Source organism: Pseudomonas cichorii (genome assembly GCF_019719005.1).
Classification (GTDB): Bacteria; Pseudomonadota; Gammaproteobacteria; order Pseudomonadales; family Pseudomonadaceae; genus Aquipseudomonas; species Aquipseudomonas cichorii_E.
Genome location: NZ_JAIGPJ010000013.1, coordinates 26,043 through 107,003 on the forward strand (window position 1 = coordinate 26,043; position 80,961 = coordinate 107,003).

The 80,961-nt window shown below is 58.1% G+C and carries 73 protein-coding genes and 2 tRNA genes; 43 read left to right on the top strand and 32 right to left on the bottom strand.

Going from position 1 to position 80,961, the window contains the following annotated elements; genetic code table 11:
- Positions 1 to 63: 63 nt before the first annotated feature.
- From K5D32_RS12145 to K5D32_RS12160, 4 genes are all read right to left on the bottom strand, one after another.
- On the bottom strand, positions 64 to 441 hold the full coding sequence (locus K5D32_RS12145; RefSeq protein WP_201003606.1) for a hypothetical protein: 378 nt from the start codon (positions 439 to 441) through the stop codon (positions 64 to 66).
- An 18-nt stretch (positions 442 to 459) separates the two neighbouring features.
- Complete coding sequence (locus K5D32_RS12150) at positions 460 to 1,269, bottom strand: putative RNA methyltransferase (protein ID WP_221576751.1); 810 nt, start codon at positions 1,267 to 1,269, stop codon at positions 460 to 462.
- The gene (dapE, locus tag K5D32_RS12155) at positions 1,269 to 2,420 is read right to left on the bottom strand and encodes a succinyl-diaminopimelate desuccinylase (protein WP_221600462.1); all 1,152 of its coding nucleotides are present in this window, start codon (positions 2,418 to 2,420) and stop codon (positions 1,269 to 1,271) included. The genes K5D32_RS12150 and dapE overlap by 1 nt, the downstream gene beginning before the upstream one ends.
- Before the next feature lie 114 nt (positions 2,421 to 2,534).
- Entirely contained in the window at positions 2,535 to 3,968 is a 1,434-nt protein-coding gene (locus K5D32_RS12160) for a DHA2 family efflux MFS transporter permease subunit (RefSeq protein ID WP_221600465.1), read from the bottom strand.
- 319 nt (positions 3,969 to 4,287) lie between these two features.
- Here K5D32_RS12160 and tcdA point away from each other — a divergent pair, with 319 nt between their 5' ends.
- Positions 4,288 to 5,118: a tRNA cyclic N6-threonylcarbamoyladenosine(37) synthase TcdA gene (tcdA, locus tag K5D32_RS12165; protein ID WP_221600467.1), complete on the top strand. Its 831-nt coding sequence runs from the start codon at positions 4,288 to 4,290 to the stop codon at positions 5,116 to 5,118.
- Here the strand turns inward: tcdA and K5D32_RS12170 are convergent.
- The 8 genes from K5D32_RS12170 to map all read right to left on the bottom strand — a co-directional run bounded on the left by K5D32_RS12170 (position 5,109) and on the right by map (position 14,079).
- A complete protein-coding gene (locus K5D32_RS12170) occupies positions 5,109 to 5,516 on the bottom strand; it encodes a SufE family protein (protein WP_221576755.1) in 408 nt (135 codons plus the stop codon). The genes tcdA and K5D32_RS12170 overlap by 10 nt on opposite strands.
- Positions 5,513 to 6,718 (bottom strand): aminotransferase class V-fold PLP-dependent enzyme, encoded by a 1,206-nt coding sequence (locus tag K5D32_RS12175; RefSeq protein WP_221600469.1) that lies wholly within the window; start codon positions 6,716 to 6,718, stop codon positions 5,513 to 5,515. Before K5D32_RS12175 ends, K5D32_RS12170 begins: the two co-directional genes overlap by 4 nt.
- A 59-nt stretch (positions 6,719 to 6,777) precedes the next feature.
- A complete protein-coding gene (dapD, locus tag K5D32_RS12180) occupies positions 6,778 to 7,812 on the bottom strand; it encodes a 2,3,4,5-tetrahydropyridine-2,6-dicarboxylate N-succinyltransferase (protein ID WP_221600471.1) in 1,035 nt (344 codons plus the stop codon).
- A gap of 35 nt (positions 7,813 to 7,847) precedes the next feature.
- On the bottom strand, positions 7,848 to 8,219 hold the full coding sequence (locus K5D32_RS12185) for an ArsC family reductase (protein WP_038399760.1): 372 nt from the start codon (positions 8,217 to 8,219) through the stop codon (positions 7,848 to 7,850).
- A gap of 195 nt (positions 8,220 to 8,414) precedes the next feature.
- Positions 8,415 to 8,936, bottom strand: coding sequence for a DUF4760 domain-containing protein (locus tag K5D32_RS12190; RefSeq protein WP_221600473.1), 522 nt, complete (start codon positions 8,934 to 8,936; stop codon positions 8,415 to 8,417).
- Positions 8,937 to 9,299: 363 nt separating this feature from the next.
- A complete protein-coding gene (dapC, locus tag K5D32_RS12195) occupies positions 9,300 to 10,493 on the bottom strand; it encodes a succinyldiaminopimelate transaminase (protein ID WP_025258941.1) in 1,194 nt (397 codons plus the stop codon).
- Positions 10,494 to 10,532: 39 nt separating this feature from the next.
- Positions 10,533 to 13,232: a [protein-PII] uridylyltransferase gene (locus K5D32_RS12200; RefSeq protein ID WP_221600475.1), complete on the bottom strand. Its 2,700-nt coding sequence runs from the start codon at positions 13,230 to 13,232 to the stop codon at positions 10,533 to 10,535.
- 64 nt (positions 13,233 to 13,296) lie between these two features.
- Positions 13,297 to 14,079 (bottom strand): type I methionyl aminopeptidase, encoded by a 783-nt coding sequence (map, locus tag K5D32_RS12205; protein ID WP_025258943.1) that lies wholly within the window; start codon positions 14,077 to 14,079, stop codon positions 13,297 to 13,299.
- Between the two features lie 321 nt (positions 14,080 to 14,400).
- On the opposite strand from map, the gene rpsB reads away from it, so the two are divergent.
- From rpsB to ispD, 23 genes are all read left to right on the top strand, one after another.
- The gene (gene rpsB, locus K5D32_RS12210) at positions 14,401 to 15,144 is read left to right on the top strand and encodes a 30S ribosomal protein S2 (protein WP_025258944.1); all 744 of its coding nucleotides are present in this window, start codon (positions 14,401 to 14,403) and stop codon (positions 15,142 to 15,144) included.
- A gap of 190 nt (positions 15,145 to 15,334) precedes the next feature.
- Positions 15,335 to 16,204 (top strand): translation elongation factor Ts, encoded by an 870-nt coding sequence (gene tsf, locus K5D32_RS12215; RefSeq protein ID WP_025258945.1) that lies wholly within the window; start codon positions 15,335 to 15,337, stop codon positions 16,202 to 16,204.
- A gap of 204 nt (positions 16,205 to 16,408) precedes the next feature.
- A complete protein-coding gene (pyrH, locus tag K5D32_RS12220; protein WP_025258946.1) occupies positions 16,409 to 17,152 on the top strand; it encodes a UMP kinase in 744 nt (247 codons plus the stop codon).
- Positions 17,149 to 17,706, top strand: a complete 558-nt coding sequence (gene frr / locus K5D32_RS12225) for a ribosome recycling factor (RefSeq protein WP_221576761.1) — start codon at positions 17,149 to 17,151, stop codon at positions 17,704 to 17,706. Before pyrH ends, frr begins: the two co-directional genes overlap by 4 nt.
- Before the next feature lie 16 nt (positions 17,707 to 17,722).
- A complete protein-coding gene (uppS, locus tag K5D32_RS12230; RefSeq protein WP_221600477.1) occupies positions 17,723 to 18,478 on the top strand; it encodes a polyprenyl diphosphate synthase in 756 nt (251 codons plus the stop codon).
- Complete coding sequence (locus K5D32_RS12235) at positions 18,478 to 19,293, top strand: phosphatidate cytidylyltransferase (protein ID WP_025258949.1); 816 nt, start codon at positions 18,478 to 18,480, stop codon at positions 19,291 to 19,293. The genes uppS and K5D32_RS12235 overlap by 1 nt, the downstream gene beginning before the upstream one ends.
- Positions 19,290 to 20,477, top strand: a complete 1,188-nt coding sequence (gene ispC, locus K5D32_RS12240) for a 1-deoxy-D-xylulose-5-phosphate reductoisomerase (RefSeq protein ID WP_221600479.1) — start codon at positions 19,290 to 19,292, stop codon at positions 20,475 to 20,477. Before K5D32_RS12235 ends, ispC begins: the two co-directional genes overlap by 4 nt.
- A 101-nt stretch (positions 20,478 to 20,578) precedes the next feature.
- Positions 20,579 to 21,931: a sigma E protease regulator RseP gene (rseP, locus tag K5D32_RS12245; RefSeq protein WP_025258951.1), complete on the top strand. Its 1,353-nt coding sequence runs from the start codon at positions 20,579 to 20,581 to the stop codon at positions 21,929 to 21,931.
- A gap of 75 nt (positions 21,932 to 22,006) precedes the next feature.
- Entirely contained in the window at positions 22,007 to 24,379 is a 2,373-nt protein-coding gene (gene bamA / locus K5D32_RS12250) for an outer membrane protein assembly factor BamA (protein ID WP_025258952.1), read from the top strand.
- Between the two features lie 44 nt (positions 24,380 to 24,423).
- The gene (locus K5D32_RS12255; RefSeq protein WP_025258953.1) at positions 24,424 to 24,927 is read left to right on the top strand and encodes an OmpH family outer membrane protein; all 504 of its coding nucleotides are present in this window, start codon (positions 24,424 to 24,426) and stop codon (positions 24,925 to 24,927) included.
- A 3-nt stretch (positions 24,928 to 24,930) separates the two neighbouring features.
- Complete coding sequence (gene lpxD / locus K5D32_RS12260; protein WP_221576763.1) at positions 24,931 to 25,986, top strand: UDP-3-O-(3-hydroxymyristoyl)glucosamine N-acyltransferase; 1,056 nt, start codon at positions 24,931 to 24,933, stop codon at positions 25,984 to 25,986.
- Positions 25,987 to 26,096: 110 nt separating this feature from the next.
- Positions 26,097 to 26,537 carry a 3-hydroxyacyl-ACP dehydratase FabZ gene (gene fabZ / locus K5D32_RS12265; protein ID WP_025258955.1) on the top strand — a complete coding sequence of 147 codons (441 nt, stop codon included), beginning with the start codon at positions 26,097 to 26,099 and terminating at the stop codon, positions 26,535 to 26,537.
- Positions 26,534 to 27,310 carry an acyl-ACP--UDP-N-acetylglucosamine O-acyltransferase gene (gene lpxA, locus K5D32_RS12270; RefSeq protein ID WP_025258956.1) on the top strand — a complete coding sequence of 259 codons (777 nt, stop codon included), beginning with the start codon at positions 26,534 to 26,536 and terminating at the stop codon, positions 27,308 to 27,310. The genes fabZ and lpxA overlap by 4 nt, the downstream gene beginning before the upstream one ends.
- A gap of 2 nt (positions 27,311 to 27,312) precedes the next feature.
- A complete protein-coding gene (gene lpxB, locus K5D32_RS12275) occupies positions 27,313 to 28,452 on the top strand; it encodes a lipid-A-disaccharide synthase (protein ID WP_221600482.1) in 1,140 nt (379 codons plus the stop codon).
- 11 nt (positions 28,453 to 28,463) lie between these two features.
- Positions 28,464 to 29,114 (top strand): ribonuclease HII, encoded by a 651-nt coding sequence (gene rnhB, locus K5D32_RS12280; protein ID WP_025258958.1) that lies wholly within the window; start codon positions 28,464 to 28,466, stop codon positions 29,112 to 29,114.
- Positions 29,115 to 29,180: 66 nt separating this feature from the next.
- A complete protein-coding gene (gene dnaE, locus K5D32_RS12285; RefSeq protein WP_221576765.1) occupies positions 29,181 to 32,702 on the top strand; it encodes a DNA polymerase III subunit alpha in 3,522 nt (1,173 codons plus the stop codon).
- Between the two features lie 115 nt (positions 32,703 to 32,817).
- Entirely contained in the window at positions 32,818 to 33,765 is a 948-nt protein-coding gene (locus K5D32_RS12290; protein WP_221576766.1) for an acetyl-CoA carboxylase carboxyltransferase subunit alpha, read from the top strand.
- 132 nt (positions 33,766 to 33,897) lie between these two features.
- Positions 33,898 to 35,229 carry a tRNA lysidine(34) synthetase TilS gene (tilS, locus tag K5D32_RS12295; RefSeq protein WP_311775785.1) on the top strand — a complete coding sequence of 444 codons (1,332 nt, stop codon included), beginning with the start codon at positions 33,898 to 33,900 and terminating at the stop codon, positions 35,227 to 35,229.
- A gap of 263 nt (positions 35,230 to 35,492) precedes the next feature.
- Entirely contained in the window at positions 35,493 to 37,124 is a 1,632-nt protein-coding gene (locus K5D32_RS12300) for a CTP synthase (RefSeq protein WP_198724942.1), read from the top strand.
- 15 nt (positions 37,125 to 37,139) lie between these two features.
- The gene (gene kdsA / locus K5D32_RS12305; RefSeq protein WP_025258962.1) at positions 37,140 to 37,985 is read left to right on the top strand and encodes a 3-deoxy-8-phosphooctulonate synthase; all 846 of its coding nucleotides are present in this window, start codon (positions 37,140 to 37,142) and stop codon (positions 37,983 to 37,985) included.
- Positions 37,986 to 38,127: 142 nt separating this feature from the next.
- Entirely contained in the window at positions 38,128 to 39,417 is a 1,290-nt protein-coding gene (eno, locus tag K5D32_RS12310; RefSeq protein ID WP_025258963.1) for a phosphopyruvate hydratase, read from the top strand.
- A 185-nt stretch (positions 39,418 to 39,602) separates the two neighbouring features.
- A complete protein-coding gene (gene ftsB / locus K5D32_RS12315; protein ID WP_025258964.1) occupies positions 39,603 to 39,881 on the top strand; it encodes a cell division protein FtsB in 279 nt (92 codons plus the stop codon).
- A complete protein-coding gene (ispD, locus tag K5D32_RS12320) occupies positions 39,878 to 40,585 on the top strand; it encodes a 2-C-methyl-D-erythritol 4-phosphate cytidylyltransferase (protein WP_221593757.1) in 708 nt (235 codons plus the stop codon). The genes ftsB and ispD overlap by 4 nt, the downstream gene beginning before the upstream one ends.
- Here ispD and K5D32_RS12325 read toward each other — a convergent pair.
- The gene (locus tag K5D32_RS12325; RefSeq protein WP_221593756.1) at positions 40,582 to 41,478 is read right to left on the bottom strand and encodes a LysR substrate-binding domain-containing protein; all 897 of its coding nucleotides are present in this window, start codon (positions 41,476 to 41,478) and stop codon (positions 40,582 to 40,584) included. The genes ispD and K5D32_RS12325 overlap by 4 nt on opposite strands.
- A gap of 105 nt (positions 41,479 to 41,583) precedes the next feature.
- Here K5D32_RS12325 and K5D32_RS12330 point away from each other — a divergent pair, with 105 nt between their 5' ends.
- The 8 genes from K5D32_RS12330 to rpoS all read left to right on the top strand — a co-directional run bounded on the left by K5D32_RS12330 (position 41,584) and on the right by rpoS (position 48,816).
- Entirely contained in the window at positions 41,584 to 42,696 is a 1,113-nt protein-coding gene (locus K5D32_RS12330) for an S-(hydroxymethyl)glutathione dehydrogenase/class III alcohol dehydrogenase (RefSeq protein ID WP_025258967.1), read from the top strand.
- A 74-nt stretch (positions 42,697 to 42,770) separates the two neighbouring features.
- Positions 42,771 to 43,616, top strand: coding sequence for an S-formylglutathione hydrolase (gene fghA / locus K5D32_RS12335; RefSeq protein ID WP_221576770.1), 846 nt, complete (start codon positions 42,771 to 42,773; stop codon positions 43,614 to 43,616).
- Between the two features lie 73 nt (positions 43,617 to 43,689).
- A complete protein-coding gene (gene ispF / locus K5D32_RS12340; RefSeq protein WP_025258969.1) occupies positions 43,690 to 44,163 on the top strand; it encodes a 2-C-methyl-D-erythritol 2,4-cyclodiphosphate synthase in 474 nt (157 codons plus the stop codon).
- Complete coding sequence (gene truD, locus K5D32_RS12345; protein ID WP_216705117.1) at positions 44,160 to 45,218, top strand: tRNA pseudouridine(13) synthase TruD; 1,059 nt, start codon at positions 44,160 to 44,162, stop codon at positions 45,216 to 45,218. The genes ispF and truD overlap by 4 nt, the downstream gene beginning before the upstream one ends.
- A complete protein-coding gene (gene surE / locus K5D32_RS12350) occupies positions 45,206 to 45,955 on the top strand; it encodes a 5'/3'-nucleotidase SurE (protein WP_221576771.1) in 750 nt (249 codons plus the stop codon). Before truD ends, surE begins: the two co-directional genes overlap by 13 nt.
- 41 nt (positions 45,956 to 45,996) lie before the next feature.
- Positions 45,997 to 46,632 (top strand): protein-L-isoaspartate(D-aspartate) O-methyltransferase, encoded by a 636-nt coding sequence (locus K5D32_RS12355; protein ID WP_176767549.1) that lies wholly within the window; start codon positions 45,997 to 45,999, stop codon positions 46,630 to 46,632.
- Between the two features lie 192 nt (positions 46,633 to 46,824).
- Positions 46,825 to 47,703 (top strand): peptidoglycan DD-metalloendopeptidase family protein, encoded by an 879-nt coding sequence (locus K5D32_RS12360; RefSeq protein ID WP_221576772.1) that lies wholly within the window; start codon positions 46,825 to 46,827, stop codon positions 47,701 to 47,703.
- 102 nt (positions 47,704 to 47,805) lie between these two features.
- Positions 47,806 to 48,816, top strand: a complete 1,011-nt coding sequence (rpoS, locus tag K5D32_RS12365; protein ID WP_025258973.1) for an RNA polymerase sigma factor RpoS — start codon at positions 47,806 to 47,808, stop codon at positions 48,814 to 48,816.
- Positions 48,817 to 49,344: 528 nt separating this feature from the next.
- Here the strand turns inward: rpoS and fdxA are convergent.
- Both fdxA and mutS read right to left on the bottom strand, forming a co-directional pair.
- Positions 49,345 to 49,668, bottom strand: coding sequence for a ferredoxin FdxA (fdxA, locus tag K5D32_RS12370; protein ID WP_012270863.1), 324 nt, complete (start codon positions 49,666 to 49,668; stop codon positions 49,345 to 49,347).
- Positions 49,669 to 49,904: 236 nt separating this feature from the next.
- Positions 49,905 to 52,472 carry a DNA mismatch repair protein MutS gene (gene mutS, locus K5D32_RS12375; protein ID WP_221576844.1) on the bottom strand — a complete coding sequence of 856 codons (2,568 nt, stop codon included), beginning with the start codon at positions 52,470 to 52,472 and terminating at the stop codon, positions 49,905 to 49,907.
- Between the two features lie 472 nt (positions 52,473 to 52,944).
- Here mutS and K5D32_RS12380 point away from each other — a divergent pair, with 472 nt between their 5' ends.
- The 3 genes from K5D32_RS12380 (at position 52,945) to recX (ending at position 55,080) form a co-directional block, all read left to right on the top strand.
- A complete protein-coding gene (locus tag K5D32_RS12380; RefSeq protein WP_221576773.1) occupies positions 52,945 to 53,445 on the top strand; it encodes a CinA family protein in 501 nt (166 codons plus the stop codon).
- A gap of 94 nt (positions 53,446 to 53,539) precedes the next feature.
- Positions 53,540 to 54,604 carry a recombinase RecA gene (gene recA / locus K5D32_RS12385; protein WP_221576774.1) on the top strand — a complete coding sequence of 355 codons (1,065 nt, stop codon included), beginning with the start codon at positions 53,540 to 53,542 and terminating at the stop codon, positions 54,602 to 54,604.
- Between the two features lie 8 nt (positions 54,605 to 54,612).
- On the top strand, positions 54,613 to 55,080 hold the full coding sequence (gene recX / locus K5D32_RS12390; RefSeq protein WP_221576775.1) for a recombination regulator RecX: 468 nt from the start codon (positions 54,613 to 54,615) through the stop codon (positions 55,078 to 55,080).
- A gap of 20 nt (positions 55,081 to 55,100) precedes the next feature.
- Here the strand turns inward: recX and K5D32_RS12395 are convergent, their stop codons facing one another.
- Together K5D32_RS12395 and K5D32_RS12400 are read right to left on the bottom strand one after the other, a co-directional pair.
- On the bottom strand, positions 55,101 to 56,177 hold the full coding sequence (locus K5D32_RS12395; protein ID WP_221593752.1) for an LOG family protein: 1,077 nt from the start codon (positions 56,175 to 56,177) through the stop codon (positions 55,101 to 55,103).
- 235 nt (positions 56,178 to 56,412) lie between these two features.
- Positions 56,413 to 56,832 carry a quorum-sensing-regulated virulence factor family protein gene (locus K5D32_RS12400; protein WP_200993487.1) on the bottom strand — a complete coding sequence of 140 codons (420 nt, stop codon included), beginning with the start codon at positions 56,830 to 56,832 and terminating at the stop codon, positions 56,413 to 56,415.
- A gap of 222 nt (positions 56,833 to 57,054) precedes the next feature.
- On the opposite strand from K5D32_RS12400, the gene K5D32_RS12405 reads away from it, so the two are divergent.
- The 3 genes from K5D32_RS12405 to K5D32_RS12415 all read left to right on the top strand — a co-directional run bounded on the left by K5D32_RS12405 (position 57,055) and on the right by K5D32_RS12415 (position 59,023).
- Positions 57,055 to 57,765, top strand: a complete 711-nt coding sequence (locus K5D32_RS12405) for a tRNA-uridine aminocarboxypropyltransferase (RefSeq protein WP_221576777.1) — start codon at positions 57,055 to 57,057, stop codon at positions 57,763 to 57,765.
- Between the two features lie 177 nt (positions 57,766 to 57,942).
- On the top strand, positions 57,943 to 58,590 hold the full coding sequence (erdR, locus tag K5D32_RS12410) for a response regulator transcription factor ErdR (protein WP_025258981.1): 648 nt from the start codon (positions 57,943 to 57,945) through the stop codon (positions 58,588 to 58,590).
- Positions 58,591 to 58,654: 64 nt separating this feature from the next.
- Positions 58,655 to 59,023: a diacylglycerol kinase gene (locus K5D32_RS12415; protein ID WP_221596247.1), complete on the top strand. Its 369-nt coding sequence runs from the start codon at positions 58,655 to 58,657 to the stop codon at positions 59,021 to 59,023.
- A 5-nt stretch (positions 59,024 to 59,028) separates the two neighbouring features.
- Here K5D32_RS12415 and K5D32_RS12420 read toward each other — a convergent pair whose 3' ends face one another.
- Positions 59,029 to 59,955: a LysR family transcriptional regulator gene (locus K5D32_RS12420; protein ID WP_025258983.1), complete on the bottom strand. Its 927-nt coding sequence runs from the start codon at positions 59,953 to 59,955 to the stop codon at positions 59,029 to 59,031.
- Between the two features lie 123 nt (positions 59,956 to 60,078).
- On the opposite strand from K5D32_RS12420, the gene fpr reads away from it, so the two are divergent.
- Positions 60,079 to 60,858 (top strand): ferredoxin-NADP reductase, encoded by a 780-nt coding sequence (fpr, locus tag K5D32_RS12425; protein WP_221600486.1) that lies wholly within the window; start codon positions 60,079 to 60,081, stop codon positions 60,856 to 60,858.
- Positions 60,859 to 60,905: 47 nt separating this feature from the next.
- On the opposite strand, the gene tsaA is transcribed toward fpr, so the two are convergent.
- The 7 genes from tsaA to K5D32_RS12460 form a co-directional block, all read right to left on the bottom strand.
- Entirely contained in the window at positions 60,906 to 61,613 is a 708-nt protein-coding gene (gene tsaA, locus K5D32_RS12430) for a tRNA (N6-threonylcarbamoyladenosine(37)-N6)-methyltransferase TrmO (RefSeq protein WP_221600488.1), read from the bottom strand.
- Between the two features lie 3 nt (positions 61,614 to 61,616).
- Positions 61,617 to 62,078 carry a DUF1456 family protein gene (locus K5D32_RS12435; protein WP_221576780.1) on the bottom strand — a complete coding sequence of 154 codons (462 nt, stop codon included), beginning with the start codon at positions 62,076 to 62,078 and terminating at the stop codon, positions 61,617 to 61,619.
- Between the two features lie 66 nt (positions 62,079 to 62,144).
- The gene (locus tag K5D32_RS12440; protein WP_025258986.1) at positions 62,145 to 62,855 is read right to left on the bottom strand and encodes an rRNA pseudouridine synthase; all 711 of its coding nucleotides are present in this window, start codon (positions 62,853 to 62,855) and stop codon (positions 62,145 to 62,147) included.
- 140 nt (positions 62,856 to 62,995) lie between these two features.
- Positions 62,996 to 63,427 (bottom strand): GNAT family N-acetyltransferase, encoded by a 432-nt coding sequence (locus K5D32_RS12445; protein WP_221576781.1) that lies wholly within the window; start codon positions 63,425 to 63,427, stop codon positions 62,996 to 62,998.
- Positions 63,428 to 63,523: 96 nt separating this feature from the next.
- Positions 63,524 to 64,870: a 30S ribosomal protein S12 methylthiotransferase RimO gene (gene rimO / locus K5D32_RS12450; RefSeq protein ID WP_221593750.1), complete on the bottom strand. Its 1,347-nt coding sequence runs from the start codon at positions 64,868 to 64,870 to the stop codon at positions 63,524 to 63,526.
- Between the two features lie 166 nt (positions 64,871 to 65,036).
- The gene (locus tag K5D32_RS12455) at positions 65,037 to 65,324 is read right to left on the bottom strand and encodes a DNA-binding transcriptional regulator (protein ID WP_221593797.1); all 288 of its coding nucleotides are present in this window, start codon (positions 65,322 to 65,324) and stop codon (positions 65,037 to 65,039) included.
- A 182-nt stretch (positions 65,325 to 65,506) separates the two neighbouring features.
- Positions 65,507 to 66,418: a DUF3800 domain-containing protein gene (locus tag K5D32_RS12460; protein WP_221596253.1), complete on the bottom strand. Its 912-nt coding sequence runs from the start codon at positions 66,416 to 66,418 to the stop codon at positions 65,507 to 65,509.
- A gap of 519 nt (positions 66,419 to 66,937) precedes the next feature.
- Here K5D32_RS12460 and K5D32_RS12465 point away from each other — a divergent pair.
- Positions 66,938 to 68,833, top strand: a complete 1,896-nt coding sequence (locus tag K5D32_RS12465) for a potassium transporter Kup (protein WP_221576783.1) — start codon at positions 66,938 to 66,940, stop codon at positions 68,831 to 68,833.
- Positions 68,834 to 68,905: 72 nt separating this feature from the next.
- Here the strand turns inward: K5D32_RS12465 and K5D32_RS12470 are convergent, their stop codons facing one another.
- The 4 genes from K5D32_RS12470 to K5D32_RS12485 all read right to left on the bottom strand — a co-directional run bounded on the left by K5D32_RS12470 (position 68,906) and on the right by K5D32_RS12485 (position 73,633).
- Complete coding sequence (locus K5D32_RS12470; protein WP_221600490.1) at positions 68,906 to 70,243, bottom strand: virulence factor family protein; 1,338 nt, start codon at positions 70,241 to 70,243, stop codon at positions 68,906 to 68,908.
- Entirely contained in the window at positions 70,243 to 72,885 is a 2,643-nt protein-coding gene (gene mprF, locus K5D32_RS12475) for a bifunctional lysylphosphatidylglycerol flippase/synthetase MprF (RefSeq protein WP_025258990.1), read from the bottom strand. Before mprF ends, K5D32_RS12470 begins: the two co-directional genes overlap by 1 nt.
- Before the next feature lie 442 nt (positions 72,886 to 73,327).
- Positions 73,328 to 73,404: transfer RNA gene (locus K5D32_RS12480), tRNA-Met, on the bottom strand.
- 152 nt (positions 73,405 to 73,556) lie between these two features.
- Positions 73,557 to 73,633 (bottom strand) — tRNA-Met (locus K5D32_RS12485).
- Positions 73,634 to 73,880: 247 nt separating this feature from the next.
- On the opposite strand from K5D32_RS12485, the gene dinB reads away from it, so the two are divergent.
- The gene (gene dinB, locus K5D32_RS12490) at positions 73,881 to 74,939 is read left to right on the top strand and encodes a DNA polymerase IV (RefSeq protein ID WP_221576785.1); all 1,059 of its coding nucleotides are present in this window, start codon (positions 73,881 to 73,883) and stop codon (positions 74,937 to 74,939) included.
- A 124-nt stretch (positions 74,940 to 75,063) separates the two neighbouring features.
- On the opposite strand, the gene K5D32_RS12495 is transcribed toward dinB, so the two are convergent.
- From K5D32_RS12495 to K5D32_RS12505, 3 genes are all read right to left on the bottom strand, one after another.
- Positions 75,064 to 76,026, bottom strand: coding sequence for a hypothetical protein (locus K5D32_RS12495; RefSeq protein ID WP_221600492.1), 963 nt, complete (start codon positions 76,024 to 76,026; stop codon positions 75,064 to 75,066).
- Positions 76,027 to 76,093: 67 nt separating this feature from the next.
- On the bottom strand, positions 76,094 to 77,809 hold the full coding sequence (locus K5D32_RS12500) for a proline--tRNA ligase (RefSeq protein ID WP_221600495.1): 1,716 nt from the start codon (positions 77,807 to 77,809) through the stop codon (positions 76,094 to 76,096).
- 174 nt (positions 77,810 to 77,983) lie between these two features.
- Positions 77,984 to 79,324, bottom strand: coding sequence for an OprD family porin (locus K5D32_RS12505; protein ID WP_221600497.1), 1,341 nt, complete (start codon positions 79,322 to 79,324; stop codon positions 77,984 to 77,986).
- A 921-nt stretch (positions 79,325 to 80,245) separates the two neighbouring features.
- Between K5D32_RS12505 and K5D32_RS12510 the strand changes: the two genes are divergently transcribed.
- Both K5D32_RS12510 and K5D32_RS12515 read left to right on the top strand, forming a co-directional pair.
- Positions 80,246 to 80,671, top strand: a complete 426-nt coding sequence (locus tag K5D32_RS12510) for an HIT domain-containing protein (protein WP_025258995.1) — start codon at positions 80,246 to 80,248, stop codon at positions 80,669 to 80,671.
- 2 nt (positions 80,672 to 80,673) lie between these two features.
- Entirely contained in the window at positions 80,674 to 80,880 is a 207-nt protein-coding gene (locus K5D32_RS12515; RefSeq protein ID WP_025258996.1) for a SlyX family protein, read from the top strand.
- The last annotated feature ends 81 nt before the right edge of the window (positions 80,881 to 80,961 follow it).

Here is an 80,961-nt window from a genome sequence, read left to right on the forward strand (position 1 = left end):
CTGGAACCTTCGGCGAATGAATTCGTTCCGGCCGGGGTGGGAGCGAATTCATTCGCGAAAGGGTTACGAAGTGCGCCAGGTAATCTCTTCTTCCCCATCGGCGCTGATGCGAATCCAGCGATCGGCAGCATCATCGCTTTCTTCTTCGACCCAGGTCCCCGGCGCGCAGCGTACTTCGACATTGAGGGCGGCGAAGGCAGCGCGGGCGCAGGCGATGTCGTCTTCCCACGGGGTTTGGTCGCTTTCCAGGTACAGGCTGTTCCATTTGCCGACTGCTTTTGGCAACCAGGTCACAGGAACATTGCCGGCCTTGCACTTCCAGGTCTGGCCTTTCTGGGTCCAGTCGCTGCAAGGGCCGAGCGCGGCGCCGAGCCATTGGGCAATGGCCTTGTGATCGACGTCTTCGTCTTTGAGGTAAATCTCGATATCGGGTTGGCGCATGGGGGCCTCACTTGAATGCTACAGCAGCACGAAATAATCGTAGCGCATGGAAACGGTGACCTTGAACGGTCCGGGATGCTCGATGACAGCCGTGCGGCGCTCGGCGCTGGCACGCCATCCATGGGGCGTCATGGCCAGCAGGTCGGCGCGGGACTGCCCGTCGATCAGCTTCAGGGTGTAGCGCAGGGTTTCGCTGTGTTGTAACTGCATGCCTTCCGGCACCAGAGCCAGGTGCTTGTCGTCAGCGTAATCGCGCACTTCATCGTAGAGCCGCTGGCGCAGCTCCATCAGGTGTTCGTTGGTGGGGCCGACGCGCATCAGTCCGCCGCCGGGAGTCAGCAAACGCTTGGCTTCTTTCCAGTCCAGAGGGCTGAAAACGCTGGCCAGAAACTGGCAGCTGGCATCTGGCATTGGCACACGGGCCATGCTGGCGACCATCCAGGTCAGCTTCGGGTTACGGCGGCAGGCGCGCTTGACCGCTTCGCGGGAAATATCCAGCGCATAGCCATCGGCATCAGGCAGGGCCTCGGCGATCTGCGCTGTGTAGTAACCCTCGCCACAGCCGATATCCAGCCAGCGAGCCGGGGCACGTTCTGCAGCCAGTTCGGCCAGACGCTGAGCCACCGGCGCGTAATGCCCTGAATTCAGGAAGTCGCGTCGGGCCTCGACCATGGCCTGATTGTCGCCAGGATCACGGCTGTTCTTGTGCTGCACCGGCAACAGGTTCAGATAGCCCTGACGTGCACGGTCGAAGCGATGATTGGCTGGGCAGACCACGCCATTGTCGGCGGCGCCCAGAGGCGCTGAACAGATTGGGCAGGTCAGCATCAGGCGAGCAACTTGACCATGGTCTGGTAGTAGATCTCGGTCAGGACATCGAGATCGCTGGCCAGGATGCGTTCGTTGACCTGGTGGATGGTCGCGTTGACCGGCCCCAGTTCAACCACCTGAGTCCCCAGGGTCGCGATAAAGCGGCCATCCGACGTGCCGCCGCTGGTGGACGCCTTGGTTTCGCGACCGGTGACCTGCTTGATGCTGGCCGAAACCGCGTCCAGCAATGCGCCGGGCTCGGTGAGGAAAGGCAGGCCCGACAGCGCCCAGTCTACGTGCCAGTCCAGACCGTGTTTGTCGAGGATGGTGGCGACACGCTGTTGCAGACCTTCGACGGTGGATTCGGTCGAGAAGCGGAAGTTGAATACCGCCACCAGATCACCGGGGATCACGTTGGTCGCGCCAGTGCCCGAATTGAGGTTGGATATCTGGAAGCTGGTCGGCGGGAAAAAGGCATTGCCATCGTCCCAGTGCTCGGCGGCCAGTTCGGCCAGCGCCGGAGCGGCCAGATGAATCGGGTTCTTCGCCAGATGCGGGTAGGCCACATGGCCCTGAATGCCGCGCACGGTGAGCTTGGCGCCCAGGGAGCCGCGACGTCCGTTCTTTACCACATCGCCCACCAGCGTGGTGCTCGACGGTTCGCCGACGATGCACCAGTCCAGACGCTCCTTGCGTGCCGCCAGACGTTCAACCACTGCTTTGGTGCCATGGTGTGCCGGGCCTTCTTCGTCGCTGGTGATCAGGAATGCCACCGAACCCTGGTGGTCGGGGTAATCGCTGACGAAACGCTCGCACGCCACCACCATCGCCGCCAGACTGCCTTTCATGTCCGCTGCGCCACGACCGCAGAGCATGCCGTGCTCATCGATCAGTGCATCGAACGGATCAGTCTGCCAGGCTTGGACCGGGCCGGTGGGAACCACATCGGTGTGACCGGCGAAGCACAGCACCGGACCTTCGCTGGTGCCATGGGTGGCCCAGAAGTTGTCGACATCTTCGATGCGCATCGGCTCCAGCTTGAAGCCCGCATCGCCCAGGCGTTGCATCATCACGGTCTGGCAATCGGCATCGACCGGAGTGACCGAAGGACGGCGAATCAGGTCGCAGGCGAGTTGAAGCGTGGGCGAAAGGTCGGCTGGGGCTGTCATGAACAGAACTCCGGGAACAAGGCTGTGGGCGCGAAAAGGCGGATATCTTAAAGCAAAACGAAGTTAAACGCCGTTCATGACCGCTGTTCGATACCCGGACCTTCAATTACGCTGTCATTTGCGCATGAATATTGCCCCGGTCAGTGATGCCACAAGCGCCAGCAGGCCACCGAGCAGGAACGCCGCGCCATAGCCACCGCTCAAGGCTTCAAGTGCGGTGTGGCCTGCTTCTGTGAGTCGTTCGCTGTAATGCGAAGCCAGGCTGCTGATAATCGCCAGACCCAGCGCGCCTCCCATCATGAAAGAGGTATTGACGATGCCCGAAGCGATACCTTCTTCGCCGGTCTTTGCATCACTCATGGCGGCCACCAGTATCGGGTTGAAACCCATGCCGGCACCCACGCCGATCAGCAGCATCCCCGGCAGGATCTCCAGCAGGAAATTGCCATCGACGGGTGCCCTGGCCAGCAGGAAAAGACCTGCGGCGGCGAGCGCGAGCCCAAGAACCAGCGGCAGTTTGGCGCCGTAGCGAATGATGAGCCTTGAAGACAGGAGCAAAGAACACAGGGCCATCACCAGATTGGCCGGAAGAAACGCCAGACCGACTTCAAGAGGTGAGTAGTCCAGTACTTGTTGAAGGTACAGGGCACAAAGAAAAAACCAGGCAAACATGGAAGTTGCCCAAAGCATCCCGATGAAGTTTGCCGTTGTCAGATTTCTTGAGCGGAAAAGACGTACAGGAATCAGAGGAACTTTCGTACAAAGTTCTATCCCGATAAATACAATGAACATTAGGCTTGCCAAGGTCAGTTGGCTTACTGTTGTTTTAGAAGTCCAGCCAATATGATTGCCATTCATGATTGCATAAACGGCCAATATCAACGCTGCAATTATTGTAATGGCACCTGCTATGTCCAGGGCGCCTTTTTCTGTTATTCCGGCAGGTGGAAGCAAGCGTCGACTCAGTGCGAGAACAAGAACGCCTATCGGCAGATTGATCAGGAAAATCGCATACCACTCATAAAGGTCGGTCAGGACGCCACCGAGTAGTACACCGATGCTGCCGCCACCGGTACACACGAAGCTGTAGGCACCAATGGCTTTTGCACGTTCGTGCGGGTCTGTGAACAGGCGAATGATGAGCGACAGCGCCGTCGAGGTCAGCAGTGCACCGCCAAAGCCTTGAAGTGCGCGGGCTGCGATAAGCGTCTCTTGAGTCGTTGCGATACCGCAGGCCAGTGATGCCAGGGTAAACAGGCTGGTCCCCCAGACGAAAATCACCCGCTGCCCATACAGATCGCCAAGGCGACCACCCAGTAGCAGGAAGCCGCCAAAGGTCAGCAGATAGACATTGATGACCCATGTCAGCGAGACATCATCAAAGCCCAGGTCCAGCTTGATGGAGGGGAGTGCGACGTTAACGATCGTTGTATCCAGCACGATCATCAGGGTTGCCAGACAGATAACGGTTAACGCTTGCCAGCGCTTTTCGTGAAAGGCTACTTGCTCCTGATGTGAATCAGGCGAGTGGGTGTTAAGGGTGCTCATGAATATGCATCCGTTTTTGGTTTTTCTGATTGCACAGAGGTGAAGTTGTCCGAGGCGTCAGGGTATGGAACTCTTGGGGGCAGTGTGTTGCTGTACTGATCCTGGTTTATAAACAAAATAATTCGGTGAGGAGGTATATATATTTAGTTGAGGTGAATTTTTTGATGTGCATACCCATGTTTTTTGCATATTTGGCGCGTTATTTTTTATCTTCACGCTCGGTGCTCCGCAGGCAGTGATGGCAAACCGGGCGATGAGAAGGGTGCCGCGCCTCTGCCAAACCTCTTATAATGCGCGCCGGTTTTTCGGGGTAATTGACATGAGCACAGAAGATCCACGGTTCGCAGGCATCGCCCGTTTGTACGGCATCGAGGGGCTGGAGCGCTTGCGTGCAGCTCATGTGGCCGTGGTCGGTATCGGCGGCGTGGGTTCATGGGCGGCCGAGGCCATGGCGCGCTGCGGTGTGGGCGAAATTTCCCTGTTCGATATGGATGACGTCTGCGTCAGCAACAGCAATCGCCAGTTGCATGCGCTGGACAGCACGGTAGGGCGGCCCAAGGTCGAGGTCATGGCCGAACGCATAAAGGCCATCAACCCTGCGTGTACGGTGCATGCTGTCAGCGACTTCGTGACCCGGGACACCATGGCGGATTACATCACCCCGGACCTGGACTTCGTGATCGACTGCATCGACAGCGTCAATGCCAAGGCTGCGCTGATTTCATGGTGCAAGCGACGCAAGATCCAGATCGTGACCACGGGCGGCGCGGGCGGGCAGATCGACCCGACCCAGATTCAGGTGTGCGACCTGAACCGCACTTTCAACGATCCGCTGGCCTCCAAGGTGCGCTCGACCCTGCGTCGCGAATACGGTTTTTCCCGCACGCCGAATCGCCACTACAGCGTGCCTTGTGTGTTTTCCAGTGAACAACTGCGCTATCCAAAGCCTGATGGCAGCATCTGCCTGCAGAAGCGTTTTGTGGGCGATGGCGTGAAGCTCGACTGCGCGGGAGGTTTCGGCGCGGTGATGATGGTGACGGCGACCTTCGGCATGGTCGCGGCCACCCGGGCCATCGACAAGCTGGTGGCCGGAACACGACGCCCGTCCGAGCGTGCAAAACCGGTTTCGGTCCCGCCGCCTCAGGCGTGAGCCAGTTGCCGCATCTTTTGCAGCACGGCGTTGAGGCCGTTGCTGCGCGAAGGTGACAGCTGGCGACTCAGGCCCAATTGGTTGAACCAGTCGGGCAGGTCTACTTCCAGCAGCTCCTGCTCCGACAGGCCGTTGACCCGCTCCAGCAGCAGTGCCACCAGGCCACGAATCAGCCGGGCATCGCTGGCGGCACGAAACTGCCAGCGCCCCTCGCTGACAGTGCCCAGTAGCCAGACCTTGCTTTCACAGCCATGCACCCGATGCTCTTCGGACTTTTCGTCGTCGCTCAGTGCGGGCAACCGGTCGCCCCATTGCATCAGCAGGCGAGCGCGTTGTTCCCAGCCTTGAAGCTGGCTGAAGGTGTCCAGCGCGGTTTGCGCACCTGTGGTCAGGGTCATCGCAGCAACTCCAGCGCCTGATCCAGAGCGCTGAAAAAGCGCAGCAAGTCATCCGAATCGTTGTATAGGCCAAGTGATACACGGATTGCGCCCGGCAGCCCGAGACTCTTGAGCAGCGGCATCGCGCAATGATGGCCAGCGCGCACGGCAATGCCCTGTTCGGTCAGCAGGTGAGCCAGATCGGCGTTATGCACGCCATCGACCACGAAGCTGACCAGCGCCAGTTCCGGCGAACCCAGCACGCGAATACCTTCGCGCTGTTGCAAGCCTTCCAGAAGACGCTGATGCAGTCGGGCTTCATGCTCGGCCACGGCCTGCTGATCCAGACTGTCCAGATAATCCAGCGCCGCGCCCAGACCGATCACGCTGGCAATCGGCGGCGTACCGGCCTCGAAACCCAGGGGCGCTGGACGGAAGCTGGCCTGTTGATAATCGGCGTCGAGCACCATCTCACCGCCGTATTGCCAGTGCTTCAGGCGTGGCAGTGCCGTGTTGCTTGCATACAGCACGCCGAGCCCGTCCGGGCCGTAGAGCTTGTGGCTGGAAAACACATAGAAGTCGCAACCCAGTTCCTGTACATCATGCCGACCATGGACCACGCCCTGCGCACCATCCACCACCGTCAATGCGCCTTGCGCCCTGGCCAGTTCCATCAGGCGCGGCAAGGGCTGCCAGGCACCGAGTACGTTGGAGAGCTGACTCACCGCCAGCAGGCGCGTGCGTGGGCCGATCAGCGTGGTGGCAGCATTCAGATCGATCAGGCCATGGCTGTCGAGGGGCAGGACCACCAGTTTCAGGTTGCGGCGCTGGGCCAGTTGCTGCCAGGGCAACAGATTGGCGTGGTGTTCCAGAGCGCTGATGACAATCTCGTCGCCTTCTACAAACTCCTGCTCCAGGCCGTAGGCCAGCAGGTTGAGGGCTGAGGTCGCGCCATGGGTGAAAATGATCTGGCCGGATTCATGGGCGTTCAGCCAGTGAGCGACCTTGTAGCGGCTGTCCTCGAACGCCTGAGTGGCGTGGGCACCGGGTAAATGCTGCGCACGATGCACATTGGCGGCACCGTTTGCGTAGTAATGGGTCAGGGCATTGATCAATGCCTGGGGTTTTTGCGTGGTTGCAGCGCTGTCCAGATAGGTCTGGCCCTGGCGCTGAAGGGCGTCGATGGCAGGAAAGTCAGCGCGCCATGGAGAAATGAGGGGCATTGTTCATCCTGCTCGATGGAGCGGGTACAGGGTGTGAAACCCTGTACCCGGACACGGCATCAGTTATGAGCGTGCAGTGCTTCGTTCAGCTCGATGGCCGACTTGTGGGTCTTGCATTCCACCGCGCCGGTCTGCGAGTTGCGACGGAACAGCAGGTCAGTCTGGCCTGCCAGATCGCGGGCCTTGACGACTTTGACCAGCTCGTTGTTTTCATCGAGCAGAGCGACCTTGGTGCCAGCGGTGATGTACAGACCGGCTTCGACGGTATTGCGGTCGCCCAACGGAATGCCGATACCGGCGTTGGCACCGATCAGGCAGCCTTCGCCAACCTTGATGACGATATTGCCGCCACCGGACAGAGTGCCCATGGTGGAGCAACCGCCGCCCAGATCCGAGCCCTTGCCGACGAAGACGCCTGCCGAAACACGGCCTTCGATCATGCCCGGACCTTCGGTACCGCCGTTGAAATTGACGAAACCTTCATGCATCACGGTGGTGCCTTCGCCCACGTAGGCACCCAGGCGAACACGGGCGCTGTCAGCGATACGCACGCCGCTCGGCACGACGTAGTCGGTCATTTTCGGGAACTTGTCGACCGAGAAGACTTCCAGCAGCTCGCCTTTCAGGCGTGCTTCGAGTTGACGCTCGGCCAGTTCGGCCAGATCCACGGCACCCTGGCTGGTCCATGCAACGTTTGGCAGCAGCGGGAAGATACCGGCCAGGTTCAGACCGTGTGGCTTGGCCAGACGATGGGACAGCAGATGCAGCTTGAGGTAAGCCTCAGGCGTTGAAGTCAGGGGCGCGTCTTCTGCCAGCAGCGTGGCAACCAGCGGCTTGTGGCTTTCAGCCAGGCGAGTCAGCAGGGCGGCTTGAGCGGCATCGACGTGTTTGACCGCATCGGCCAGTTTCGAGGCCTGGTCGGTGTTGAACGCAATGGCCTGGTTGCCAGTGGTGTAGCCCAGGACCGGAGCGATGGCAGCAATCAGTTCTGCCGACGGGTTGATCAGCGGCTGAGCGTAAAAGACTTCCAGCCACGCGCCTTGACGGTTTTGAGTGCCGACACCGAAGGCCAGGCTGAACAGGGTAGTAGACATGCAAATTCCTCTTGCCAATTAAAGGGCCATCTCAATCAGGCGATGGCCGTTGCATACAGGTCGGGTTTGAAACCAATCAGGGTTTTATCGCCAAGATCCAGCACCGGGCGCTTGATCATCGACGGCTGCGCGAGCATCAGTTCGATTGCCTTGGCCTGATCGAGATCGGCCTTCTGTCCGTCATCGAGCTTGCGAAAGGTCGTCCCCGCGCGGTTCAGCACCACTTGCCAGCCGTGTTCATCGCACCACTGCGTCAGGTGCTCACGGTCAATGCCAAGGGTCTTGTAATCATGAAACTCGTAGCTCACAGCATGTTCATCGAGCCAGGTACGAGCTTTTTTCATCGTGTCGCAGGCTTTGATGCCGTATAGACAAATGCCTTTGCTGCCATCGGCGGAATTTCCCATTGCCCAAATGCCTCATGCATTCTGAAAAACAGCCGATGATTATGCCACGTCAATCCACTGCACGCCTCGATGTCGCGGTACAGATCCATAAAGCATCAGCAACAAGATCTGTTCTGAAAGGCGAAGCGCCCGAATGCGATGAATTGGGCGCTTCATGACTAAAACAGATTCAATTTTGTTCAGGAATAAGCAGTTTTACTTCTTTTTCATCGGCTTGAGCGGTGATTTTCTCCACCGCTCAGCAGCTTCTTCCAGGCATTGCCAGTAGGTATCTATGTGCGATTTTTCGCGAACGGCCTCAATGAATGGGCGTGCTTGGTCATACATGCGGATCACTACGTTGTAATTCGCCTCGCGAAGCATGCATTCGTCATAGATGTTTTGTCGAACGCCTACAAAAACACGTTCCCAATGGTTGAGAACATAGCGAACGCTCCTGGCTTGTTCGGCGTATGCCGGAGCGCCCATTGCAAGGGTCCGGATATTCAGGTCTGTGCCGTTGTGCAGTTCCTGAAGGCATTTGTAACCTTCTGTCAGTCGGTCATCTGCTCTGGTGCCGAAAAGCAGGTCTGCCGTTTGTTTCTTTTTTGCTGTGGACTTGACGCTCAGCACTGAGGTGATGGCCACAGTTACCGCTACAAACAGCATCAGCCCTCTAAACCATTCGGCCGCCAAGACCTGAGAAATACATTCCCAAAACATAGAAATCCCGTTCATCCTTTTCCTTGAGGCATCAAAAAAGGAGGCTCTAGCCTCCTTTTTTTGACACGATGTAGCTATTAGAAGCCTTCATACTCGTCATACGCGATGGTGTTAATTACATTCATCTCTCAGTCCCTCTCGCTCGCTTCTTGGCGCGCCAATCGCGCCAAGCTTTGGCTGGCCCTTATCCTTGGGTGGCACCAGAAGACATTTCAGGACCTTTTTTAGCAAATTAATTTACCAACGGCTAATTAATTTACTTTATGTCGCAAACCTCTACGGCCACCGAACACTGCTACACAGTGTTTCCTCGGGGGGTTGACCTGTCCAATACTGTCCGGTTCCTTGCTTCCCGGGCGTGCCATGGAGTCGCAGCACTCAGCGAGTGATAAAGGCGCGAATCCGCTCGGCGGCTTCGATGCATTCGGCCAGTGGTGCAACCAGTGCCAGGCGTACGCGGCCTGCGCCAGGGTTGACGCCATTGGCTTCGCGGGACAGGTAGGAGCCCGGTACAACCGTTACATGCTGGTCGGCGAACAGGTCGCGGCAGAATTCGGCGTCGTCCTTGCCCACGTTTGGCCACAGGTAGAAACCACCATCCGGGCGTTGGACATCCAGCACGGGGGCGAGGATTTCCAGGACTGCGTCGAACTTCTCGCGATACAGGTCGCGGTTGGCGCGTACGTGCTCTTCGTCATTCCAGGCTGCAATACTGGCCAGTTGGGTCTGAACCGGCATGGCGCAGCCGTGGTAGGTGCGGTACAGCAGGAAAGCCTTGAGGATGTCGGCGTCACCGGCCACGAAGCCCGAACGCAGGCCTGGCAGGTTGGAGCGCTTGGACAGGCTGTGGAAGACCACGCAACGCTTGAAGTCCTGGCGGCCCAGTTCGGCGCAGGCGGTGAGCAGGCCGGGCGGAGGTGTCTGCTCGTCGAAGTACAATTCGCTGTAGCACTCGTCCGCGGCGATCACGAAATCGTATTCGTCGGCCAGGGCAATCAGCTTTTTCAGGGTCGGCAGTGGAATCAGCGCGCCAGTCGGATTACCGGGCGAGCACAGGAACAGGATCTGGCAGCGCTTCCAGATATCCGGTGTGACCGCATCGAAATCAGGGTTGAAACCGTTCTCGCTCAGGCAGGGCAGGTAGTGCGGCTGAGCGCCGGCCAGGAACGCTGCGCCTTCGTAGATCTGGTAGAACGGGTTGGGGCTGACCACCAGGCCATCGTCGCTGCGGTTGACCACGGTCTGGGTGAAGGCAAACAGCGCTTCGCGGGTGCCGTTGACCGGCAGGACGTTGCGCGCCGGGTCGATCCAGCCTTCGGGCACATTGAAACGACGGTTGCACCAGCCGGCAATGGCTTCGCGCAGGGCCGGGATCCCCAGCGTCGTCGGATAGACCGCCATTTGATCGAGGTTGTCGGCCAGGGCCTTGGCGACGAACTCGGGTGAACGATGCTTCGGCTCGCCGATGGACAAGGCCACGGGGCGCTTGTCCGGGTTGGGCGTCACGCTGCCGAGCAGGGCGCGAAGCTTCTCGAACGGGTAAGGCTGAAGCTGTTGCATGGCGTTGTTCATGATGCTGGGTCCTTAATGGCTGAGCGCCGAGTCGATTCGTTAGATACTGATCCGCAAGCTGCTGTCCGGCTCTGAATTGACACTCAATTGCTTGGCGATGGCTTCCTGCAGGCGGCTGCATAACTGAGGATCAGACAGTGGTTGATTGTTGGCGTCGGTGATGAAAAACACGTCTTCCACTCGCTCTCCCAGGGTCGCGATCTTGGCGTTCTGCAGGGACAGGTCGAACTCCAGAAAAATCTTGCCGATGCGTGCCAGCAGTCCCGGGCGATCGGGGGCCAGCAGTTCCAGCACGGTCACCGGGCGTTGAGCATCGTTGTGGATGGTCACCTGGGGCTCGAAGGCAAAATGCTTGAGCTGGCGCGGTACACGACGCTTGATGATGGTCGGGTAGTTGTCCGGGGTGCGCAGCGCTTCGGCCAGGCCGTCACGGATTTGCCGGGTTCGCTCGGGGTTGTCGCCGATTGAACCGCCATCGTTGTCCAGCACGATATAGGTATCGAGGGTGAACTGGCTGCTGGACGTAATGATGCGCGCGTCATGGATGTTCAGGTTCAACTGGTCCATCGCGGCCACGGTCACAGCGAAGAAGTCATGCTGGTCCGGTGCGTAGATGAAAATCTGGGTACCGCCCTCGAACTCGCGCTGGGTGGTTTCCTTGATCAGCACCAGCGGGCCGCCATCGGCAGGCTGCTGCAGGATGGCATCGCTGTGCCAGGCCACATCGCCAGCGGTATGGCGCAGGAAGTAATCGTCACCCAAGGCTGACCAGAGCTGTTCCACGTCGTCCGGGTCGATGCCGTTGCGCACCAGGATGTCCAGGGCGGCAATCTGCGTACGACGAATCTGTTCCTCGCGGTCGACCGGGTTTTCCAGTCCGCGGCGCAAGGCCCGCTTTGTTTCGGTATACAACTGGCGCAACAGGCTGGCGCGCCAGGAGTTCCAGAGCGTCGGGTTGGTTGCGTTGATGTCGGCGACGGTCAGCACATAGAGGTAATCCAGATGCACCTCGTCGCCGACGAACTGCGCGAAGTCGTGGATGACCTGAGGGTCGGAAAGGTCCTTGCGCTGCGCGGTGGTGGACATCACCAGATGGTTGCTGACCAGCCAGACGATCAGGCGTGTGTCCCATGCTGGCAGATGGTGGCGTATGCCGAAGGCCTCGGCATCCACGGCGCCCAGTTCGGAGTGGTCGCCGCCGCGTCCTTTGCCGATGTCGTGATACAGGCCGGCCAGATAAGCGAGCTCCGGCTTGGGCAGGCGCGCCATGAGCTTGCTGGCCAGCGGGAATTTCTCGGCTACATCGGCGTATTGCAGCCTGCGCATGTGCTTGATCAGGTTCAGCGTGTGCGCATCCACCGTATAGATGTGGAACAGGTCATGCTGCATCTGGCCCACGATATGGCCGAATTCGGGCAGGTACAGGCCCAGGATTCCATAGCGGTTCATTCGGCGCAGGTTGCGGTGGATGCCTTGCTCGCACTTGAACAGCTCGATGAACAGGCTGGTATTGCGGATATCGTTGCGGAAATCGTCGTTGATCAGGTGCCGGTGTTCGCGCAGCAGGCGAATCGTGTCGGCTCGCACGCCCTTGATCTCCGGGCGTTGAGCCATCAGCACGAAGATTTCGATCATGGCGAACGGCGTGCGCTTGAAAACGTTCGGCTTCGTGGCTTCGATATAACCGTCATGCAACTGGAAGCGTGAATTGATCGGCTGCGTGCTGCTGCCGTCATCCTCCACCAGAATGACTTCTTCAAAGTGCTGGATGATCAGGTCGCTCAGTTCGGCGATGCTCATGACTACGCGGTAGTACTTCTGCATGAAGCGTTCGATGGCCAGCTTCGCGTCGCTGTCCTGATAGCCCAGCAGGCCAGCGATGCTGCTCTGGTAATCGAACAGCAGCCTGTCTTCGGATCGCCCGGCCAGCATGTGCAGGGCGTAGCGCACTTTCCAGAGAAATTCCTGGGAGGAGGCCAGCAGGTTGTTCTCGCTTTCCAGCAGGAAGCCTTCACCCGCCAGTGCGCGCAGGTTCAGGGTGCCGTATTGGCGCCGGGCGACCCAGAGGATGGTCTGGATGTCCCGCAGGCCACCGGGGGAACCTTTGACGTTGGGCTCCAGGTTGTATTCGGTGTCGTTGTATTTGTGGTGCCGTTTCTTCTGTTCGGAGCGTTTGGCCAGGAAGAAGTCCTTGCTAGGCCACATATGCTGCGTGCTGGTGACTTCCAGCATCCGCTGGCGCAGGTGCTCGGGGCCGGCGATGGTGCGGCTTTCCATCAGATTGGTGATGACGGTCAGGTCGGCCAGGCTTTCCTGGGCGCACTCATCCACAGAACGCACGCTTTGCCCGACTTCAAGGCCGATGTCCCACAGCAGGGTCAGGAAGCGCTCGATGGAGTCGCGAAAGACTTCGTGATCGGCGCTGTCCAGCAGGATCAGCAGGTCGATATCCGAATAAGGATGCAGTTCGCCACGACCGTAGCCGCCGACCGCCAGCAGGGCGATGTCGGCGTCTTCGCTCCAGTCGAACTGATCCCAGGCCTGTTGCAGGATGTTATCCACGAACCAGGCCCGATCCTCGATCAGGCGGCGAATATTCCGGCCTTCGCGAAAGCGCTCGTCGAGCACGTCACGCGCTTTGCGGATGGCTTTCTTGAAAGCGGCGATGGGGCTTGCTTTCAAGGCCAGTTCGGCCTGGAACTGGCCGCGGTCGAACAAATCGGGATCCACCTGCGGCATGGAACGGCTTTCCTTTATATCTATATCTGGCTGTGCGGGCTTGGTGTCGGGCGAACAGGTCGTGTCAGGCTGATGTCCGCGCGATGGTGTCATCGCTGCGCAGGGTGAAAATCTCATAGCCGTCAGCGGTCACCAGAATCGTGTGCTCCCATTGTGCAGAGAGTTTGCGGTCCTTGGTGATGGCGGTCCAGCCGTCGCCGAGAATCTTGGTGTCGGCGCGACCCTGGTTGATCATCGGCTCGATGGTGAAGGTCATGCCTTCAAGCAGCTCGATGCCGGTGCCAGCCTCGCCATAATGCAGTACCTGTGGTTCTTCGTGAAAGACCTTGCCGATGCCGTGGCCGCAGAATTCACGAACGACGGAAAAGCCGTTCTTTTCGGCGTGCTTCTGGATCACTGAGCCGATATCCCCCAGGCGCGTGCCCGGACGGACGATCTCGATGGCTTTGTACAGGCATTCCTGGGTGATCTTCGACAGGCGCTCGGCCCACTCAGGCACCTTGCCGACGTGGAACATCTTGCTGGTGTCGCCGTGATAACCGTCCTTGATGACGGTGATGTCGATATTCAGGGTGTCGCCATTCTTGAGCTGCTTCTCGCCGGGAATGCCATGACAGACCACATGGTTGATCGAGGTGCAGATCGACTTGGGGAAGCCTTTGTAGTTGAGCGGCGCCGGAATCGCCTGTTGCTCGTTGACGATGTAGTCGTGGCAGATGCGGTCGAGCTCTTCGGTGGTGACACCGGGCTTGACGTGGGGGGTGATCATTTCCAGTACTTCGGCGGCCAGACGACCGGCGATGCGCATCTTTTCGATGTCTTCTGGAGTCTTGAGGGTCACGGTCATTCGAATTTCTCTCTGCGTGGTTGCACGCGGTCAATGCGAAAAGTGACGATTCTATCAGACCCGGGCTCATGACTAGCGCTTCCTTCTATAAAGGAAACACTGGGGAATCTGTCTGTTTTCAAAAGGATGGAGAAACAAGCGTGTGATTCGGGTTTCGCTGGCTTTCCTTTTGTGATATAAAATGCGCCGCTTTCCAAGGTCCGTCCTGGAAGCTTAAACCCACACACGTGTCGACACGATGACCTGGGTGCCTTTGGCGGCTCGCCACTGGTTGGTCATTGGGATACGTGGAGGCCTAACCCGACTTATCAAGGAACTATCATGTCCCAAGTCAATATGCGCGATATGCTGAAGGCCGGTGTGCACTTCGGTCACCAAACCCGTTACTGGAATCCGAAAATGGGCAAGTACATTTTCGGCGCGCGTAACAAGATTCACATCATCAACCTTGAAAAAACCCTGCCAATGTTCAACGAAGCTCTGACTTTCGTTGAGCGCCTGGCTCAGGGCAAAAACAAGATTCTGTTCGTCGGCACCAAGCGTTCCGCTGGCAAGATCGTTGCTGAAGAAGCGGCACGTTGCGGTTCGCCGTACGTCGATCACCGCTGGTTGGGCGGCATGCTGACCAACTTCAAGACCATCCGTCAGTCGATCAAACGTCTGCGCGAGCTGGAAGTACAGGCTGAAGACGGTACTTTCGCCAAGCTGACCAAGAAAGAAGCCCTGATGCGCACCCGTGATCTGGAAAAACTGGATCGCAGCCTGGGTGGTATCAAGGACATGGGCGGTCTGCCTGATGCACTGTTCGTTATCGACGTTGATCACGAGCGCATTGCTATCACCGAAGCCAACAAGCTGGGCATCCCGGTTATCGGCGTAGTCGATACCAACAGCAGCCCGGAAGGCGTTGACTACATCATCCCGGGCAACGATGACGCAATCCGCGCTATCCAGCTGTACATGGGTTCGATGGCTGACGCTGTTATCCGTGGTCGCAACAATGTCGCTGGCGGCACCGACGTATACGTCGAAGAAGCTCCAGCTGCAGCAGCTGTAGAAGGCTGAGTAACAAACGCTTAGCGTTTACTCAGTACGCGAAAAGGGGGCTTGGCCCCCTTTTTGCCCCCTCGAAAATGATTTGTTGGCGTGACCGTGGGCTGCTTGTCATGTGTTGCTGTCACCCTGATTTTTCAAGAATTTGAACGCCCGTTTACCCGGGTGGAATGGTTGAAAACCTATCCAAGAGGATTTTGAAATGGCAGAGATTACTGCAGCGTTGGTCAAAGAACTGCGCGAGCGTACCGGCGAAGGCATGATGGATTGCAAAAAGGCCTTGACCAAGGCTGGCGGCGACATCGAAAAAGCCATCGACGACATGCGTGCTTCCGGCGCCATCAAGGCTGCCAAGAAAGCAGGCAACGTTGCTGCTGAAGGCGCTATCGGCGTTAAAGTCGGTGCGGACGGCAAAGCTGCTGTCATCATCGAAGTCAACTCCCAGACCGACTTCCTGGCTCTGCAGGACGACTTCAAGAACTTCGTGAACAGCAGCATCGAAAAAGCTTTCGCTGACAAGCTGACTGACGCAGCTCCGCTGATCGAAGCTCAGGAGGCCGAGCGTACCGCCCTGGTTGCCAAAGTTGGCGAAAACGTCAACATCCGTCGCCTGGCTCGCATCGAAGGTGACGTGGTCAATGCTTACCTGCACGGCAACAAGATCGGTGTAGTCGTGGCTCTGAAAGGCGGTGACGCCGAGCTGGCCAAAGACATCGCCATGCACGCTGCTGCAAGCAACCCTGAGTTCCTGCTGCCTTCGGAAGTTTCGGCTGAAGCGATCGAGCGCGAGAAGGGCGTCTTCCTGCAACTGAACGAAGACAAGATCAAAGGCAAGCCTGCTGAAATCGTCGAGAAAATGGTGAGCGGTCGTATCACCAAGTTCCTGGCCGAAGCCAGCCTGGTCGAGCAAGCATTCGTCAAGAACCCGGAAATCACCGTGGGTGCTCTGGCGAAGAAAGCTGGCGCTGAAATCGTTTCTTTCACCTACTTCAAAGTGGGCGAAGGCATCGAGAAGCCAGTCGACAACTTCGCTGAAGAAGTTGCTGCTCAAGTAGCTGCAAGCCAGAAGTAAGACGGTTTTACAACTGTCGCCCCAAAGAGGCTGCCCGCTCACGCGCGCGGCCTCTTTGTCAAAAAAGAAAGGGAATTTCCCTTTGAGAATTGGCCGGTAAGGCTGCATTCTCCAGACGCTCTTGCAGCGTCAAGCTAGAGTAAGCGCAGGTCTGAAACGGCCCGCACAGATTTTTTTCAGAAAACGCCGCAGGAGAGATTCGCAATGGCTCAGCAGGGCAGTGGTTATCAGGCTCGCTATAAACGCATTCTACTCAAGCTTAGCGGCGAGGCCCTGATGGGGTCGGAAGATTTCGGTATCGACCCCAAGGTACTGGATCGCATGGCGCTGGAAGTTGGCCAGTTGGTGGGTATCGGCGTTCAGGTCGGGCTGGTTATCGGTGGTGGCAACCTGTTCCGTGGCGCAGCCCTGAGTGCTGCCGGTATGGATCGGGTAACGGGTGATCACATGGGCATGCTGGCCACTGTGATGAATGCCCTGGCAATGCGTGACGCGCTGGAGCGGGCCAACATCTCGGCTATCGTGATGTCCGCCATCTCCATGATGGGCGTGACCGATCATTACGATCGTCGCAAGGCCATGCGCCATCTCAATTCCAAGGAAGTCGTCATCTTTGCTGCCGGAACCGGCAATCCGTTTTTCACTACGGATTCGGCTGCCTGCCTGCGAGCGATCGAAATCGATGCCGATGTCGTCCTCAAGGCGACCAAGGTCGATGGCGTCTACACCGCAGACCCGTTCAAGGACCCGAATGCCGAGAAGTTCGATCATCTGTCTTACGATGAAGTGCTGGATCGCAAGCTGGGTGTAATGGATCTGACGGCTATCTGCCTGTGTCGCGATCACAAGATGCCGTTGCGCGTCTTCAACATGAACAAGCCCGGCGCCCTGCTGAATATCGTACATGGCGGCGCTGAAGGAACCCTGATCGAGGAAGTTCAACAATGATCAACGAAATCAAGAAAGACGCTCAGGCGCGTATGCAGAAAAGCCTGGAGTCACTGGCTCATGCATTTGGCCAGATTCGTACCGGCAAGGCTCACCCAAGCATCCTGGGTAGTGTAATGGTTCCTTACTACGGCGCTGACACCCCTTTGAGTGGTGTTGCCAACGTGACGGTCAAAGACTCCCGTACCCTGCAAGTCGTGGCTTTCGAGCGCAACATGCTCGCAGCCGTCGACAAGGCGATCCAGAGTGCAGGCCTGAACCTGAACCCGACCAACCTTGGCGAGATGCTGCTGATCTCCATGCCTGCCCTTACTGAGGAAACCCGCAAGGGCTTCACCAAGCAGGCACGCAGTGCTGCTGAAGATGCTCGCGTTGCCGTGCGCAACATTCGCCGTGACGCGTTGGGTGAGCTGAAGAAGCTGGTCAAGGACAAGGAAATCAGCGAAGACGAAGAGCGTCGCGCGTCCACTGATATCCAGAAACTGACTGACAAGGCTGAGGCAGATATCGACTCGGCGACGAAGCAGAAAGAAGCAGACCTGATGGCCGTATAAGGTTCGGGGCGCTTTCATGGAAAAGACAAAACCGGCCGCATCGTCTTCGGTGCCGCGTCATGTCGCGATTATCATGGATGGTAATAATCGCTGGGCCAAGAAGCGTCTGCTGCCAGGTGTTGCTGGTCACAAGGCAGGCGTTGATGCCGTGCGTGCGGTCATTGAGGTGTGTGCCGAGGCCAAGGTCGAGGTGCTGACGTTATTCGCGTTCTCCAGCGAAAACTGGCAGCGTCCGGCTGAGGAGGTCGGGGCCTTGATGGAGTTGTTCTTCACGGCCCTGCGGCGCGAAACCCGTCGTCTGAACGAGAATGGCATCAGCCTGCGCATCATTGGTGATCGCTCGCGCTTCCATCCCGAGCTTCAGGCGGCCATGCGTGAGGCGGAGCAGCAGACGGCTGGCAACAGCAGTTTCGTCCTGCAGATCGCGGCCAATTACGGTGGGCAGTGGGATATCGCCCAGGCCGCCCAGCGTCTGTCCCGCGAGGTTCAGGCCGGGCATCTGCAGCCTGAAGACATCACTCCCGAACTGTTGCAGACCTGTCTGGCAACCGGCGATCTGCCGTTGCCGGACCTGTGCATCCGTACGGGTGGCGAGCACCGTATCAGTAACTTCCTGCTCTGGCAGTTGGCTTATGCCGAGCTGTATTTTTCCGACCTGTTCTGGCCGGACTTCAAACACGATGCCATGCGCGCTGCGCTGGCCGATTTCGCTTCGCGCCAACGTCGCTTCGGTAAAACCAGCGAACAGGTCGAAGCTGGAGCCCGGGTTTAATGCTGAAACAACGGATCATCACTGCGCTCATCCTGCTGCCGGTCGCTCTTTGCGGGTTCTTCCTGCTCAAAGGCGCCGACTTCGCCCTGTTCATCGGTCTGGTCGTGGTGCTGGGTGCCTGGGAATGGGCAAGGCTGGCAGGGCTTGTTTCCCAGGGCATGCGAGTGGCTTATGCCGCTGCAGTCGCCTTGTTGCTGTTTCTCATGTATCTGGTGCCGGGCCTTGCGCCCTGGATTCTCGTTGCGGCAGTTATCTGGTGGTGTGCGGCGACCTTTCTGGTTCTGACATTCCCCGACTCCAGTGATTACTGGGCGAGTGCTGCCTGCAAACTGGTCATTGGTCTGTTGATCCTGCTGCCTGCCTGGCAAGGACTTATCCTTATCAAGCAATGGCCTCTGGGCAATGGATTGATTCTGGCGGTCATGGTGCTGGTATGGGCGGCGGACATTGGCGCCTATTTCTCCGGCAAGGCATTTGGCAAGCGCAAGCTGGCACCCAAGGTCAGTCCGGGTAAAAGCTGGGAAGGTGTCTATGGTGGTCTGGTGGTCAGTCTGCTCATTACTGCTGGCGTAGGTCTTTCCCGCGGCTGGTCGGTTTCGCAGTTGATCGTCGCTCTTCTGGGCGCGGCTGCCATCGTCCTGATTTCCGTAGTTGGCGACCTGACCGAAAGCATGTTCAAGCGTCAGGCCGGCGTCAAGGACAGCAGCAACCTGCTGCCCGGTCATGGCGGCGTGCTGGATCGTATCGACAGCCTGACGGCTGCCATTCCGGTTTTTGCCGTGCTGCTCTGGGCTGCTGACTGGGGTGTGCTGTGAAGCCGCAACAGATCACCGTCCTGGGTGCTACCGGTTCGATTGGTCTCAGCACGCTGGATGTCATCGCTCGTCATCCGGGCCGGTATCAGGTTTTCGCACTGACCGGCTTCACCCGCCTGAAGGAATTGCTGGCGTTATGCATCGCGCACACGCCGCGTTTTGCCGTGGTGCCTACCCAGGATGTCGCCCGCAAGTTGCAGGATGATCTTGCTGCTGCCGGGCTCGATACTCGTGTGCTGGTGGGTGAGGACGGATTGTGTGAAGTGTCCGCGCATCCTCAGGTCGATGCTGTCATGGCGGCCATTGTCGGTGCAGCCGGTCTGCGGCCGACGCTTGCGGCCGTCGAGGCAGGCAAGAAGGTTCTGCTGGCAAACAAGGAAGCGCTGGTCATGTCCGGTGCCCTGTTCATGCAGGCCGTCCGGCAAAGCGGTGCGGTGCTGTTGCCTATCGACAGTGAGCACAATGCGATCTTTCAATGCCTGCCGGGAGATTTTTTCCGTGGCCTGAGTGCTGTGGGTGTCAGGCGCATTCTCCTGACCGCGTCGGGAGGGCCGTTTCGCAAGACGCCTTTGACGCAACTGCATGACGTTACCCCCGAGCAGGCCTGCGCGCATCCTGTCTGGTCCATGGGGCGCAAGATCTCCGTGGATTCGGCGACCATGATGAACAAGGGGCTTGAGCTGATCGAAGCCTGCTGGCTGTTCGATGCTCGCCCGGAGCAGGTTGAAGTCGTCATTCATCCCCAGAGCGTGATCCACTCGATGGTGGATTATGTAGACGGCTCTGTATTGGCGCAGCTTGGCAATCCGGACATGCGTACCCCGATTGCCAATGCGCTGGCCTGGCCGCAGCGGATGGATTCTGGCGTTTCGCCGCTGGACCTGTTCCGTATCGGCCAGCTGGATTTCGAAGAGCCTGACGAGGAGCGTTTTCCGTGCCTGCGTCTGGCCCGGCAGGCGGCTCAGGCAGGAGGAAGTGCTCCGGCCATGCTCAATGCTGCGAATGAAGTGGCTGTCGCTGCATTTCTCGACAGGCGTATTGGTTATCTGGAAATCGCGGGTATGATCGAGGAAGTGCTGAATCTCGAGCCTGCCGTTGCGGTCGAAGAGCTCGATGCGGTGTTTGCGGCCGATGCAAAGGCGCGTGTTCTGGCAGGGCTTTGGCTGGAACGAAACGGACGATAACTGAACATGGATGACAGGGTCGATGTGATGCATCGGGAGCAGGCTTTTGCGGCTGCGATGATAAACACAGTTGCCGGCATCCCGGCACCCGGAGAAGGTTGATGAGCGCGCTATATATGATCATTGGCACCCTGATTGCTCTGGGTGTGCTGGTTACCTTTCACGAATTCGGTCACTTCTGGGTGGCCCGGCGTTGTGGCGTCAAGGTTCTCCGCTTTTCGGTGGGGTTCGGTACGCCGCTGGTTCGCTGGCATGACCGCCATGGGACCGAGTTCGTCGTGGCAGCGATTCCTCTGGGCGGCTACGTCAAGATGCTCGATGAACGCGAAGGTGATGTGCCTGAGCATCTGGCTGATCAGTCGTTCAATCGCAAGACTGTGTATCAGCGCATTGCCATCGTCATTGCCGGCCCTGCCGCCAACTTTCTGCTGGCCATCGTGTTTTTCTGGGCGCTGGCCATGCTGGGCAGCCAGCAGGTTCGTCCGGTCATCGGTGCAGTGGAGGCGGGCAGTATCGCTCAGCAGGCCGGTCTGAACCCTGGCCAGGAAATCGTTTCGGTAGACGGCAAGGCAACTTCGGGCTGGTCTGCCGTCAATCTTCAACTGGTCCGTCGCCTTGGCGAGAGCGGCACCATTGCGGTCAAGGTTCGCGATGAGGGCTCGACGGTGGATACCGCGCACACCCTGACGCTTGATAACTGGCTCAAGGGTGCCGAAGAGCCTGATCCGATCCGCTCCCTGGGTATTCGCCCATGGCGTCCGGCCCTGGCACCGGTATTGGCTGAACTCGATCCCAAAGGCCCTGCCCAGGCGGCAGGTCTGAAAACCGGCGATCTGCTGCTGGCAGTCGATGGCAAGCCGCTCAACGAATGGCAACAGGTCGTCGACTGGGTCCGCGAGCGCCCGGATGCAAGAATTTCTCTGCGAATCGAACGTGACGGTGCGCAACTCGACGTTCCGCTGACCCTGGCGGCGCGTGGCGAGGGCAAAGCCGCAACGGGTTACCTGGGTGCCGGTGTCAAAGGTGTCGACTGGCCGCCAGAGATGTTGCGCGAGGTCAGTTACGGTCCTCTGGCCGCTGTGGCCGAGGGTGCCAGCCGTACCTGGAACATGAGTGTGCTGACACTGGATTCGCTCAGGAAAATGTTGTTCGGCGAGCTCTCGGTAAAAAACTTGAGTGGACCGATAACCATTGCTAAAGTGGCGGGCGCTTCAGCCCAGTCAGGCATTGGCGATTTCCTGAACTTCCTTGCTTATCTGAGCATAAGCCTGGGGGTTCTGAATCTATTGCCGATTCCTGTGCTTGATGGCGGGCATTTGCTGTTTTATCTGATCGAGTGGGCGCGTGGTCGCCCCCTTTCGGAAAAGGTACAAGGTTGGGGAGTTCAGATCGGTATCAGTCTGGTGGTGGGCGTCATGTTGCTCGCGCTGGTCAACGATCTGGGACGACTGTAAGTCCTTGCTGTGTTGCGAAATCTGCCGCATTTTGCGGCAGTTTGTTTATTGCCAGTTGGAATAAGAAAGGACTTCATGAAACGTCTGCTGCTAACTGCGGTTCTTGCCGTACTGATGATCGCCGAAGTTCACGCCGAGTCCTTCACCATCTCCGATATCCGTGTCAACGGCCTGCAGCGGGTGTCCGCCGGTAGCGTCTTTGGTGCCTTGCCGCTCAACGTGGGCGAGCAGGCGGATGATGGTCGTCTGGTTGACGCTACTCGTGCGTTGTTCAAAACCGGTTTCTTTCAAGATATCCAGCTGGGACGTGATGGCAATGTTCTTGTCATTACTGTCGTCGAGCGCCCTTCCGTTGCGAGCATCGAAATCGAAGGCAACAAGGCGATTTCCACCGAAGACCTGATGAAAGGGCTGAAACAGTCCGGTCTGGCCGAAGGTGAGATCTTCCAGCGTGCGACCCTCGAAGGCGTGCGTAACGAGCTGCAACGTCAATACGTTGCCCAGGGCCGTTACTCTGCCGAAGTTGCTGCCGAGGTCGTTCCTCAGCCGCGCAACCGTGTCGGCCTGAAGATCAACATCAATGAAGGCACCGTTGCTGCCATTCAGCACATCAACGTGGTGGGCAACTCGGTTTTCCCCGATGAAGACCTGATCGACCTGTTCGAACTCAAGACCACCAACTGGCTTTCCTTCTTCAAGAACGACGACAAGTACGCCCGTGAAAAACTTTCCGGCGACCTCGAGCGTCTGCGTTCCTACTACCTGGACCGCGGCTATATCAATATGGATATCGCCTCGACCCAGGTTTCGATCACGCCTGACAAGAAGAACGTGTACATCACGGTCAACGTCAACGAAGGCGAAAAATACAGCGTCAAGTCGGTCAAGCTCAGCGGCGACCTGAAAGTGCCTGAAGATCAGGTCAAGTCCCTGTTGCTGGTTCAGCCGGGTCAGGTGTTCTCCCGCAAGGTCATGACCACTACTTCCGAGCTGATCACCCGTCGTCTGGGTAACGAAGGCTATACCTTTGCCAACGTCAACGGCGTACCGACTCCGAACAACGAAGACCATACCGTCGACATCACGTTCGTGGTCGATCCGGGCAAGCGTGCCTACGTGAACCGTATCAACTTCCGTGGCAACACCAAGTCTGCGGACGAAGTTCTGCGTCGCGAAATGCGTCAGATGGAAGGCGGCTGGGCTTCGACCTACCTGATCGACCAGTCGAAAACCCGTCTGGACCGTCTGGGCTTCTTCAAGGAAGTGAACGTCGAAACGCCTGCCGTACCGGGCACCGATGATCAGGTGGACGTCAACTACGCCGTTGAAGAGCAGGCTTCCGGTTCGATCACCGCCAGCGTCGGCTTTGCACAGAGCGCCGGTCTGATCCTCGGTGGCTCCATCAGCCAGAACAACTTCCTGGGTACAGGTAACCGTGTCAGCATCGGCCTGACCCGTAGCGAATACCAGAGCCGTTACAACTTCAGCTATGTCGATCCGTACTGGACTGCCGATGGTGTGAGCCTGGGCTACAGTGCTTTCTATCGCACGACCAACTACGATGAACTCGACGTCGACGTGGCGAGCTATGCGGTAGACAGCCTGGGCGCCGGTATCAACCTGGGCTACCCGATCAGCGAGACTTCGCGTCTGACCTACGGCCTGAACGTTCAGCAGGACAAGATCAAGACCGGTACCTACACCGTTGACGAGATCTTCGACTTCATCAACAGGGAAGGCGACAGCTTCCTGAACTTCAAGGGTTCCGTCGGCTGGTCCGAGTCCACCCTGAATAAAGGTGTGCTGGCAACTCGCGGTCACTCCCAGAGCCTCGTGTTCGAAACCACTCTGCCGGGCAGCGACCTGTCGTTCTACAAACTGGACTACCGCGCACAGTATTTCCACCCGATCACCGACAACTACACCCTGCGTCTGCACACCGAGCTGGGTTATGGCGACGGCTACGGTTCGACCTCGGGTCTGCCGTTCTATGAAAACTACTATGCCGGTGGCTTCAACTCGGTTCGTGGCTTCAAGGACAGCACCCTGGGCCCTCGCAGCACGCCAAGCTCCGGTCGCAACGCCGGTACGCTCGCTGACCCGGATCAGGACCCGCTGCCATTCGGTGGTAACGTACTGGTTCAGGGTGGTGTAGAGGTCATGTTCCCTCTGCCGTTCATCAAGGATCAGCGTTCCCTGCGTACTTCCGTGTTCTGGGACGTGGGTAACGTGTTTGACTCCAATTGCGATTCCAACAGGACGCTCAATGGTCAAAGGGTCGAGTGCAACAACATTGACCTTTCCGGCATGGCAAGTTCTGTCGGTGTTGGTGTCACCTGGATCACCGCTCTCGGTCCTCTGAGCTTCGCACTGGCAATGCCGGTCAAGAAGCCGGACAACGAAGCTGAAACTCAGGTTTTCCAATTCTCCCTGGGCCAGACCTTCTAAGCGTCTGATTCCTGATAACGAAACGAATTCTGTAGGAGTGTATTGTGCGTAAGTTGACTCAATTGGTAATGCTGGCAACCGTTCTCGTCGCAGGTCCTGCGTTTGCGGACATGAAAATCGCTGTCCTGAACTATCAGATGGCCCTGCTGGAATCCGATGCCGCCAAGAAATATGCCGTGGATGCCGAGAAGAAATTCGGCCCTCAACTGACCAAACTCAAGACTCTTGAAAGCAGCGCCAAGGGCATCCAGGATCGTCTGGTAAGCGGCGGCGACAAGATGGCTCAGCCTGAGCGCGAGCGCCTGGAGCTTGAATTCAAGCAAAAGGCTCGCGACTTCCAGTTCCAGTCCAAGGAGCTGAACGAAGCCAAGGCCGTTGCTGACCGCGAAATGCTCAAGCAACTGAAGCCGAAGCTGGATCAGGCCGTGGAAGAAGTCATCAAGAAAGGTGGTTTCGATCTGGTGTTCGAGCGCGGTGCAGTGATTGATGTCAAACCTCAGTATGACGTCACTCGCCAGGTCATCGAGCGCATGAATCAGCTGAAATAATCCATGAGCACAATCATCAAACTCGGCCAATTGGCCGAGTACCTTGGCGCCACGTTACGTGGCGACCAGGACAAGAACATTACGGGGCTGGCCACTTTACAAGAGGCCGGCCCTGATCAGCTCAGCTTCCTGGCAAATCCGCAGTACCGCAAGTTTCTCGTGGATGCCCGGGCTGCTGCGGTGCTGTTGAAGCCGGCAGACGCTGAAGGCTACGCAGGCGATGCGCTGCTGGTGCCGGACCCGTATCTGGCCTATGCACGCATCTCCCACCTGTTCGATCCCAAGCCCAAGGCTGCTGCCGGTGTACACGCCACGGCCCTCATCGCTGAGGACGCCCAGGTAGACCCTGCTGCCAGTATCGGTGCCTATGCGGTGATCGAAAGCGGTGCGCGGATCGGCGCGAACGTGACTATCGGCGCTCATTGCTTCATCGGTGCCCGCTGCGAGATCGGCGAGGGCGGCTGGCTCGCTCCTCGCGTGACGCTTTATCACGATGTTCGCATTGGCAAGCGTGTGGTCATCCAGTCGGGCGCAGTGCTGGGTGGCGAAGGCTTCGGCTTTGCCAACGAGAAGGGCGTCTGGCAGAAGATCGCCCAGATTGGCGGTGTCAGCATCGGTGATGACGTGGAAATCGGCGTCAACACGGCGATCGATCGCGGCGCACTGGCCGACACCCGGATCGGCAACGGCGTGAAGCTCGACAATCAGATCCAGATTGCCCACAACGTCCAGATCGGTGATCACACCGCAATGGCCGCCTGTGTCGGTATTTCGGGAAGCACGAAAATCGGCAAGCACTGCATGCTGGCTGGCGGTGTAGGTCTTGTGGGGCATATCGATATCTGTGATGGCGTATTCATCACCGGTATGACCATGGTTACCCACTCGATTACCGAGCCTGGCTCCTATTCTTCCGGTACAGCGATGCAGCCAGCCGGCGAGTGGCGCAAGAGTGCCGCGCGCATTCGCAAGCTCGACGACATGGCGCGTCGGCTGCAGAAGCTGGAAAAGATCGTCGAGACAGTGACCTGTAACGGTAATGTTTCATCTGATGGCTGATACCTTTTTCATATCAAGTGTGTACAGGCGATAAACTGCCATCCTTGATGCAGAGGAGTGTTGCGTAGTAGCGACGCACTCCCAATCTTTACTACAGGCTTCCCCTCGAAATGATGGACATTAAAGAAATTCGCGAATACCTGCCTCATCGTTACCCGTTTCTGTTGGTAGATCGCGTGACAGAGCTGGATATCGAGAACAAAAGCATTCGCGCCTACAAGAATGTCAGCGTCAACGAGCCCTTTTTCAACGGCCACTTCCCTGATCATCCCATCATGCCTGGGGTTCTGATCATCGAAGCGATGGCTCAGGCTGCCGGTATTCTTGCCTTCAAACTGCTCGACTCCAAACCCGCCGACGGCACGATTTACTATTTCGTGGGTTCGGACAAGTTGCGCTTCCGCCAGCCGGTGCTTCCGGGCGACAAGCTGGTTCTGGAAGCGAAGTTTCTGAGCAGCAAGCGCCAGATCTGGAAGTTCGAATGCCAGGCCACGGTCGACGGTAAGCCTGTATGCTCCGCAGAAATCATCTGTGCGGAACGCAAGCTATGAGTTTGATTGACCCTCGCGCAATCATCGATCCGACGGCTGTACTGGCCGACAATGTTGAGGTCGGCCCGTGGTCGATCATCGGAGCCGGTGTGGAAATTGGCGAGGGTACGGTCGTTGGTCCGCATGTCATCCTCAAGGGGCCGACGCGGATCGGCAAGCATAACCGCATCTACCAGTTCTCTTCGGTAGGTGAGGACACTCCCGATCTCAAGTACAAGGGCGAAGACACTCGCCTGGTGATCGGCGATCACAACGTGATTCGCGAAGGGGTGACGATTCACCGCGGGACCATCCAGGACCGCGCTGAAACCACTCTGGGTGACCATAACCTGATCATGGCCTACGCCCATATCGGGCATGACAGCGTCATCGGCAATCACTGTATTCTGGTCAACAACACGGCGCTGGCCGGCCACGTGCATGTGGACGACTGGGCGATCCTGTCCGGATTCACCCTGGTCCATCAGTTCTGCCATATTGGTGCTCACAGCTTTTCAGGCATGGGCACGGCGATCGGCAAGGATGTGCCTGCCTTTGTCACTGTGTTTGGCAACCCGGCCGAAGCCCGCAGCATGAACTTCGAGGGCATGCGTCGTCGTGGTTTCTCCGAAGAAGCCATTCATGCACTGCGCAAGGCCTACAAGACTGTCTATCGTCAGGGGCTGACCGTGGATCAGGCGATTGCCGAACTGGCTGAGCCTGCTTCGTTGTTTCCCGAAGTCGCGATCTTCCTCCAGTCAATCCAGACGTCGACTCGCGGTATCACCCGCTGACCATGGCCGGTTCATTGCGCATCGCTCTGGTAGCTGGAGAGGCATCCGGCGATATTCTCGGTTCGGGTCTGATGCGTGCCATCAAGGCACGTCATCCCGATGTAGAGTTCATGGGCGTCGGTGGCCCGTTGATGGAAGCCGAGGGCATGGTTTCCAGCTTCCCCATGGAGCGCCTGTCGGTCATGGGGCTGGTGGAAGTGCTGGGTCGTCTGCGGGAGCTGCTGGCCCGACGCAAGCTGCTGGTTCAGACGCTCATCGACGCAAAGCCCGATGTATTCATCGGTATCGATGCACCTGACTTCACCCTCAATATCGAACTCCAGCTGCGACGTGCCGGGATCAAGACCGTGCATTACGTCAGCCCTTCGGTATGGGCCTGGCGGCAGAAGCGTGTCCTGAAGATTCGCGAAGGCTGCGACCTGATGTTGACCCTTCTGCCGTTTGAAGCCCGCTTCTATGAAGAGAAGGGCGTGCCGGTGCGTTTTGTCGGGCACCCGCTGGCCGATACGATCCCGCTTGAATCCGACCGTCCTGCTGCTCGTGCCGAACTTGGTCTGGGTGACGGCCCTGTGGTTGCGCTGATGCCGGGCAGCCGTGGCGGCGAAGTCGGTCGTCTGGGCAGCCTGTTCTTCGATACGGCCGAGCGTCTTCTGGCCCAGCGTCCCGGTTTGCGTTTCGTTCTGCCTTGCTCCAGCCCTCAGCGACGGGCGCAGGTCGAGCAACTGCTGCAAGGCCGCGATCTGCCGATCACGCTGCTCGATGGGCGCTCCCATGTGGCGCTGGCTGCCTGCGATGCCGTGTTGATCGCTTCCGGTACGGCGACCCTGGAAGCCTTGCTGTACAAACGGCCAATGGTGGTTGCTTACCGTCTGGCACCGCTGACGTTCTGGATACTCAAGCGGCTGGTCAAAAGCCCTTACGTTTCCCTGCCGAACCTGCTGGCCCAGCGCCTGCTGGTGCCTGAACTGCTGCAGGATGACGCAACCCCCGAGGCGCTGGCCCGGACCTTGCTGCCGCTGCTCGATGATGGGCAGGCGCAGACGGCAGGTTTTGACGAGATTCATCGCACCCTGCGCCGTGACGCCTCCAATCAGGCTGCCGATGCGGTGCTGAGCCTGCTTGGCCATTCGCCTTCACTGTGAGTTCCCGAGCAATGCAAATAGGTTTGGATTTCAATCTGGTCGAGGATCTGGTCGCGGGCGTCGATGAAGTGGGCCGTGGTCCGCTCTGTGGCGACGTGGTGACCGCGGCGGTGATTCTGGATCCTGCGAGGCCGATACTGGGCCTCAATGATTCCAAGAAACTCACCGAAGCCCGTCGCGAGAAGCTGTACGACGAGATCTGCGAGAAGGCCCTGTGCTGGTTCGTTGCTCGCGCTGAAGTCCATGAAATCGACGAATTGAACATTCTGCATGCCACCATGCTGGCAATGAAGCGTGCCGTGGAAGGCCTGAGCATCACGCCAAAACTGGCATTGATTGATGGCAATCGTTGCCCGCAACTGTCGATTCCCTGTGCGCCGGTGGTGCAAGGTGATGCCAAGGTGCCGGCCATTGCTGCCGCATCGATTCTGGCCAAGGTCACCCGGGACCGGGAAATGGCCGCTTTCGAGCTGATGTATCCCGGTTACGGCATGGGCGGGCACAAGGGCTATCCGACAGCCGTGCATCTGGAAGCCCTGTCCCGCCTTGGGCCGACGCCTATTCATCGTCGTTCCTTCGGGCCGGTACGGGCGGCCTGGGAAGCGCGTGAGTCCATCTCGATTGCTTCGTCCTTCAGCTCGAATGGGTTGTTGCAGGACTGACGTATCGGCCAAGGCTCGCTACAATCCTGACCTTCGTTTTTTGTGTTTTCGCGCTATAGGATCACCATGCCGGCTTCTTTCGTTCATCTACGCCTGCACACCGAATACTCACTGGTCGATGGTCTGGTCCGGGTCAAACCACTGATCAAGGCCCTGGCCGGCATGAACATGCCTGCCGTGGCGGTGACCGATCAGAACAACATGTGTTCGCTGGTCAAGTTCTACAAGGCGGCCCAGGGCGCAGGCATCAAGCCGATCTGCGGTGCCGACCTGTGGCTGGCAGGCAAGGACGAAGACGCCCAGCTCAGCCGCATCAGCCTGCTGGTGATGAATCCCCAAGGCTATCGCAACCTGACCGAACTGATTTCCCGAGGCTTTATCGAAGGCCAGCGCAACGGCTTGATCATTGTCGAGCGTGAGTGGATTGCCGAAGCCAATGAAGGGTTGATTGCCCTGTCGGCCGCCAAAGAGGGCGAGATCGGCATGGCCTTGCTCGGTGGTAATCCGGGCGAGGCTGATGAGTTGCTGCGCTGGTGGATGACGGTGTTCCCCGACCGCTTCTACGTCGAATTGCAGCGCACCAACCGCACCAACGATGAAGAGCATCTGCATGCTGCCGTTGCCCTGGCCGATCGTCATGGCGCACCGCTGGTTGCGACCAACGATGTGCGTTTCATCAAGCAGACCGATTTCGAAGCACATGAAACCCGCGTATGCATCGGTGAGGGCAGGGCGCTGGATGACCCGCGCCGCTCCCACAACTACAGCGATCAGCAGTACCTGAAAAGCCCCGAGGAAATGGCCGAGCTGTTCAGCGATCTGCCCGAGGCGCTGGAAAATACCGTCGAAATCGCCAAGCGCTGCAACATCGACGTCAAGCTGGGCACGCACTTCCTGCCTAACTTCCCGATCCCCGATGGCATGACCATCGATGAATATTTCCGCAAGGTGTCGTTCGAGGGGCTGGAGGAGCGTTTGTCGGTTCTGCTGCCCAAGGACACGACTGAAGATTACGAGGCCAAGCGTCAGGTCTATGTCGACCGGCTGAATTTCGAGCTGGATATCATTATCCAGATGGGGTTCCCCGGTTACTTCCTGATCGTTATGGACTTTATCCAGTGGGCCAAGAGCAACGGCGTGCCGGTCGGCCCGGGTCGTGGATCGGGTGCGGGGTCGCTGGTGGCCTATGTGCAGAAGATCACGGATCTGGACCCGCTGGAATACGACCTGCTGTTCGAACGCTTCCTCAACCCGGAACGGGTATCGATGCCCGACTTCGACGTCGACTTCTGCATGGATGGTCGCGACCGGGTGATCGATTATGTGGCCGAAAAATATGGCCGCAATGCGGTAAGCCAGATCATCACGTTCGGTTCCATGGCCGCCAAGGCTGTGGTGCGTGATGTGGCGCGGGTGCAGGGCAAGTCCTACGGGCTGGCCGATCGACTGTCGAAAATGATTCCGTTCGAAGTCGGCATGACCCTGGAAAAAGCCTACGAGCAGGAAGAAATCCTGCGCGACTTCCTCAAGGTCGATGAAGAAGCGGCTGAAATCTGGGAAATGGCCCTCAAGCTTGAAGGGGTTGTGCGTAACGTCGGCAAGCACGCCGGGGGCGTGGTTATTGCACCGACCAAGCTGACCGACTTCTCGCCGATCTATTGCGACGAGGCGGGCGACGGTCTTGTAACCCAGTTCGACAAGGACGATGTCGAGGCAGCAGGTCTGGTGAAGTTCGACTTCCTCGGTCTGCGGACCCTGACCATCATCGACTGGGCGCTCAAGACCATCAACCGCGACCGCGCCAAGGTCAACGAAGAGCCCCTGGACATCGCTTTCATTCCGCTCGACGACATGCCGACCTACCAGTTGTTGCAGCGGGCAGAAACCACCGCGGTATTCCAGCTTGAATCCCGCGGCATGAAAGAGCTGATCAAGAAGCTCAAGCCCGACTGCCTGGAAGACCTCATCGCACTGGTAGCCCTGTTCCGTCCGGGGCCTTTGCAGTCCGGGATGGTAGACGACTTCATCAACCGTAAACACGGTCGTGCGGAGCTGTCCTATCCCCACGTCGATTACCAGTATGAAGGCCTCAAGCCGGTACTGGCACCGACCTACGGCATCATCCTGTATCAGGAACAGGTGATGCAGATCGCTCAGGTCATGGCGGGTTATACCCTTGGCGGCGCCGACATGCTGCGCCGTGCGATGGGTAAGAAAAAGCCCGAGGAAATGGCCAAGCAGCGCGGCGGTTTCATCGAAGGCTGCAAGACCAACAATATCGACCCGGACCTGGCGGGTAACATTTTCGACCTGGTGGAGAAATTCGCCGGTTACGGTTTCAACAAGTCTCACTCCGCCGCCTACGGTCTGGTGTCCTACCAGACGGCATGGCTCAAGACCCATTACCCGGCGCCTTTCATGGCGGCCGTGTTGTCTGCGGATATGCACAACACCGACAAGGTCGTGACCTTGATCGAAGAAGTGCGGACCATGAAGCTGCGCCTCGATGCGCCGGACGTGAACATTTCCGAGTTCAAGTTCACGGTCAGCGACGATGGCCGGATTCTTTACGGGCTGGGCGCAATCAAAGGTGTGGGTGAGGGGCCGGTGGAGGCCATTACCGAAGCCCGTGCAGCCGGTCCGTTCAAGGATCTGTTCGATTTCTGTGCCCGCGTCGATCTCAAACGGGTCAACAAGCGGACGCTGGACGGCCTGATTCGCAGCGGCGCCCTTGATCGTCTCGGTCCTTACTTCGAGCAAGAGCCAAAAGCCTATCAGGCCAACATCGACCGTAACCGTTCGGTATTGCTGGCGGCGCTCGAAGAGGCGATCCAGGCGGCAGAGCAGACTGCCCGTAGCCGTGACAGCGGCCACTCGGACCTGTTTGGTGGCCTGTTCGTCGAAGAGGATGCCGACGTCTATGCCAACCATCGCAAGACCCGCGAGCTGAGCCTCAAGGATCGGTTGCGCGGCGAGAAGGAAACCCTGGGGCTCTACCTGACCGGGCACCCGATCGATGAGTACGAAGGCGAGATCCGGCGTTTCGCCCGCCAGCGGATCATCGACCTCAAACCGGCACGCGATACCCAGACCATTGCGGGGTTGATCATTGCCCTGCGGGTCATGAAGAACAAGAAGGGCGACAAGATGGGGTTCATTACCCTGGACGACCGCTCGGCACGAATTGAAGCTTCACTGTTTGCCGAAGCGTTCCATTCGGCGCAATCGCTTTTGCAGACCGATGCTATGGTGGTAGTCGAAGGCGAAATCAGTAATGACGATTTTTCCGGTGGCCTGCGCCTGCGCGCCAAGCGGGTCATGAGTATCGAGGATGCACGCACCAACCTGGCAGAAAGCCTGCGTCTGACCGTGCATTGCGACGCGCTCAAGGGCGACCGGCTGCGCTGGCTGGGCGATCTGTGCAAGCGTCACCGGGGGGCGTGCCCTATCACGCTGGATTACACGGGGCCTGATGCCAAGGCATTATTGCAGTTTGGCGAGGAGTGGCGAATTGATCCGGCAGACAGCTTGATTCAAGCTCTGCGTGACCAGTTCGGACGTGAGAACGTCTTTCTCCAGTATCGCTGAACGACTAGGCTCAGCCTGAACTTTTAATCTCGACCGGAACGCGCTCTTTCCATGGGACAGAGCGCTGACGGATCAACCGGCCGGCCTCTTGGCCGTCGACCCAAGACGGATGCCTATGAACCCGAATTTTCTTGATTTCGAACAGCCTATCGCTGACTTGCAAGCCAAGATCGAAGAACTGCGTTTGGTCGGTAATGACAACTCGCTGAACATCAGCGATGAAATTGCCCGGCTGCAAGACAAGAGCAATACGCTCACCGAAAGCATCTTCGGCAATCTGACCAGCTGGCAGATCGCGCGCATGGCGCGTCACCCACGTCGTCCTTACACCCTGGACTACATCGAACACATCTTCACCGAGTTCGATGAGCTGCACGGCGACCGTCATTTCTCCGATGACGCGGCCATTGTTGGCGGTATCGCTCGTCTGGACGATCAGCCTGTCATGGTGATCGGTCATCAGAAAGGCCGTGAAGTCCGTGAAAAGGTTCGCCGCAACTTCGGTATGCCGCGTCCTGAAGGCTATCGCAAGGCCTGCCGCCTGATGGAAATGGCAGAGCGTTTCAAGATGCCGATCCTGACCTTCATCGATACGCCGGGCGCTTATCCTGGCATCGACGCCGAAGAGCGTAACCAGAGCGAGGCGATTGCCTGGAACCTGCGGGTCATGGCTCGCCTGAAGACGCCGATCATCGCTACCGTTATCGGTGAAGGCGGTTCCGGTGGTGCGCTGGCCATTGGCGTGTGCGACCAGTTGAACATGCTGCAGTATTCGACCTACGCAGTTATTTCCCCGGAAGGCTGTGCGTCGATCCTGTGGAAAACTGCCGAGAAGGCTCCGGATGCTGCCGAGGCCATGGGCATCACTGCCGAGCGCCTGAAGGGCCTGGGTATCGTTGATAAAGTGATCAGCGAGCCTCTGGGTGGCGCGCACCGTGACCCGGCTGCTGCATCTGCCACCATTCGTGCAGAGCTGAGCAGCCAGCTGGCAACGCTCAAGAAGCTGGATAACGATGCCCTGCTGGCACGTCGTTATGAGCGCCTGATGAGCTACGGCCTCTGATATAGCGTCGTTTCTTCGCGAATGAGTCCGCTCCTCTTTTCCGTAGGAGCGAATTCATTCGCGAAAAGCGTCGTACCGGGTCATGCCGCGCTTTCGCGGATAAATCCGCTCCTACAGGGCTGCGACCTTTCTGTGTACAAACATGACGGTCACGATCTCCCCACCAGACTGCTTCAAGTCCTGGCTCCCTGGCGTAACGCGCCTGTCTGGCATGTCGGTTTCTCCGGCGGCCTGGATTCCACTGTGTTGCTGCATCTGCTGGCTGAACTCGCCACGCGCGAGCACTTGCCACCACTTAATGCCATCCATGTTCATCACGGCCTGCAAGCCGCTGCCGATGCGTGGCCGGAACATTGTCGACAGATCTGCCTGAAACTCGGCGTTCCCTTTCAGAGTGTGGCGGTGCAGGTGAAGCCAGGAGCCAGCATCGAGCAGGCGGCCCGTGAGGCGCGTTATGCGGCTTTCATTGAGCGGTTGGGGGCGGGTGATCTGTTACTGACGGCGCAGCACCGTGACGATCAGGCCGAAACCTTGCTGTTTCGTCTGTTGCGAGGTGCTGGTGTCCGTGGGCTTGCCTCCATGCCGCAGCTGCGGGCCATAGGCAAGGCACAGATGCTGCGGCCGCTGTTATCGGTTTCCCGTGGGGAGCTGGAAGACTATGCCCGGCAGCATGGCTTGAGCTGGGTCGAAGATCCCAGCAATCAGGATCAACAACTCTCCCGCAATTTTCTGCGCAGCCAGGTCATGCCGTTGCTGGCATCGCGCTGGCCGCAGGTGTCCGCCAGCATGGCGCGTACTGCCGAGCACATGGGCGAGGCCGAGCAGTTGCTGGGTGAACTGGCGGAGCAGGATCTTGCCAATGCCAGGCCCTCCACCGCTTTTGCCTGGCTGGGTATGCCGGTACTGGCCCTGGAACCGCTGGCCGGTTTGTCCGTCGCCCGGCAACGCAATGCGCTGCGCCATTGGCTGGCACCGCTGACGCGTCTGCCGGATACCGATCATTGGGTGGGCTGGGAAACCGTGTGCAATGCGGCAGAAGGCGCACGCCCCCTGTGGCGACTGGCCGACGGTGAACTGCATCGGGCCGAAGGGCATGTCTGGTGGCTGTCGGGTAGCTGGTTACGGTCTCCAGAGGAACTGTCGCTCTGGCCTGATGCATCCAGTCCCTTGAATCTGCCGGGTAATGGTCAGGTGTTGATCGAGGGCGACGGGCCTGCCGGTCCCTTGCAGATCCGCTACCGTCAGGGCGGCGAAGTCATGCAGTTAGAAGGCCGTGGCCATCGCGATCTCAAGCGGCTGCTCAATGAGCGTGGCGTGCCGCTGTTCGTGCGCGGCAGATTGCCGCTGCTCTATCGTGACGATGAACTGTTGGCCATCGCCAACCTGCCGGGGCTGGACGGCGCATCCCGTGGAAACTGGCGCTTGCGCTGGATTGCACCGACCAGCGACCAAAGTTTGAGCTGAAAGGCCCTTTCAGGTAGACTACGCTCCCTTCTTGATACAGCTTCTGTTGGCTCTTTTGAACCAACGCAAGTTGCCGGTTACCAACCAGTGTTTACTGGGCGATTCTTAAAATGTGGCGCCAATGGACAAGCTTCTGGCATGTCGGTTCAAACGCAGCAGTTTCGGGAGTGCACCGTGAATTTTGTCGGTAATCGGGGGCTTCGGCCTTCCTTCGCTTTCCCCGGCGGCTCTGACCGCTTTAACGCAGACTTCTAGGGTTTTTCATGACGCGCTACATCTTCGTCACGGGCGGTGTTGTTTCTTCATTGGGGAAAGGCATTGCCTCGGCTTCATTGGCGGCCATCCTGGAGGCGAGGGGACTTAAGGTCACCATGCTCAAGCTGGACCCCTACATCAACGTGGATCCGGGGACCATGAGTCCTTTCCAGCACGGTGAAGTGTTCGTCACCCACGACGGCGCAGAAACCGACCTGGACCTTGGCCACTATGAGCGGTTCATCCGCACTACCATGACCCAGAACAACAACTTCACCACTGGCCGTGTGTACGAACACGTCCTGCGCAAAGAGCGCCGTGGTGATTATCTGGGCGCGACCATCCAGGTCATCCCGCACATCACCGACGAAATCAAGCGCCGTATCATCAAGGGCGCCGGTGATGCCGACGTCGCGCTGGTCGAGATCGGCGGCACCGTGGGTGACATCGAGTCGCAACCGTTCCTGGAAGCCATCCGCCAGTTGCGCGTCGAGATCGGTGCCAAGCGCGCCATGCTGATGCACCTGACGCTGGTTCCATACATCGCCACTGCTGGCGAAACCAAGACCAAGCCAACCCAGCACTCGGTCAAGGAGCTGCGCTCCATCGGCCTGCAGCCTGACGTGCTGATCTGCCGCTCCGACCATCACGTCGATGTGTCTTCGCGCCGCAAGATCGCGCTGTTCACCAACGTTGAAGAGCGTGCGGTCATTTCTCTGGAAGACGCCGACACCATCTACAAGATCCCGGGCATGCTGCACGCTCAGGGTCTGGACGATTTCGTCGTCGAGCGTTTCGGCTTGCAATGCAACGGTGCCGACCTGTCCGAATGGGACAAGGTGGTCGATGCCAAGCTCAACCCGGAGCACGAAGTCACCATCGCGATGGTCGGCAAGTACATGGAACTGCTCGACGCCTACAAGTCGTTGATCGAAGCCATGAGCCACGCCGGTATCACCAACCGCACCAAGGTCAACCTGCGCTACATCGACTCCGAAGACATCGAGAATCAGGGCACCAGCCTGCTTGAAGGTGTGGATGCGATCCTGGTTCCTGGCGGTTTCGGCCTGCGTGGTGTCGAAGGCAAGATCACAGCCGTGCAGTTCGCTCGCGAAAACAAGGTGCCTTACCTGGGTATCTGCCTGGGCATGCAAGTGGCCGTTATCGAGTTCGCCCGTAACGTGCTGGGCTGGAAGGATGCCAACTCCACCGAGTTCGACCGTACCAGCGCGCACGCTGTCGTCGGTCTGATCACCGAGTGGGAAGACGCTACCGGTGCCGTTGAAACCCGTACCGAAACTTCCGATCTGGGTGGCACCATGCGTCTGGGCGCGCAGGAATGCCAGCTCGAAGCCGGCTCCCTGGTTCACGATTGCTATGCCAGCGACGTCATTGTCGAGCGCCATCGCCATCGTTATGAAGTGAACAACAACCTGCTGCCGCAACTGATTGAAGCCGGCCTGAAGATTTCCGGTCGTTCCGGTGACGGCGCGCTGGTCGAAGTGGTTGAAGCTCCGGATCATCCATGGTTCGTCGCTTGCCAGTTCCACCCCGAGTTCACTTCGACGCCTCGCGACGGCCATCCGCTGTTCAGTGGTTTCGTCAAGGCTGCACTGGCCCAACATCAGAAGAACGCCTGACAGGGATATCAGAACATGGCTCAGAAAATCATCCGTGTAGGCTCCATCGAGATTGCTAACGACAAGCCAATGGTCCTGTTTGGCGGCATGAACGTGCTGGAGTCCCGGGACATGGCCATGCAGGTCTGTGAAGAATATGTGCGGGTTACCGAAAAGCTCGGTATCCCTTACGTGTTCAAGGCCAGCTTCGACAAGGCCAACCGTTCTTCGGTCACGTCCTACCGTGGGCCGGGCCTGGAAGCGGGCATGCGGATCTTTGAAGAGATCAAGAAGACCTTCAATGTTCCGCTGATCACTGACGTGCATGAACCTGAGCAGGCGGCGGTGGTTGCCGAAGTCTGCGACATCATCCAGTTGCCGGCCTTCCTGTCGCGCCAGACCGATCTGGTTGTCGCGATGGCCAGGACCGGTGCCGTGATCAATATCAAGAAAGCCCAGTTCCTTGCGCCTCAGGAAATGAAACATATCCTGACCAAGTGCGAAGAGGCCGGTAACGATCAATTGATCCTGTGCGAGCGTGGTTCCAGCTTCGGTTACAACAACCTGGTCGTGGACATGCTCGGTTTTGGCATCATGAAGCAGTTCGACTATCCGGTGTTCTTCGACGTGACCCATTCCCTGCAAATGCCGGGTGGTCGCGCCGATTCGGCCGGTGGCCGTCGCGCCCAGGTGCTGGAGCTGGCCAAGGCCGGCATCAGCCAGAATCTGGCCGGCCTGTTCCTTGAAGCGCATCCAGATCCTGACAATGCCAAATGCGACGGCCCTTGTGCCTTGCGTCTGGACAAGCTGGAGCCGTTCCTGGCTCAGCTCAAGGCTCTGGATGAACTGGTCAAAAGTTTTCCAGCAGTCGAGACCGCTTGAGTCCGGTTCTCCGGTAAAGTGCCGTTCCCCCGTCCTTGTGTCGGGGGTTGTCTCATTCAGGCCTGCCTCGTTTCTTGCCTGACAGCGGTAATCGTTTTTTCCCAGCTGCGTCGTTTTCGTCAATCTTGGAGTGTTTACAACAATGGCAAAAATCGTCGACATCAAAGGTCGTGAAGTTCTCGACTCCCGTGGCAATCCCACCGTGGAAGCAGATGTGCTCCTCGATAACGGCATCATCGGCACCGCATGCGCGCCGTCGGGTGCTTCAACCGGCTCGCGTGAAGCGCTCGAGCTGCGTGATGGCGACAAGAGCCGTTACCTGGGCAAAGGTGTTCTCAAGGCTGTAGCCAACATCAATGGTCCGATCCGCGACCTGCTGCTGGGCAAGGACCCGGTTGACCAGAAGGCGCTGGATCACGCGATGATCAAGCTGGACGGTACCGAGAACAAGGCAAGCCTGGGCGCCAACGCCATCCTCGCCGTTTCCCTGGCTGCCGCCAAGGCCGCTGCGCAGGATCAGGATCTGCCGCTCTACGCTCACATCGCCAACCTCAACGGCACGCCGGGCGTCTACTCGATGCCGGTTCCGATGATGAACATCATCAACGGTGGCGAGCACGCTGATAACAACATCGACATCCAGGAGTTCATGGTTCAGCCGGTTGGCGCCAAGACCTTCTCCGATGCGCTGCGCATGGGCACCGAGATTTTCCACCACCTGAAGGCTGTTCTGAAGGCCCGTGGCCTGAACACCGCAGTGGGTGACGAAGGTGGTTTCGCACCTAACCTGGCTTCCAACGAAGACGCTCTGGGCGCCATCTCCGAAGCTGTGGCCAATGCCGGTTACAAACTGGGCACCGACGTGACCCTGGCGCTGGACTGTGCAGCGAGCGAGTTCTACGAAGACGGCAAATACAACCTGTCGGGTGAAGGTCACTCCTTCGACGCAGCCGGTTTCGCCGACTACCTGGCTGGCCTGGCCAACCGTTACCCGATCATCTCCATCGAAGACGGTCTGGACGAGTCCGACTGGGCTGGCTGGAAAGTCCTGACCGACAAGATCGGTGACAAGGTTCAACTGGTCGGTGACGATCTGTTCGTGACCAACACCAAGATCCTGAAAGAAGGCATCGACAAGAAGATCGCCAACTCGATCCTGATCAAGTTCAACCAGATCGGCACCCTGACCGAAACCCTGGAAGCCATCCAGATGGCCAAGGCTGCCGGCTACACGGCTGTGATCTCGCACCGTTCCGGTGAAACCGAAGATTCGACCATTGCCGATCTGGCAGTCGGTACTTCGGCGGGTCAGATCAAGACCGGTTCGCTGTGCCGCTCCGACCGCGTTTCCAAGTACAACCAATTGCTGCGTATCGAAGAGCAACTGGGTAGCAAAGCCGTGTACCGTGGTCGCGCAGAGTTTCGCGGCTGAGTCGTAGATGGTAAAAGACAGGTGCTGCAGAAAAAGCCGGTCATGCCGACATATTTGCAGCCCTGATGCGGACGCTCCGCTGTAATCAGGAGTGATTGAGCCTGGCTTATGTCAGGCTCAATGCCCTCAGTCGATTGTTCATATTGCTGGCTCTGCAGTCTTTTTTACTGGGTACCTGATATTTCATGCGCAGTCCTAACTGGTTGTTCCTCATCCTGATCCTGCTGCTAGGTGGTCTTCAGTATCGCCTGTGGGTAGGTAACGGAAGTCTGGCGCAAGTGGCCAGCCTGACCGAGCAAATTGCAGAACAGCATGCCGAAAACGAAGTCCTGCTCGAACGAAATCGCGTTCTGGATGCTGAGGTCATGGAACTGAAAAAGGGCCTTGAAACCGTTGAAGAACGTGCCCGTCATGAGTTGGGTATGGTCAAGGACGGCGAAACTCTCTATCAGTTGGCGCAATGAAAAACTCTCTTCCTGCCTTCTGGGCAGTGATTCCTGCAGCGGGCGTTGGTGCTCGCATGGCAGCAGACCGTCCCAAGCAGTACCTGCAACTGGGCGGCCTCACTATTCTTGAACACAGCCTGCTTTGCTTTCTCGATCACCCGCGCCTCAAGGGCATGGTGATCAGTCTGGCTGTGGATGATCCTTACTGGCCAACCCTGCCGTGTGCGCTGGATTCGCGTATCCAGCGTGTGGATGGCGGCAAGGAGCGTTCGGACTCGGTACTCAATGCCTTGCTGCACCTGCATACCCAGGGCGCCAGCGATGACGACTGGGTGCTGGTTCACGATGCGGCACGTCCCAACCTTGCCCGTAGCGATCTGGACAACCTGCTGGGCGAACTGGCGGACGATCCGGTCGGCGGCCTGCTGGCGGTACCGGCTCGCGATACTCTCAAGCGCGCCGACGAACATGGCCGTGTGGCGCAGACCGTCGATCGCAGCCTGATCTGGCAGGCCTACACGCCGCAGATGTTTCGTCTCGGCGCGCTGCATCGGGCGCTGGCGGACAGCCAGGTGTCGAATGTCAGCATCACCGATGAGGCTTCGGCCATCGAGTGGGCAGGGCAGTCGCCTCGTCTGATCGAAGGGCGCTCCGACAATATCAAGGTGACCCGTCCCGAAGACCTTGAGTGGCTGCGTCAGCGCAGGTCCATGGGCAACTAGACTCTGTACTCTTCCCGAATCGCCAGACCTTCCTTGAGGTAATCGACCAGCTTGCGCACCTTGGGCGACAAGTGGCGCTGCTGCGGGTAAAGCGCCCAGACGGCGGTGTTGGGTGGCTGGTGTGCTTCGAGCAGGGAAATCAGGTTGCCGTTCTTCAGGTGTTCCTGCACGTAGTAATCCGGAAGCTGGCACAGACCAACACCCTGCAATGCGGCGTCCAGCACCGCCTGGCCGCTGTTGCAGCGCCAGTTGCCCTGGACCCGTTGTGAAAACTCCCTCCCGTTCTGCTGAAGTAGCCAGGTGTCGCTGCCACCGATCAGGCAGTTATGACGACTCAACTCGGAAAGACTGTGCGGCCGACCGTAGCGCTCCAGATAGGAAGGCGATGCGCACAGGTACATGCGTCGCGGCGCCAGCCTGGCGGCGACAAGACGCGAATCCTGTAGCCGACCCAGGCGAATCGCCAGATCCATCCCTTCGTGAACCAGGTCCAGCGTATCGTTGCTCAGCTCGATATCGACGCGCAGTTGCGGATACAGATCCATGAAGCGCGTGACCAGTGGCGTGATGAAGCGCTCGCCGTAGGCCACGGCGCAGGTCATGCGCAGCAGGCCTTTCGGTTCGCTGGTCAGATCGCCCACGGCGCGCAGTGCTTCCTCGCGTCCATCCTGCAAGCGCTGACAATGATGCAGAAATGTCTGACCGGCCTCGGTCAAGGCTACACGCCTTGTGCTGCGGTACAGCAAACGGGTTTGCAGGCGTTCTTCAAGGCGCACGATCTGGCGACTGATATGGGAGGAAGATACACCCAGGCGCTGGGCGGCCGCAGTGAATTGCCCGCATTCGGCCACCGCAACGAACTCGTCCAGACCTTCCCAGCGATTCGCGTACATTGATTATCCCTGTATGGCAATAATGTTTTGCTTTTGCCTGGATTATTAACTGAAAGGCACTGTACTACACTCCAGACCTTGTTTTTATCCTGCTGGAGAAGATCGATGATCAAGTCGCGTGCTGCTGTTGCCTTCGAAGCCAAGAAGCCATTGGAAATCGTTGAAATCGATGTCGCCATGCCCAAGGCGGGAGAAGTGCTGCTTCGGGTCGTGGCTTCGGGCGTTTGCCATACCGATGCCTACACGCTCTCCGGTGCTGACCCGGAAGGTATCTTCCCGGCGATTCTGGGTCATGAAGGTGGCGCGATTGTCGAAGCCATCGGCGAGGGTGTGACCTCAGTTGCAGTGGGCGATCATGTGATTCCGCTGTACACCCCGGAATGCCGCCAGTGCAAATTCTGTCTGTCGGGTAAAACCAACCTCTGCCAGTCGATCCGTGCGACCCAAGGCAAAGGCCTGATGCCGGATGGTACTGCGCGCTTTTCCTACAAGGGGCAGCCGATTTTCCACTACATGGGTACGTCGACCTTTTCCGAATACACAGTCCTGCCGGAAATCTCGGTAGCCAAAATCCAGAAAGACGCCCCGCTGGAGAAGGTCTGCCTGCTGGGTTGCGGCGTCACCACCGGTATCGGTGCGGTGCTCAATACCGCCAAGGTAAAACCAGGTGACACCGTGGCCATCTTCGGTCTGGGCGGCATCGGCCTGTCGGCGGTCATCGGTGCGGTCAAGGCCAAGGCGGCGCGCATCATTGCCATCGACATCAATCCGGCCAAGTTCGAAATCGCCAAACAACTGGGCGCAACCGATTGCGTGAACCCGAAAGACTTCGATCGTCCGATTCAGGAAGTGATCGTCGACATGACCGATGGCGGCGTGGACTTCTCCTTCGAGTGCATCGGCAACGTGCAACTGATGCGTGCCGCTCTGGAATGCTGCCACAAGGGCTGGGGTGAGTCGGTCATCATCGGCGTGGCCGGTGCAGGCCAGGAAATCGCTACCCGTCCATTCCAACTGGTGACCGGTCGCGTCTGGCGCGGTTCGGCATTTGGCGGCGTGCGTGGTCGTACCGAATTGCCAAGCTACGTCGACATGTCGCAAACCGGCGAAATCCCGCTGGACACCTTCATCACCCACACCATGGGCCTTGAAGACATCAACAAGGCATTTGACCTGATGCACGAAGGCAAAAGCATTCGTTCTGTCATTCATTTTTGAGGGGCAGCTGCAAGCGGGCGTAAGGCTCTCTTGCAGCTTGAGGCTTGAAACTTGAAGCTCAGGAGCGTGCGACTATGACTCTGGAAAATATTTCCTGCCAGAAAAGCTTCGGCGGCTGGCTCAAGCGTTACAAGCATCATTCTGCGACGCTGGGTTGCGACATGGTGTTTGCGGTCTACCTGCCGCCACAAGCAGAGCAGGGCGGCAAGTTGCCTGTGCTGTACTGGTTGTCCGGCCTGACCTGCAATGATGAAAACTTCATGCAGAAAGCGGCGGCCCAGCGGGTCGCTGCAGAACTGGGGTTGATCCTGGTTGCACCGGATACCAGTCCGCGTGGCGAGGGTGTACCTGATGATCCGGAAGGTGCCTGGGACTTTGGTCTTGGGGCCGGGTTTTACCTGAATGCCACGGCGCAACCCTGGGCCAAGCACTACCGGATGCACGACTACGTGGTCGATGAGCTGCCGGCTCTGGTCGAGGAGCATTTCCCGGCTTCCACTGCACGGAGCATCAGCGGTCATTCCATGGGTGGTCACGGGGCTCTGGTCTGTGCCTTGCGCAACCCGGGTCGCTATCAGTCGGTTTCGGCGTTTTCGCCGATCACCAACCCCATGGATTGCCCCTGGGGGCAGAAGGCGTTCTCCCTCTATCTGGGCGAAGATCGTTCACGCTGGCGCGAGTGGGATGCCACGGTACTGATTGCCGAAGCCAGTGAAAAACTGCCGATCCTGGTGGATCAGGGCGACCGCGATGACTTTCTGGTCAATCAGCTCAAGCCCGAAGCACTGGTCCAGGCGGCAAAGGCCGCTCAGCACCCGCTGACCCTGCGAATGCAGCCCGGCTATGATCACAGCTACTTTTTCATTGCCAGTTTCATTGAGGACCATCTGCGTCATCATGCCCAGGCTCTGAGTGGATGACTGTCAGCGACAGGCCCTAACTTGCGCCAAAGCAGGTAGAATCACGCCCTGACTTTTTTCAGGGCGTTTTTCTATGCGTATTGGCCATGGCTATGATGTGCACCGTTTCGCTGAGGGCGATTTCATTACCTTGGGCGGCGTGCGGATTGCACACGGTTTCGGCCTCCTGGCTCATTCCGACGGCGACGTTCTGCTGCATGCGCTGAGCGACGCCTTGTTGGGAGCCGCTGCGCTGGGCGATATCGGCAAGCACTTTCCGGACACTGATCCGCAATTCAAGGGCGCGGACAGCCGTGTACTGCTTCGCCATGTGCTCAAGCAGGTGCAGGGCAAAGGCTGGAAAGTCGGCAATGTCGACGCCACCATCGTGGCCCAGGCACCCAAGATGGCTCCGCATATCGATGCGATGCGCGCTTTGATAGCCGCAGATCTCCAGGTTGAGTTGGATCAAGTGAACGTAAAAGCCACGACTACGGAAAAACTCGGCTTCGTCGGCCGTGAAGAAGGCATCGCGGTGCATGCCGTCGCGCTGTTGCTGCGCGCATGACCGAACTGGAGCTGCTGGGCCAGCGGGCCTATGGTGAAGCGCTGGGCAGCGCTGTTCTCAAGGCGACGGCCGAAGACTTTCAGGTCGATGAAGTGCTCGATATCCCCTTGTCCGGGGATGGCGAACACCTCTGGCTGTGGGTCGAGAAGCGCGGCCTCAACACCGAGGACGCGGCCCGTCGTCTGGCCCGTGCCGCTGGCGTGCCGTTGCGCACCGTCAGCTATGCAGGCCTGAAAGACCGTCAGGCTCTCACTCGTCAGTGGTTCAGCCTGCAATTGCCGGGCAAGGCCGATCCGGACCTTTCAGCGGCCCAGGACGAAACCCTGCAGATTCTCAAGAGCAGCCGCCACAAGCGCAAGCTGCAGCGCGGTGCTCATGCGGCCAATGGCTTCACCTTGCGCCTGACACAATTGAATGCCGATCATGACGCGCTGAATCAGCGCCTGGAATCCATTGCCCGCAAGGGAATCCCCAATTATTTCGGGGCCCAGCGTTTTGGCTACCAGGGCGGTAATCTGGGCGAAGCCCGGCATTACGCCGAGCGCAAGGCCTTGCCGGAGCAGCGCAATGTCCGTTCCCGGTTGCTGTCCACGGCCCGCAGCTACCTGTTCAACCGCGTGCTGGATGCCCGGGTAGCCGATGGCACCTGGGAGCGTGCCCAGCCCGGCGACCTGCTGGCGTTTACCGACAGCCGCAGCTTTTTCCCGGCTGGTGTTGCCGAGTGCAGCGATCCCCGGCTCGACATTCTGGACCTGCATCCCACCGGTCCGCAGTGGGGTGAAGGGCCTTCCCCGGCCAGCGGCGCAACCGCCGAACTGGAAAACCGCATTGCCGCTGAGCAGGCGGCTCTGTGCGAATGGCTGATAAAGGCTGGAATGGAGCACGAACGTCGCATACTGCGGCTGCCCATTGGCCGTTTGACGTGGCATTATCCCGAGCCTGACATTTTGCAACTGGAATTCGTCCTTCCGCCCGGATGCTTTGCCACTGTATTGGTGCGCGAACTCGTCGATCTGGTGCCGGTTGGGCAGACGGACAGCCCATGCGTATTCTGATTTCAAACGATGATGGGGTAACTGCACCCGGTCTCGCGGCGCTGTATGCGGCGCTGGCGGATTATGCCGACTGTGCGGTTATCGCTCCCGATCAAGACAAAAGCGGCGCCAGCAGCTCGTTGACACTCGACCGGCCTTTGCACCCGCATACGCTGCCCAATGGGTTCATCGGCCTCAATGGCACGCCGACCGACTGCGTGCACCTGGGGCTCAATGGTCTGCTGGAGCACGAGCCGGACATGGTGGTCTCGGGCATCAACCTGGGTGCCAATCTCGGGGATGATGTCCTGTATTCCGGTACAGTTGCCGCAGCCCTCGAAGGACGCTTTCTGGAGCGCCCTTCGTTTGCCTTTTCGTTTCTGTCGCGCCAGCCGGACAACCTCGCGACTGCAGCGCATTATGCGCGCCTGCTGGTCGAGGCCCATGAGCAACTGGACCTGCCGCCGCGTACGGTACTGAACGTCAATATCCCGAATCTGCCCCTCGACCATATCCGGGGGATTCAACTGACCCGCCTTGGCCATCGTGCCCGCGCTGCCGCTCCGGTGAAAGTCGTCGACCCTCGTGGTCGTGCCGGCTACTGGATCGCTGCTGCCGGCGATGCTGAAGACGGCGGTGCAGGCACCGATTTTCATGCGGTCATGCAGGGTTATGTCTCGATTACCCCGCTGCAACTGGATCGAACCTATCAGAACGGCTTCAGCAGCCTGAATACATGGCTGGAGGGACTGATCTGATGTCACGCGAGCAAGATGATCTGTTACGTCGCGGGATCGGCATGACCTCGCAGCGTACTCGCGAGCGACTGATCCAGCGCTTGTATGAAGAAGGCTTGTCCAATACCCGTGTGCTGGATGTCATCCGCAAGACGCCGCGGCATCTGTTCGTCGATGAAGCCCTTGCCCACCGTGCGTACGAAGATACGGCTTTGCCGATCGGCCACAACCAGACCATTTCCCAGCCTTATATGGTTGCACGCATGAGCGAGCTGCTGCTGGCAGCCGGTCCTCTGGACAAGGTGCTGGAAATTGGCACTGGCTCGGGCTATCAGACCGCTGTGCTGGCGCAACTTGTCGAGCGGGTCTTCTCGGTCGAGCGCATCAAGGTGCTGCAGGACCGGGCCAAGGAGCGCCTGGTGGAGTTGAACCTGCGCAACGTGGTCTTTCGCTGGGGCGATGGCTGGGAGGGCTGGCCTGCGCTGGCGCCTTACAATGGCATCATCGTGACCGCCGTGGCGACCGATGTGCCTCAAGCCTTGCTCGATCAACTGGCTCCGGGAGGCAGGTTGGTGATTCCGGTCGGTTCCGGTGAGGTCCAGCAACTGATGCTGATCGTGCGTGAGGAAAACGGGTTTTCCCGGCATGTGTTGGGGGCTGTGCGATTCGTGCCATTGCTCAACGGGCCTCTGGCCTGAAACGTTAATGGAACTTCAAGTGAATTCTGAGCACACTCATCGGTCTACTTACCCTGTATGGCAGCATGGCATCACTTCACCAAAATGATTCATGCATGACAAGGGCTTGGCATTGTTAATCACTGGCTGCCCGCCGTTGTTGCGGCACAATAGGCATCTTTCGAATTCAGTCACCAGTAAAGGGAGTGGCGGGTGAGTCACAGAGTCATTCGGCAGCTAAATTGTTCAACAAGTTATCAGCGTCTGGTGATTGGCATTGTGCTCAGTGTCCTCTTGGTCGGCTGCGCCAGTTCTCCGTCGGGCGGTGTTCGTGTCGTTGATCGCAACGGCAACGTAACGTCACAGCGTCCTGCCGTCACGACCGGACAATATGTCGTGCGACGTGGCGACACGCTTTTTTCCATTGCATTTCGTTACGGCTGGGACTGGAAAGCACTCGCTGCGCGCAACCAGATCCCCGAGCCCTACACGATTAAACCCGGTCAGACGATTCGCTTTGACGGGCGTTCAAATTCAACATCCGAGGCTGTGGCTTCCGCTCCGGTCGTAGCACAACCAGGTCCGGTGACCTCGTCTACATCCACCCGTACCAGCAGCTCTGGCTCGGTAAAAACGACGGTCCTCTCCAAACCGGTCGCGGTTACACCCGTGGTTATACCTCCCCCTGGCGATACTCCCGTGGGCGTTGCGGGCAAGTCCCCGACAGGTTGGGCATGGCCAGCAAGTGGCATTTTGATAGGAAAATTTTCCTCAAACGGCAGTTTGAATAAAGGAATTGATATCGCAGGTGATTTGGGACAGCCTGTTTTAGCCGCGTCTGATGGATCAGTTGTATACGCCGGAAGTGGATTACGGGGCTACGGCGAATTGATAATCATCAAACACAGCGATACCTACGTCAGTGCCTACGGTCACAACCGCAGGCTTTTGGTACGGGAGGGGCAACAGGTCAAGGCGGGACAGACAATTGCCGAGATGGGGTCCACAGGAACTGACCGGGTGAAGCTGCATTTCGAGATTCGCCGCCAAGGAAAGCCTGTAGATCCATTGCAGTTTTTGCCACGTCGTTGACAGTTGTCAGCCTGTTCCTGACGCAGAGGGAATGGGCTCAAGCGTTGCCACGGATATAGGCGGCGTTGAGCTTGAGGTCGAACTCACCAAAGGACTATAACAATGGCTCTTAGCAGCGAAGCGCCGGAGTTTGACATCGATGATGAAGTGCTCCTCATGGAAACCGGCATTGTCCTGGAGGACAACTCGAACGAGAAGCAGCCGTCTACTGCCGCATCGGATCGAACGAAAGCCAAGCACAACTCATCGCTCAAACAACATAAATATATTGATTACACTCGGGCGCTCGATGCTACCCAGTTGTATCTCAATGAAATAGGGTTCTCACCCCTGCTGTCCCCGGAAGAGGAGGTCCACTTTGCGAGATTGTCGCAACGTGGGGATCCGGCTGGACGCAAACGCATGATTGAAAGCAATCTGCGGCTGGTGGTCAAAATTGCCAGGCGCTATGTCAATCGTGGGTTGTCATTGCTTGATTTGATCGAAGAAGGCAACCTGGGCTTGATCCGGGCTGTTGAAAAATTCGATCCGGAGCGCGGTTTCCGCTTCTCGACTTACGCGACATGGTGGATTCGTCAGACCATCGAGCGTGCAATCATGAATCAGACCCGGACCATCCGGTTGCCGATTCATGTGGTCAAGGAGCTGAATGTCTATCTGCGTGCCGCTCGTGAACTGACACAGAAGCTCGATCACGAACCCTCCCCCGAGGAGATCGCCAATCTGCTGGAAAAACCCGTTGGCGAGGTCAAGCGCATGCTTGGGCTCAACGAACGTGTTTCCTCGGTGGATGTCTCTCTGGGGCCGGATTCGGACAAGACGCTGCTCGATACACTGACTGATGATCGCCCTACGGACCCCTGTGAGCTTCTGCAGGACGATGATCTCTCCCAGAGTATCGACCAATGGCTGTCCGAGCTGACCGACAAGCAGCGTGAGGTGGTGATACGCCGCTTTGGTTTACGCGGGCATGAAAGCAGTACGCTCGAGGATGTAGGTCTCGAGATTGGTCTTACCCGTGAGCGTGTGCGTCAGATTCAGGTCGAAGGTCTGAAGCGTCTCCGTGAAATCCTCGAAAAGAATGGTCTTTCGAGCGAGTCCCTCTTCCAATAATCCTCTCCCTCTGCGTGCGAAAGGCCGATGTAAACATCAAATGTTTGCATCGGCCTTTTACATGATCACCATCTTATAAAGTTGTCTGATCTCTTCGCTATTCCTTCAGGGGAAGAGCCATGGGGGCTCTACAGGTCTTTGCCAGAGATATGCGCAAGATGCGTAAGCCTTTGCTTACCCGTGTCGTAAGTTATCAGGGGTTTATTGGGGCGGATAAAAGATTTTTCTGTACAGGAGTTCTGCTACTTCAATGAATTTAAAAGAGTTTTATTTTTTAAACGGCGCGGTAAGAAATATTTTTGCGAGTTTTTGGGTGTTGCCCACGGCCTGAAAATCACTAATATCAGAACTGTGCCAACGGACAGGCACAGGCAGTCAAGGAAGACAGTCAAGGACATCGCAAGAAGCGATTCATCAGGATGATGAAAAGGATTACAGGGATTAGGGAAGAAATGTGGGCGGGTCATACCGCCCCTTTTTTTTGCCCATGAAAAAGGCCCCGAAGGGCCTTTCTGGCAATGCCGGAACTCAGCGTTCCAGATCTGCGATCTTGCCTGTCTTGCCGTCCCATTCTTCAGCGTCGGGCAGGGCATCTTTTCTTTCGGTGATGTTTGGCCATACTTCAGCGAGTTCGGCGTTGAGCTCGATGAAGTTTTCCATACCGGCAGGAATCTCATCTTCCGAGAAGATGGCTTGCGCAGGGCATTCAGGCTCACAAAGCGCGCAATCGATGCACTCATCCGGGTGAATCACCAGGAAGTTCGGGCCTTCGTAAAAGCAGTCCACCGGACAGACTTCTACGCAGTCGGTGTACTTGCACTTGATGCAGTTGTCGGTGACGACGAAGGTCATTTCTAATTTTCTCCTCAGGCGGCTGCGGCATCGCCCTTCCAGATAGGGGCTGCCAGGTTCGGGGCGTTTCCCGGCCTTGTGAAAAACACGTGCTTGGAGTGAGCGGCATGACTGCATGTCTACCGCTCGACCCTTGGTTCGCTGCGTTTTCACGCGGCTCGATTAGCTGCCCAGCCAGGCTAAAGCTGAGAGCATCCCAAACCGCGCGGGATTCTAACAGCTTGTATCACTTCGCGTCAGATCCGAGTTTGCAATGAATACAGCAACTCCAGTGCCTGACGAGGTGTCAGGTCGTCGACTTTCACCTTCGACAGTTCTTCCAGTACCGGGTGAGGTAGGCTGGCAAACAGGTCACTTTGCATCGGCGCCGCCGGTTTTCCGGGTTTTGGCCGTGGTTGTTCGTGGGGCAGGCTGGTGGTTTCCAGCCGTTGCAAATGCTCTTTGGCGCGAGTGATGACCTTGCCCGGAACCCCCGCCAGTTGTGCTACCGCCAGGCCGTAGCTCTGGCTTGCCGGCCCCGGAAGAACCCGGTGCAGGAACACGATCCGTTCGTTGTGCTCGGTGGCATTCAGATGCACGTTGGTAACCAGCGGTTCACTCTCGGGCAATACCGTCAGTTCGAAGTAATGCGTAGCGAACAGGGTATAGGCGCGCAACTGGGCGAGACATTCTGCCGCAGCCCAGGCCAGGGAAAGACCGTCGAAGGTGCTGGTGCCACGGCCGACTTCGTCCATCAGCACCAGACTGCGGTCGGTGGCGTTATGCAGGATGTTGGCGGTTTCGCTCATTTCCACCATGAACGTCGAGCGTCCGCCCGCCAGATCATCGCTGGAGCCGATGCGGGTGAAGATCCTGTCGACCAGAGACAGCTCGCAACTGGCGGCCGGTACAAAGCTGCCGATGTGGGCCAGCAGGACAATCAGTGCGGTCTGACGCATGTAAGTCGATTTACCGCCCATGTTCGGGCCGGTAATCACCAGCATGCGGGTGTTGTCATCCAGCGACAGGTCGTTGGCCACGAAAGGCGTGGACAGCACTTGCTCGACGACCGGGTGGCGACCCTGATCGATACGCATGCATGGCTCGCCGACGAAGCGTGGGCAATTGAGGTCCAGATTCAGTGCGCGTTCGGCCAGATTGCTCAGCACATCCAGTTCAGCCAGGGCCGCGGCGGTGTCCTGCAGCGGTGCCAGATGCCCGATCAGGTCTTCCAGCAAGGCCTCGTAAAGCATTTTTTCCCGGGCCAGGGCGCGGCTCTTGGCGGACAGCGCCTTGTCCTCGAACTCTTTGAGCTCAGGCGTAATGAAGCGCTCGGCACCTTTGAGGGTCTGGCGACGGATGTAGTCGGCCGGAGCCTGTTCGGCCTGCTTGCTGGGCAGCTCGATGAAGTAGCCGTGTACGCGGTTGTAGCCGACTTTCAGGTTGGCCAGGCCGGTACGGGCCTTTTCACGGGCCTCCAGGTCGATCAGAAACTGGCCTGCGTTCTCGCTCAGCGATTGCAGATCGTCCAGTTCGGCGTCATAACCGGTCTTCAGCACGCCGCCATCGCGGATCACTGCGGGCGGGTTATCGATAATTGCCCGTTGCAGCAGGTCTGCCAGTTCCGGGTAGGTGCTGGTGGTTCTGGCCAGTTGTTGCAGGTGCGGCGCTTCCAGGCTGGTCATTGCTTCTTGCAGTGCCGGCAGGGCGCCCAGTGCGTCGCGCAGGCGAGCCAGATCGCGAGGACGGGCGTTGCGCAGGCCGATACGCGCCAGAATGCGCTCGATATCGCCGATTTCCTTGAGCTGCGGTTGCAGGCTCTCGAAGCGGTAGCTTTCCAGGAAGCAGCCGATGGAAGTCTGGCGCGCCTGGAGAACGGTCAGGTCACGCAGCGGACGATTCAGCCAGCGGGTCAGCAGGCGCGTGCCCATGGCAGTCTGGCAGCGGTCCATGACCGATTGCAGGGTGTTGTCGCGACCTCCGGCCAGATTGGTGTCCAGCTCGAGGTTGCGGCGGCTGGCGGCGTCCAGCACCACGGTATCGTCCAGACGCTCGTGGCGCAGGCTGCGCAAGTGCGGCAAGGCGGTGCGCTGGGTTTCCTTCGCATAGCTCAGCAGGCAACCGGCGGCACCGATGGCCAGTGTCAGATTTTCACAGCCAAAGCCTTTGAGGTCCTGGGTCGCAAACTGCTGACACAGGCTTTTATGGGCGGAGTCGCGCTCGAAATCCCAGGGCGCACGACGGCGAGAGCCACGGCGCTTTTCTGCCGGAAGGCCTTGAGGCCAGTCATCGGGGATCAGCAGTTCGACAGGATTGATGCGCTCAAGCTCTGCCAGCAGGTTTTCCCAGCCCTTGATCTCAAGCACGCTGAAGTTGCCGCTGGTGATGTCCAGGACGGCCAGACCAAACAGGCGCTCGTCACCCAGGACCGCCGCGAGCAGGTTGTCCCGGCGCTCGTCCAGGAACGCTTCGTCACTGATGGTGCCCGGTGTGATGATGCGTACGACCTGACGTTCCACCGGCCCTTTGCTGGTCGCCGGGTCGCCGACCTGCTCGCAGATCACCACCGATTCGCCCAGCTTGACCAGCTTGGCCAGATAACCTTCGGCGGCATGGTAGGGAATGCCACACATGGGAATACTTTGACCGGCTGACTGGCCACGCGCAGTCAGGGTGATATCCAGCAGCTTGGCGGCTTTTTTGGCGTCTTCGTAGAAAATTTCATAGAAGTCGCCCATGCGATAGAACATCAGCTGATCGGGATGCTGGTTCTTCAGCTTCCAGTACTGCTGCATCATGGGAGTGTGCGAAGAGAGATCGGAAATTGCTTTATTCATCAGTAGGTTAGGCAAGTTCGTTAGAAGGGGGGGCAAATTTCAGGGGGCGACATGGGCTCCCTCTCGTGCCGAGGGTTGTCTGCCGTGTCTTTGCGATGGGCGCAAGGTTACCACGCACACCTCCACAACGCAGGCGCGGCTGAAACTTCCTGTATCGTCACCGAAGGTTTCAGGGCACCCAAGGATGCGGATGGCCTGTATAGACTTCCAGCGTCGCCGCTCGATAACGGGCGGCATCTTATAAAAAGGGACTTTTATATGAAGAACAAACGAGCAAGGGATTCCGGTAACGGACGCTTCATTCCTGTCGAGGAGGCCAAGCGTCGGCCAAGGGAAACAACCGTTGAGACGATCCGAAAACCCTCTCCGAAGAAAAAAGAGTCATAGTTGTCTTCCAAGGCAAGCGGTTGCCCAAGTGACCGCTTTGCCCGGTTCGTTCGGTTGGTGACAGGAAAAGATCGTGGATGAAATTACCCGGCTTGCCGAGTCGCTCGGCAAGCATCTAAAAGCCATTGATGCTCAGGTGACGACCGCCGAGTCCTGCACGGGCGGCGGGATTGCCGAAGCCATTACCCGCATCGGCGGTAGCTCTGCCTGGTTTGAAGCAGGCTATGTGACCTATTCCAATACTCAGAAAACCCGCCAGCTCGATGTGCCTGCCGAGCTGTTTGTGACGCACGGTGCAGTCAGCCAGCCTGTCGTGGAAGCCATGGTTCTAGGAGCGCAGGAGAAAAGTGGCGCACGTTTCGCCGTGGCTGTCAGCGGTGTGGCAGGGCCGGGCGGTGGTTCGGTGGAAAAGCCGGTCGGCACGGTCTGGCTGTGCTGGGGCATGGGCGACATGCTCATTGCCCGGCGTCGGCAGTTCGACGGTGATCGTGATGAAGTGCGCCGACAAACGGTGAAGGCCGCGCTAGAGGGGCTGATACAGCTTGCTGTTGGAGAAATGCCAAAACAGGGGTAGGCGAGCGCTCATCGCTGTGGAATAATACTGTCTACTTATACAGGTGTTCTGATCGCTCAGGCCCTAAATTGAATTTGATTACGTGAGGACTTCAATGGACGACAACAAGAAGAAAGCCTTGGCTGCGGCCCTGGGTCAGATCGAGCGTCAATTCGGTAAAGGTGCCGTAATGCGCATGGGTGACCATGATCGTCAGGCTATTCCTTCTATTTCCACCGGTTCGCTGGGTCTGGATATCGCGCTGGGTATCGGCGGCTTGCCTAAAGGCCGGATCGTTGAAATCTACGGTCCAGAGTCTTCGGGTAAAACCACGCTGACCCTTTCGGTCATCGCTCAAGCCCAGAAAGCAGGTGCAACCTGTGCGTTCGTCGATGCCGAGCACGCACTGGACCCTGAGTACGCTGGCAAGCTGGGCGTCAATGTCGACGACCTGCTGGTTTCGCAGCCGGACACGGGTGAACAGGCACTGGAAATCACCGACATGCTGGTGCGCTCCAATGCCGTTGACGTCATCGTCGTCGACTCCGTGGCTGCACTGGTACCCAAGGCCGAAATCGAAGGCGAAATGGGCGACATGCACGTCGGTCTGCAGGCTCGCCTGATGTCCCAGGCGCTGCGCAAGATCACCGGTAACATCAAGAACGCCAACTGCCTCGTCATCTTCATCAACCAGATCCGCATGAAGATCGGCGTGATGTTCGGCAGCCCGGAAACCACCACCGGTGGTAACGCCCTGAAGTTCTACGCCTCGGTGCGTCTGGACATTCGCCGCACCGGCGCCGTGAAAGAAGGCGACGAAGTGGTGGGTAGTGAAACCCGCGTCAAGATCGTCAAGAACAAGGTGGCTCCGCCGTTCCGTCAGGCAGAGTTCCAGATTCTTTACGGCAAGGGTATCTACCTCAACGGTGAAATCATCGATCTGGCTGTGCTGCATGGCTTTGTCGAGAAGTCCGGCGCCTGGTACAGCTACCAGGGCAGCAAGATCGGTCAGGGTAAAGCCAACTCGGCCAAGTTCCTGGCGGATAACCCGGAAATCGGTGCAGCGCTTGAGAAGCAGATTCGCGACAAGCTGCTGACTGCTGGTGTCGACACCAAGGCTGTAGGTTCCCGTGAATCAGCCGATGCCGATGACATGGCTGAAATCGACGCCGATATCTGATCAGCCTCATGCCAGTTGTGCTCGATACCACTGTCGCCGTACGACGAACCGCAATGGACCTGCTCGCGAGACGCGAGCACGGTCGAGTCGAGCTGACGCGTAAATTGCGTCAGCGCGGCGCTTCTCCCGAGCATATCGAGTCCGCCCTTGATCGTCTGGTTGAGGAAGGGCTGCTCTCTGAATCCCGCTACCTTGAAAGCTTCGTTTCCTCCAAAGCACGTTCGGGCTATGGGCCTTTGCGTATCCGCGAAGAACTGGGGCAGCGTGGTTTGCAACGAGGGGATATTGAAGAAGCGCTCAGAGAGTGCGGTGTCGACTGGCAAGCCCGCTTGCACGAAACCTGGCAGCGCAAGTTCGCTGGCAGGTTGCCTGCCGATGCGAAAGAGCGTGCCCAGCAAGGCCGCTTCCTGAGTTATCGCGGGTATCCGCTGGATATGATCGGCCGCTTGTTGAGCGGCCGAGGTGAGGATGATTAGCCGGGTATCCAGTACGGATATCAGGCTTTTCTGGCAAGGCTCTCCGGCAGGTTGATGTAGTCGATCAACTCGCGAAGCCGGCCCTGATTACGCCCTGTGAATGCGAAGGCGAGGCGTGTCAGGCCACTGAATTGCGCTTCGTCGTGCTCTTCCCCCTGATAACTGTGCTGATGGAAGTCCTCGCTGCTGCAGATATCGGCAAAGGCTTTCTGGATGTGCGCCATTGCCTGCTCGCTGAGCGGGTGATGCATGCGAATCACGAACTTGTTCTTCAGCCAGCGACTGGAGTGGAAGTTGCTGTAGAACCGGTTGATTTCTTCGACTGCTCCATCGGTGCTGTAAACCAGCCGCATCAGTTTCATGTCGGCTGGCAGAATGTAGTGGTTGTCTTCCAGCTGATTCTTGATGAAGTCCAGCGCGCTCTGCCAGAAGTTTCCGCCTGGTGTGTCCAGCAAAACCACAGGCACCAGCGGGCTTTTTCCGGTCTGGATCAGTGTCAGCACTTCAAGTGCTTCGTCCAGAGTGCCGAAGCCGCCGGGGCATAGCACCAGCGCATCGGCTTCCTTGACGAAGAAAAGCTTGCGGGTAAAGAAGAAGTGGAACGGCAGGAGGTTTTCAGTGCCTTCCACCGTCGCGTTGGCATGCTGCTCGAAGGGCAGGGTGATATTGAAGCCCAGGCTGCTGTTACGTCCGGCACCTTCATGTGCGGCAGCCATGATGCCGCCACCGGCACCGGTGATGACCATCATGTCGGAACGCGCCAGCTTTTCCCCTAGGTCTCTGGCCTGTGCATACAGAGGATGTTCCACCGGCGTGCGTGCCGAGCCGAACACCGTCACCTTGCGGCGCCCCTTGAAACGTTCCAGCACCCGGAAGGCTCTGTCCAGTTCGCGCAGAGTTTGCAGCGTTATCTTGGCGTCCCAGCGATTACGGCCATCTTCGGCCATGCGCAGGACGGTGAGGATCATGTCCCGATAAAGGGGCAGGTTGGGACTGTCGGGAGCGACCTGATTGATGTGCTCTTCGATCTTGCTGGTGATATCCAGACCATTGCTCTGAAAGTGTTGCGATAGAACATCGTTAGGTACATACGGCATTCAAGATTTCTCCTCCTGCAGAATGATTTGATCCTGACAAGACTCGTCCCAGGATCGCAAAGCATCGTACGTTGCCGATGATTGAAGCTCTCTTCAGGTTATATGATGGCTCGATAATGTCCCGCTTTCCTCTAAAAGGCTATCGATTATCGGTTGGTGGCAAGGGGCTGGAAGGGGGCTTTGCGAAAGAGCGCGCCGCCTCCAGGGCTGCGCGCAATGAAGCGAGGGATGTTGCTTACTTGCCGGATTTCTTGACCGCGCAGTCCGAAGCCTGGAATGTCTGGCTGATGACCGGACGATTGGTCTTGTATTCGGTGAATTGATATTTCAGTACGGCACCTTTGGTCATCAACTGCCGATAACCGTTGTTGTGGCAAACGCTGTTGCCTAACTGGCTGCGGACGGCGTCCGGATTGGCACGCATCTGCTGCGCCTGGCCTGCACGCACGCTCAGGTGGTTGATCAACTCCTTGCCGTTGACGGTGTAACCCTGGTCCAGGATGTCTTCGTTGATTGCCCGTGGCGTGCCGACGCTGCTTTCCTTCGCGACTTTTTCCAGCATGGTGCTGAGTTCGAATTCCTGCTTTGACGCTGCCTGCACGGCCAGTGGGGCGACGAGCAAAAGCGTAAGGGTTGGGGCGATGAGGCGCAGCATCAAACTCTCCTGATTCAGTGGCTGGCGGTTTTGACCAGCGACTTCAACGTGTGTTCCGGATAACCTGCCCACGGCGCGGCTCCAATGGCGCGCCAGTATAGGGTAGGACTAACCGGCTCGAAAGCAGGTTGAACCGGCAGGGCTCTGGTAAACTGCGCGGACTTTTTACCCCTGTCGAGTTCTTGCTGTGTCGATGCCTTTCTTCAGCGGGCGTGTCTTTCCATGAGCCATGCTGTTTCCCGCCTGCGCGATCAGCGTCTGGCCCGTAGCACCAAGCCCTTCATTGCCCGTGGTTCCCGAGCACCACGCTGCCCGGATTGCCGGGTGATTTCCAGCTATTGTCTGTGTGGCTGGCGGCCTAAAGTCGCTGCAACCTCGGGCATGTGCCTGCTGATGTATGACACCGAACCGTTGAAACCGACCAACACTGGCTGGCTGATCGCTGATGTTATCAAGGATACCCACGCCTTTGGCTGGTCGCGGATCGAAGTCGACGAGCAACTGCTGGCCTTGCTGGATGACCCGCAGTGGCAGCCCTATATTGTCTTTCCGGGTGAGTTCGTCGCCAAAGAGCGGGTCGTGACCCGTGTGGCTCTTGAAGAGGGCAAGCGTCCGCTGTTCATTCTGCTGGATGCGACCTGGACCGAAGCGCGCAAGATGTTCCGCAAGAGCCCTTACCTTGAGCGGTTTCCGGTACTGAGCCTGGAGCCGGAGCAGATTTCGCGTTACCGGTTGCGTCGTTCCCGTCGCGATGACCACTTCTGTACGGCCGAGGTCGCCGCGCTCTGTCTGGAGCTGGCTGAAGATACCACTGCCAGCAGTGTGCTGGATGCTTATCTGGACGTATTCAGCGCCCATTATCTGGGTGCCAAGTTCCAGAGACCGATCGATCCGGACGATGCCGCTCACAGTTATCTGAAGGCTTTTCTTTGAGGAACCGAGTGCCGGTCGTGCAGATAGAGGCCGATTGCCATTTCGGATTGGGCTCAAGGCCGTATCAAGCTTGACCACCATTGCCGGGCTGGGCATGCTTGGCGCCGCCTGAGCGCTGAATTTGCTGATCTGGCGTGAATGTGCCCCGGGCGCTCACTATAAAAACAGGATCAAAAAATGACCTACGACATCCTGATCGCCGATGATCATCCGCTGTTTCGTAGCGCGTTGCATCAGGCGTTGAGCATCGGCCTGGGGCCTGATGTGCGGCTGGTCGAGGCAGAGAGCATTGCCCAGATCGAATCTCACCTGGCGCAGAAGACTGACTGGGATCTTGTCCTGCTGGATCTGAACATGCCAGGTGCCTATGGTTTTTCCGGGCTGGTCTTGCTGCGGGGTCAGTATCCACAGATTCCGGTAGTCATGATTTCGGCCCAGGAAGAGGCATCAATCGTGGTGCGCTCCCGTGAGTTCGGCGCCAGCGGCTTCATTCCCAAGTCCAGTCCTCTGGAAACCATTCAACAGGCGGTACGCACTGTCCTCGAAGGCGATGTCTGGTGGCCGCCGCAAGTCAATGAAGTGGTCAGTGTGTCGGATGAAGCCAAGGCGGCCAGTGCCGGCCTTGCCAGCCTGACGCCGCAGCAGTTCCGCGTATTGACCATGGTCTGTGAAGGCTTGTTGAACAAGCAGATCGCCTATGAGCTCAGCGTTTCCGAAGCAACCATCAAGGCTCATGTCACGGCGATTTTCCGCAAGCTCGGGGTTCGCACGCGCACTCAGGCGGCGTTGTTGCTGCAACAGCTGGAATCGGTTTCGGCCAATTGAGTTCACGCTTTTTTGACCTGCCTTGCCTTAGCTTTCCTCATCTTTTCGACACAGTAGTCTATCCATGCCTTCACCCTTCAAGGGCCAGACCGGTCTGAAACGTATTCTTAATGCTGCAGGTTATTCCTTTGACGGTCTGTCGGCCGCCTTCAAGGGCGAAGCGGCTTTCCGTCAACTGGTGCTGCTCAATGTCGTGCTGATTCCGTTGTCCTTCGTGGTCAATGTCAGCCGTGGCGAGCATGCCCTGTTGATTGCCGTATGCCTGCTGGCTCTGATCGTCGAACTGCTCAACTCGGCAGTCGAAGCGGCCATTGACCGCATTTCTCTGGATCTGCACCCGTTGTCCAAGAATGCCAAGGACATGGGCAGCGCCGCGCAGTTGGTCGCGCTTACCATGATCGCCGCGGTCTGGGGAGTGATCCTGCTCGGCTGATCTTCTCAGTACAGGCTGGGTATCACGATCTCGTCGCTGCGCTGGACCCCGGCGGTAAAGGCGCGGCACAACTCGAGAAACTCTCGCATGGCAGAGGTCTGGTACTTCTGCTTGTGCCAGATGAAGTAGAACTGCCGCGACAGATCCAGCTCCGGGGTATCCAGAGCCACCAGGCTTCCACGCCGAAATGCGTCGCGCAATGCCAGCCTTGAAATGCAACCGATCCCCAGCCCCGACTCCACCGCTCGTTTGATGGCTTCGGTGTGCTCCAGCTCCAGACGCACGTTCAGCCCGTTACGGTGATGACGCATGGCCTGATCAAAGGTCAGCCGTGTGCCCGAGCCCTGTTCACGCAGAATCCAGGCTTCACGTGTCAGTTCCGCCAGGCTGGCATGGCCGCGTTTGGCCAGTGGATGCTGGGGAGCGCAGAACACCACCAGCTCATCTTCGACCCAGGACTGCACTTCGATATCGGGGTGGCTGCAATCGCCCTCGATCAGACCCAGATCAATTTCGTAATGCGCCACCTGCTGCACGATATGCGCAGTGTTCTGGACATGCAGTTTGACCTGGCTTTCCGGGTGACGCTGCATGAAGCCGCCGATCAGCAGGGTTGCCAGGTAATTGCCGATGGTCAGTGTGGCGCCGACTGCCAGTGAGCCGAAGCCGGACTTTCCGTTGAGCAGATCTTCGATTTCCTTGGCCTGATCCAGCAGAGCCACCGCCTGGGGCAGTAGCTGGCGTCCGGTCGCGTTGAGGCTCAATCGCTTGCCGGCGCGATCGAACAACTGGCAGCTGGACTGGCGCTCCAGCTCGGTGATGGAGGTGCTGGCTGCCGATTGCGAGAGGGAAAGCATGACGGCTGCCCGGGACACGCTTTCCTGCTGGGCAACGGCGACAAAGACTTGAAGCTGACGAAGAGTAAATCGCATATCTATATAACCGATAACCCATATCTTGATAATTAATTTAACAGATATTGTGTCTGCCACTAGAATGTCGCGCAATAGCGTATATACCCTGCGCAGACGAATTTTTCAGGAGTTCCCACGTACATGAGCAACATGAACCACGAGCGTGTCCTCAGCGTCCATCACTGGAACGACACACTCTTCAGTTTCAAGTGCACCCGCGATCCGGGTCTGCGTTTCGAGAACGGTCAGTTCGTGATGATCGGTCTGCAGCAGCCTAACGGTCGTCCGCTCATGCGCGCCTATTCGATTGCCAGCCCGAACTGGGAAGAGCATCTGGAATTCTTCAGCATCAAGGTGCCTGATGGTCCGCTGACCTCGCAGTTGCAGCACCTCAAGGAAGGCGACGAGATCATCATCAGCAAGAAGCCTACGGGCACTCTGGTGCTGGACGACCTCAAGCCTGGCAAGCATCTGTACCTGCTGAGCACCGGTACTGGTCTGGCACCGTTCATGAGCGTCATCCAGGACCCTGAAACCTACGAGCGTTTCGAGAAGGTCATCCTGTGCCACGGCGTACGTTACGTGAACGAAGTCGCCTACCGCGAATTCATCACCGAGCACCTGCCGCAGAACGAGTTCTTCGGTGAAGCGCTGCGTGAAAAGCTGATCTACTACCCAACCGTTACCCGCGAGCCTTTCGAGAATGAAGGCCGCCTGACCGACTTGATGCGCAGCGGCAAGCTGTTCAGCGACATCGGTCTGCCACCGATCAACCCTCAGGACGACCGCGCCATGCTGTGCGGTAGCCCGAGCATGCTTGATGAAACCAGTGAAGTGCTGAACAGCTTCGGTCTGGCTGTGTCTCCGCGTATGCGTGAGCCGGGCGACTACCTGATCGAGCGTGCATTCGTCGAGAAATAAGTTGTTTTGACAAAAGCCGCCTCCCTCTTCGTGAGCGAGGCGGCTTTTTATTGGGCGGGATTTGTTGCTGGCACAACCTCAAGCACCCGGATCATCCCCGGCTGCGGATAGTGCCAGCGCACATCCATATCCCAGAACTGCGCGCCGTAGCGACGTTCCGGCGCAGGCACCTGATAGGCCGGACGCGGGTCCTGAGCCAGACACTGTTCGATCAGCTCGACCAGTGGCTCGCCCAGCCGCTGCCCGTGTTCACGGGCTTGCACCCGTGCGCTGTCCTCCCAGTGAACAGGGATCAGTTCCGGTGCCGCGCTTGCAATGCGGTTGCTTGCATGGGGCAGGGCATCGGCATAAGGCACATAGGGCTTGATATCCAGCACCGGCGTGCCGTCGAGCAGGTCGATACCTGAAATCCACAGCTTGCCAGCCTCAACCTTGTCCAACCTGACTACGGATTGCCCGATACTATTGGGCCGATGTGTTGCGCGGGTGGCGAATACGCCCATGGACTGGTTGCCACCCAGGCGCGGTGGACGCACCTTGAGTCGTGGCTTGTCTTCCAGAGCCTGATGGAACAGAAATAGCAGCCACACATGGCTGACCTGTTCCAGGCCTTGTACGGCGTCACCCTGATCAAAGGGCGCAATCAGCTCCAAGCAGCCACGGGCGGCGGGAGCCAGTTGTGGCTGGCGCGGAATCGCGAATTTCTCCTTGAAACAGGAACGCACGAAACCGACAGGAGAGACGTTGTAGGTCACGAATCAGCCGCGTACGCGCAAGGTCAGGCCCTTGAGGAAGTTGCGCAGCAACTGGTCGCCGCACTCGCGGTAGTTGTTGTGGCCAACCTTGCGGAAAAGGGCGCTGAGCTCCGGTTTGGACACCGGGAAGTTCACGGACTTGAGGATATCGTGCATGTCGTCTTCCTTGAGTTCAAAGGCGACACGCAGTTTCTTGAGCACGATGTTGTTGGTGATCGGCAGGTCGATAGGCTGTGGTGGGCGGCTGTCGTCCTTGCCACGCTTGAAGATCACCAGGCCATCGAGGAAGTGCGCCATGATTTCATCGCTGCAATCGAGGTAGCCTTCTTCCTCTTCCTTTTTGGTAAAGGCGATCACGTCGTTTTTGCTGATTTCGTAGCCGGTGAGTTTGGTGATCTCGACAATCTTGTTGTCGCTGATATCCAGCATATAGCGCACGCTGCGCAGTACATCGTTGTTCATCATGAGGCGTGAGTCCTGGTAAGTCGTTGTAACGGCGCACGAGCTGTCGTGCGCTGCAAAAAATGAAGGTTAGAATTTTTCCTTGGCCGTCATATAGCGCCACTGGCCTTCAGGCAGTTTGCCCATGGAGACGCCGCCGATGCGGATGCGCCGGACTGCGACGATCTTGAGGCCTACGGCCTCGCACAGTTGGGCAATAATGCCGGGCTGCGGGTTCTTCATGGCAAAGCGCAGGCGGTTCTCGTTCTGCCAGCTGGCTTTGACGGCAGGCAGTTCCTTGCCTTTGTAGCTCAGGCCGTGGTTCAGGCGATTGAGGCCATGGGCAACCATCTCGCCCGAGACTTCCACGACATATTCCTGCTCTATCTTGCTGCGGTCATCGGTGAGCTTGCGAAGGATTTTCCAGTCCTGGCTGAACACCATCAGGCCGCTGGCATTGGCTTGCAGGGTCGAAATCGCTTCAAGGCGCAGGAAGTGCCCCTTGAGCGGGCGCTTGCCGAAGCTGTGTTCCTGGGAAAGAGTGCCCGGGGTAATCATTTGCAGCGCGCTTTCGACACTGGCCGAGGCCGGTTTGTGCAGAATGATCGTGACGGCTTCCGGGGTTTCGGCCCTGGCGTCGGGGCTGAGTTCGACCTTCTGGTTCTCGACCTTGAACTGCGGTTCTTCGACCACCTCGCCATCCACGGTCACCCAGCCGCCCTCGATATACAGTTCAGCCTCGCGACGGGAGCAGCCGACCAGTTCGATAAGGCGTTTGGAAAGGCGAATGGGGTCTGTCATGAAAAAGAAGCCGTTACTGATGGGAAAGGCGCCATTGTACCTGCGCACGCCTGATAATCGGTGCGAATAATTAATGGATGCCTTGTCGCAGCCAGGGCTTTTCCCGCGTTTGGTGGATCAACTCAAGCAGGGTCGCGCTTCTAGCGCCGCATTCTCAGGATCGGATAAGGTTGCCCCAGCCCGTCCAGTTCGCTGCGGTGGATCACCTCGAAACCTTGCCTGCGATAAAACCCCAGGGCTTGCGGGTTTTGTTCGTTGACGTCCAGCTCGTTGATGTTGAAATACTCGATGGCATGGTCGAGCAGGTACTTGCCCAGGCCCTGACCGCGATGTTCGGGGTCGACGAACAGCATTTCCAGCTTGTACAGGCTGATGCCTGCAAAGCCTGTGATCTTCAAGTGTGCGTCGCGGGTGCAGAACAGGGTGACCGAACCCAGGTACTGCGTGAGCAGCAGCTCTTTGAGCATGGCGATGTAGCTATCGGGCAGGAAGTCGTGGGTCGCACGTACCGAGCGTTCCCAGAGGTTGGCCAGTTCCTGAAAGTCGTATTGCTCGGGTGTGTACAGGTCCATTTCGATGGGCTCTTGTGGTGGGCTGCATGAGTAGACAACCCGGACCGATAAAAAAGCCCCGCCGTTTTCAAGGGCGGGGCTGATTCGGCTTCAACTTCAGTCGATGATTTCGGCCCACAGATCGTATTCGTCGGCGTCGGTCACGCGGCACATGATCTTGTCACCGGGTTTGACCGGGCTGTCGTCTTCAAGACCGATGTAGACGTTACCGTCGATTTCCGGCGCATCGAAGAAGCAACGGCCTACTGCACCACGCTCGTCCACTTCATCGATCAGGACTTCGATGTCCTTGCCGATCTTCATCTGCAGGCGGGCAGCGCTGATTGCCTGTTGATGAGCCATGAAGCGATCCCAGCGATCCTGCTTCACGTCGTCCGGTACGATTTCAGCGTCCAGCAGATTGGCTGGCGCGCCTTCAACCGGCGAGTACTGGAAGCAGCCGACACGATCAAGTTGGGCTTCGGTCAGCCAGTCCAGCAGGTACTGGAAGTCTTCTTCGGTTTCGCCGGGGAAGCCGACGATGAAGGTGGAGCGGATGATCAGGTCCGGGCACTGTTCGCGCCAGTTCTTGATACGCGCCAGGGTCTTGTCTTCAAAGGCCGGGCGTTTCATGTTCTTGAGCACTTTCGGGCTGGCGTGCTGGAACGGGATATCCAGGTACGGCAGGATTTTCCCGGCGGCCATCAGCGGGATCAGCTCATCGACGTGCGGGTACGGATAAACGTAGTGCAAACGAACCCAGACGCCCAGCGAGCTGAGAGCCTGACACAGTTCGGTCATGCGGGTCTTGACCGGCTGACCATTCCAGAAACCGGTGCGGTACTTGATGTCGACGCCGTAGGCGCTGGTGTCCTGGGAAATCACCAGCAGCTCTTTGACGCCGGACTTGACCAGACGCTGGGCTTCATCGAGCACATCGCCCACCGGGCGGCTGACCAGCTTGCCGCGCATCGACGGGATGATGCAGAAGCTGCAGCTGTGGTTGCAGCCTTCGGAAATCTTCAGGTAGGCGTAGTGACGCGGTGTCAGCTTGATGCCTTGTGGCGGTACCAGATCGATCAGCGGGTTGTGATCCAGTTTTGGCGGCACGACTTCGTGCACCGCATTGACCACCTGCTCGTACTGCTGCGGCCCGGTAACCGACAGCACGCTTGGGTGAACGTTACGAATGACGTTTTCGTCAACACCCATGCAACCGGTCACGATCACCTTGCCGTTTTCGGCAAGGGCTTCGCCAATCACTTCCAGGGATTCCGCCTTGGCGGTATCGATGAAACCGCAGGTGTTGACGACAACGACGTCTGCATCCTGATAGGTCGGAACGACTTCGTAACCTTCCATGCGCAACTGGGTAAGGATGCGCTCGGAATCGACCAGGGCTTTCGGGCAACCCAGGGAAACGAAGCCTACCTTGGGGGCGGACGGCGTGGTGACGGTGGACATGGCAAACCTCGGCGTGAAGGGTGCCTGGCTCAATACGCGGGCACCGATTGGGCGCTTGGTGCGCCTCTGATCAAAAAGTGCGCAATTCTAGCGATGAGCGCGTGCGATGACCAGTGTTAAACAGAGAATTACGACGAGTGCTGTGCAGCATTGCCCACTGGAAATATCAGCTCAATGCAGCAAGCACGTGTTCCGGATCGTTGTGTATCGCACGCAGTAGCGCACGCGCCGGACCTTCAGGCTCGCGGCGACCCTGTTCCCAGTTGCGTAGAGGGCCTACCGCAACATCGATGCGTTTGGCAAAGCTGGCCTGAGAGAGCCCCGTTGCCTGACGGATCTTTTTGACTTGAAGTGCATCAATGTGGAATTCGCGCGATGGCTGACGCTCACCACGATCAATCTCATCCATTTGAGTCATGCTTTCCGCAAGACGATTGAAGAGATCCTTTTCCATCATTTCCACCCTTTGTTTATCGGTAAATCGGCGTTTCAATGAAAGTCATGCAATTCCATGGATACGTCATTGGCGTAGTCGGATTCTGGACCGTTGCTCCAATATGAGCACCTCATCAGGGGACAGCAAGCGTCCTGGCGATGGGAAAGGGGGCTGCTCGATATGCGTAGGTACAATGCAGTTTATGCGACTCCATCATTAGAGCTGACCTGTAGCGGTGGAGCTACTACTGCCTGTGCATGCGCAGCAGGCTTCGATAGGGAAAATATTGAGGTCCGACGGGCGTGGGGATCGTCAACTGTGATTCCCCAGCGTCTCTGGCCATTTTCTGCGCAGTGATATTGCATGGCGCTGATTCGTCGTGAGTATCGCTGAACAATCGCGTCATAGTTTGCATGCGTATGGACGTTTTTGAAGTGGCCTACGCAAACAGTGCGACCTGCTATCGGGTACAGGATGGTCGAGCAAATCAGATCTGCGATCTGCAAGCAGGCATGGTTGTCGCTGATGCCGAATACGGCGGCCTCTTCAATTGAAGGATAAGCGTCACCGCCTTTTCCCAGCTTGTGTTTCTGGGTGAAGATCGAGTGGGCCACGTAACGATTACGTGCGGGGTCGCGAAAGTCGGCAATGATCATCCCACGAGATTCTTGATCAATCAGGAAATGCTGGAATCGCTTCGCGATGTTCTGAGCAGTGATGGTGTAGATGGATCGGTCTTCGAGTGCTACCCCGTATTGTTTTACCCAGACTCGTGCCACCAGCTTGATGTTGTGAGTCTTGCAGATCTTCAGCACGCCATCGATAAACCTGAAATGGTGTTCGACGATTGAATGGGTTGGAGGGTGACGTCTGATATCGCTCCTGAGATCAGATCCTTTGATCTCCTTGAGTAGCACGTTCAGCGCGTGCTTCTCGTTCTTGAAAAGGTTGGGGTAGAACTGGCGTTTTAGTCCGATGAATTCATCGGTGATACGGCTGATGTGCTGGGCGTCCACAAACAGCCCTGCGACGACTAGCATCGGTTGCTTGTCGTCGACGTCACTGCGGATAGGTTGGGAATCACCAGACTCGTCGATGTAGCAGATGTGCATACCGAACCCCGGAAATAGAACAGCCACCTATAAGGTGGCTGTGGTCTGCTTTCGCAGTATGTTGCATCGGACTTAACCGACACTTAAATCAACCGTTCGACGGCTGTGCGCAAATATTGATCAGCACCATCTGATTTGTCAACCAACGGTTAACCGACAATGCCAGAGTGCGGTAAATCAGCATCCCTAAAACGCGATATACATCAAGGATATCGTTAGGGTAGTCCAGAGAAAAAAGCCTACCTCGGGAGCGCAGTGGACACGGCAAGCATCAGCGTGAAGGGTGCCAGGCTCAATACGCGGGCACTGATTGGGCGCGCGCTGTGTCTCTGCTCAAAAAAAGCGCAGCCCTCTCGATGAGCGCGTGCTGACCAGTGTTAAGCAGAGAATTACGACGAGTGCTGCGCTATGCTTCGCGGCGTTGCGCCAGCGCGTGTCAATAATTGGCGTGATCGGAATTGTTACGTGGTGTGAAGTTCATAGTGCTTTGGGCCTCAAGTCTTGTTTCAGGAGTATTGGATGAGTCAGGCAAGCAGTCATGCTGAGACTGGAAGCACTGCAAAACCCTTGGGTCTGCTGATCGCGGCCGTGGGCGTGGTGTATGGGGATATCGGTACGAGCCCGCTGTATACGCTCAAGGAGGTTTTTCAGGGGGGATACGGGGTCGAGGTCACCCATGACGCGATACTGGGCATCCTGTCGCTGATTTTCTGGTCGCTGATCTGGGTGGTGTCCTTCAAGTACATGGCCTTCATTCTGCGCGCCGATAACCAGGGCGAAGGCGGGATCATGGCTCTCACGGCTCTGGCGCGACGCGCGACGGCTCACTACCCCAGGCTGCAAATGCTGATGGTGGTGTTCGGTCTGTTCGGCGCGGCTCTGTTCTACGGCGACAGCATGATTACCCCGGCGGTGTCGGTGCTGTCGGCGATGGAAGGGCTGGAGCTGGCCTTCGACGGGCTTGAGCACTGGATCGTGCCTATGGCGCTGGTGGTGCTGGTTGGGCTGTTCCTGATCCAGAAGCACGGTACGGCACGCATCGGCGTGTTGTTCGGGCCGGTGATGGTGACCTGGTTTCTGGTGCTGGGTGCGCTCGGGATCTACGGCATCATGCATTCGCCTGAAGTGCTCAATGCCGTGAATCCGATGTGGGCGATCCGGTTCTTCATTCTGCATCCGGGCATTGGAGTCGCCATTCTCGGTGCCGTCGTGCTGGCACTGACCGGTGCCGAGGCGCTGTACGCCGACATGGGGCACTTCGGACGCAAACCTATCTCAAGGGCCTGGTTCATCCTGGTGCTGCCTGCGCTGCTGCTCAACTATTTCGGGCAGGGCGCGCTGGTGCTGGAAAATCCCGAGGCGGTGCGCAACCCGTTCTATCTGCTGGCGCCGGGCTGGGCACTGCTGCCGCTGATCGGGCTGTCGACACTGGCCACGGTCATCGCTTCCCAGGCGGTGATCTCCGGTGCGTTCTCCATGACCCTGCAGGCCATTCAGCTCGGTTATATCCCGCGCATGTATATCCAGCACACTTCCAGCGATGCACAGGGCCAGATCTACATCGGTGCCGTGAACTGGGCGTTGATGGTGGGTGTGGTGTTGCTGGTGATCGGTTTCGAGTCTTCCGGCGCGCTGGCTTCGGCCTATGGCGTTGCCGTGACCGGCACCATGCTCTGCACCACGATTCTGGTGTCTTCGGTGATGCTGCTGCTGTGGAAGTGGCCAGCGGTGCTGGCGGTTCCCTTGCTGCTGGGCCTGTTGCTGGTGGACGGCCTGTTCTTTGCTGCCAACGTGCCGAAAGTCGTGCAGGGCGGTGCCTTCCCTGTGCTGGCGGGTGCTGTGCTGTTCATCCTGATGACCACCTGGAAGCGTGGCAAGCAGTTGCTGGCCGATCGTATCGACGAGGGCGGCCTGCCGCTGCCGATCTTCATTGGCAGCATTCGTGTGCAGCCGCCGCACCGGGTTCAGGGCACTGCCGTGTTCCTGACGGCGCGCAGCGACGCGGTGCCCCATGCGCTGCTGCATAACATGCTGCACAACCAGGTGCTTCACGAGCAGGTGGTGTTGCTGACAGTCGTCTATGAAGACCGGCCGCGTGTTCCGGCCCATGAGCGTTTCGAAGTGGAGTCCTACGGCGAAGGTTTCTACCGGGTGATCCTGCACTTCGGCTTTATCGACGAGCCGGATGTACCGGCTGCGCTGGCGCTGTGTCATCTGGACGATCTGGATTTCAGCCCGATGCGCACCACTTACTTCCTGAGCCGCGAAACCGTTATTCCGTCCAAGATGGTGGGTATGGCGCGCTGGCGTGAAGCGCTGTTCGCTTTCATGCTCAAGAACGCCAACGGCAACCTGCGCTTCTTCAAGCTGCCGTACAACCGGGTGATCGAACTGGGTACCCAGGTCGAGATGTAGCGTTTCTCCTGGCGTACAAAAAATCCCGGTCACCTCGCGGTGCCGGGATTTTTCATGTCTGCCGATCAGGATTTATTGAGCGGCAGGCTTGCCTTGCCATTTGTTGATCGCATTGATCAGACGCTTGGCCAATGCCGGGTAGTTCTCATCGAAGTGGTGGCCGCCCGGTAGCTCGATCACTTCACCGACTGCGGTGGTATCGGTGCAGCCGCTGGTTTTCTTCTCTTCCAGGCCATAGACGCACAGCACTTTGGAAGCTGGCAGCTTGGCCATTTCCTGGCCTGTAGTCGCTTCCTTGCCTGCATTGCCAAGCCAGCCGTCTACGTGAATCTCGAAGCTGCCGGAGCGTGCGAAGGCCAGCAGAATGATCCCGTCGATACGGTTCTGGTCTTCCGGTGCGAGGCGGTTATAGACCGCAGGCATGACATCCGCACCGAAGGAGTAGCCGGCCAGGATGAAGCGTTTGGTGCCCCATTTCTGACGGTAGTGATTCATCAGGTCGGTGAGGTCGATAGCAGTCTGTTCAGGCGTCTTGTGCTCCCAGTAATAGCGCAGCACATCGATGCCGACCACCGGATAACCCATCTTCGCCATATCGCCAGCCACGACCTTGTCCAGATCACGCCAGCCGCCATCACCGGACATGAACAGGGTTACGGTGTCGGCGCTCTGGTTGGCTGCCACAGGCACTTCAACCGTCGGGATGCCCAGGCCGCCTGCGTCATTTTCACCCAGCAGCAGGTGACGAAGTTCGGTATTGAGCACTTGCGGCAGAGAGATGTCGTAGTCGCTGATGCTGGTTTCGGCGTTCGTCTGATCGCGTACGAAAGCAGCGCTCGGATCGTCCGGTGCGTCGTTCCAGGCGGCCAGCCAGTGGCCATGTGGTGCCTTTTGCGGCAGCGGTACGTCGCAGATCTGCGGCGGGGTTTCATCCTCTTCCACCACCGGAGGAGGGTTGGAAACATGCTCAAGGGCAAAACCGACCGAGATGGCCTGGGCCTTGTCATCCTTCTGCTCGGCCAGCCAGCGCCATGCCAGCGTAGCGCCCGGGCCAATGCCGCCGACAACCAGCGGCGCACCGTCGAGTTTTTGCAGGGCGTTCTGGAGCGTCTTCTGTTGCAGGACGCAGTCATCCTTGGGCAAGACCACTTGAATGATGCGCGCCGAGGCATCCTTGCTGATGGCCAGCAGTTGCTTGTCAGTCAGCATTTCTTCAGCGGTCACGGCCAGGGCAATCCGGGTCTTGACCTTGGTTGCCGGTGTGACGCTGGTCAGTGGCGTGCCATCGTCAAGGCTCAGGCGTTCAAGGCTGGCCGGTGGAGCAGGGCGGGTCCATAGCCAGAAGCCGAGTGCTGCCAGCAGAACAACACCCAGAGCAGCAAGCAAATAGCGCGAAAAGCGTCGAATCATCAGCGTTTCACCAATCCAGTCAGGCCGCCCGCAATCAGGGCGGCGGTGTCAGCCAGTGCCACAAGCGGATCGAGTCCGGCAGGCACGGCCATATAGCGAGGTTCCCAGTCCGGTTGGAACTTGTCCTTGAAGCGGCGCAGGCCCTGGAAGTTGTAGAGCTGTTCGCCACGGCGGAACACCATCGAACCCAAGCGCTGGGTCAAGGGTGCGCCGCGTCTTGGCTGCAGGCCTGACAACGGCACCATGCCCAGGCTGAAGCGTGCATAGCCCTGCTGTTTGTAATGCAGGATCAGGCCGACCATCATGAACTCCATGGTCAGCTTGGGGGCGTCCGGGTGCGAGCGCATCAGGTCCAGGCTGGCGAGTTCGAGGCTGGAGGTTTCCAGCAGGTTGGCAAACGCCACCGGCTTGCCTTCGAAGTGGATAATCGCGATGCGGAAGTACTTCAGGTACTCAGGGCTGAAACGACCCAGGGAGAAGCCTTTTTCGCGCACATTCTTGCCCGTCAGCCACGCATCGGAAATGGCTTTCAGCTCATCCAGCGGCGCCTGGCCGGCTTCGTAGATCTCCAGCGACAGACCGTCGCGGCCACCCCGGTTCCAGGTGTAGCGCAGGTCTTTCATTTCCTTGCCCTTGGCGTCGATGTCGAAGCGCCGCAGGTCTACCCGTGCTTCCTCGCCCAGCTTGATCGCTGTCAGCCCGATGTCCATGTAGTACGGCAGGTTTTCTGCACGGACCTGATAGAACACGGGGCGGGCATGGTGAACGTCGCACAGGTCACGGAATTGCCAGATCAGTTCGGCACGCTGCTGAGTCGGGCCGATCGGGTCATACAGGGCCACGAGGCTGCGTCCGCGATGGGAATACATCAGGAAGGCGTTTTCGTTGGGGTGGAACAGAATCGCTTTGTCACCGGTCAGCACCAGGCCGCCATCGGGCTGGCTGGAGGCCTTGAGGATTTCGGCAGCCTTGTCCAGTTCGGCGGCGTTCGGCAGCTTGATGACCGGGCGTGCCGTGCGCAGCAGCCAGGTCAGGGATACCACCACCAGCAACACCGCGCTGCCCAGAGCGGAGCGCAGGCCCCGGGGTGCATCGGCGTCGAGGGTGAACTGCCACCAGAGCTGATGGCTGTAAGGCACGTCCTGATAGGCAAACAGCAGCAGCCATATCGAGGCGCCAACCACACAGGCACTGGCGATCAGATAAAGCGGCGAGAAGGGCAGCTCAAGCAGGCGGCTCGGACGGTAGAACGAGCGGCGGAAAGTAGCCAGCAGAGCGGCCGTCAGCAGCAACAGGCTGGCTTCTTCCCAGTCGAAGCCCTTGAGCATCGACAGGACGGCGCCCACCAGCAGCAGAATGACCGTCAGCATCCACGCCGCCGACAGGCGACGTCGCAAGCCTTGGGCCAGCAACAGACACAGCACGCCTACCAGACTGGCGCCAAAGTGCGAGGCGTTGATCAGGCGATGGGGAATCATGAAGCCGACGTTTTCCAGGCGGGTGTCGATTTCCGGTGTGGCGCCGGAGAACAGCAGCACAACACCTGACAGGAACACCAGCAGCGCCAGGATCGGCGCAGCGAGCCCGGAGGCTACGCGCATGGCCTGACGGGTAGGCAGCAAGCGCTGGGCTTCGGTAAAGAGTAGCGTCAGGCAGGCCAGCAGCAGTGGCAATACTACATAGATCAGGCGATACAGCAGCAAGGCGGCAGCCAGTGGCGCGGCGCCCAGTTCGTTGGCGAAGGCTGCCAGCAGAATTGCCTCGAAAACCCCTACGCCGCCTGGTACATGGCTCAGTACACCTGCGGCCAGGGCCAGCAGGTAAATGAGGATGAAAGCGCCCAGCGGCGGTGCTGACGGCAGCAGCAGGTAAAGCACCATGGCTGCGGCGACCACGTCCAGGGCGGTGATGACCAGTTGAATCAGCGTCAGGCGCAGGTCGGGAAGACGCAAGGTGCGTCGGCCGGCCCTGACCAGAATATTGTGGGGAATGGTCTGCTCCGGCAGACGACGGCGATAGACCGCAACCGCCAGCAGAACACTGGCGACCAGGACGGCGGTAGCGATAACGGCCAGTACGTCCACAGGCAGTTTCAGTGCCAGTGACGCGCCGGACAGGTTGCTCAGGGTTGCTACTGCTGCCAGTGGTGGCAAGGCGCAGCCCAGCGACAGGCTGGCGAACAGGGTCATGCGGGCGATTTCCATCGCCCCGATGCCATGACGTGAATACAGTCGGTAACGCACCGATCCGCCTGAGAGCATGGAAAGGCCCACGGCATTGCCAATCGCAAAAGAGGTAAAGCCCCCAAGCAGCAAGGTGCGGGTTGGCAGGTTGACGTTGGCGTAACGGCTGGCGGACAGCTCATAGCCCATCAAGATGACGAAGCCGATTATCGCAGCCAGCAGAGCGCCGCCCAGGGAGGGCAGAGGCACGGCGAACAGCGAGTCGCGCAGCGCAAAGAAGTCCATCTCGATCAGCATGTGTCTACAGGCGATCAAGGCCATGCCGAAAAGCAGCAGCATGACGGCCAACCCGATGGGTTGCCGGTACTTGCTGAGCAGTTCCAGCCAGCGGAAGCGGACAGGTTTTATCGAACTATTTGCAGCAACTGCTTCGTTGGTATCTGACGGGTTGTCGCGCATCAATCACTCCTTGGATCGTGCGCGACAGGATGGAGGTATGCAGCCAAGTTACCAATCCCTACGCAAAAAATATTTCGAGATGTTATCGCGTCAACGTCTCATGGGCGAACTGCTAATGGCTTGAGCGGGTACCGTTCAGCTTTGATTCAGCTTAGGCGTATGTAACAAAAATGACTACGTTGTGTCATGCCGTATTGAAGAGTGACTGGGGCGCCGGGCATAACGATCGTGTGCCGATCTTTCCTACTACGTCTCGTAATGATTCTATCGGCAGTCCATCGAAAAACTGTCGGACACAGAAATATTACGTTACGTACGTGATGATAGGGTTTCAGGCGGGAGAGGAAATAGTCTTTTTTTGTCAGACAGTTAGCATGGCTGGTCCCATGCTTTTTCAGCAGGCACAAAAAAGGCCAATCTTTCGATTAGCCTTCTTTGATGTTGGTTGCGGGAGCCGGATTTGAACCGACGACCTTCGGGTTATGAGCCCGACGAGCTACCAGGCTGCTCCATCCCGCGTCTGTGTGGCGGCATTCTACAGCCGAATCCAGAAGTGTCAACCTTTAATGCAGAAAGTATGAAAATTAATACTGTTTGCTGCTGGTTGACGGATGTTGGCATCAGAATGCAAAAGGCCCGCTTTGTGGGCGGGCCTTCTACTTTACTGCATTTGGTTGCGGGAGCCGGATTTGAACCGACGACCTTCGGGTTATGAGCCCGACGAGCTACCAGGCTGCTCCATCCCGCGTCTGATAGGGCGGCATTCTACAGGGGAAGCTGATCCTGTCAATCATTAGTTTCAAAAAATGCTTTTTTCTTCAAATGGTTAGCGCTGTAAGGCCAGTGCTACAGGGGATATGGCGATTTGTCTGACAATCCGAAAGGACAGTGGTGTAGCGAGCGCACGCTTTTCTGATGCATTCATTTGGCGTCATGAGTGTCACTTCCTGATACCAGTGCGATACTGCACGACCATTGATTGCAAATCGCCGTTCATGACTCAGCGCAAAATCATCCACATCGATTGTGACTGCTTCTATGCAGCCATCGAAATGCGAGACGACCCGAGCCTGGCCACCAAGCCGCTGGCTGTTGGTGGGTCGCCGGACAAGAGAGGGGTGATTGCGACCTGCAACTATGAAGCGCGAGCCTATGGGGTGCGTTCGGCGATGTCCTCGCGTCACGCCTTGAAGCTGTGCCCGGAGCTGACCATCGTCAAGCCGCGCATGGATGCCTATAAGGAAGCGTCCCGGGAAATTCAGGGCATCTTTCGCGATTACACCGACCTGATCGAGCCGCTGTCGCTGGACGAGGCGTTTCTGGATGTCTCCGACGCCAGTCACTTTTCCGGCAGTGCGACCCGTATCGCCCAGGATATCCGGCGTCGGGTTTCGAATCAGTTGCACATCACGGTCTCGGCTGGCGTTGCGCCCAACAAGTTTCTGGCCAAGATTGCCAGTGACTGGAAGAAGCCCAACGGCTTGTTCGTGATTACTCCGGATCAGGTCGAGGATTTTGTCGAATCCCTGCCGGTCAGCAAGCTGCATGGTGTCGGCAAGGTGACGGCTGACAAGCTGGGGCGGCTGGGCATCATTACCTGCATGGACTTGCGCCGCTGGAGCAAGCTGGCGCTGGTGCGCGAGTTCGGCAGTTTTGGTGAACGGCTCTGGAGTCTGGCGTTCGGGATCGATGAGCGTCCCGTGCAGACGGATAGCAGGCGTCAGTCTGTGAGCGTCGAAAATACCTACGACACGGATTTACCCGATCTGGCCAGTTGCCTGGAAAAACTGCCGGCATTGCTGGAAACCCTGGCTGTGCGCATGGAGCGAATGGCCGGGCAATATCGCCCTGGCAAGCCATTCGTGAAAGTGAAATTCCATGATTTTACCCAGACCACGCTGGAGCAGTCGGGGGCAGGGCGTGATCTGGCCAGTTACGAGCAATTGCTGACCCAGGCTTTTGCCCGTGGCGCCAAGCCGGTGCGATTACTGGGTATCGGCGTGCGCCTGCATGATTTGCGTGGCGCTCATGAGCAACTGGAACTGTTTGCCTGATAAGGTTTTCTGCGGATCTGGTGTAGGAGCGAATTTATTCGCGAGGGGCCGTGATTTCCAAACACATCACTGCAGTCTCGCGAATGAATTCGCTCCTACTCTGTTTTGATGAGGAGCCTGCTCGTCATTCGCTATCAGGCTCTGTAGCCGGAGCCACAAGGCGGCCAGCATCCTTGGCCAGAGACTTGAGAAATTCACTTTGCAGTTGGGGATCGTTGCGTGTCAGCTCGATCAGGCTCTGCTCCAGCTCGCTGGCTTCTTCTTCAAGACCCAGTTCCGAGAGACGCTTGACGCGATGCACCCACTGTTTGACTTCATCGTCTTCCAGGTCGTCGTAGATCAGCTCGTGAGCTTCCAGCAGCTTGCCCCTCAGTGACTGGCTGATCGGCAGGCTGGCATTGGCGTGAGCATTGTCCTGATCGTCCTCGATATTGAGGTACAGGCGCGTGACACGGCTCAGATCCTGTTCGGCAAACGGGCTGTCGAGCAGGTTAAGGCGCAGAACCCCGTTACGATCCGTGTTCAGCTCGTGGGTTTCGTTGCCTGCCTTGACCATGACCGGACGCTCGTTCCAGGGCAGGGTGGAATTCTCGATTCTCTTGTCCTTCTGGACTTCATCGATACTGGCCAGGTTCTGTTGCGCACGGCCATGGGACGGTGCGTTCATGAACGGATTGAGGCCGGCCACGCCGTAATTGATCCAGTCCTTGGTCACGCTGTCCGGCAGGCTGCCGAGAGTGAAGACGTTGACCACGTTGGCGCCGATACCGGCGACTACTGCGACTGCGCCCAGCGGAATCTCGTAGATTTCCCGCCAGGGTTGATAGGGGGTGTAACGGTCGTAATGACGGGTTACTTCAAAGTCGGTGACCTCGAAGGATTTATGCTCGTGAATCCGCACCCGGCGCTGTGGCAGCTCAAGGGTCTTGGGCTCGCCGATATCGATCTGCAGGGTGTGTTCCAGCAGTTTGCGTTCTATGCGTTCTTCGTGCTCGCTGCGCTGTGACAGCTGATTGGCACAACCGCTGACGAGGAAGGTGCCGCATAAAACGGCGCTGCCGAGGCTTAGGGTGCTTCGTCTGAACATGGGATCTCTTGATGCGGATTGGGGCGTGTGATAAGTGGCGCGTCCGCAGGACGGACGCGCCTTTGACTCAGCGTTTCACGCGACCCTGGATGAACGACAGCACGTCGGCGACCGCAATGGCTTGTGGTTGCGACTCGGTTCGGCTCTTGTATTCCAGATTGCCTTCGGCCAGACCACGATCACTGACCACGATGCGATGGGGAATACCGATCAGCTCCATGTCGGCGAACTTGATGCCCGGGCTGGTTTTCTTGTCGCGGTCATCGAGCAGAACCTCAAAGCCTGCGGCCTTCAGCTCGGCATACAGCTTGTCGGTTGCTTCGCGAACAGCGTCCGTTTCATAGCGCAGTGGAACCAGAGCGATATGGAAAGGTGCCAGGGTATCGTTCCAGATGATCCCGTTTTCATCGCTGTTCTGCTCGATGGCAGCCGCCACGACGCGGGAGACGCCAATACCGTAGCAACCCATGGACAGGTTGACGGGTTTGCCGTTTTCGCCCAGTACCTGGCACTTCATTGCTTCGCTGTACTTGGTGCCCAGCTGGAAGATGTGGCCGACTTCGATGCCGCGCTTGATTTCAAGCGTGCCTTTGCCGTCCGGGCTCGGGTCGCCAGCTACGACGTTGCGCAGGTCGGCAACGGTCGGTACAGGCAGGTCGCGTTCCCAGTTGACGCCGAAGTAGTGCTTGTCGTCGATGTTGGCGCCGACCGCGAAGTCGCTCATCAGCTCGACCGAACGGTCGATGATGCACGGCAGTGGCAGGTTCAGCGGGCCCAGGGAGCCTGCGCCTGCACCGATGGCGTCACGCAGTTCGGCTTCGGAAGCCATCACCAGCGGATTGGCGACCTGCTCCAGCTTGGTGGCCTTGATTTCGTTGAGTTCGTGGTCGCCACGAATGATCAGCGCGATCAGCTTGCCTTCTTCGGCAGCGTGGACAACCAGCGTCTTGACGGTCTTTTCGATAGGCAGGTTGAAGCCTTCGACCAGTTGCGCGATGGTCTTGGTGTCAGGTGTATCCACCAGACGCAGCTCTTCGGTTGCAGCACCGCGAGCCTTCTCGCGAGGTACGGCTTCGGCCTTCTCGATGTTGGCGGCGTAGTCGGAGCCATCGCTGAACACGATGTCGTCTTCACCGGAGTCTGCCAGCACGTGGAACTCGTGGGAGCCTGCACCGCCGATGGAGCCGTTGTCGGCTTCTACAGGACGGAACTTCAGGCCCAGACGGGTGAACACGTTGCTGTAGGCCAAATGCATGCGGTCGTAGGTTTCCTGCAACGAAGCATGATCGGCGTGGAAGGAGTAGGCGTCCTTCATGACGAACTCGCGGCCACGCATCAGGCCGAAGCGTGGGCGGATCTCGTCACGGAATTTGGTCTGGATCTGGTACATGTTGATCGGCAACTGCTTGTAGCTGTTGAGCTCGTTGCGGGCCAGATCGGTAATGACTTCCTCGTGGGTCGGGCCCAGGCAGAAGTCACGGTTGTGGCGATCGACCAGGCGCATCAGCTCGGGGCCGTACTGCTCCCAGCGGCCGGATTCCTGCCACAGTTCTGCGGGCTGGATACCCGGCATCAATATTTCGAGCGCACCGGCAGCGTCCATTTCTTCACGAACGATGGCTTCTACCTTGCGCAATACACGCAGGCCCATGGGCAGCCAGGTGTAAAGGCCGGAAGCCAGCTTGCGGATCATGCCAGCGCGCAGCAGCAGCTGATGGCTGACCACGACTGCATCGGAAGGGGTTTCTTTCTGTGTGGCGAGCAAAAATTGACTGGTGCGCATGGTTGGCCGTTGTCTGTTGCTGGGACTGGAAATGACCCGGCATTGTACGGTGGTGTGCCGGTCGCGTACAGGGCGCGGCTGGCGCTGAGTCTCAGGGTGGTGCTTTTCGGGCGCATGAAAAAGCCCGGCATTTGGCCTGCCGGGCTTTTTGAGTAGCAGATACCTGAGTTGCGGTTACAGAACCGAAATCGGGTAGTCGACGATCAGGCGGAACTCGTTGACGTCGCCGTCTGCCTGAGCATCGTTGCCGCGGTGCCATGCTTGACGGATACGGAAGGACAAGTCCTTGGCCGGGCCGGCTTGTACGACATACTTGGCTTCAAGGTTGGTTTCGTGGTGTTTGCCGTTGGCACCATAAATCGGTGTGCCATCGTCTTTGCGGTAGCGCGAGTTTGCTGCCAGACCGGTTCCATCAATATTGTCACCATTGAGGTAGCGAGTCATGAAGCTCAGGCCTGGAACGCCATAAGGTGCCATGTTCAGGTCGTAACGAACCTGCCAGGATCTTTCACCCGGGCCGTTGAAGTCAGAGTACTGAACGGAGTTGTTCAGGAAGATCGAGTCGCCGCCACGGTTGTTGTCGCCGATACCGATATAGTCGAACGGAGTATCGCTGTTAACCTTCTGGAATGCGACAGTCACGGTGTGTGCTGCCAGGAACGAGTAGGCTGCGGAAGCGGAGTAGGTCGTGTTGCTGATCGAACCTGCGTCTGCGCTACCTTCGTCGACGGTGCGATAGATATTGGCATCGAATGCCAGGGACTGGTCGCCGCTCAGAGGCAGTGCGTAGTTCACGTTACCGTAGTACTGGTTCCAGATGTCCTCGAGTTTTGCAGCGTAGAACGCTACGCCCAGATTATCGGTAATGGCATATTTGCCACCTACGAAGTCTGCGCTATTGGATGCTACACCGGCGTAGTTCGCATAAATTCTGCCGCTACGGTTGGTGTCATTCTGGCTGGTGCCGGAGTAGTAGTGTCCAGCTTCCAGGTCCAGACCGTTGAATTCGCTGCTTTGCAGGCTCAGGCCGCTTGCAGTCTGAGGCAGGAGACGGCTACCGCCAACGGCGAATACCGGGCTGGTAGGTTGCATGTCACCGATCTTCAGCTCGGTCTTGGAGATGCGGAATTTGACTGCACCACCGGCTTTGCCCAAGGTTTCTTCGTTTCTGTCCTGCCTGTCGGTAACCAGGTTGCTGGAACCAGAGTATTTATCCGGACCCCAGAGTTTCAGGCCAAAATAGCCGAACGCATCGACACCCACACCGATGGTGCCTTGGGTATAACCAGAGCTGTAGTTAGCCCAGATCCCTTGAGTCCAGTCTTTGTCTTCACGGGCTGAGGAGTTCTTGTAGGTGCGGTCGTAATAGTAGTTGCGCAACTTCAGGTTAAGAGTGCTGCCCTCGACAAAGCCCTTGGCTTCAGACTGGTCACTGACGAACGGTGCTGCTGTTGCCATCTGGGCGCTGGCTGCAGTAATTGCCAGTGCGATTGCGCTCCACTTCATCACTCTCATCGTGATTGCTCCTTTGGTTTTAAGAAGATTCAGGCCGTCCCACCTGTTTTTTTATCTGGGCGGCTCTTTCTTTTTTTGTCGGCGGAAATCTATATCACGCTGACCGTCGTTACGATAGTTGCAAACCTGTCTTTCCGAAATCTTTACGGCGGTGTCGCTGAAAGTTTCGCGCAGGTCGTAAACGCATCACTTCCTTATCATGTATCCAGCTTTGCTAGCTTCGGGCTCTTGTATCCGGATCGAAATGATTCGGTTACAGATCGCCTTTCAGGGTAGGTTCTCAAAGCTGTGAACTGCCATTCCCTTGATCCTGATGTCCCCGTTTTCCGACAGGGTCATCGTGATCGTGTGAGTGTTAAAGCAACAAGCGTGCACAAAGTTCAAAAAAATTTAAAAAAAATGTGAAATTTTAGGTTTTACGTGGCTTTCGTCCCGTAACTGAATGTTTTTTATCGTTTTATTTCTATGTCTGAACGTGGGCTTTGCAGGCTTGCCGAGGGTGGATCGGCAGGGCGGGAAGCCGGGAAACGTTACTGGCGGCACCGCTATTTGGGTAAAACGCAGATCCGCGCTCTTTCTGGTATACCAAAGTGTTTCGTTTTGGTGCGTCGGGTTACACGGCTGCCATAACTTGGATCTCGGCTTTCATCGGCATATAGGGTTGGCGCGACGTTGTTTCATTTTTATGTCCATGTGCCGGTTTTGGCCGATTTTTCGTGCTTGAGGGCGCGGGTACAGTCTGGCCAATAAATGGCACCATGGGATCAAATTGGTGCAATTGTCGTGTGCCGGCGCGCAGGTTGGTGCGCAGGCTTTTCGATGGGCGGTTCGCCGGCTTTTGATGAAATGCATTCTGCAGGGTGAAGCGCCGCCCGATCCTGCGTATCCTGCGGACCAGACATTCAACCTGGGAGTTTTATCGTGTTCGTTCTGGATTCACGTCTCAAGCAGGACACTTTGCCTGTCGGCGATTTCCCGTTGTGTCGGCTGCTGCTGTCCAATGATTCCCGTTACCCATGGTTCATCCTGGTGCCACGTCGCCCGGATATCAGTGAAGTTTTTGAGCTTGAGGCGCAGGATCAGTTGCAGTTGTGGCAGGAAACCACCGTTCTGTCTCAAATCCTGAAGGATGCGTTCGACGCTGATAAACTCAATGTCGCGGCGCTGGGTAATGTTGTCAGTCAGCTTCACATGCACGTCATCGTTCGCAAGCGTGACGATGCTGCCTGGCCGGCGCCTGTATGGGGCAAACATCCGGCTCTTCCTTATACGGACGAGCAGTTCGCAGCGGTTCTCGAACGCTTGAGGCCGGTGTTGACGCAAGACTTTCGATTTGAGGGTGAATGACCATGAATCTTGAAGAGCGAGTCATGGAGCTGGAAAGCCGCCTGACCTTTCAGGAAGATACGCTTCAGGCGTTGAATGATGTGCTGGTGGTGCAGCGGCGTGAGCTGGATCGTCTGCAATTGCAAATGACTGCGATGCTCAAGCGTCAGGAAGAAATGGGCAGTCAGTTCGATACGTTCGTCGAGGACGCTCCGCCGCCTCATTACTGAAGGTTGCTGCATAAAAAAAACAACACCTCCTCCCCCCGAGGAGGGCGGAGTTTTTTGTTGGGTGGGAGACAAAAGAGGCGC

Excerpts from the sequence above, each read along its gene's own strand:
- K5D32_RS12495 (WP_221600492.1), bottom strand. The coding sequence starts at position 76,026 with ATGTTCAGACGAAGCACCCTAAGCCTCGGCAGCGCCGTTTTATGCGGC.
- map (WP_025258943.1), bottom strand. The coding sequence starts at position 14,079 with ATGACCGTGACCCTCAAGACTCCAGAAGACATCGAAAAGATGCGCATC.
- K5D32_RS12420 (WP_025258983.1), bottom strand. The coding sequence starts at position 59,955 with ATGCGATTTACTCTTCGTCAGCTTCAAGTCTTTGTCGCCGTTGCCCAG.
- K5D32_RS12235 (WP_025258949.1), top strand. The coding sequence starts at position 18,478 with ATGCTGAAACAACGGATCATCACTGCGCTCATCCTGCTGCCGGTCGCT.
- K5D32_RS12145 (WP_201003606.1), bottom strand. The coding sequence starts at position 441 with ATGCGCCAACCCGATATCGAGATTTACCTCAAAGACGAAGACGTCGAT.
- fpr (WP_221600486.1), top strand. The coding sequence starts at position 60,079 with ATGAGCAACATGAACCACGAGCGTGTCCTCAGCGTCCATCACTGGAAC.
- K5D32_RS12290 (WP_221576766.1), top strand. The coding sequence starts at position 32,818 with ATGAACCCGAATTTTCTTGATTTCGAACAGCCTATCGCTGACTTGCAA.
- K5D32_RS12170 (WP_221576755.1), bottom strand. The coding sequence starts at position 5,516 with ATGACCCTGACCACAGGTGCGCAAACCGCGCTGGACACCTTCAGCCAG.
- K5D32_RS12445 (WP_221576781.1), bottom strand. The coding sequence starts at position 63,427 with ATGGACCTGTACACACCCGAGCAATACGACTTTCAGGAACTGGCCAAC.
- K5D32_RS12415 (WP_221596247.1), top strand. The coding sequence starts at position 58,655 with ATGCCTTCACCCTTCAAGGGCCAGACCGGTCTGAAACGTATTCTTAAT.
- lpxD (WP_221576763.1), top strand. The coding sequence starts at position 24,931 with ATGAGCACAATCATCAAACTCGGCCAATTGGCCGAGTACCTTGGCGCC.
- K5D32_RS12395 (WP_221593752.1), bottom strand. The coding sequence starts at position 56,177 with ATGCCGTATGTACCTAACGATGTTCTATCGCAACACTTTCAGAGCAAT.
- K5D32_RS12515 (WP_025258996.1), top strand. The coding sequence starts at position 80,674 with ATGAATCTTGAAGAGCGAGTCATGGAGCTGGAAAGCCGCCTGACCTTT.
- K5D32_RS12400 (WP_200993487.1), bottom strand. The coding sequence starts at position 56,832 with ATGCTGCGCCTCATCGCCCCAACCCTTACGCTTTTGCTCGTCGCCCCA.
- K5D32_RS12455 (WP_221593797.1), bottom strand. The coding sequence starts at position 65,324 with ATGGAAAAGGATCTCTTCAATCGTCTTGCGGAAAGCATGACTCAAATG.
- dapE (WP_221600462.1), bottom strand. The coding sequence starts at position 2,420 with ATGACAGCCCCAGCCGACCTTTCGCCCACGCTTCAACTCGCCTGCGAC.
- recA (WP_221576774.1), top strand. The coding sequence starts at position 53,540 with ATGGACGACAACAAGAAGAAAGCCTTGGCTGCGGCCCTGGGTCAGATC.
- K5D32_RS12405 (WP_221576777.1), top strand. The coding sequence starts at position 57,055 with ATGAGCCATGCTGTTTCCCGCCTGCGCGATCAGCGTCTGGCCCGTAGC.
- fdxA (WP_012270863.1), bottom strand. The coding sequence starts at position 49,668 with ATGACCTTCGTCGTCACCGACAACTGCATCAAGTGCAAGTACACCGAC.
- K5D32_RS12325 (WP_221593756.1), bottom strand. The coding sequence starts at position 41,478 with ATGTACGCGAATCGCTGGGAAGGTCTGGACGAGTTCGTTGCGGTGGCC.
- dinB (WP_221576785.1), top strand. The coding sequence starts at position 73,881 with ATGACTCAGCGCAAAATCATCCACATCGATTGTGACTGCTTCTATGCA.
- K5D32_RS12160 (WP_221600465.1), bottom strand. The coding sequence starts at position 3,968 with ATGAGCACCCTTAACACCCACTCGCCTGATTCACATCAGGAGCAAGTA.
- K5D32_RS12175 (WP_221600469.1), bottom strand. The coding sequence starts at position 6,718 with ATGCCCCTCATTTCTCCATGGCGCGCTGACTTTCCTGCCATCGACGCC.
- uppS (WP_221600477.1), top strand. The coding sequence starts at position 17,723 with ATGGAAAAGACAAAACCGGCCGCATCGTCTTCGGTGCCGCGTCATGTC.
- tsf (WP_025258945.1), top strand. The coding sequence starts at position 15,335 with ATGGCAGAGATTACTGCAGCGTTGGTCAAAGAACTGCGCGAGCGTACC.
- K5D32_RS12465 (WP_221576783.1), top strand. The coding sequence starts at position 66,938 with ATGAGTCAGGCAAGCAGTCATGCTGAGACTGGAAGCACTGCAAAACCC.
- K5D32_RS12460 (WP_221596253.1), bottom strand. The coding sequence starts at position 66,418 with ATGCACATCTGCTACATCGACGAGTCTGGTGATTCCCAACCTATCCGC.
- dnaE (WP_221576765.1), top strand. The coding sequence starts at position 29,181 with ATGCCGGCTTCTTTCGTTCATCTACGCCTGCACACCGAATACTCACTG.
- K5D32_RS12300 (WP_198724942.1), top strand. The coding sequence starts at position 35,493 with ATGACGCGCTACATCTTCGTCACGGGCGGTGTTGTTTCTTCATTGGGG.
- mprF (WP_025258990.1), bottom strand. The coding sequence starts at position 72,885 with ATGCGCGACAACCCGTCAGATACCAACGAAGCAGTTGCTGCAAATAGT.
- rnhB (WP_025258958.1), top strand. The coding sequence starts at position 28,464 with ATGCAAATAGGTTTGGATTTCAATCTGGTCGAGGATCTGGTCGCGGGC.
- rimO (WP_221593750.1), bottom strand. The coding sequence starts at position 64,870 with ATGTCCACCGTCACCACGCCGTCCGCCCCCAAGGTAGGCTTCGTTTCC.
- dapC (WP_025258941.1), bottom strand. The coding sequence starts at position 10,493 with ATGAACAACGCCATGCAACAGCTTCAGCCTTACCCGTTCGAGAAGCTT.
- erdR (WP_025258981.1), top strand. The coding sequence starts at position 57,943 with ATGACCTACGACATCCTGATCGCCGATGATCATCCGCTGTTTCGTAGC.
- K5D32_RS12330 (WP_025258967.1), top strand. The coding sequence starts at position 41,584 with ATGATCAAGTCGCGTGCTGCTGTTGCCTTCGAAGCCAAGAAGCCATTG.
- K5D32_RS12505 (WP_221600497.1), bottom strand. The coding sequence starts at position 79,324 with ATGAGAGTGATGAAGTGGAGCGCAATCGCACTGGCAATTACTGCAGCC.
- K5D32_RS12355 (WP_176767549.1), top strand. The coding sequence starts at position 45,997 with ATGACCTCGCAGCGTACTCGCGAGCGACTGATCCAGCGCTTGTATGAA.
- kdsA (WP_025258962.1), top strand. The coding sequence starts at position 37,140 with ATGGCTCAGAAAATCATCCGTGTAGGCTCCATCGAGATTGCTAACGAC.
- K5D32_RS12150 (WP_221576751.1), bottom strand. The coding sequence starts at position 1,269 with ATGCTGACCTGCCCAATCTGTTCAGCGCCTCTGGGCGCCGCCGACAAT.
- ispD (WP_221593757.1), top strand. The coding sequence starts at position 39,878 with ATGAAAAACTCTCTTCCTGCCTTCTGGGCAGTGATTCCTGCAGCGGGC.
- fabZ (WP_025258955.1), top strand. The coding sequence starts at position 26,097 with ATGATGGACATTAAAGAAATTCGCGAATACCTGCCTCATCGTTACCCG.
- eno (WP_025258963.1), top strand. The coding sequence starts at position 38,128 with ATGGCAAAAATCGTCGACATCAAAGGTCGTGAAGTTCTCGACTCCCGT.
- rpsB (WP_025258944.1), top strand. The coding sequence starts at position 14,401 with ATGTCCCAAGTCAATATGCGCGATATGCTGAAGGCCGGTGTGCACTTC.
- lpxA (WP_025258956.1), top strand. The coding sequence starts at position 26,534 with ATGAGTTTGATTGACCCTCGCGCAATCATCGATCCGACGGCTGTACTG.
- surE (WP_221576771.1), top strand. The coding sequence starts at position 45,206 with ATGCGTATTCTGATTTCAAACGATGATGGGGTAACTGCACCCGGTCTC.
- rpoS (WP_025258973.1), top strand. The coding sequence starts at position 47,806 with ATGGCTCTTAGCAGCGAAGCGCCGGAGTTTGACATCGATGATGAAGTG.
- K5D32_RS12440 (WP_025258986.1), bottom strand. The coding sequence starts at position 62,855 with ATGACAGACCCCATTCGCCTTTCCAAACGCCTTATCGAACTGGTCGGC.
- K5D32_RS12185 (WP_038399760.1), bottom strand. The coding sequence starts at position 8,219 with ATGGGAAATTCCGCCGATGGCAGCAAAGGCATTTGTCTATACGGCATC.
- K5D32_RS12500 (WP_221600495.1), bottom strand. The coding sequence starts at position 77,809 with ATGCGCACCAGTCAATTTTTGCTCGCCACACAGAAAGAAACCCCTTCC.
- recX (WP_221576775.1), top strand. The coding sequence starts at position 54,613 with ATGCCAGTTGTGCTCGATACCACTGTCGCCGTACGACGAACCGCAATG.
- K5D32_RS12470 (WP_221600490.1), bottom strand. The coding sequence starts at position 70,243 with ATGATTCGACGCTTTTCGCGCTATTTGCTTGCTGCTCTGGGTGTTGTT.
- truD (WP_216705117.1), top strand. The coding sequence starts at position 44,160 with ATGACCGAACTGGAGCTGCTGGGCCAGCGGGCCTATGGTGAAGCGCTG.
- bamA (WP_025258952.1), top strand. The coding sequence starts at position 22,007 with ATGAAACGTCTGCTGCTAACTGCGGTTCTTGCCGTACTGATGATCGCC.
- fghA (WP_221576770.1), top strand. The coding sequence starts at position 42,771 with ATGACTCTGGAAAATATTTCCTGCCAGAAAAGCTTCGGCGGCTGGCTC.
- K5D32_RS12435 (WP_221576780.1), bottom strand. The coding sequence starts at position 62,078 with ATGATGAACAACGATGTACTGCGCAGCGTGCGCTATATGCTGGATATC.
- ftsB (WP_025258964.1), top strand. The coding sequence starts at position 39,603 with ATGCGCAGTCCTAACTGGTTGTTCCTCATCCTGATCCTGCTGCTAGGT.
- frr (WP_221576761.1), top strand. The coding sequence starts at position 17,149 with ATGATCAACGAAATCAAGAAAGACGCTCAGGCGCGTATGCAGAAAAGC.
- tcdA (WP_221600467.1), top strand. The coding sequence starts at position 4,288 with ATGAGCACAGAAGATCCACGGTTCGCAGGCATCGCCCGTTTGTACGGC.
- rseP (WP_025258951.1), top strand. The coding sequence starts at position 20,579 with ATGAGCGCGCTATATATGATCATTGGCACCCTGATTGCTCTGGGTGTG.
- ispF (WP_025258969.1), top strand. The coding sequence starts at position 43,690 with ATGCGTATTGGCCATGGCTATGATGTGCACCGTTTCGCTGAGGGCGAT.
- pyrH (WP_025258946.1), top strand. The coding sequence starts at position 16,409 with ATGGCTCAGCAGGGCAGTGGTTATCAGGCTCGCTATAAACGCATTCTA.
- K5D32_RS12190 (WP_221600473.1), bottom strand. The coding sequence starts at position 8,936 with ATGAACGGGATTTCTATGTTTTGGGAATGTATTTCTCAGGTCTTGGCG.
- dapD (WP_221600471.1), bottom strand. The coding sequence starts at position 7,812 with ATGTCTACTACCCTGTTCAGCCTGGCCTTCGGTGTCGGCACTCAAAAC.
- K5D32_RS12200 (WP_221600475.1), bottom strand. The coding sequence starts at position 13,232 with ATGCCGCAGGTGGATCCCGATTTGTTCGACCGCGGCCAGTTCCAGGCC.
- lpxB (WP_221600482.1), top strand. The coding sequence starts at position 27,313 with ATGGCCGGTTCATTGCGCATCGCTCTGGTAGCTGGAGAGGCATCCGGC.